We start from the raw sequence: 106,066 nt of genomic DNA, 5'->3' as shown, positions 1-106,066 counted from the left end.
CCGATGACTTGGAGGCCACCCGTGACGACACCGACGACCGACGATCTTGCCGCCGGATGCCACAGCCTCGTACTGCGGCTGCCCGGCACGGCGGAGGCGGTGGGATCTGCGGACCTGCGGCTGGAGGAGGTACGGGCGCATCGGGCACCTGTGGTACGGGGCGGCCTTCATCGGACGGCGCCGGTGTCTCGTTCCCCTGAGGGGGTTCGGTTGGCCGCGGGTCGCGTTGCTGCTCCGGTTCGTCCGGGGCCGGAGCAGTCTGTACTGCGGGCTGGTCGGTGGGCTCCGCTGCTGGGGCACCGGTGTCCGGAGGTGTGGTCGAAGCCGGGGCGGCATGGCGCTGCGTGGGCTCGTCGGCCCGTTCGGCGGATTGGGTCGTGCCTTCTTGCTGCTCGGCCGGGAGCGGCAGTTTCACCGGTGGCGGAGCGCTGGTGGGGCGGGGTACGGGAGGCGGGGCGGGCCGGCGCCGTGGCGGTGTGGGATGCGGGAGAGGGGCGGAGCCGTGCTGCGTGCCCCAGCGCTCCACCTGCCACGGTTCCTTGACCCACAGCTGCAGTTCGATCCAGCCGCGTTCGGCGGCCTTGTGTGCGCCGTCCGCGTCCTTCGGGAAGAGCTCCCAATAGCCGTAGCCGAGGAACATCCCCGAGGACGCTTCCGCGCCGATCCACTCCCCCGCCTTGCAGCGCACCGCGACGTTGACCTTCACCGGCCGGCCCTCGATGAGGACCGGGTGGCGGGCTGCGTACCTCACCACGTGGCTGTCGCCCCGGGCAGATGGCTCCGCCGTGCTCGCCGGCCCCCACACGGCGTGCGGGATCGCTCTGGCCTTCCCGTCGAGCATCGCCTGGGCCAGCTGGTGGGCGGTGGCCGGACCGGCGCAGAACTCGTCCCACGCGATGTTCCGTTGACCGCTCGGTGCGACGGCGGCGAACTGCGCGACCATCTCAGGGTCGTTCTTAAGGTTCTCCAGGAGCTGGACGATGCGCTTGGCAGAGGCGATTGCCGGCCCGCGGAGTGAGCTGATCGTGGGCTTGCCTCCCCCGCCGCTTGCCCGTGGTGGCCGCGGGGAGTTACCTCCCTTGGCGCCACTCCGGGTGCCGGGCCGCCCCAGGGGCGGACACTTCAACCTCCACTGCCCGTCGCGCCGGACAACGGTGCCCTGTGAGGAGTCCACCAGTTCTTTGCCGCGTCGCGGCAGATCGAAGTTGCAGCTGAGCTTGTGCTTGCGCCCCGGCATCGTGAAGAAGTGCGAGGCACGGGAGTCAGGGTCGTCGGCGTTCGCGGTTCTCGCCGAGACGTCAACGCCGCAGCCTCCGCAGCCCGGCCCTCTCCTGAGCAACCTTCAACGCCTGACGGGCAGGACGGCCGTCCCCGAAGGCGACTCCGCGTACGTAGTAACGCCAGGCATTCCACTTCTGAACCTTCGCAACGCTGAGCATCCCGGCAGCGAACACCTGCTCTGAACTGCAACGAAAGCCCGACCTCGTGAGGCGGGAGGGTTCACCGGAACTTCACCGCCGATCCCGCCGGACGGGCATCTGCGGCGACGACATGCCCGCCAGGCGAACACCGCCCGGGGCCCGGCGAATGCTGCGCGACAGCCAGCCCCACCCACCTCACGCGCCTCAAAAGCGCCAAGTAACCGACTCCAGCGGCATCCAGCGCACCTTCACGTACCGCTACCCCGGACGACGGCCAAGGACGTTCCCCCCCTCACTCGTCACCACCGACCCGCACCCGAGCAAGACACCTATCGCCTCCGGCAATGCCGGGGGCTTCGTGCTTCCTGGAGGACCGAACTGCCGGCCTACGAAGCCCTGCCCCGTTTCACCACCGACCTGGACCGCCTCACCCTGGAACAGCGCCGCAAATTCCGCCGGGCCGTCACGGCCTTCGTCCACGACCTGCGCGCCGATGGACGTTTCCGCAGCGGCCTGCGCATCAAGCACGTCAGCGGGTTCCCCGGCATCTACGAGCTCACGTGGTCCATGGGCGCCGGCCCCGCAGGACGCGCGACTTGGCAGTACGGGCCCGCACGCCGCCCCGGCACACCGCACGTGATCTGGCGACGCATCGGCACCCACGACGTCCTCACCGGCCCGTAGCCCGAGCCTCGGACGCCGACACCCTGCTGCGCCGCGCTCCGCAGGGCTACGAGGTCGCCAGCTGACTAGCCCGAGCGGGGCGACTGTCGATTGCGGTGCGCAGACGCGCCGCGATCGGCCGGTACGGCTGCACGAAGCCCGGGTCCTGGAGCTGCTCAGGTTCAGGGAGCTGCTGGTATGGGGCGGGCCAGCGTTCGTGGGTCACCCAGCCGAGAGGGCGCAGCCCGACGCGGTCCATGTCACGGTCGATTGCTGCCAGGTACGCCGCGTCGACGGGGAGTTTCCGTTGACTCTGCCAGATCAGCCCGTCCAGGGGGACTGGCAGGTGGTTGAAGAGGAAGGACAGGCAGCGGTCCCGCAGGACAGCGGCGCTCTGCTCGGGGCTGAGGGGCACACCCCGTTCTTCGCGGCTCTCCGGCAGGAAGACCCGGCAGTCGGTGTGAGGGAAGTCGTCCACTTCTCCGAGAGCGACGAACGTCGTGGCTGCCTCCCTGACGGGGTAGGCCCATCCCCCGTACGGCATCAGGACGATCAGGTCGTAGTCGGGCCGCGCGGCGTTCACGGCCGCTTGCAGCAAGCTGCGGTCCCGCTCCGGGAAGCCACGGGTGGGGCGCGCCTTACCCCTTGTTTCCCACATGCAGGTGTGCCTCGCCAGCGTGCCCCGGTCCGAGGGCGACTCCCACAGCACGATGGTCTCCGGCTCAGGTGAGGCGACCGGCTGCGGCTTCTTGCGCCCACGGCGAATGAAGGCCAACTCCCAGTAATCTGCGACTTCCTGGAGCAGGAGAACGCGCTGTCCGCTGTGCGCAAGGGCAGCGGCGATCCCGCCGACGAGCTGGTGAAGGTTGCCGGACCGTTCGGCAAGGAACTGCAGAACATGGGTGCCGGGCGTTTTGGTCGTCGCCTGGCGGGCGCGCAGCGCGGTGGTGTACTTCCCGCCGCTACGGGTGTCGTTGCGAGCGGCTTGAGCGGCGGTGGGCTGGTGCTTTGGCATGACGTATCCCCTGCCAACCAGGCCACGCCCCCGGTCGGCTCGTACGACTGCCGTTGACACGACGGACTGAAGAGCTGGAGCGCGGGCCTCGGAAGACCTTGACCGACCGCATCCGGGACGGCGTGGTACCGGAGGTGGCGGTGAGCGGCAGTACGCGACTAGCCAGGCAGGAGGGTAGCCCAGACAGCAACGGCATTTGGGGAGGCAGGGCCGCATTTCGCCCGATCGAGAGGGGGCCTGCCCAGCTCGCTAGGCGCGTCTGTCCACTCGGGGATTCCGCGAACGCGACCTATGCCGGATCGGGGCCTGCGAGTGCAGTGGAGCGTCGAACTCGATCGCTCCTTCGCCTGGGGCCTGTATCGAAAGTGGATCTTGCCCCATGAATGATCTTCATTCATGGGGCGGGGTGATCTCACTGATGAACAGTGGGCGGTGTTGGAGCCGTTGTTGCCGATGGGGACGAAGGCGGGGCGGCCGCCTGTCTGGCCCCGGCGGCAGTTGATCGACGGCATACGGTTTCGGGTCCGAACGGGCGTTCCGTGGCGGGACGTGCCCGTCGAGTACGGCCCGTGGGGCAGGATCTACGACTTGTTCCGCCGATGGCAGCGAAACGGCACCTGGCACCGGGTCTTCAGCCGGCTCCAGTCCCTGGCTGATGCGAAGGGTGCGATCGTGTGGGATCTGAGCGTCGATTCCACGGTGTGCCGCGCCCATCAGCACGCGACTGGAGCCCGGAAGCAGGGTGACCTTCAGAAGGAACCGCCGGGTGGTGTCTTCACCGAGCCCCGTGATCATGGACTGGGACGCTCTCGTGGCGGGTTCACCACCAAGGTGCACCTGGCCGTCGAGCAGGGCCAGAAGCCCATGTCGATCGTGGTAACGGCCGGGCAGCGCGGCGACTCGCCGCAGTTCGAGCCTGTGCTGAGGAAGGTCCGCGTGCCCCGCCTCGGGCCGGGCACGCGGACCCGCGTCCGCCCCGATCGAGTGCGTGCTGATAAGGCGTACGCCTCCCGCAAGAACCGCGCTTACCTGCGTCGCCGAGGGATCCGCTGCACCATCCCGGACAAGGTCGACCAGGCGCGCCACCGCAAACAGCGCGGCTCTCGCGGCGGCCGGCCGCCGAAGTTCGACCCGGTCGACTACCGTGAGCGCCACGCGGTCGAGTGTGGGATCAACCGCCTCAAGGTGCGACACGAAGTCGCACACGTTAAGTGGGAAAGCCACGAAGGAAGGAGACATGTGCTGACCCCGGATTAGTGTCCAAAATCCGTTCCCGCGCTCACATGCGTCGCCGGTAACAGCGGGGTGTGAAGCTGAGCGTTCAAGCCCAAGGGTTCCCTGGCCATCGGGGAATGACAGGCGAGGGAAAGGTTGGACGGGTGAACCGCGTGAACCCCTGTTGATGTCTCGTAAGGTTGAAGCCGCCCGATGGTTCGTAATCAGTGGCTACAGGACTCGGCGTTGGAAGACGCCAGGCGACTCTCGGAGATTTGAGACCGGGAGGAGGACACCGCCGGTTCCGGGATATAGGGGGCACCCACCCCAGCCGCAACTTACGTGTGTGGAACGTGGAAACCCCGTTGGAGTCCGGGCTTTGGCCCGGTAAGCCAACCGTAAGGAAAGCCCAACTCTCCAGCGGGAACAGGATGGCCCAAGAAGCGAATGCCGGTCGATCGAAAGGTCAGAGGAAAATCCTGGAGTCCTTCAACGCAGGACATAACTCGCCGGATACAGGTCTCAATGACCTGACCCGAAAGGGTGCCCACGTGGGCCGGGTGAGTCTTTGAACCATCCCGAGTAATGACGCCAGAACCTGCCGGGCAAGTTAGATACGAAGGAGGAACATGCGACAGACAGCCTCCACTGCCGGCCGCGCCTCCGGAGTGAACGGACCGCAGGGCGAACCACTGGACTGGCACAGCATCGACTGGGCCAGCGCTGAGGGAAACGTACGGCGCCTGAGACAACGGATCTTCAAGGCGACACAGGAAGGGGACCTCAAGAAGGTCCGCAATCTGCAAAAGCTCATGCTGCGCAGTCGTAGTAACACGCTCGTGAGCGTGAAACGGGTGACACAGCAGAGCAAGGGCCGTAAGACAGCAGGCATCGACAGGGAACGAGTACTCACCCCCCCCAGGCGCGCGCTCGCATGGCGGTCGAAATCGACCAACAAACCCAACCCTGGAGAGCCAGGCCCGTCAAGAGGGTCTATATCCCGAAGAGCAACGGAAAGCAACGGCCGCTCGGTATCCCGGTCATGCGTGACCGAGTAATCCAGGCACGCGTAAAGAACGCGCTGGAGCCCGAGTGGGAAGCCAGGCTCGAATCACGCTCCTATGGATTCCGACCTGGCCGCGGATGCCACGATGCCATCCAGGCGATCTTCAGCACCGCGAAGGGCAGGGCGGCCAAGCGTCAGTGGGTACTCGACGCCGACCTGGCGGCAGCGTTCGACCGCATCGACCATGACCACCTGCTTGATGGCATCGGCGGCTTCCCCGCCAGGGAACTCGTCCGCCAGTGGCTCAAGGCGGGAGTGGTCGACAACGGATGCTTTACTCGCACCGACGAGGGCACACCTCAAGGTGGAGTGATCAGCCCCTTGCTGCTCAACATTGCACTTCACGGGATGGAGGAAGCCGCGGGCGTCCGGTTCGCAACCCGCAAAGGAACAGTTATGTGGGCCGCGAAATGGACACCGATTCTGGTGCGTTACGCCGACGACTTTGCCGTGTTCTGCACGAGCAAGGAAGAGGCTGAGACGGTCAATTCGCAACTTGGTATCTGGCTTGAACCCCGAGGGCTTCGCTTCAATGAAGAGAAGACACGAATCGTCCATCTGTCGGAAGGATTCGACTTCCTCGGCTTCAATGTCCGACGCCATGGCGACAGCCTGATCATTACGCCCAGCAAGGATGCGGTGAAGAGAATCCGGAATCGACTGCGCTCCGAGATGCAGGCTCTCCTCGGGCAGAGCATTACAGTCGTCCTGCGTAGACTCTCCCCTATCGTCAGGGGGTGGTCTGCGTACTACCGGACGGTGGTATCCAGCAAGACATTCTCAGCGCTGGACAGTTATGTGTGGACGCTCACCTACAAGTGGGCCAAACGCACCCACCCGAAGAAGTCGAAGCACTGGATCGTTAGCAAGTACTTCGGCAGACTCAACCGGTCCAAGAACAACAACTGGGTCTTCGGTGACCGCACTACAGGTGCACACCTTCCCAAGTTCGCTTGGACCAACATCAGAAGACACCAGTTAGTCAAGGGAAAGTCCTCACCTGACGATCCCACGCTCGGCGACTACTGGAGCCAACGCCGCAAGACGCGAACACCCCCACCGATGGACAGAGTCAGCCTTACTCTGGCAGCCCGTCAGAGAGGACTATGTCCAATCTGTGGTCAGGCGCTCATCGTCGGCGCGGAATACGAGCCGGACAGTCCACGCGAGTGGATCGACTGGTTCGACGCGATGAAGAAGCGGTTGCACAAACACCACTTCACCTACCGGCGAGACGGCGGATCTGATGAGGTCAAAAATCTTCGACTCGTTCACTCCGAGTGCCATCGCCAGCATCATGCGGGCGATGGCAGCAACAAACAGCAGATTCTGTGCAGCCCTTGGGCTTGCTTGAGCCGTGGTGCTTGGAAACAGGCATGCCCGGTTCTGAGGGGGCCGGGTCATGGCAACATGACCCGGCTACCCGACAGGTACCGCGCCGTCGCCACGCGATACGACAAGCTAGCGGTCCGCTATGAGGCGACCGTCCTCATAGCGGCCATCGGCGAATGGCTGTGACCAGCACACATCAAGCGCGTCCAAAACCAGCCCGCAGGCATGGAGGTGCTCTCACTCCACGGCAGCATTGAGGAGAATCTGCGCCAGCTCGCGCGGCTGGGAGAACATCGGCCAATGGCCGGTGTCCATCTTGACCAGCCGCCAGCGCTTGCTGTTCAGCAGCTCAGCCACATCTTCGTCGGGCTCGGCGTCGTCAGGCTCGGCCCCCGGCATCACGCACAGGATGTATGTCGCCGGAAGTTCACCGAGCGGCCCCGCCAGCACAGCGGGCTCGGTCAGCGTGGCACCTGGGTGAGGCGTCGAGCCACGCACGAGGCGTGCGATCTGCTCATCGGTGAGACCCTCGCCGTCGTAATGAGCAGCTGGCGCGAGCGGCCAAAACCCTCCGCTCTCGGCGATCGATGCCTCCACTGCCGCCCCGCCGTCCGGCCAGGCGGAGACAAACGACTCGCCGTCAGTTGGAACACTTGAGTCGACGAATACTACGCGGGCCAGTCGGTCACCGATCCGCTCCGCGGCCTGACCTACTGGGATGCCCGAGTAGCTGTGACCCACCAGGACTACGTCACGCAGACCCTGGCGTTCTACCTCGGCAACGATGTCCTGGACGTGAGTCGCTTGCCCCGCCGGTACACCCTGCTTGTCAGCAAGACCGGACAGCGTCAACGGATAGACGCCGTGGCCAGCCGCGCGCAGATACGGCACCACCTCGCCCCACGCCCACGCCCCGAGCCGTGCACCTGCAACCAGCACGAAATTCACCATGCCCGCACCGTAGCCGGGCAGCCTGACGATCTCCTAGAAAATACTTTCGATACACGCCCTAGTCCTGGCCCGCGACCGGGGAGGGCGCCGATGGCGCCTGGCCGACACCTGCGTCGCCTGCGCGGCCGCCACCGAACAGGCCGCCGTGGTCCCCGACACGCAGCTCACCGCTCCCCCGGCGGCATGCTGCACCCCATCCCGCTCGCAGAAGCCTCCTACACCGGGCCTCGAAGACCACCTGCGGGTACGGGAGATGCTCACCTACCTCTCCGCCACCCTCCCCCGCTTCTCCTCCCCCACCGCCCGCCTCCTCGCCCTGCAGTGCGCGCTGCGCGCCGACTCCTACGGCCGGGTCCACCTGCCCGGCGGTCTGCTACGCAGCATGCGCCTGGCCGGGTACGCAGCCCCCTGGCATGAACTCGCCCACGCCGACTGGCTGCACTACTCCTCCCCCACCACACGACGAGCGCACGGCGGCGTGACGGCGCAGTTGCTGGACGCCTGCGTCCTCACCCAAGCCCCCACCCGCAGCGGTCGTGCCCGCGCCGCCCACTGGGCGCTGCACCTGATCCCGCTCGCCACCGCGCGGGAGGCACCGCCCGCCGTGCAACTCACCGCGCTGGCACTGGCCGCGCACACCGCCGGGCGATCGGGCAGCGCGGAGGCGGACCTACTCACCCGCCTGTGCGGGCCTCAGCCAGGTAGAAGATTTGCTCGACCGCCTCACTCGCGCCCGCCTCCTGAACAGCTGGCAACACGCCGCGGATCTTGGCGAGCTGCGCTGGCAACTGGCCGCGAGTCAACCCCCTGCGGCCTCCTGACAAGCGGGCGTCCAGAGCACTTCGCCAAATAGACCATCCGCGTTGGCTCCAGCATCTCGGACGTCGCGCTGTTGGCCGGGCCACAAGAGCACCTGATGGCTCGACATGGCGCCGCGTCAGCCAGTCCAGCAGCACAGCTGATCCGACGCAGCCACCCGCTGTCCCTCGCTCACAGCGGACCAGACACCGGCACCCACTACTGCGTCGACCGGCTCGCCGCGGGTATCAAACCGATCATCGAGACCCTCGTCGCGCACCGCGCCAGCTTCGACGTCGACCGGCTCGCCGCAGGCATCAGACCGGCCGTCGAAGCCTTCGCCGCGGCCTCCTGCCTCCGCGGCCCGGCCCTCCCCCAGCGCTGCCGCCGACCCCCGTCCCAGGACCACCACCCTCAACCACACCCGCCCGCCCGCGCCGCCTGACCACCACCGGCGAGCAGCAGACCAGCCTTGGCCGAGAAGGGGCGGCCGTTGGCCAGCAGGCGGGCAGGCCCCGTGCCGGGGCCCTGCTGGTCAGTCGGGTGCCGGTCCCGGCCCGGCTATGCCCTTCGCAGCACGTGGGCCCCCAACACCGTACTTTCGGTGCGGGGGCCCACGTCTGTTTCCGGTGCCGGCCGTAGTTTCGGCCGACGGGGGTCAGGTGCGCTGGCGTGGCATGCGCGTCCGGTGCACGAGCAGGATGCCGAGGCGGGCGGCCACGGTCCTTTCCAGGGTGGAGACGACGTGGCCGGGAGTGGCGTCAGGCAGCGGGATCACCCAGTACTCGACCCACTCGTCCCGCTTCGACGTGCTGCCGTTGACGTGCTGACTGAGCCTGGTCGCGGCGGCTCCCCGGTTCAGAACCCGGGTGGGGGCGGTCTTCCCGCAGTAGCAGGCGTTGCCGTTGCGGTTGACCGCGATGTAGATGGCCTTGTCCTCGTACTCGGAGTCCTCGCCGATGGGGATCGGCTCGGGCTGCGGTTCGACGAGCCACTGGCCAGCGAGCCGGGTGAGCATGGCGTACCGGGCGTCGATGATGGCGACGACGCCGGCCCAGGTGGTGTTGGTCATCAGCGCGGCTCGTCCTCGGAGATGCGGGCGAGGTCCTTGTCCATGAAGTTGAGCTGCTTGAAGGACGGCTCCACGACGGTCCAGGAGAGTTCGGTGTCGGTGCCGTTCTTCTTGCGCATAGCGATCAGGTCGTCGAGGTTGGCGGCAGCCGTGGTGAGGGACGCCTGGAAGGCCGTGAGGGCCTTGTCCTCGAGTTCGGTGGCGGTGGGGTCGTTCTGGTAGCCCTCGGGGGCGAACCCCTGGTTGGCGGCGAGGCGCAGGTGAGCGTTGAAGTCGCTGCCCTTCCAGTCGTCGCGCTCGACGAGGTGGCCGGCGGCCCACCACCGCGGGCGCAGGCCGGCCCGGATCCGCTTGATCGCGTCGGCGAGCATCTGCCGGCCCTCCTTTTTGTCGAGGACGGTCTTGATGACCGTGCCGACGCCGGCGCGCATGACCTTGATGCCACCGACGATCTGCTCGGCGGAACCGCCGGGGGCCAGGAGGTAGCCGCTGGTGACAAGGGTGACCATGGCGATCACACCGAGGAGCAGCCGGTCGGGGATGTCGTTGTCTGCGCGCTCCAGGAGGTCGTTCACGGCCTGGTCGTTGTCGATGTTCTCGACGGTCCACTCGTGGTCGGTGAGGGCCTGCCACAGGCAGCCGGTGTCCAGCGCGGTGCGCACGGGCGCCATCTTCTCCTTGGGGAGGCTGGAGTGCGAGCGCAAGCCGAGTTCGACGATCGGGCCGCTGCGGTGGGAGACCTGGAGGCGGCGCTTGTCGAGCTTCGCGGCCATGATCGCGTTCAGCCTGGGCTCCTTGCGGGTGAGCTGCTGGACGACGAACGTGAACCGCAAGTCACGGAAGGCGGGGTTGAGTCCGAGGGATTTCATGGCGTCGGTAACGTCGGCGCGGCCGAGGAGGACGTCCCTCACGGCCTGGGCGTTGTCCCCGAGTTCGCCAGCGTCGAACAGGGCGGTGACGATCTCTTCGGCGGTGACGCCGTTCTGCGAGGACGCGTCGAACGGCCTCACCCCGATGTTCATTCGCATCAGCAGCGAGCGGACCGCGACAGGGAAGCGCCGCATGCCCATGTCCGGGTTGTCGTCGGTGTAGCCGACGATGACCTGCACCGGGACGGTCATCGCGTTGAGGAGCTTGGCGGCCTGGTCGCGCTTGGCACGGGCGGCCTTGCTCGTGCCGGTGGCGGCGTTGATGTCGCGGTGGGCGTTCTTGACGATCTCCCGGACGAGATCCCGCCGCTCGGCCAGGGGAAGCCGCATGAGGTGGGACGGAAGCAGCGGGACCGGGTCCTTCGCGGTGGTGGGGCTGATAGAGCTGGCCGGGATCTTGATGCCGGCGGTGCAGGACGCCCAACGGCTATTGCCGTCGACGATGTTCAGGTCGTCGACGGGGTGGCGTCCGGGATCGAGAAAGGTGGCGGGGACGGCCGTCAGGGGCCGCTCCACGATGCGCCGGCCGACCTCCTGCGGGTTGTTCCCCCTCACGCGCATGGACGCCCGGTCGATGGCGGCGAGGAGGTCGTCCATGGCGTCGGCGTAGACGAGGGTGGCGTCGGTCTCGTGCGCGGTGGGCATGGACAGAACCCGCTGGTCATCGCTGGCGTCCGGGTCGGCCGCGTAGTGGGCCTTGTCGAGGAGCCGATCGTTCTCGATCGCGGGAGACAGCAGCAGCGTGTACGCGCGGTAGGTGATGACGCTCAGCCAGCCGGTCTCGACGCGGTGGCACTCCAGGCGGGCGCCTTCGAGGAGTCCGGGCTCGACCGCTCCGAACGCGATCCGGCGGACGGCTGCGGGAGAGATCTGGACGTCGCGGTGGCTCTCGAGGAACCTGATCGCCTTGGTGGTCTTGCTGACCGGCTCGACACGGTGCTCAAACGGCGTCGAGCGGTCGCCGGAGCGGATGTCGATGACCTCGATGCCGTCGATGTCATCGTGCTCGTCGGGAATGTCGATGGTGCTCACAGGGCCTCATTCGCATGGGCCGGCGCGAGGTGGGCTCGCGGCCGGTGATCGGCGTACGCGAGCAGAGCGCCATCGGAGCGCAACGCACCCGTGCCTGCTCGGTGAAGACCGCGGTCCGTCACTGGGCTGACCCGGCGTCGCTTCAGTGACCTGTCGGCGGAATCCGGGTACCCGCCCGTGACATGCAGGCGACGTACTCAGGTCTTGCCGGTGGATACCGCGGTGTCCACCGGCTGCACAACAGGCCGCCCTCAGCGGCGGCGATGGTAAGAGCGTACGCTCCTCCGAGCGAGCGCAGCACGTGAGTTGACGGCCTTTCCGATCTGACAGGCCGTGACCTGCACGCTCGAGCCCGACGGCCCGTCAGGGGCTGGGCGAGGGTTGCCCACCGTGCAGCCGGGCCACCTCAACAGCCGCTCTGCTGGGGCGCACGGCTCTGGAAGCACGGCGCCGTACGGCGGCCGAACCCTCGGGCCGGGCCGCCGAGTATGCCGAACCCGCGGCTTCCACCCGCTCCGGCCAGACACCCATACCCGGATTTCGATCAGAGCAGGAGGTCAACCCCCCAACCCTCGTGCACGGCAGGGCAGTTGTCTCATGACGGATGGAGCGCGCCGCGGGCAGAGCGGGTACGGAACAGCGTGTCGACCTCCCGGGCCGACCGTTGGCCAGCGTGGGGCGTGCCCACCCCTGTCGGGGGCCGCGCCGGGGGGGCGGGACAGTGCGGCGGCGGGGCGTCCCGGCTGGGGGCGGGCGTCGTACGAAACCGTCGGCGGACCGCGCGGGTGCTGTCCCGTGCTTGGAGCGACGCGGGACAGCGGGTTGGCCCGCGTGGGTCAGTCGGCCGGGCAGACGGCGAGGTCGGCGGCGGCACGCGCGAAGCGGACGGCCTCCTGAAGGGTGAACTGTCGGCGTCGCTCACTTCGTCCTCGTCGGGGATGAGCGTGGCCTCCCGCATCGTGCGCAGGGCCGCCGCCGCGACGACCGCGACCGGGGCGGCCGTGGAGATCCGCTTCCACATCCTCGGCTCGGTGAGCCACCCGCCGGCCCGCATCCCGTAGATCGCGGGACTGCCCGGCGCCGAAGAAAGGACGGAGGCGTTTATGCAGACCTGAAGCGACCACCTCCGCGAACTCGGCGACCGCAGCCTGGACGGCGAATGAGTCTCGATCAGCTGGAGGGCGGGGGCGTTTGTGCGGTCCGGCCCGCTATCTGACGCGGATGGGCAGAAGTTGGGTGTTTCCCAGGCCCAACTCGGTGGTGGCCTCGTCGATGCTGGCGCGCAGGGGGTCGCCGTCGATCAGGGGGCTCATCACGGTGGCGGTCTGCAGGAGTGCCAGGGCCAGCTGGATGATGTCGGCGTGGCCGAGGTCGGCGCTTCCTGTCGGATCTGCATGGAGCCGTCGCTCATCTGCTCGACGTATGCGCTCGCGGTGGAGATGGTGGTGTGCGAGAGCGAGGAGAGGTGCGAGTAGACGGGGTAGATGTCGGCGACGTCGTAGCGGTCGACATGTCGTAGAAGTTCGTCAGCTCGTGCTTGAGCTTGTCGTGGAGGGTCTGTTCGGCCGGGGTGCGGACAGGCTGGGCCGGCTGCTGGGCGGCGGCCTGGTCGATCGCGGCACGATACTTGGCCGCGTTGGGCCAGCCGGTCTCCTCCAGCTTCCGGCACAGCTTCTCGCGCTCCTCGTCGCCGCGGGCGACCAGGGCGTCGACGGCGGCATCTCCGTTGTCGACGAGCCAGTTGAGGGCGTACGCGTGGTTGAGGATGTTGCGGACCATCGGGGCCGCTTCGAGGGTGAAGCCGCGCTCGGTGAGCAGCAGGACGGCCTCGGAGGTGCGGCAGACCAGGCGCCACCAGCTGTAGACCGGGCCGAACATCCGCACCTTGTCCGCAGGCACCCGCACGCCGTTGGCGATGGCCTCGTCCGCGGCCTTGAGGAGGTCGGTGGCCGTCGACCGGGCGCGGTCGGCGGACTCCTGGTCGTTCGTAAGGGCCGTCATGCCGAGGACTGTAAGGCTGTGTAGCGCACGGCACGAACGGTTTGAGGTCGCCTCGAGAATGCACAGCCGTCCCCTCCTCGTTGGGGGGCGGATCATCCCAGTATCTCCTCGGGGCCGGTGACGGTGCGGCTGGACGGGGGCGGCTCGCGCTGTGTGCTGTCCACGCTCAGCACCCTCTGCCGTGCCTGCCGCCACAGGATCTGCTCGTCCGACGGCACGCCGAGCGCGCCGAGCACGGGGCCGAAGAAGAGTTCGCCCGGCTGCCGCCCGGCCCCGACCGGCATCGGGAGCGTCGGCTGCCTGCTCCGTTTGTCAGTGGTCCCTGGCAGACTTCAGCGTTCCCTGCAGTACACGTCAACGAGAGGACCTTCTTCGTGGCTCAGACCTTCACCGCGGACCTGAGAATTGGGGGCTGCCCAGTCCGAGGCGTAACGCTGAACTGGGGGCTGTTCCACGGCAGTGAGGTACGCCGGGAGGCGCCCAGTTATGGCACAGACATTGACGTCCCTGCAGTCATCGAGATTTTGGACCTGATTACCTCTGGCGCCGTCACTGCCCAGGAGGCCCGTGACGTTCTCCATAAAGCGGCGGCAAAGATCATCGAGAAGAGGAACCGCGAGTTCGAGGAAAGAGAGGAGCGCATGGAGGCTGCGATGCGCGTGGGTCCTCGCGTTCCCAAGCAGCCTGCGTTCGATAGCCGTTGGGTGTATGTCGTGTCCTCGATGGACAACCCGAAGGCCGTGAAGATCGGCGTGGCCACGCAGATCGAGAGCCGGATGAAGGCGCTCCAGAGGGGATCTGCATCCCCCCTTGTCCTGCGTTGGAGCGCCCGTGGGGGCTTCCCTCTGGAACGCCACCTGCATGACCAGTTCGGCCAGCGGCGGATTGATGGCGAGTGGTTCGACTTTCGCCGTGTCGCGGACCCGGCGCAGGCGATTGCAGGAGCGGCAGAGGAGTTTTTGAGGCAGTTCGGAGAATCCAGCCCTGGCCACGAGTAGTCAGATGTGGCAGCGGTCCGATTGCGCCGCTGCGGCGCAGGAGCACGCGGAGTGCCCAGTCCGCGGCATACAGGAGCGACTGGAGCGTGGCCGAGGAGAGCGTCGGGAGATTCGGCAGCGGCCTCGTGGGACGCGATTACGGGTGGACGGCAGCTGCGGCAGGCGGAACGGAGATGCACTGCACGGGGTGGCAGCATCGGATGATCGAAACGGACACATACCGTCACCCGTTAGTTTCCGACATCTGGTGAGATTAGATCATGGGTTCTCGATCGAAGCGGCGCGACGCGCGCAACAAGAGGCAGCGCAGTGCCGGTTCGGCGACGCCGGCGTTCGACCCGCACGCGCAGGTGATGACGGAGTCCTTTGCCGCCTTGGTGGAGCTGATGGCCACGGTCGCTGGCGACGACCCTGCGGCGAAGGTAGATGCAGCATTCGAGGAGGCGGTCCAGGAGCTCGTCGCGAAGCTGCGGCGGTTCGATCCGATCCGGCTTATCGAGACGGCTCGCCTGGCATTCCTGCCGTTGGCGCCCGAGGGCCAGATGCCCGTCACGGCGGAAGCGGGCGCCGCCTATCTGGAACTGCTGGCGCTGGTTGCTCTCGCCGCCCGGGATGAGACGGCGACGGCCGCTGCCCCAGCAGCCGAGTTTCAGCAGATGAGTCACTTCGTCTCGGAGGCGAAGGACGGCCTCGGCAAGATCCTCCATCTCGCGCAGCTGCGGTCCCTCGCCGCCGTTGACCCGGCCGACAAGCTTGCGCTCATGTCCTTGCTCATTCGGGGTGCTGAGGTGTGGATGCGCAACACCTCCTACTCGGAGATGGTCGAGAAAACCAACCTGGCGCTCCTGGATGGCAATCCGAGCGTCCGCGCGACGCTCAACGACCAGCTCGGCTTCGACGCGACCGACGCCCTGGCCGTCCTCGACGCATGCCACCACCTGCAACACGCCGGCCTGAACGACCGCCTCAATGCCATGGGCGGCGCCATGCGGATCGCGATGGCCGCGACGCACAAGGACCAGGTGGACGACCGGCTGAAGGAGCGCGCCAGGTCCAGTCTTATGTCATTGTTCGAGCCCGGCGCCGAGCAGGCCACGGTCGCCGTCGACGACATCGTCGCGTACACGGGCATTGCTGTAGAGCGTGTCAGAGCCGTTGTCGAACGGTTCCGCCTCGACCTTGGGACGGCCGATGCTGCGGACGTGATCGACGCGTTCACGACCGGCAAGAACCCGATGCGTCCCAGGCCGCTCATCGTCAGCGACACCGGGCGTCTCATGCTGCCGCACCATGCGCTGAACGTGTTCGCCGTCCGGGAGAACCTCGAGGAGCAGTTGAAGACGTCGCAGCCTGTATGGGCCCAGTACGCCAAGCACCGCGGAGACCTTCTCGAGTCCCGCACGCGCGACGCGCTGGGCCGCGTGCTTCCGGGGGCCCGCTTCCGGGCCGCTTTCGAGTACTACCTGCCGGCAAACGACCAGGAAGCCGAGACCGCGGAGCCAGCGAAGTACACCAAGCGCGTCGAGGGCGACCACCTCATCGTCCTCGACGACGTTGCCGTCATCGTGGAGGACAAGGCCGTCGCGTTGAGCGCCCTGTCCCGCGGAGGGAAGACGACGCGGCTCCGGACCGACCTGACCGGCATCATCGCGAAAGCGGCCGAGCAGTCCGGCCGCATGCGGGAGATGATCGAGCGGGACGGTGGTCTGCGCATCAAGGATGAAGGCTGGGTCGACCTCAGCCATGTCCGTGAGATCCACACCGTCGCCGTCAGTCTCGATGACCTCTCAACCGTCCTGACCGCGACCGCGGAGATGGTGAAGGCCGGCCTGCTCGCCACGGACAACATTCCCTGGACAGTGTCCCTGCACGACCTCGAATTGATCACCGAACTCGTCGCGCGCCCGGCCGAGTTCCTCCTCTACCTGCGCCGACGCCGCAACCCCGAGGTCACCGTCATGTTCCGCGCCGCGGACGAGCTGGACCTGTTCCTGTACTTCTTCGAAAAAGGGCTGTGGGTCGAACCCGACCCGGCGCAGGTGCGTGCCGCCTTCCCGTTCCTGCCCGAGCCGACCACGGCCGAGCTGCGCCGCTACCGCGACCAGCAGCCGGTCTACCTGACCAGCCGGACCGACGCGCTCGACAAGTGGTTCCACGCCAAGCAACGTGACAACGCGGATCCTGGGGCCGTGCCCAAGCCGACGATGGTGCCCTCACCGCTCGCCTCCCTCATCGACGAACTGCAGACACGGAACGCCACCGGATGGCTCAGTATCGGCGCAACGTTGCTGTCCCCGGCGACCTCCGCTCAGCACAAGTTCACACGCCATAGTGATGAGCTTCTCAACCACCCGGACCCCCACGGCCGCGGCCGCAGCATGACGGTGCCTGTCATGGCCAGCGCCGACCCAGACGAAGGATGGCTGTTCGTGTGGGCCACCCACCCAGCCGGACAGGGCCCCGACGACGCCGAGAAGAGCCTCCGTGGCTACCTGCGGGCCAAGAAGTATCAGCTCGGCCTGCCGCGAGGCGTCGTCTTCCTCTACGACGAACCGACCCGCGATCTCGTCGGGGCGTTCTACGACGGTCACATCGGGCCCCTCGACGCCGCGCTGACGGCCAGCGTGCAGTCCTTGCAGCCCGCATCAAGCCTCCAGAGCGCGATCCACCCCAACGCCAAGCGGCCACTGCGCGGCACGAAAAGCACTCCGAGACAGAAACGGAAGCGGAAGCGGTAACGCCTCCTCCGCCAGAGACGCTGCCCAAGCCAGACCTTTTACTGACATCACGATGACGATCGCCTGCAGGCCGTCATTCAGACTGCGGCACATCGGATGCGAAGCCGGTGCACACCGCGAGTCCCCGGCCAGGGGTCGCACAGGTATCGAGCGCTCTCGCTGAGGCAGACACCTCCGGCGCCGAGCGAGACGGTCCCCCCTTGAGGATCCGGACAGGCTCAAGCCGCGCCTTTGCCGGGAACTCGGGCTCCCGCAAGCACATGCTGCGTCCCGGTTCACCGCAGGAAGGCCCGGTCGGGCCGGCGTATAGCTGGGGCCAGAATTGGCCACACGATGGCTGATGTTGCGGTTCGGACTCTAGCGACGCATGTGGGACGTAACGTTGGTACTGAGGAGAAGCTCGCGCATTGCAAGGGGGGCGCTTGGTCGGCATGGGCGGGCAGAACGGGCCGGACCTGTTCTCTGGGTCAGATCCTGAGGATGATCTGCTGGCGCAGCTGGCGCCTTTTGTCGCTCCGGTTGCTGCGTCCCGCACTGCGGTGGTGGAGGACTCCACGTCATTGCGTATCGCCGAGGCCATTCATGATGCGTTTGGTGATCTGTCTTCCGAGCGAGGTCTGACGCGTTCCGAGCTTGCAGAGGCCTGCTCCGCAGTGGCCAGTCCGGAGGAGTTCGATCAGCGGTTCGGGGTCTTCGTCGCCCTGCGGCTGCTGGAGCGTGTCCGGGAGAAGGCTCACGAGGGCCGGTATGTCTTCAACCCCACCAGCGGGGCCGCACTGCTCGTGTTCGAGCGTCTGGCCGAGGCCGGCGGGGTGGAGGAGATCATGTCTCTCCTGGACCGGACACAACGAGATGTGGCCAGCGGCACGCTCGGCGAGAAGGAGCTCGTGCGCAGGCTCAGGCGGGTGCGGCGTGATCTGCGCATCAACACGGACTACTTGCTGCGGCGGGTCCGGTCGCGCCCGATCGAGGAGCTGCTCGGGCAGCGGCACCATCATCGTGTGAAGGCGGCGTTGATCCTCAACGCACGGCGCTTGGTGGAGGTGGTGTCCCGGGACTTTCCCGGGTTGCGGACGGACGGAACCCATCTGATCCGGGAGGCTCTGCGGTACTCGGAAGCAGTCGACGAGTTTCACGACCGGCTGCTGGCGCAGGTCAGTGCCCGGCGTGACTTCAGCATGCTTACGGCAGAGCAGTATCGGACAGCTGCCCAGAAGTCGTCGGTGTCCGCGTTGGCCGGTGTGTTCTCGCAGGTTGTCTTCGATCCGCCTGCTCTGCAGGTGAGCCCGGCCCGGATTCTGGAGGCGGCGGAGAAGCATCGTCCGCCCGCCCCGCGCCGACGTGCCGCGCCCCCGCCCGAGCCGGCGCCGGGGCCGGATCCGGTTGAGGCGGCTCGTACTCGTGCAGCTGCACGGCGGCAACAGCGTCTGGCGTCGATGGAGTTGCTGCTGGGCGGACAGGCCGAGGCCGACCTGACGCAGGCACTGCGAGGGCGGCCATGGAGAGCAGCTGTCAAGATGCTCACCAACGCTCTACGCGCCTCGGCAGACCCGTCGGTGCCCTTCATCGTGGAGATGTCTGTCGGACTCGTGATCGACCCGGCGGGGCCGGTCACGTACGCGTCGCCGGTGTCGTTGTTCCGTGTCCCGCAGGACACTTCCGCCGTCGACGATGCGTCACAGAGGCCGTCGGAGGACGCTGGATGAAGGATGACGACGCCTATTTGCTGGCCCGGGCGCGGGCCTTGCGCGTGGTTCCTGTCCCGCACGAGGCGGAAGCCCTGCGGGACCTGGGCCGTGCGGCGGAGGCCGTGGAGCGGAGGCTGGTTCCGGTCGGCTTGGCCGACGGAGGTGCGGGGCTGCTGATGGCCTGGGGGCAGGACGTCGAGCTGGTCGGTGTCGGCCAGGAACGCGGTGGCACGCACCGGGAGGCTTCTCCGTCGGTGCTGCTGATGTTGGGTGCGTGCCTGCGGGCGTGCTGGACGGATGTGGACCAGGCCCCCTATCCCGGCGTGGCGGTGGCTGAGAAGGAGGTGCTGGCCGCGCTCGTGCCGCCTGATGCGGTGACAGTGCGGACGGGCATTGCGCAGCATGCGCCGACAGCCCCGTACCGTACGGCGCTGCGGATTTTGCGTGCGTGCGGGTACCTGGCGCCGGATGCCGGGGACGGCATGGTGCGGCTGGGGCCGGTGGTCGCGTCCTGGGCCGAGCAGGACGTGGCGGAGCTGCGCCGCAGTTATCTGTTTCTGCCTCAAGCCGGGGAGGGATAGCCCGTGGACATGGGGCTGTTGGACGCGTTGTCTCCGCAACGCCGGGCGGACGTGCAGGCGGCGGTGTGCGCGGTGGAGACGTCGATGCTGCCAGTCCCCTCCTCCAGCTATCGGGCGTTGGCCGAGACGCCCCTGCGGATGGTGGTGGAGAGTCTTCTGGCTTCGGCCGGTCGGACTCTGCTGGCGGTGGGAAGGGGTTATATATCCGGCTACGACGAGCAAGTCCGCGGGCGGCTGGCGCGGGAAGGGATCGGTGTACTTCCCGTCGAGGACCGCGCGGTGCTGACTCTGGTCGTGGTGTTCTCCGTGGTCATCCCCCGGGCGTCCGGCGCGGTTCCGCCGGAGACGTTTTGGACACAGGGTGAGCCGGTACTCAAGGAGCAACTGCGCAACGCAGCCGTCTCCGACGGGGCCCTGGATGCGGCGCTGCGACGATTGACCGACGCCGATCTGGTGCGCTATGCGCGGCCGGGCCTGCTGCTCGGCCACCAGTTTCTCCGTCTGACGCCCCAGGTCGAGACGAGGCTCTTCGAAGAGCTGGTGTTGCTGGCGGACCCGCACGGAGCACTGGCGGAGTCCATCCGGCGCCGCCGGGAGGGTGCTGGTCCTGCTGAGGGCCGGGGCGGATGGACGGAGGAGAGCGGTGGGTGAGGCACGTCCCGGTGTGGATGAGGGGCGCGGTGTCGTCGGAGATCGGCATCTGGTCGCCCTGCAGACTTTCGACATCGCGCGGCTGACCACGCATGCGGTGCCCCTGGTGCCGGAGACGTTCATCGCGGTCTCCGGCATGGGGCCGCGGGAGGACTCCAACGGCTCTGGCAAGACATCGTTCCTCATTGCCGTGTCTGTACTGCTTGCTGACCCGCAGTGGCGATTCGAGTCCAGCGGCGGCCGGTATGCCAGCGGGATTCTTTTCAAGCCTGACGCCGCCGGGGTAGACTGGGCCCAGCAGGCGTCGGCCGCGCCGCACGGCTACGTGGTCGGGGTCTTTGCGGAGCCGGACAACGCGGCGGCCAGCGCCATGACGGTGTGGGTCCGGATCGCGACCACAGCGCCTTATGTGCAGGCCAAGTGGGTGCGGGGGCTGCATGTGGCCGACGGAGCCACCCACGCCGAGCGCACACAGCAGGCCGACGCACTGTGGCGTGAGCTGGGCAGTGGCGTGGTATCGGCACGCCGCATGGCGGAGGAACTGTACGGCAACGCACCACGGTGCCTGACGTATCTCGATACGGCGCTGCGTCCGGCCGTCCCATCGCTGCTGAGTCAGCAGCTTTCCGAGATGGGGCCGGAGGCGATCGGCGCGTCGCTGATTGCGTTATCGGGGATGACCGAGCTGCTGGAGCAGGAGGAAGCACGGCGGGGACAGGCGCTGGAACGTCGTGTGCGCATGGAGCAGGTCCGCAAGGAGAACGAGGAAGCGGATGCCTCGGATGAGAACGTCCTGTCCGGCGTACGTGCCCGGGACACAGCCCGGCTGGCGCTGCAGGAGGGCCAGTCTCTGTGGCGGCGATATGTCGCGGCCTGCTATGTGCGTGCCGTTGAGTCAGATCGGGCGCTGGTGAGCAAGAGCGCTGAGCTGCGGAAGACGGCCGCCCAGTGCCGAGTCTCGGCCGAGACGGCCAAGGACACCCTTCGTACGCTGCGTGCCGCGAACGATTTGGCTGAGGCAACAGGGGCGGCGAGGCAAATCTGGGCCGATGCCCAGGAGCTTCTGCGTCAGGCGGAACGACAGCGGACTCAGCTGGAGACGCGCAAGGACGAGTTGAAGGCGCAGCGGCGGAAGCTCCTGCCTCGGGCCGACGGGTGGCAGGGCACGACCGTCGAGGAGGCGCAGCAGCAGCTGGAAGCGGCTCGCGGCGAGAAGTTCACGGCCGACCGGGACGTGCGAGATGCGAAGGGCGCGGTGGAAGCCGCCCGACGGTTGCTGGCCGAGGTCGAACGGGGCCGAGGCGGGCAGGCCGGCGAGGCCATCGCCGTCCTGGAGCTTGCGGGCATCAGCGCCGTGGGCCTGCTGGACCAACTGCGGCTGGCCAAGGGCGCACGGGCGGTGTGGGAGCCCCGGCTGAGCCCTTGGCGCGAAGCCGTGGTCGTGGGTGCGGAGCAGGCGGACGAAGCGCTGCGAGCCCTGCACTCGTTGCCCGGCGCTCTGGTCGTCGAAGCCGATCCGGTTGGCGCCGAAACGGCCGGATTCGACGGTGTGACCAGCGATCTTCCCCTCACCCGGTTCCTCACTGCGCTCGAGCAGCGTCTCGTCGCTCTGTCCTCCCCCTCCGGCGCCCGCGATGATCGCCTGAGCCTGACCGTTGTCGGGGGGTTCACCGACCCGCTCGCTGGGCGAGCTCTGCGGCTGCAGCACGCTCGAAAGGCCCTGGAAGCACGCGAGGGCGATGCCGCAACCGCGCGGGGCATCGTGCGCGCGAAGCAGGCGGCATTGGTCCTGGCCGAGAGCGAGCACAGGGCGGCGGCCGCCATGCAGCAGCTGGCCGAGCTGCAGGAGCGTGAGGAGGAACTCGACGCGCAGCTCGCCACCGCGATCGAGACCATGGGGGCGGCTCACAGCGACGTGGTGGCGAAGTTTGCCGTTTACGAGAAGGCCCGAGATCTGGCGGCCATCCACGAGGAGAAGGTGAAAACGGCCGCACTGCAGGCGCGGGCAGCGGCCGAGGCCGTGCAGGAGGCCGACGCTGCGGTCACAGCGCTCGACCGCGACCGGGGACGTCTGCAGGTGGATGCCTGGCAGTCGTTGTGGCGAGGCAGCTTCGAGGATGCCTCTGCCGCGCTGGCCGTGCAGGAGGGGCGCCCTCCCCGTCCCGCGATGCTGCACCGGACGGCCGAGGGACAGCTCCGGATCGCATATGAGCGCTACGGGCTGCGGGACGGCCAGCTGGCCGACGCGCATGAAGACCTGCTCCAGGGCCTGGAGTTGTGCCGCGACCTGGCCGAGGAGGACCCGACGACACTGCCCACGGTCGGCTTCGAGGAGGCGGCGGCACCCCTGCAAATCCGTCTCGACGGCCAGGCCGACATGGACCGCGTCGCTGCCGCCCGAATCGAAGCCGAGCGTGCCCTGCGTCAGAGCGCCTGGGATGAGCTCGTTGAGGGGGTCGACAAGAGCGCGCACCAGCTCACCACGTTGCAGGACATGATCGAGCAGCATCTCGACGGCCTGTTCAAGCAGATCGACCAGGCCTTCAACCAGCTCGACCTGCAGCGTACGGGAGGACACGGTGCCGAGTTGGACGTGCGCAGCGTGCGCCCTGACGGAGCACGCCCGTGGCGGTGGGAGGTGACGCCGCGCTGGAAGCGCTCGCCTCACAGCAGGTACATCTCCTACCGGGAGAATGCCAACAGTGCCCAGGTGAAGGTGTATGCCGTGCAGTTGGTCCTGGCCGCGCTACTGGCCGATTCCGAGACGCAGGGGCGGGTCCTCATCCTGGACGAGCTCGGCAACAGCCTGGGCGAGAACAACCGGAAGGACATGCTGGCGTCCCTGCGGGATGTCGCCGCGCGGCGACACATCACCATCCTGGGAACCTGCCAGGACAGTGTGCTGACCGATGCCGCCGATGTGTGCGATGAGCTGCTGTGGTTCACCCACGCATCCGCGTCCGACGTCTACAACCAGCCCACGCGCGCCTGGGCCTACGACCCCGACACCGGGCGCGTCGAGCTGACCGCCGACTGGCTCACCGCGGGACGCCCGCATGTCTGACCTCGACGCCGGCGCACCGCGGTTCCCGCTCCTCATCGGAGAAACCCATGGGCGCGAACCGGTTCCCCTGCCCGGGCTTCCGGCCGGCGTCATCGCCGTCACCGTTCCCCGCGTCACCCGCACGGAAGAGGACCTCCCCGACGTCCGGATCCCCCGGGATCGCAAGGGCCGCGTCAACGCGCGAGAAGTGGACCTCGTAGCCGCGGCCCCGGTGAACGGCTACGCCCCTCCCCCGGCTCTGAGCACCCGCGACTTGATCAAGGTACTGACGACCCGTGATCACAAGCGGTGGACCACGATCGAAGCCGAATTCGGCGAGCGTGCCTGGGACGTCGCCGTCACGCTGGTCCAATGCGGAGCCATCACCCTGCGCTGCCGCGTCGAGCGGGCCACCCGGTACGCCCCGCGCCTGTGGCGCCTGACCCAGATCTGGGAGGACGTCCGCGAAGACAAGCTCGACGAGCTGCGCGGCCGCCCCGACCCGCTGGCGCTGCATGCCGAGCTGCTCGAGTCCATGGCTCAGGTCCCCCAGCTGGCCCGCGAGCGGGAGCTGCTGGAGGCGACACCACCCGGCCGGACCCTGAAGGTGCCGGCAGACAGCACCAGCAGAACCGGAGACTGGCGCATCTACGAGATCGCCATCCGTGCTGCATGTTTTTGGTGGCCCGCGCAGGACAGCGTCCAGCCCATCACCGCCAAGGCCGTGGCCGGCCATGCGCTGCGCAACACGAAGAGCACCTGGACCCCCTCCCGCCAGCAGGCCTTCGCCAACCTCATCGGCAGGCCCTTTGACCAGGCCGTCGAAGAGACAGACACCGAACTGCGCATGCGCGGCCCGCTGCAGTGGCGCGTCGGGTCCGTCGTCGCCGATGCGGCTGCCTGCCGCCCCTGGCTCGGCCTGCCCGCCCGTGGCCTTCGCGTGCTGGGAATGATCAACTGCAACGCTGCCGGCATCGTCCTGGTCGAGAACGAGGACGCCTTCCAACAGGTCTGCAAAATCCCCGAGATCGTCGACCACTGGCTGTGTATCTGGGGCGCCGGATATGCCACCGACGGGCTCGTCGAGTTCCTCCGGTCGATGGCCCCACTGCCGGTTGCCGCCTGGCAGGACCTGGACGCCCACGGCATCCGCATCATCCACAACCTCGCCGAACGCATCGAGCGCCCCGTGAGCCCCGTGGGCATGGACGTCGAGCTGTACCGGGCTGGGCCGAAGTACAAGCAGGAGCCCGAGAAGCTCGAGGGCAACCGCCAGCTCGCCTCCGTACTCGCCGAAGAAGGACCCATTGCGCTGCGGCCTCTCGCTGCGGAGATCGCCGCCAACGGAGGCGCGGGCTGCGAGCACGAAACCCTCTACGCGCAAGTCCTGCCCACACTCGCCAAACAGCTGCACGAGGTCACCGTCCAGCGCGAGGCCCCTCCTACGCCGTAGGGTCGGCAAGACCGTTACACCCACGTCCGGGCAGAGCCGCGGGTCGAGTTCACCGCGATCCGCAAGCCCGATGCGCTGCTGGGGTGCCGTCCCTCTCCACGTCGTCCCATCCTCATCTGGGCCCGTCAAGACGTCCTGCAGCTCACCAAGTCGGTCAACGACCCCCTCAAAGGCCAGCTCGACCTGAAGCAGCACGGCGGCCGCAGCATCCGAAGGCACCTGGGCCGACCGGAGATCGCTCGGGCCTCACTCACAGCAAGCCTGCCCGAAAAGCCGAGCGGCCCTCCCCTATCACGTCCCCGCCGCTCCCCCGGAGCGCATGCCATACCGGTCTGCACGAAGTTGACACCGACTTTCGTCACCCGTGTCACAAGTAATCGGCAGAGGATGTCAGCAGCTTCCCCCTGTTCAAGCCAGGTCCTCCACTGACGTCTCAGCGACGATCAGCAACTGACACTCTCACGCAGACCGTCATGGGGTGACCCGGCCGCGGACTGGACGATCCGCATGGCGCTGGCGAAGCAGGACGAGCGCGTGGCGTTCTGGGAGACCTACGGGAAGCGGGACCGATCTCCCGCTGCGGTATGGCGTTCACTGATCTACGAGGCCCGCCATCTCGGCGCCGTCCGCCTGGAGCGCCACCGGCTGGGCAACGCCGAGGTGAAGAACACCTACGACGCCATGGCCGCCATTCTGGCCAGCCTGACCTGACGCTCTCACATCACTTCCGTGCCGGTATAGGGTCCGCGGACTCGTGAGCACCGTCGGACGATCATGAGCACTGTCCGAGCAATGCGGGGTGATCATGAGCAGCTGTGACGTCCCAAGAGGTGATTCCTCAGCGCGATGCGCGCAAGGAAGCGTCCAAGGTGCTCATGAGGTGGGCAACGCGGCCCCTGCCTGTTGGCGCGAGCGGATACCGGCCAAGAACATCGATCAGGACCGGCGTGGCGCGTCGCCGGGCCTGCTCGATGAGCTTGTCTCCGACGTCGGGATCGTCGCCTGCGCTCAACTCGGCCACGCGCGCTGCACATGCAGCTCCGCGCAGGATGTGGCCTACCTGGGTGGCCTTCGCGATGGGGTGCAGGTACGCGGCAGCTGCGGCGTCGCCGGCGGCGCGCGCTGCAAGGCGTGTGGTTTCGGTGGGTGCTTCGTTCGCTGCCCGGTGCGCGTCCAGCGCGGTGACGCGCTGTGACGTGGTCCTCCTCGCGCCGTTCACGAACTCCCAGGCAGCATCAACGGCTGCGCGAGGCCGGGGATCACCGGGAACGGCCTCCTCGAACACCGGAAGGACTTCCTGAGCACTCTCCACCACATAGCGCGCTACAACGCGCAGCTCTTCCATGGTCAGCTCGAAATCACCGGCTCCGGTCGTCATGACCCGATTCTCCCACCGACTCGGTGGTCGACGACGATGCGGAGATGGCGCAGCCGGTGGCCGTCACGGCCGGCGCAGCACGGGCGTCGCTCCGGAGAGGTGGCGGTAGTAGTGCTCAACCGGGCACCGACACCGTCACTGCTCACAAGGCGCGGATTCCTGCGAACTCGCAGGAACTAGTGCTCACGAGGCCGCGGTTCCTACAGCCGGGTCGGTTGGACCCTCAGCCGGATACGGCGGTGGCGGCAACCCTGTGCAGGAGGTGAGCGGTGGGCAGGCACCGTCGGGCTTCGCTTTGCAGCGCGATGAGTGCGGTGTCCGGACCCAGGTCGCCCAGGTGAAGCGCGACCCGGTAGGTGCGCAGGTACGTTTCGGTCCAGGCCGGACGGGCGTGGCATTCCACAGTGGTGAACCCAGCGGCGTGCAGCACCGCGGGCCAGTCGCTGTGGCGGTGCCGCTTGGGCAGTCGTGGGTCGCCGGGGCTGAGCGGGTGCCAGTCGGTAACGACGGGACGTCCGCCCGGACGAAGGATCCGGCGGGCCTCCTCAACTGCCGCGGCCCGGTCGTGGGCGTACTGAAGTGCGTCGATGGAGACGACCGCCGACATGCTCGCGTGGGGAAGCCCGGTGGTGGTCAGGTCGTTCACCACGAAGCGCGCCTTGCCTTTCATCGCGTATGTGGCGGCCCGTTGCCGGGCTTGGGCCATCGCGACGGGTGAGAAGTCGACGCCGACCAGGTCGGCGTGCGCTGCGCGGGCCAGCCACAGGCCGGGGCCGGTCCATATGCCCACTGCGAAGGCCCGCCCACCACGTGGGACGGCGGCATCCGTGGCTGATCGGGGCTCAGGTCCGCCTGCCCATGTTCGGCTTTGGCGCGGCTCGACACAGATCCGGCAGGGGGACTGCCGCAGGCCCGGAGCGGTCCTGGCGTAGCGTGGCGAGGCGGGCGTCCAGCAGGTGCTGCGCGGTGCGCTGCCGGGCCTGTTCAGTGGCATCCTTCGCAGCGTTGCAAGCGGCGGATCGGGTGACATACCGATGCAAGGAGCGCATCTTCGTCTGGTAGGCCAGCGCCGCTTCCATCTCGGCCTCATCGCTCTGGGCGAGCGTCGACAGTGCCGAGCGGCGGTACTCGCCCGCGACAGTCTCTGCAGTCAGGCGGGCCAGGAGCGCCAGGGTGTCCTCTGTCGCGCCTTCCGCACGTGCCTGGGCACAGGCTGCCGCCACCTTGGCCTGGATGCCGGCCTCGGCCTGGGCGATGACAACGTTGGCGTCCGTACGATCGTCCACGCTGGCGTGCGTGGCGGCCACGGTCAGCGCGGCCTCACGTATCTGTTCCTCGGTCACGCTCCGATTCCCGCACGCCGTGCACAGCCCCGCCGATTTCGGCTTACCGCAGCCTTCACAGGAAATCGCCAGCCGGGCCCTCTCGGCCGCTTCGGCCTCGGCACGGGTACGGGCGATGGCGGCCCGGCGGGCGGCGTGTTCGGCAGCGGCCCGCTCGTGGCGGATCCGGGCCCGTTCGGCCTCGGCCAGGATGGCTTCGCGTAGCCGCTGCTCGGTCGCTGTCCTGCGTACGTGTATCGGTGCGCCGGGCAGGTCGGCGTCGGTCTGAGCGGCCACCCGGCGGCGCAGGCCGCGCCGGTAGGCGACCAGCTCGCCGCAAGTAGCGCAGTCGGCGCCGTTGTCCATCCGCACGCCTTCGTCGCAGCGGACATCGGAGCAGCAGTCCTGGCGGATCAGCCCGCGTCCGAGCAGCCAGCCCACCGGTTCGGCGACCGCGGCCGGACCTCCTTGCCGAGCCAGACGGCGTTCCAGCCGATCGGCCAGCACCTCACCCGCGAGCGCCGCTCCGGTCACCCCGGCGACGGCCGCGAGTTCGCGGCGTACCGCGGCGATGACCCGGGCCCGGGCACCCGACCGCTCCAGGCGCGCCCAGACCAGCTCCACCGGAGCGAGCACAACCTCAAGATCACACGGCGGCCGGGGCACACTCCTCCGCCGCTGCTCGCCTCGGCCACCTGCCACAACGGACAACACGCACGGGACAAAGTTCCGCCGACCCTGCTCCTGGCTCTGCTCGCCTGCCGGGGATCCCACGAGTTTGTCCCTGCGCAGCGGGTCGCCCTCTCCACCGGCTGGCATGAGTCGGGGAGCCTTCCGGCCGACGAGAACCTGATCCTCGCGCGTGCCCGCGCGTATCGGCCGACGGCGGAACTCGAACGGCGCTTCGCCGGGTAAGCAGATCCCACCATTTTTGTCTCCGGCTTCTTCAGCCACAACAGCGTGGTCAGTGTGGAGGCGATCAGCAGTGGGGAGGTCTGTAGCGGCGGCCTGTTCCGAGAGGTCATCGGTTATTTGCCAAGGACCGAGCCGTCGGGCTGCGGCCGTCGTCGGCGTGTGATCTCCAGGAGCAGTTGCGGGGAGGTCTGTGTTGCCGAAGGTTCGGTGCTGCTCCTCCGGGGCAGTTGCCGCGGCAGAAGCCGTGCGGTGCCTGGGGGTTCGGTGTGCAGCGCCGTGCAGCTGATGCCCCACTGCAGGTGAGGGAACGGTCGGCCGTGCAAGTGATGCCCCGTCAAAGGAGGCACTGCGGTACGCGTGAACGATCGCGGGCACGCGCACCCGTGAGCGGTTGTGCAAACCCGAGACGCTGTGTCGACGCACGACTTCGATCAGCCCTTGGGAGGTGAGGCGGGCGAGGATCTTCGCACCGCCCGCGGCTGAGCAGCCCATCAGCCGGGCCACGGTGGCGGCCGGCCGGCCACGCTGTGCGTCAATGCGGCCCGGGCACAATCGCAGCCAGCCGTTGGAGGTGATGTCCAGCACGATGAGCAGCAGGGCCAGCCGGTCGGTGGCCGCGCCACGGCCGCGCCGATCCGCTAGCAGTCCTGGGGGAGTCGGCTTGCCGTTTCGGGGGTTCCAGCCAGGGGCAAACAATGCCTCCAGCAGACGCAGCAGTGTGGCAAGTTCCGCGCGCGTCAGCCTCAGCGGATGGGCTGGGGTGGCATGCCGTGCTCGCTGAAGGGGTGTGATGGTGCATTCGAGGCCGCTGACTTGTCCGCAGACGTTGGTGGTGGTCCGGGTGTGAAGGACACCGCAGGTCCGTAGTGCCGGAAGAACCGTGTGACCGATGAGGGATTCCGACATCCCCAGCCACCGGCTCAGATCGCGGGCCCGGATGGTGGCGTAACCGGTGGTGGCACTCGTCTTGGCGGCCAACACGATCGCGGCCAGCCGCACTGCATCGGATGTGTCCCTGAGCGCAGGATCGCCCAGCAGAGCGCGGACGGCGGCATGCAGGCGGCGGCGCATGCCCTGTCCGAGATACAGCGGATGGCCGGCGCCTCGTACGCGTGTCGCCCCCGCCTGAGGTTCTTCCTGACGGCGGCGCGAGAGCGTAGGTCCGGGGTGGTCTGCTGTGTATCCGGCGGCGTTCACCGAGCGACCCCCGTGTCGATCGGTGCGATGGCAAATTCGCAGCAACCAACAGGCAGTAAGGGGGATACAACATTTTGGTCATCGGCACGCTGGTAAACCGCAGCGTGATGCTGCACCATGGATACACCTTCCGGGAAACGGTATGCGGGAAGGACGAAGTCCCCTGGCAGGGCTTCGGCTCGGTGAAAACCGACAGATCTGATCCAGTCGATCGGATCTTCACTCGGCGGTAGAGGCCGAGTGGTGGCGTGGAGGCCGTGACTGATCCGGTGTTGGCGCACCCGATCTACGGCCGGGCGGCAGGAGTCCCTGAGTGAGGACGATGCCGCCCGCACGTCATCTCAACATGAGTACCTCCTGCGGTTGGTGGGGCACTGTGTCGGTCGCTCTTGCGTGGCCGCTGGGCCGTCGGGCACGCAGCAGCGGCAGGTCGGGGCCTTGCCGCACCGTTCTCGTATCGGTCAGGGGAGGGTCCGGCGGCTGGGAATGCCGCCGGACCATCAGCACCGCGAGCGCCATCGATGGTTTGAGCAGGTTGGTGAGTGCGGCAGAGGGTCTCATTCCCCTAGGTAGGGCACGCGCGACGGCTGAGTGGCCGCTGGGACCTATGGCAGGAGACCAGGGGCCATCGACGATGCGTCCGGTGGCGCGTACAGGTCCTTGGCCAGGCCCGTCCCTGTCGTATCGGCAGGCGCTGGTCCGCGCGCCGCCCCGCTGGGTAACGCGCTCCACCGTGGCGGCGTCAACGCCCGTAGTCGGCAGCAAGGCGGCGCCGGACGCGTCGACCGGAACCGTCTGTCCCTGATGTGACTTCGGGTACCAGAGCTCGTGGCCGATGATGACGAGTTGGTGCTCAGGCGCTGGGTTCATCTCGCACAGAACCAGATCCCGGTCTTCGGCGGCTGCCCATAGCCCGCTGCGGGCCTCTGCGGAGAGCTCGATCAACCGGTAGCTGATCGGGCGCTCTTGGTGCCTGGACATCCCAGCGCGTAACGCGCCGAAGACTGCCGCCGGCATTGTCAGGGCCAGAGCAGCGCCCAACCGCCGCAGCTGCTTCCCGTCCACAAGGATCCCCGTCTCTTGCCTCTTGCAACTTGCTGATCGTGTGCCTCCCCGACGCGTGGAGCCTGAGCTCACGGGCGCGTGGGAGGGGCAGCGCTTTTCTCGCTCTGGAACAGCTGGTTCACGATGTCCAGCACCGCGGTACGGGCCTCGGGTGAAAGCTCTCCGGCCCGCATCGCGATCTCTTTGACCCCATGCTCCTCTTGGAGCCGATGCCAGAGATCCACGTCCGTATTCATGTCCTCGGGCGGAGCCGCCTCAGCGTCAGTGTCCGGCTTCCGGTCAGCAAAGCCGTTCTCAAGGCTTTGCAGCCGATTTTCGACCCTGAGGACGGCAGGGTCATCGTCCGGCTTGAGGAAGTAGTCCACGTGCTCGACCTCGAAGAATTCAGCAAGGCTCTGCGCCTTCTCCACCGATGGCACGGACGTTCCCTTGCGCAGCTTGCGGATGTACTGGGCACTCACCCCGACGTGTGCAGCAACTTCCGCGTCGGTGTAGCGCTGCCGGCCCTCGGGGCACACCACGTCCACCAGGCGTTGCAGCCGACGCCCGAACAACTTGGCAATATCAGTGCCTTGAACGTGCGGCGCTGTCGGCTCCTGCCGGCGGTTGGTCATGAAGGTGGATCGTAGGCGGCGGCAACCAGCCCTGGAACCTCGGTGGCAACAATAGTTTCACCAACCGCACCTCAACCATGGGCACTCAGCCACCTTCGCACCGCTGGAGCGCAGCCGGCGCTCCAGCCTCCCGGTACAAGACTGCCTCAGGTCCTGGACCCTCAGGGTCAGTTCCCACTTGCCTGAGCCCCTGGCAGTGGAGGCCCAGATGTCCTGGCCGGACAGCGATTACCTGGGACGATGCAGCTTGCCTCGCGCCATTCGCCAGGAACTGCTCGGTGGCAGAGAGCGTCAGTAAGCCGGCAGGCGCTGCCGGGCACCCCGGCAGGCAGAGGATGGCCAAAAAAGATTTCGACGGTTCGTGGCCGCGGCAATCAGGGATGCGAGCACGACACATTCGCGACTCCCATAGCACTTACGGCGGTTCCCAAGCGGCAGCGCCACGCGCTATATCGCCGAATCCGTTTCGCATTCTCGTGCTCCGGCTGGCTTTTCCTCGGTGCCGAGGGAAGATTCCGGCCAACTGAGCGAAAGTTGTGGACGCTCACCGTGCCGAGGGCACTTGGCCCGAACTCCGTGAAGGTGCTGGAGGGCGCACATTCAGAACCGGCCAGTCTTGCGGAGCTGCACTGACCGCTGATGACGGGGTGACCTACGATCAACGGTCGTTGGTGGTCAAAGCCCCCTGTAGAAAAGGAGACTGCGGTGTTACCGAGCAACTCTTCGCCTGGTTTCCGCCTCTGCCGCAGTACCTCCCCGGTGCTGGCAGCGATACCCCGGCGCTACTCCCCCGGCACGGCTGCGGAGTTGGATCTCCCGGCGGCACCATGAAGGGGCGTCGCTACCGGGTCATGTGCCCTGCCGGTCCGACAATCGATGGAGAGCCGCCCACGATGCGCTGGAGGCAATTGCGCCGTCGATGCCAGGGAGTGATTGACGGGCTTCCGCTGCCCACCCCCTTTTCCGCCCCTGAACTGTGCGACCGGCTCGCCGCGCAGCGAGACCGTCCCCTGCACTTGCGGCCGTTGCCCACGCCGGTGGTTCCCGATATGCCGTCCGGTCTCTGGCTGGCGACCGACCAGGAGGATTACGTCCTCTATGACGCCCAGACCAGCCCTCTGCACCAGGAGCACATCATCCTGCACGAGGTCGGACACCTGGTGTGCGACCACCGGTCCGTGGAGGGGGAACGGCATCTGTACCGGCGGATCGACCTTGCTGATCCGGCCTCCGTCCGGCAGGCCCTGCCTCGCGCACGCTATTCCGACGAGCAGGAACAGGAGGCGGAGATGATCGCCAGCTTGATTCTGGAGGGCGCCGACCGCCTTCCTGCCCCGTCCCTGCTCTCCGGCATGCTGGGCGGGCTGGAATCCGGGATGGGGCTGCGTGGAGCCCGCCACAGGGGATCATCGTGCTCACAGGGTTAGAGGACGCCGGGATCATCGCGCTGTGGGCGGTGGCCCTCGTCCGTGCCCCGCAAGGCATCCGCAGCCGGGAGCAGCGCCCGTTGTGGTTCGCGATCGTGATGATCGCGCTGGCCATGTCGACGCATCTCGATCCTGTGACCGCGGTACTGGCTCGGATGGTTCCCAGCGCCCACTGGATCGATCTGACCACCCATCTGTTCAGCATCGTCGACGGCGCCGCCGTACTGTGGTTCATCCTCCAGGCAGCGAGGCGCCGGCGGCGCACGGCTTTGGTGTCCGGCGCCGCTGTCGCGGTCATGGTCGTGCTGGTGTTCCTGGACGTCGCCGCGGCCCCGCACGCCCGTAACCAGATCGCTCCGTCACCGGACGTCCCCAGCGTCCCGGACGCCTACTGGTGGATCTTCTTCGCCTTCCACTTGACCGCGGACACCACGTGCGGGCTGGTGTGCTGGCGGCACAGCCGCCGGGGCAGCGTCCCCCCTTCTCTGCGGTACGGATTGCGGCTGTTCGGCACAGGCATCCTTCTGGCCAGTTTGCTGTGGGTGCTCAAGCTCGCCTACCTCGGCACCCGCTCGCCGGTCTTCGCCCCGCTGTTCTCGCCCCTCACCGGTGCCGAGGCGTTGTTCATCGCGGCCGGTGTGGCGTTGCCGTTCCTGATACAGATGCGGGCCCTGCTGCGGTACCACACGTCTCACCGGGGGCTGGCTCCACTGTGGCGGGACCTGGTCGCCGCCGCCCCCGACGTGGTCCTCTCACCAGGCAACCGCCTGCGCGCTGCGACGGTCCCGATCCAACTGCGCCTGTACCGGCGGGTGATCGAAATCAGGGACGCCATGATCGTGTTACGCAGCTACGTCACGCAGGCCACCGCCGACCAGGTGCGCCGGCACGTCACCGACCACGCCATCCCCGAGCACTTGGCCGATGCGCACATCACCGCATGCTGGCTCACCGCAGCCCTGCACTCCCGGGACACCGGCCAGATCCCCGAAGCCCAGACGCTGAATCTCGCCGGGGACGGCGCGCACGACCTCACCGAGGAAATCAGCTACCTGCTCCGGATCGCCGCCGCCTACCGATCGCCGGTGGTCCACAACTACCGGGCCTCGCTGTCCGGCCGTCATCACTAGATTGGAATCCCTGCTGTGGTGCTCGTCGCCTTCGCCTTGACTCCCATGGGCGTGGAGGAAGTTGTCGCCGACTACATCGCCGACGCGGTGAAGATTGTCCGCGAATCCGGGCTCCCCAACCGTTCGGATTCCATGTACACCATGATCGAAGGTGAGTGGGACGAGGTCATGAGCGTCATCAAACGCGCCACGGAAGCGGTCGCGCTCAAGGCACCCCGCGTCCAGGTGAGCATCAAGGTCGACGTGTGGCCGAATATGCCCGACCCGCTCAACAACAAGATCGCTCTCCTTGAGCAGCGCATCTCGGACACCGGCGGCGACGAACCGCAGCCCGGAAGTAGCGATTGAGCGCACAGCGGCCGGCTTTGAATAGCTGAGCCGTCCACCGACGGTGTCATCTGCGCCTACGGCGGTGTCGTCCTGTACGAGACGTCGTGGTCGCCGTGGACGAACTTTCGGATCGATCCCTACAGACCTCCCCTGCCCCGCAAGCGACCTCCATCGATCCGATGGCTCAAACTATCGACGAGGTCTACCGCAGCGATCCGGGGCCCTCCGTGGGCCGCCGACCGTTGACGAGCAGACGTGTTCCACGGTCGATGCGCAAGGAGCCATGCATAGCGGTCAGGTCAACGTCCAAGGAGGAGAAGCCGCTGCGGCGTCCACGCGCACGCCTCAGGAAGCGGTCACCACCGCCACTCATGCCCTCGACCAACTGGCAGGTGTGCACTCGGAGCGGTCCGTTCAAGCGCTCCGCGACTTCTGCACCAGGCTCGCCCCGATGAAGAACGAGCCGATGGTCCGCGAATTCGAACGGAAGGCGGAGCCGCTGCTGGGTGCGGCTGCCTGATCCGCTCAATACCCGTAAGGGGTAGGCGCGTTCTGCGCCCGGTCGACCGGCACGTTGGCTCCCGATATTCCCCTCGCATGATCGGAGAGCAGGAAGGCGACCACCTCGGCCACCTCAACCGGTGACACCAAGGTGCGGGCAGGAAGCTCATCAAGAAAACGCTCATAGGCAGCGGGATCTTCGATTCGCATCCGGTCCCATCTCTTGCCGGCGATCAGCATCGACCCCGGGGAAACCGCATTCACGCGGATGCCGTCCGGCCCCAACTCACGGGCCAGTGAACCGACCATGTGGATTTGCGCAGCCTTTGCAGCGCCGTACTGGGCTTGAGGTCCGGGCTTCCACCCAGAGATCGAGGCGATCACCACCACCGATCCGCCTCCCGCCGCGCGGAAGTGGGGCACGGCAGCAGCCGTGAGACGTGCCGCATGTCCCGCGTTCATCTCCCATGTGGACGTCCAGTCCTGCGCTGACGCCTCCAGCAGACCCCGTCCGGCGCCGCCGCCGGCGCAGGCAACCACGCCGTGGAGTGCCCCCCGAGCGGCCACCGCGGCATCGACAAAGCCGCCCAGGGCCTCCCCGTCCACCACATCCAAGGACCGGGTGAACAGAGCTGGGTGCCCGCCCTCCCGGACCGAAGCATTCAGCCTGTCCAGGTCGGCCTCCCAACGGCCGCACGTCGAGACCAGCGCGCCCTGCGACAGGAGTGACCGCACAATTTGCTCACCCAGGCCGCGGGAACCTCCCGTCACCAAGACGTGCCGGCCCTCCAGCGCTGGGAGACGGACGGCCGTTCTTCAACGGCGTCTGTATTCGGCACAGCATTCTCCAGCTCATACAACGTGTGCGCACCTGCGCGGGCGAATGCATCCCCAATGCAGTCTTCACTGACGCAGGTCTTTTCGCCAATCTCGTCCCCACCCCATTCGGAGAGCACCGGCCCGAATATCGCCGACGGCACGGAGACTCCATGACTGCACGAACACTGCGTCCAGGTATCCGGCGCGGCCCGTTGCCCGGGATCACCACCGCCCGAGAGCTGTTTCCGGCGTCGAGCGCTCTCGCAGCCGAGGGGGTCGTGCGGGCGGGGACACGGTCGCGATCACGGGCGCTAGCGTCACGTCAGGCTGCGATCTCCGCGCGCAGGCTTTCGAGGGCGTGGGCGGCTGTCACGCGGCATTGCGGCAAGTCGTGGTCGGTGATCCGGATGATGCGTTGCAGTTGGTGGGGAAGGCGCTGTGCTCGGGCCTGTTGTGTGGCCTGGGTGAGGAGTTCCGTGGCGCCGGTTCGGTCGTCGGCGAGCAGGCGGACGCGTCCGAGGGTGATCAGTTCGATGGCCCGCCATTGCGGTGCGACCGTGATGGTCGGGGTCGGGTCGGGCTGCTCGGCCCGGTCTATGGCGGCGCGGATGCGGCCGGTGGCGACGAGCCCGCGCAGATGGATTTCGCGCAGTGCGACGGGGTTGAACAGGCTGGTGTGGTCGGTGGTCTCCAGCAGCCGGTGTGCTTCGGCGACGGCCCGGTCGAACAGCCTGGCACTGCCGAGGGTGCCTGCCGCGCGTGCGAGGAGGGGCAGTACGGCGGCGCGGCCTGCCTGGTCGGGTGCGAGTGCGGCGGCGCGGACGAGTCGGGTGACCGCGGCGCCGTGCAGGCCAGCTTTGCGCAGTTCGTTGCCGTGCATGCGCAGGGCGGTGGAGGTGAAGGCCGGGTCGTCGAAGTGGGTGGCGAGGGCGAGGCTTTTGGCGGTCCAGTGTGCGGCGGTGCTCAGGCGTTCCTCGGGCAGGACGTTGCCCAGGGCGGTGCCCAGACCGAGGCGGGCCTGGGCCAGCAGGCTCAGGACGTCGCGTTCGGTATGGCCGTCCTTGACACGGGCCTCCAGGCGCGCGGCCAGGGGCCAGAGCTCGGCGACGGCCTCGCCGGCGTGTCCGGACTGCCGGGCGATTTCCGCCAGCCGGACGGTGGACCGGCCGAACTGGATCATCGCCCGGTGGTCGGTGTCCGCCACGTCGGTGATGCCCAGGACGTGTGGGGGCAGGGCGAGTTGTTCGGCGACGTGGCGCAGGGAGCCGATGTCGGTCAGGGTGCGTTTGTTGAGTTCGAGGGCGGAGACGTAGGTCTTGTCGTAGCCGAGCAGGTCGCCGATATCGACCTGGGTCTGTCCGTGGACGCGGCGGTGGAAGCGGAGGATCGCGCCCAGGTCGCGGGTGGCGAGGACGGCCTGGGCCTGGGGCGTGGCCCAGTGCCAGGAGACGTGGTGGGACGATGGCCGCACAGTTCGTGGCGCGGGCGTCGCGGCTGGTGGCGGGGCCATGGCCGGCTACCTGCGGGTGTGGGCGTACCAGGTGGCGATGGAGCGCTTGTAGCCGTCGGGCATGGGCAGCGCGCTGACCTCCTTCTCGGTGAAGAGGCCGACTTCCTTGTGCTCGTGACTGACCACGGGCGTCACGTCCGGGGTCTGCACGAGGCATCCGTAGGTGACGATGAGAACCCGGCGGCCGGGCAGAGGCTCGTAGATCCAGGTGCCGCCGTCGATCTGCGGGCCGGCGGTGACCGTCCAGCCCGTCTCTTCGGCGACCTCCCGCTCCAGTGCGGCCTCGACGCTGCTGTCGGCGGGCATCGAGCCGTCGGGCTGCCCGATCTCCAGGCGGCCACCGGGCAGTTCCCATTCGGCGCGCTCGTTGTGCAGGAGCAGGACGCGTCCGGCGCCATCGAGGGCAACGCCCTTGACGGAGACCGGCCACAGGGGCGGCGTGTAGGCCATGGGGCACCTCGGGGTGACGGGAGCGGACCGAGCTTTCGCAACGTAACACCCCACGGCCAACGCCCCTTCTCCTCGGGTGGTTTGTCCGGGTCGACAATCTGTCGCTTTACCCCGCGGGCTGCTCGTTCCGATTCTGGTGGCGCCGTACCGGATTCCTTGAGGAGCACGTCGATGCTGCCCAGCGCCGCCACGTTCGCCGCCCACTATGTCGATCACCGTTCCTGCTCGGCCGCCGAGGCGATCGGCGCCCGGATCCGGGAAGGCGGACTGGTAACGCTCGACGGTCTCTCCTCCCGCGAGTCGGTACTCGCCCTCGCTCGTCGCCTCATGACTCTCGTGCCCCACCGCGACAGTGACCCCGACGGCCTGACAACCGTCCGCCCCCGGCTGCATCACGCCCATCGTGTCGGGTTCGCCGGCCTGGGCAACGGCGAGCTGCGCGCCCACACCGAGCGCTCCGGCGTTCTGCGCCCTCCGCGGTTGATGCTGCTGGTCTGCCAGCGGCCCGCCGCGAGTGGCGGTGACACGCTCCTGGCCGACGGGAAGGCGATACACGCCCTGCTGGCCTGGCGGTGGCCCAAAGCTGCCGCAGAGCTGTCCCGCCCGAACACCGCCTTCTTCGGCGGCGGCGCCGGCGTCCCGACCCAGGTCTTCACCCACCAGGCCGACGGGCGGGTCTCCATCCGGCTGCGGCAGGACAGCCTGGCCCAGTTCAGCCCCCTGATCCAGCGCTACCTTCCCCGCCTTGTCGGGGCTGTTGAGACCCACCAGCGCCTTGTCCGTCTGGAGGCCGGGCAGGGTTTTCTCCTCGACAACGAGCGCTGGCTCCACGCCCGTACCGCCTTCACCGGTGACCGCCTCTTCCTCCGCGCCCTGGGTGATTCCCCCGCCCTCTTCCCGGCGGGCTTCGCCCCCTCCAAGCTGCCGATCCGCCCCTCGGGCAGGAGCAGCAGCCGATGAAAACAGAACCCCGCATGGTCGGCAACGAGGCACAGGACACGCGCCGTTACGACACGAGGTCGGGCCGCGACGTGATGGTGAAGGGGCGGCCCGACACCTACCGGCGCGGGCATGTGTGGGTGCAGCCGGTCGAGGGCGGTGAGGGCTGGCTCGCCGCCTGCGACGACCTGGTCCTGCCGGAGGAGGGCCGGTCGTGAAGTTACTTGTCGCGTTCGCCGACCGGATGCAGTAGCGCTCCAGCGTCCATGGGCCCCGGCTTCGTGGCGGCGGCAGGCCACGCCCGTCTGGGCTGTGGCCGGCCGCGGACCATCATGCAGGGCGCCACGGAAGCGGGTGGCGCCGCGGTGTCAGCTCTCCTGGGGGTCGAGGCCCTGGTGCCATTCGTGGTCGAGGATGGCGTGGACGATCGAGTCGCGCCACGCTCCGCTTTTGAAGACGTGTTCGCGGATGCGGCCCTCTTCGGACATGCCCGCCTTGGTCATGGTCCGGGCTGAGGCGGCATTCAGCGGGGAGCGGGCACCCCAGACGCGGTGCAGTTCCAGCTGCTCGAAACCGAGACCGAGCAGGAGCCCGACGGTCTCGGTTCCGATCCCGCAGCCCCAGACATCGGGGTGCAGCGCGAAGCCGAAGGTGGCCGCGCGCGGCTGGTGGGGGTCCATGGCCAGCCGGCCGAAGCCGACCAGGCCGCCGCGGTCCCGCTCGACAACCGCGAGGGCGTACTCGCTGCGCGGCTCGGCCGCCGCAGAGGCGATCGAGCGGGAGACGATGTCGTGGACCTGGTCGCGCGTGCGGGGTTCGAACGACAGGTGCCGGGTGGCCTCACTGCTGCCGTAGATGGCGTGAACGGCTTCCACGTCGTCGACGGCGAGTTCGCGCAGCTGCAGGCGCGGGCTTCGGCGGGTGACCGGGTACATGCCTGGGGACTCTACTCGCGGGGGTCAGCGGGGCAGGACGAGCCGGTTGGATTCGTACGCCTCGATCTCGCCGCGCAGATCGCGGGCCGCTGTCGCGTCCTGCGCCGTGCTCTTCATCAGGGCGGCACCCACGCGGGTGGCGGACAGGACGATGCCGCGGTTGCGCCGCGTGGGCGGCAGGTCGAGGACGGGGCGTACGGCTTCGGCTGCGCCTTCGAGTTCGCCGCTGTGGAGCCGGGACAGGGCGAGGTTGCACTGGGCGCCGGCCTGGTCGCCGAAGGCCCAGTCCGGGGATTCGGTGTCGCTGAAGGTGTCGACGCCTGCCGGGCCACCTGCCCGTACGTCGCCTTCTGCGGCGGCGCCCACCCCGCCAACCGCTACTTCGAGCACGACGGGCGGATGGACGGTACCCGCACCCGCTACTGCACCGCCTCGAAGATCGCCCTGTTCGAAGGAGTCACCCGCCATGCCGATACCTTCGCCCACAGCCACTGACCGCATACACGCCTCGGCCAACGCCCTCCAGGCGCTGATCGACCTGACCCCAGACCACCCCATCTCGGGCTCGACTCCGAGTTCAACAACCGGTCCACCTGGGACAACACCACGTCGACCTTCGACAACCGTCCCACCTGGGACAACTGGAACAAGAAACGCTAAGCACCGTCGCCGGGCGGGCCGCACCTACGCGGCCCGCCCGCCCACCGCCATGGGAGACCTACGCGTGCAGACCCGTACCTTCGGCCGCCTTCAGCTCACCCTGCCCGCACTGGACGAGCCCGGCTTGTACCTGTCCAACGTGACGAGCCTGGAATCGAGCCGCGGCCACGTCCAGGACTTCCAGTACACCGACGCCAGCCTGCGCGACCTCGACCTCGCCGACACCCAGCTGATCACCGGCCGCATCACCAACCTGCGCGCCTCCCGCATCCAGCTCCAGTCCGTGAACCTCCACGCCGTGGAGCTCAACAGCTGCAACCTCGGCGCCCTCCGGTGGAGCGAGAGCAAGCTGAGCCGTGCCGTGTTCCTGCTCCCCGCACGCGCGGGGATGGTCCCAACGGCCAATGACAACCACTCCCCCGCTGGTCCTGCTGTTGCGATCCTCAGTCGTCCCGAAGGACGACTGCCAGACTGCCCGCCGCAGCCCAGAAGTTGCGATTCTCGGCCGTCCCGGAGGGCGGTCGCCAGCGCGACCCGGATGCTGATCGACTTCGGGAGCAGTTGCTGTATTTGCTGTACTTCGCTGCTGTACAGCAGGATCGCCGTGGGGGTTGCTATGGAACTAGAGCCACTGGCGCAGCTGCTCGCCGGTGACGATGAGGCGTCCGTCGCTGCGCTGGATTCCCTCCGCGGGGGCGCTTCATACGTTGTCTGGGACGGCGCTTCCTCCGCCAAGTCGCTTGCCCAGGTCTACAAGCGCCGGCTCCTGCACACACGCCGTAAGGGCATCGAGACTCTGGGCCTGGAACGAGCGGTGCAGCTTCTCGACCGGTATGACCAACCAGTGCGCCTTGGGCAGGTCAAGGCCGCCGACAGGGCATGGACCTTCATGCTCTTCCTCACCGAGAACGGCGGCGCACTGGTGGCATGCACAGGCGTACGCCAGCGGAGCGAGTGATCACCACATAGGACACTGTCTTAGAGCATCGAGGAGATCGCGCACGCCGCGGCTACGCAGGCGCCGAGAGCGCACAGCACATTGCGCGTGAGACGTGCGCGCGGGCCGGGTGTGCGAAGCACGGCCCCGGGTGGCGGGGTGTTCCTCCACGGGAAGGTGCCAGTGGTGAGGCAGGGCACCCAGAAGCCGGCCACCAGTAGCCCCATGCCGGCGACCAGCCCTGGCATACCGATGTGCTTTCGCCCCTCGATCACCGACATCGCGGCGACACGACGAACCGCTACACGGTCACCGACCCGGTACTCCTCGTCGACGGAGCTCTCCTCGTCCAGAAGCGTTCCGTCCGTGGCGTACACCGGCCCGAGACACTTCTTCTGATCGTGGTCCCGCCCCACATCTCGGCACTCCTTCACTGTCAACGTGCCCGGTGTCCCCGCGTATCCGAGCGACGCGGCAACGCTCATCAGTCCGAAGGCCGTTACGCCGAAGCTGATGAAGATCACCGCACACGCGAACACCCGGCTGAGGGAGGTGAGGCCCCGGCGGGAACCGCTGGGTGAGACCGGTGTGTGTGATGCTGGTGGGGGGACCTGCACGGCGAGTCCTTGGAGTAGGAAGAGGGCGACGGAGCTGTGGTCAGCCGAAGGCAGGGGCGACAGCGGGGGAGTCAGGCGGGGGAACCACGGCAGCAGGGCGGGCGGGCCGCTGTGAAGGCTCCCGGACGTCCCATGTGGTCCGGCTGATCACTGTGTTGTCCTGCCCGGAGAGCTCCTTGACCGGAACGCTCTCGGTCCGCGGCAGCAGCCGCTCCGAACCAGGCGTGTCCATCCCGGAAGCGCTGGCAAGGGACATCGGCTGCACCGGTTCCGGCGCGCCCGGAGCCACGGTCTGCTTTTTGTCCTCATCGACCGTCCACAGATCCGAGACGACGTCGATGATCTTTTCCTTGGTGGCGTTGCCGAGCCCGTAGATGTTGTTCGCGATCTGCCCGAGCCGACCGGCACCGTCGACGGCGCGTACAAGGTCCGCACCCCCCTCGGCGATCCCCACCCCGCCCTTGGCCAGTCCTCCGAATGGCACCAGCGCGAATCCGTCGAGGGCGAGATCACTCCACGCGAAATTCTTCGAGCCCGCCAACCCGCCAAGGGCGTGGAATCCCAGTGCTCCGATTCCGAAAGCCCGCGCACCGGCCTCGAAGATGGCGGCGCCGACAACCGTCTCCGAGAAGACCACCGCGAGCAGGTCACACGCGGCGCTGGCATAGCCCATCATGGTACCGATGTCGTAGATGACATCCGCGTGTTCCTTGATCCACTCCCAGACGTCGTTCGCCAGTTCCCCCAGCTTCGAGCCCAGTTCCTTGATGCCCTTCAGAAGCATCTCGAAGCGCCCGGGTTTGTCCGGGGCGGATTCGGCAGCGGTGTTGAGTGCCTGCGCAGTGGCAATCGCCGTGTCGTTGTGGTTCCCCAGGAGTTCCTGTGCCCGGCGACGGAGGCCATTCAGCTCCTCCTGGGCATTGTTCACACGGTTCTGCGCCGAATTCAGTCTCTGCTGTGCTGACGCGAGGGATTCCTCGGTGTCGAAGGTCTGGCCGGCAAGTTTCAGGTCCGGGTGTGACTGTGCGCTCTTCAGGTTCTGCTGGGCGGCCTCGGCCTGCGTTTCGAGAGAGCGGGCCAGGGACCGGTACTCCCCGAGCCGGGTCTCCCAGCGCTGTATCACACCGGCAGCCTGGAGGAGGGAGTCCCGTGCCGTACCCAGTTGAGAGGGAAGCTTGCCGACGGTTCCAGCGAATTGTGTAGCTGCTTCCCCTTCCCAAACCCCGCCGCTCTTTCCGAGCCTGGAGAGCGCGGAGTGGGTCTCTCCCAACTGCTGGCCCGCCCGGTTGAGTTTGGACGCCAGTTGCTGCACGGACTCGGGAATGCCCGGAGCAGGATCAAATCCGAGCGCCTCGAACTGTTCGGTGGCCATATGTCTGCTCCCCCTGTGATTTCAGCCGAACGGATTGACCTGAGCGCGCGGGTCGGCGGGCTCGTCGGGCGGGAATTCGCCTTCGATGGCGAACTCGACCGTGCCCGCGACCTCCGCCAGCAGTGCCTGATGGGTGTCGAGGTCTTCGGTGTCGGGCGTCGTGAGGGTGAGCAGCAGGATCCGGTCGCCGGAGGGGAAGGGGATCCACAGCTCCAGGCGTGCCGTCGTACGTACGGTGTCGGCTAGCTGCTCAGGTGCGTCCGGGCCATCCCACAGCAGCCGGGATGCGGCAGCGTGGAGGACGGCGGGGCCGGCGGGCAGGTCGACCCGCACGACTTCGTCATCGGGATGCTGTCGAAAGAGGGTTTCCGCGATGCCGGCAGCCGCGAGGTCCGGATCACGTGATTCCAGGTCGTGGACCGCCGCGAGGAGTGAGTTGCGGGCGTAGGGCAGGGGCTTGTCCTGTTCATCAGACGGCTCCTCATGCTCCCCGTCCCGCTGCGTATCCGCAGCTCGCGGGAAGATGCCCACGGCCTGATACCGGACGCCTTGGGCTGCCAACGCGTGTCGAGCCGCTCCGTACAAGGCGCCGGTCATGGCACGCAGCGGTGCCAGCCCCTCGTCGTCTCCCCAGTAGTCCTGAGCGAACTCCTGGAGCAACTGCGCGTGGGCCTCCGGTGTGACACCCAAGGGCACTTCGTGGAAGCCGTGCGGCACCCGGAACCGGAACATGGGTACGTCCGGTGCATCAGATGAAGTCGTCGCGTCCGCGGCGGTCGTCATTTCGCTGCCTTCCCGCCGGTGAAGAGCTGCGCGACCGACTCCTCCAGATCCTGATAAATACGCCTGGTGGTGCGCAGACCTTCGGTAATGCCGTCGGTTGCCTCGGCTATCTGATCGATGCCGTAGTCCCAAGCCGACTGGAAGCGCTCGCATGCCTCTTGGAGATCCTGGTGACCGATGGATTCACCGGCCGACTCCTTCAACGGCCTCATGGCCCCACGCATGTTGCCTGCATTCGACGCCAAATCCGTGGCAAGTCTTCCCATACCGTCCAGTTCGGCACGGTAGTACCCCGACATGTCCCCCCAAGGATGACTGTTTCGCGCTGGCATATGCGGGCGATTGGACTCTATCAAGGCCGGTTCTCCTGCCGACGGCGCAGTGAACGGGCGGTACTTGGGCCAACGAGTCCCCGCCCACGACAACGCGACGCCGCCCGTGGACCGGCCCGAGAAAGACCGAGCAGTGTGACTGAGGCCAGTGGGGCTGAACTCCACACCTGGCGGGTGCTCGCCACAGTGTCCGAGCGCCGTGGCGGGCTTTCGGCGGCTGAGCTCCAGACACATTGCCGCTATGACGCCACGTTCAGGCGGGATGGGCCCGGACGCAGGAGCGGCCCGCACCGGGGTGGGTACGGGCCGCAGGCACAGGGTCGATCCACGCTTACGCCAAGCCTTGCAACGCCGGGATTTCGGGACGGTGTTCGCCCTCGCTCACGAGACGGCGGACATCAGCTACAACAAGCTCGCCGAAGCATGCGGGCTCAAGGCGGAACGGGTCGGAAAGCTCGCCCGGGGCGACGGCGCCGTCACCACACTCGCCGCAATCGAACCGATCGCAGACGGACTTCGCATCCCGGGGCGACATCTGGGCCTGGCCGCGCGACCCTGGGAGAACCGCACCAGCGCCTCCCCTGCCCGCATGGAGCACCACGATGGAGACGATCGGATGAAGCGCCGCAACCTTCTGCGCGGCGCCCTCGCCACCGGCCTCACCGGCGCCGGTACCGCCGCGCTCACCGCCGCCCGTCAGGACCTCGACTCAGCTCTGGCCGACCATCCCACCGCAGACCTGTCGTACTGGGAATCCACGGCGGAACGCTACGGCTACGGGTACAACGGCAAGGCCCCAGCAGACGTGCTGTCCGGGCTCGTTCTCGACTTCGACGACATGAAACCGCTGTTCACGGCGTCTCAAACCATCACGTCACGCACACGCTTGTGCCATGTGGCGGCGCAGATGGCAGGCATGACGGCGATCGTCCTGCACGACCTCGGCGACCACCGCGAGGCACATGCCTGGTTCCACACCGCCCGGCGGGCCGCCGACGAGTCCGGCGACACGGGTCTCCACGCCTGGGCTCTGGCCCGTGAGGCCATGGTCCCGCTCAACTTCGGTGCCCCCGCAGCGGCAGCGGACCTTGCCGAGCAGTCCCGCCACCTCGCGGGCGGTCGGCCATCGGCCGCAGCGGCGCTCGCGTGCGCTGTCGCCGCCCGCGCCTACGCCGCCCACGGCAACCGTGACGCCGCACTGGCGGCCGTGACCGAAGCCGAGCACCTCGTGGACCGCCTCACCCCGCAGCAGGCCACCGACACATGGTTCGGCTACCCCGAGCAGAAACACCACGTCCACCTCAGCCAGGCACTCACCCTCCTCGGAGAGACGGAACGCGCCTACGCCACGCAGTCCCGCGCACTGGAGCTGTCTCGCAGCCCGAGCCTGATGACGCGCGCCCTGATCTCCATCGACCGGGCCACGTGCCTGGCCCACGACGGAGAGTCCGAAGAAGCCGCCCGCGTCGCCGCACAGGCATACGGCGAGCTTCCACCTGCCTACCGAACGGGCCTGACCCGCACTCGCGCACTCACCCTGTACAGGTCCATCCAGACGTCACCGGACACAGGACAGTTGCGGGACGTCCTGGCTGAGTCCGCAGCCTGAAGGGCCAGATTCCGCCCACGATCAGGAAGTGGGCCGTCAGGATGTCCGACACCCTCGCGCTGGGCGACCTGCACGCGCATCGGAACATCGACAGGGCGCATTGTCGAGAGCTGCGCGGCCCGGGGCACCCGTCGTCCGGCCGTCCCGGAGCTGGTCGTCGACAGGGGCGCACGCGACCGCCGTCGTACCCTGCCCGAACCGCACCTCTTCAGCCGTCGACTGGGAGTCCCCGCGTGAGCGATCAGCCGGACCAGCAGACCAAGAAGCCTTTCCTGTACGTCGTCGTGTGCGCGTCCGGCATCGCCGGTGACGTCGGCAAACTGATCACGGCCGCCCAAGAGACGAGCTGGGACGTCAGCGTCATCGCCACTCCGCAGGGTCTCGGCTTCATAGACGCGACCGCCGTCGAGGCCCAGACCGGCTACCCCATCCGCTCGGCCTGGCGCGCGCCTGGCGCCCCTCGTCCGCTGCCGCCTGCCGATGCCATCGCGGTCGCACCAGCCACCTTCAACACGATCAACAAGTGGGCGGCGGGGATCTCCGACACCCTGGCGGTGGGCATCCTGTGCGAGGCATACGGCTTCGGCACCCCCACCGCCGCCCTCCCATACCTGAACTCCGCCCAGGCCGCCCACCCCGCATACCGTCAGAGCCTGGAGCGGCTACGCGAGATGGGCGTCCTGATCGGGACGTACGAGCCGCACCGGCCGAGGGCCGGCGGCGCGGCGGACCGCTTCCGCTGGGAGGAGGCGTTGGAGCTGCTCACCCCCAGGCTCTCCGCTGGAGAGTGATCAGCGCCGCCGTGCCGGCGGCGCCTGCGGTGCCGGAGCGGCTGCCGCTGGGCAGATGGGAGTGGCAGGGCATTGCGTGACGCTGTGAGCCTTGGCTGCCACGGCCGGAGGGCCAGGAGCATGTCGCTCGCCGAAGCGGTGGATACCCCAGGTCAGTGTGCGGGCGGGGCTGTGGGCGTCGTCCAGGGCGCGCTGGCCGAGCGCCTGGTCGAGAACGGCGGTCGCCTCGTACCCGACGGCCTCCGCGTCGGCGAGCACCGTGGCGAGTCCATCTCAGGCGGGGCCGTCGAGGATGCGCTCGGCGTGCCCCGGTACTACCTCCTGGAGGTAGTGAGCGAGCCGGTGCACACCGGATCGGTAGTGGACAGGCTTGTTTAGGCAGACCATCTGGGTGTTCATCCCCGATTGGGGAAGTCCCTTGACGGGCACGGGGAGCAGCCGGATCCGGTGCCTGGTGCCTTACCGGACCGGGGGCCATCCCCGCGGGCGCGGGGCGCAGCCGGCCGGTGTTATCCGGGCCGCCCTCCCGAGGGGACCATCCCCGCGGGCGCGGGGAGCAGCCGTGGGCAGTGGGACTGGACTTGAACACCGCGGGACCATCCCCGCGGGCGCGGGGCGCAGGGACCGGATGGAGGAGGCCGGGCCGGGGTGGTGGGACCATCCCCGCGGGCGCGGGGCGCAGACTTCGCGACCTGCGGTTTCGTCAGAGAGAGCAGTGGTTTCCGAGTAGTTTCACCGATTTCGGCAAAAGGTGCATATTTGCTACTTCCTGCCGAATCGGCGGCGCTTTGAGATGTTGCTCCAGCCGGGCTTCGGCGAGGCGGGAGGGGTTTTGGCGTGCCGGCGGCGGATCAGGGTCAAGCCTTCGTAGTCGGTCGGGTGCCAGGTGTGGTCGTGGGTGAGGAAGGTGAAGCCTTGTTCGTTGTTGGTGGTGTGGGCGAGCAGGGCGCGGCCTTGGCCCGCGTACTGCTTGACTTCGCCCCACAGTGCGTCGCGGATGCGGGCCGAAGGGTTGCCGATGAAGACGCCTGCGGAGATTTCGAGGAGCCAGCGGGTGAGGAAGCCGCGAAGGCCGGGCGGGCAGTTGGTGAGGACGATGACGATCACCAGGCCACCACTTCTCCCGTCCCGTAGTTGACCCCGGATGCCACGTCGTGGCCTTGGTCGCTCTGGAGCGTGACGCGATCGTGTTCGCCGGCGGAGTCGAGGGCCGTACTGGGGGTGTCGGGCAGCAGCAGGTGCTTGATGTCGTTGACACACCGGTTCAGGAGTCCGGTCTGGTTGATGCGGTCGCGCAGGCCGCGGCGGGTTCGTGGGCCTACGTCCTCCTCCCCCTCGGCCGCGATGTCGAAGGCGAGGGGGATGCCGATCTCCGTTTTGTAGAGGTCTGCGATGTCGAGTACGAAGGACATTTCGTGGCCTGAGTGGACGAAGCCGAGGCCGGGGCTGCACCCGAGAGAGGCGATGACGGCATGGGCGATGCCGTACATGCACTGGGCGGCTGCGGTGATGCCCTGGTTGACGGCGTCGCCGCTGCCGAAGTCGCCGGGGGTGTATTGCCTGCCCCTCCAGGGGACACCGGTGCGTGCTGCCTGGGCGCGATAGCAGTCTTTGACGCGGTCACCTTCGCGGCCGAGTAGCTGGTGGCGGGTCAGGCCGGCGGGGTCCTCGTCGGGGAAGCGCAGACGGTACATGGCGCGCGCGACGGCGAGTCGGCTGCGCATGTTGGCCCACCGCGTGGCCTGCGCCTCGACGAGTGCGGAGGAGCGGGTCAGCGCCCTGCCGCCGGCGTAGTAGCGAACGCCGTGCTCCCCTACCCAGGCCACTGCCGCGCCGGACTCGCCGAGGACACTCATCGCCTGGTGGGTGATGCGGGTGCCGGGGCCGAGGAGGAGGGTGCCGATGGTGGCGGAGGGGATGCGGGTGGTGCCGTCGGCGTCCTCGGCGGTGATGGCGTTGGAGTCGCGGTGGACAAGGCAGCGTTCCAGGTAGATGAAGGAGGTGCGCTCGCTGGTGCGGGTGAGGTGGCGAGGGGTGAGGGTGGCGCGCCTGCTGACGGTTGTCACCGGCTCACTTCCCGGGTAAGGCGGGCGACGGGGCGAGGGTCATGAGTCCACAGCCGTATGCCTTGGCGCGGCCGAGGCCTTGCACGAGGGTGCGGCGCATTCTGTCGGGATCGGTGACTTCGAGTCGTCCGTCGAAGGTGACCGTCACGATGTTCACTCGGTCGCGGGTGCGTGCCTTTTCCTCGCGGGATTTGGCGAAGGAAAGGGCGCGTTGGTCGCGGACGGTCAGCTCATACCGGTCCCCGTGATGTGGGTGCCCCTTGTAGGTGGTGCCGCCGGGAAGCAGCCGATTGTCCTGCGGCTTCTCGACGATGCGGAAGCCTGCGCGCTCCTGACGTCGGGCGTCGAGGAGCCAGCCCTTTTGGTGGACGGGGGTGAGGTGGGCGGTGCGTTTGGTCGGTTCGTCGTCTTTGCGGCGGATGTGGTGGACGGGGTTGGCGGTAAGCCGGAACTCCCAGATAGTGCCTGGGGCCAGCCGACTGAGGAAGGGGGCGTAGGGGCGGCTCTGCCAGCCGGGACTGTCCGGACCGGCTACGGCGGGCCAGCCGGCCTGTTCGACGAGGTGGGTCAGGTCGGGGCGGTCGGGGCTCACCACGTAGAGGAAGACCTCGGCACGGGCGTTGTGGTCGAGACGCCACAGCACGCGGGAGCCTTCGCCGTCACCTGCGGAAGTGGGCAGCAGGCCGGGGAAGGACGCCATGACGGCCGCATGCAGTGACTGTGGTGAGGAGAGCAGCCTGCGGGCGCCGGGGCGCGCGGTGTTCACGCGGAAGCGGGTCAGGTACATCAGAGGGTTTCTTCCTCCACGGCGTCGAACGGTTCGTGCCGCGGTACGTGGCGGGCCGCCGGCCCAGGCACAGGTACGGCGCACGGGTTGGGTACGTCCACGGTCGTCGTGGCCACCGGGCGCAGGGCGTGACGGCGATGGTCCGCGGCGAAGCTGAGGGGCTGGTCACGCTGGAAGTCCCCGTGTGCTTCGCCCGCGGCGGTTTCGCGCAGGACGGTCAGGGAAACCGTGCGCTCCTTGCGGTGGAGCCGTTGGTACCAGGTGCCGGCCTGCCAGGGCTCGTCGGCCAGGGCCTGCGACAGTCCGGCGTCGCGGATGGGGAGCTCCACCGGCTGGGACGGCGGGCAGGAGCGTCGGCCGAGGAAGAGCGGGTGGGCCGGAGTGCGCAGGGCGGCGTGCAGTTCGTTCAGGAGGTGGCCATCTCCTTCGAGGGCGGCGACGAAGACGGCGTCGGCGAGATAGAAGCGTTCGGAGAGCGGCATGGATTTTCCGGTGACGGCGTGGTGGGCGGTCTGGAAGTCCCTTACCCGGGTGCCCGGCTGGTCGAGACGCACGCCGAAGCGCAGCGTTGCCAGCCGGGCCAGCCCGGAGTCGTCGCTGCGGTCGATTCCTTGGGCAGCGGCGAGCATGCCGATGACGCCGCTCTTGGTGGGGGCGGACTCGGTGGTACGGCGGACGAAGCGAGCCGAGGCACCCCAGGCTTGCAGGGGGCCGGCCAGCCGGAGCAGCAGCACGCTCATGCGGGCTTGTCCAGGTGCTCGGCGACGCTCTGGCCGACCGACTGGACCAGGTCGGCCAGGCGCTCGGTCTCGGTGCCGAGTGCGGTGAGCTTCTCGGTGTTCGGTCCGACCCGCAGCACCCAGGTGAGGGTGGATTCCTCGTCCCCGTATGTGCGTTCCACGTCGGGGGCGTACTCGGCGAGCCGGGCGACGGCTTCGCGCAGGTGGCCGCTCTCGCCGGTGATGGGGTCCTCGAAGGCGGCGACGTAGCTGATGGGCCGTGTGGTGCGCAGTTTGACCAGCACGGCGTCGGGGAGGGTGTGGTGCCCGAATGTGTTGATCTTTCCGGTGGGCAGGGATTCGAGGAAGCTGCGCACGAATGCTTCGACCGCGCGCTGTACGGGGGCGGTTCGCGGTTCGTCCTCGCGCATTCCCTCCCCGAGGTTCTCGGCGAGCTGATGGACGCTGAGCGCCGCGTAGCGGTAGAGGGTGGCGGAGTTGAAGTCGACGGTGCCGATCATTCCGGCTCCGGTCTCCGCATCGGTGTTCTCGTCGTCGACGGCCGTGTAGTAGTCGGACTCGTTGTCGACGCGGTGAACACTGATGGCGTGGGCGACCTGGACGGCGGCGTCGACATTGAAGTCGGCCGAGTCGGCGACCATGCGGCCGAACAGTGCGATGTCGACGGAGTGGCGGGTGTCGGCGATCTCCTTGGCGCGTGCCTTGTTGTCCTTGTCCTTGAGGAAGGCCTTGATGTCGGGGGCGCCTTCGACGGCCAGTGCGGCGAGGCCGTCGAGCTGGCGGGCGCTGAGGAACATCAGGTACTTGGACTCCGGTGCCGGCTCCGGCGCGCCGTCCTTGGCTGATTCGGCCTTCCTCTTGGGTACCTCGATCTTGGATCCGGTGGCTGTTTGGATCACCTCGGCTGCCAGGTTCAGGGCTCCCGCTCCGTGGAGGGCGGGGTCGAGGGCGGTGATCCGGGTGGCGAGGACTTCGGCGACCTTCTTTGTCCGTACGCCGAGTTCGCCGGGGTCGAGCAGCTGGTTGTCGCCGAAGTAGGTCCGGGTGGCGCGCTTCCATGCCTGGCTGGAGACGCGGGCGCGGGGCACTCCTCCGTAGACGGCCGACTTCGGTGCGCCCGTGTCGTCCCGGTTGAGGTTGCTGGGCGGCACCGTCTGGAGGGCGTGCACGTCGAGGAAGATGCGGTTCACGAGGAGTCCTTGTCCGTGAGGTTGGTGGTGTCGTAGGAAGCGGCCGGGGCGTCGGTGCCGGTCTTTTGCGGAGCCCGGTAGGAGTGGAACGACCGTCCCCATGTGCGGCGTACCTCGTCGCGGCCGCCGGGCTCCGGCCATCGGTAGAGCTGTTCGGCCAGGAGGCAGTAGTCCAGGGGGATGTCCTCACGACGGAGCAGCAGGACGATGTCCTGCAGGCGTCGGGCCAGGGCGGGTACGTCAGGTGCGGTGCCGGCGCGGACGAACCGTTTGCGGATGGGCTCGGCGATGTCGCCGGGGGGCATCATTTGGCGCACGGCGGCTCCGAGCCCCCGGGGCGTGGCACGGGAGTTGGGCCGATGCATGCCGGTAGAGCGTGACTGCTGGTGCAGTGCCCACAGGGTCAGTGCGACGTGCACGGCGTCCTCGGCGCGGGTCAGTTCCCTCTCGCTGAGCGGCCACCCGCCGTCCACGGGTGGTTCGTGGAGGGCCCCGGTGTCGACGAGCCCCCACAGATCCGGCACCTGGGAGAACTCCTTGCCCGCGCCACGGCGCAGCCGGGCCAGCGACGCCACCGCGTGGGACCGTTCCCTGAGGTAGTCCCGTTGCAGGGGAGCGATGATCTCGCCGGTGAGGGTGCCCACGCGCTGGTGGGGGGCTGGTTCGGTGACGGTGGTCATGCAGGTACCTCCGGTGAGGAGTCGGGCACCAGGTCAGGGGATGTGTCCGGCGACCGGTCGTCAGGAGCGGCCTGTGGGAAGCCGTGGGGGAAGGCATTGCTGAGAGCGTTGGCGAGGCGGGAGCGGAACCATTTGTCCGCTAGCGCCGAGTTCAGCCACACGGGCCCCTTCTTCGTCTCGAACACCCGGCCCTCCCAGGCGCCTTCGCCTGCTTCGTGTGTGAGCGCGTCGCCCAAGCGCCGCAGGCAGCGGTAGGTGTCCTGCTGCCAGAGAGTGCGGTGCGCGCCGGGGTCCTCGGCGTCGGCCAGGGTCCGCAGCCAGGCGCGGTAGGGGGCGTCGAGGGCTGCGAAGCCGCGGGCGCGCGCGGCCGCGCGGGGTCCTTCGCTCTCGCTGCCGGTCGCCCGGGCGAGGTCTGTGGCGAGGTCCCCGAGAGCGGTGACGGCGTTCTCCGCGTCGGAGACCGCGTCGATGGCCTGCCGGGCGCAGGCGCGGTCTTGCTGGTGGAGCAGGACGACGGCCATGGCCAGGCGGTCGTCGGTGATCTCGTCGATGACGGACTGCTGGGTGCCGTAGAGCGCGCCCAGGACACGGGCGCGGATGAGGAAGCCGCGCGGGAGTTCGCCCTCCGTCACCAGGCGGGCGATCCATTCGAGGATGCCGGGGCGCAGCGTCTTTGCGGGCTCTGCGCCCTGTCCGGCCGCGGTACGTGCGGCGACGAGGGCTTCGATTCCCCGCCAGGCCGAGCGGGCCGGGTCGTGTTCGCGTGGCAGGTAGACGGGCGTCTCGCCACGCTTTTTCTCCTGGGCCGGGCTCCTGCGCCAGGCGGTCATCGGTTCGTCGAGGTGCATGTTGTGGGGTGTGAGCGGGTCGCCGTAGCCGAGTACGACGCCGTGCACACCGTCCGCGTCGAAGTGCAGGCGCAGGCGACGGGTCTGCCAGGTGTAGAGGTCGCGCACGCCCGAAGCGCGCCGGCGGCCTGTTGCCCCGGGGCCGCACTGCTCACGCCGCCAGGCAGGCCGGTCCTCGTCGTGAAACCGCACGCCTGTGGTGTCCGCGGCGATCAGGTTGAGCAGCAGCGTCTCGTGCAACGACTCTCCCTCGGCGAAGACCCCGCCGAGCGTTCCTGCCCATCCGACTCCGAGCGGGTAGACCTTGCCGCCCTTGACCCGGTCATCGCCGTTGAGTCCCGTCTTGATGCCGGAGGTGTCATAGGCGTGCGCGTGCACCACCCATCGGGCCGCCTCGGCGAAGCCGAGCCGGTCCACGGCAGGCATCCGGGAGCTGAAGAACGGCTCGCCGTTGGGGACATCGGCGACGATCCGGTTGAGGGAGAAGACCTCGTCACGCGCTGTGCGCAGCCCCGCCACCTGAAAGAACGGGGCGCTCGGGTGCAGCAGGTCGAAGCGGTCACGGTGGCGGTCGAGGTAGCCCGCCACGGGAGTGAAGCAGTCCTGGTCCGCCCACAGTTGAGCCCAGTGCTCGATGTCGCGTGGTCCGTCCAGCGCGTCGTGGGCGAGCGCGAGGAGCAGACGGATGAGGGCGAACTCCTGGGTGGGCAGGTCACCCACGAGGCAGCGGATCCGGCGCGCTTGGGCGAAGGCGTCCCGTAAGGAGAGTTCGTCCTGGGTGCCGTCCGGCCGCAGTACCGGCACCCACGGCCGGGTGGTCAGGTCGAACGTCAACGCGCCGTGTGGCGCCTGTTGTTCGTCGGGGTCAGTCACCGGTCACCTCAAGGCCGTCGGTCGGGCTGTAGCGGAGTGAGAAGCCTGCCAGGTGGGTCTGACAATCGGCGTCGAGCGCCAAAATCAGCTGCCCGGCCAGCCAGTGGCTGTCCTTGCCCTGCCAGGCTTCGATGTAGAGCTCTTCGAGTTCCGCGATCGCGCGGTCCATGACCTCGGGATCCGAGAACTGCAGGGGCAGCCGCAGCCCGCAGCCCGCCGCCGCCCGCGCCGCAGCCGGTGCGGGCGGCCGCTCCCGGGGAAGTTCCAGACCGCCCCGCCCGTCGCTGAGCCAGGGCAGCGTGGCAAGGGATCCATCCGCACGACGCTGGACAACGATCACCTCCAGGCTCTCCTTGCTGTCGCGGACCTGGGCCCGCCCGGCCCGGGTGTCGTCCGCGTCGCCGGCGCCCGCCGCGACCCAGCCGATGAGCGGACGGCCCGCACGCCCCACCGCACCGAGGCGGAACACCTCAGCCCGCGCGGCCTGGTCCGCGCGGTGCTTGTCCTGCCGCTCCAGCGCCTCGGCCAGCGCCCCGGCCCACGCCCCGGGGCCGGTCGGGCCGTCCGCGTACGCGCCCTGCACCAGCGCGCTGATGTCCTGCGGCAGCCGCACGGGCCGCGCGGCGGGACCATCCAGGTGCGCCAGCAGCACCGCAGCGGAGCGCAGCAGCGTATACGCGCCGTAGACAGCCACCGACCCCCGCACCGGCGCCGGTACCTCCCCACTCCAGTCGACACCGGTGACCAGACACCGCGCCGTCCGAAGCCGCTCCGGGCGCTGCGCCTGTCCGGGGCCGCGTCGGTGGCGGTGCAGGCGGCCCATCCGCTGGAGCATCAGGTCAACGGGGCACAGGTCCGTGACGAGCAGGTCGAAGTCGACGTCGAGGGACTGCTCGGCGACCTGGCTGGCGACCACGATGTGCAGGCCGGCCGGACGACGCCCTGCGGCCTTGTGCGGCGGGCCGAAACGGTCGAGGAGGTCGGCGTCCTTCGCCGCACGGTCCACGTCGACGAAACACGAGTGGGCGACGGTCACCGCCTCGTCCCCGAAACGCTCACGCAGCACCCGCGCGGTCTCCAGAACCCGCCGGACGGTGTTGCGGACAACCAGAACGCATCCGCCGCCCTCCTGTTCGCCTGCCAGCCGGTCGGCCAGCGCCACCGGATCGTCAGCGAGCCGCTCCAGGTGAACATCGACACCCCGCGACGACGCCTCAGGGTTGCCGATGACCGGGGCCCGGCCCGGCGCCACCGCGGTCAGCAGCGGATACGCGGTGGCCTCGGCGACCTCCTCGAACCCTTCGGCCACACGGCCGGCTCCGGCATACGCCTGCGCAAGCTGTCGGCGCCGGGCCGCCGGCAGCGTCGCCGACAACACGACGACAGGCACCCGGTAGGCCCCCAGCCACGACAGCACCCGGTCCAAATACACGCTCATGTACGTGTCGTAGGCATGCGCCTCGTCGATCACCACGACCTTCCCCGCGACCGCGAGGTGACGCAGCGCCAGGTGGCGGCTCTTGAGCCCCGCGAACAACAACTGGTCCACCGTCCCGGCAACGAACGACGACAGCATCGCCTTCTTCCGCCCCCGCAGCCACGCATGAGCGATCAACTCCGCCGGAGCCGACCGTCCCCCGTGCGAAGGCCGCCACCGCGCCCCCTCACCATCCGCGTCCACCGCGGCGATCGTCTGCCGGCCCGCACGCAACAGATCGGCGAAATCGCTGCTGAGAGCCGCCTTGGAATGCGCCAGCAAAACGGAACGCCTGGTGCCCTCCCGCGCCGGAAGCCTGTCCAGCCAGTCGAGCAGACGCGGGAACATCGCGTTTCCGGTAGCCATGGTCGGCAGCGCGAAAAGCACCCCGCCCGCACCCGAACGCGCCGCAAAGATCTCCGCCACGGCCAGCGCGGCCTCTGTCTTCCCCTCCCCCATCGGCGCCTCCACGATCAGCAGCCCGGGTACCGGTATCTCGCGGGCCATCCGGACCGCGGCCTCCTGCACCGGCCTGACCTCCGCCCCCCGCGGCAGCTCGAAACGCGCAGCGAACAACCCCCGCACATCCCCGACAGGCTCCTGCGCCCGCCACGGCGGCGTCAGCCGCAGCCCGCGCCAGGCCGCCGCCACCCGCTCCTGCCCGCTGCGGGTCTCCTGCGGGAAGTAGGGGAACAGATCCGGATTGCTGGCGATCCAGTCCGCGACGATCACCACGGCGGTCAACAGCACCTGCACTGGCTGCGGCAGCACCACAGTCCGCCACGCCCCGAGCCGTTCCCGCACCCCGTACTCGTCCGCGCACGCGTCCAGCAACTCCTCCTGCACCCGGCGCCACAGCTTCTCGCTCGGCCCCGGAGTCCGCAGCAGATGTGGCCGGTCGTAGAGGTCATTGAGCTGCCCGTACTCCGGCGGCACCCCGTGATGACCGCCCGGAACGACAGCGAACTGCCCCGACTGCTTCACCGTCCAGCCGTGCCGCTCCTCCAGCCACTCCCCCAACAGCACCTGCCCGGCAAGACCGTGCGGGGCCAGGTTGCGATCCGCCCCGAACTGCCGCCGACTCCTCATCTCCAGCCCGTGCACCCGCATACGGTCGGCGAGCTGATCCACCTGACACGCGAACGCAGGCGTTGCCTTACCGATGTCGTGCACAGCGGCCAGCCACACCGCCAGCAGCCGCCCGTCCTCACCACCGCCGGGCAACGCCTCGGACACCAGCACCCGCACGTTCACGGGCAGCCAGTTGTCCCACAACAGCCCGGCCACCGCCGCACTGTCCGCCATGTGCCGCCACAGCGGCAGCCATCCCTCAGAGTCCCGGTCGTGCTTCGCCCACACAGAACGCACCGGCCCTGCAAGCCGGCCGCTCAGCCCCGAGCAGGGCTCCCCCTCATCCGTCATGGGACGAGGGATACCAAAGAACTCAGAAGTCAAGAGGCCAATACGAAGAAATCACGCCCATCTGAGGCTTGGCCACGAAAAATTGAAATACCACCGCACGACACCCTCTACCCTGTGCAGCCACACACGCCCCAAAGACCATCCGGAAGCAACGCGGAGCCCCAACGCGCGACACCTGTGCCCCTTTCCCGGAATCGGTGAGACTGCACAGGGCTGGCACGTCACCGGCGTAAGTTGCAGTTCGTGGAGGCTACCCCCGTGCCTGCGCGGCCAGCGACCGCACCTCTAGTTCTCGCGCTCACCGGAGACCACACATTGCCCCTTATAACCTCTATGTCGGAGTCAGTGAAACTGTCCAGGAACGGCACATCACCGGGATAGAGCCGCAGGTCAGAGAGTCTGCTCCCCGCACGCGCGGGGATGGTCCCACGCGCCGCGCTCTCTTCGTCTTCGGCGGCCCCTGCTCCCCGCACGCGCGGGGATGGTCCCTCCACTGACTACCGCGCCGCCCAGATCGCCACCTGCTCCCCGCACGCGCGGGGATGGTCCCGTGCCGCAGTACGTAGGCGGCGGCCTCCTTGGCTGCTCCCCGCACGCGCGGGGATGGTCCCGCCCCGCCACAGGGCGCCGAACAGCGTGCTGACTGCTCCCCGCACGCGCGGGGATGGTCCCTCGGCGGCCGCTGGGTGCCCGGCGAGGTCCTCCTGCTCCCCGCACGCGCGGGGATGGTCCCGTTGCCCTCAAGCCGACGGGCATCCGAGACGGCTGCTCCCCGCACGCGCGGGGATGGTCCCGCCGCCGCCCTCCAGGCCCTCACCATCACCGGCTGCTCCCCGCACGCGCGGGGATGGTCCCTCGCCTGCGGCCTTGCATTCCTGAACGACGATCTGCTCCCCGCACGCGCGGGGATGGTCCCCCGGTCGTACATGCCACCGCGACCGGTGTCCCCTGCTCCCCGCACGCGCGGGGATGGTCCCGGAGGCGGGCAATTCCGCGATCTCGTCCGCGACTGCTCCCCGCACGCGCGGGGATGGTCCCACCGGCCTCTTGGCCTACGCGTTGAAGCGGGCCTGCTCCCCGCACGCGCGGGGATGGTCCCAGTTCGCCGCAGGCCACGGGTTCGGCCCCACCCTGCTCCCCGCACGCGCGGGGATGGTCCCTGTCAGGCCGGGTGTCAGAGACGGGTTTTTGACTGCTCCCCGCACGCGCGGGGATGGTCCCCAGCAGCCGCACTGCTGGCAGGACTTCGGAGTCTGCTCCCCGCACGCGCGGGGATGGTCCCGACCTCGACGACGAGCGCTCCCTCCTGGCCACCCGCACGCGCGGGGATGGTCCCGACCTCGACGACGAGCGCTCCCTCCTGGCCGTCTGCTCCCCGCACGCGCGGGGATGGTCCCCCGATCTCGAAATGGGTGTGGTCGCCGGAGATCTGCTCCCCGCACGCGCGGGGATGGTCCCAGAGTTACCTGACCGCTCCGACGTGCTCGCCTCTGCTCCCCGCATCCGCAGGGATAGTCCCATCGACAGAACCGAGGTCAGGCGCCGATGCTCCTGTCTCCCCGCACCCGCGAGGACGATCCCCTGGCCGAGGAGCGGATAACGGTGACCACCCGAGATGGCCAGCCGATCAGAGTGGCGGCCGTGTAGGCGCTCGCGAGGGCTGTGGTGATCCTTGTGCATCCGCATACCGGGCTCGCGTATCCTCGCCCGGGGTGACTGACGCCACCGTGACGGGCAGGACGCACATCCCCGCTGCTCATCTTGCCGAGTTGATCAGGGCCTTCGACCTCGTTGATGTGCTGGATCGGCGTCACTTGGCCGACGGCCTGATGAATGTGAACTGGCGGGTGGAGACCCCGGCCGGGTCCTTCGCTCTCAAGCGGGTCACGGACGTGCCGCTCGACCGGCTGCGCCGCAACCTCGCCGTCCTCTCCTCCCTCGCCGCTGATGGCGTTCCCGTGGGCGCACCGGTGACCACCGCTTCGGGTGACACCGTCGCCGAGATCGACGGTGACGTGTACTGCTTGTTCCCGTGGTCGGCCGGGGAGCACATCCGTGGCATCGACCTCTCCCTGTCACAGGTGACCGCACTCGGCGAGCACCTTGCCCGTCTGCACGTGGCGCTCGGGCGCGCTGCCGGGCAGGTGCTGCCCGCCGTCCCCACCGTGGTCACCGCCGAAGTGACCACCCCGGGGCGGGCCGTGCAGAAGGCGGACCGGCTCGCGGCGGCCGTCCGGGCCAGGGGCGCGGGCGACGCCTTCGACGCGGTCGCCGGGGATGCCCTTGCACAGCGTCGGATCCTGCTCGACAAGTACGCCGGCCTGCGCCCGGAGGGCGACGTCCCCGCGGGGCCGCACGGCTGGACGCACGGTGACTTCCAGTTCAGGAACGTGCTGTGGTCGGGCGGCGGGCTCGCCGCCGTCCTGGACTGGGACCGGCTGGGCATCCGCCCCTACGCCGAGGAAGTCGTACGCACGGCACAGGTGCAGTTCGGTGTGGGCGGCGTGTTCGACCTTGTCCGGGTGCCGGCGTTCGTGGGTGGCTACCGGTCGGTGATTCCGCTGGAGGCGGACGCGCTGAGCGACGGTGCGCGGCGTTTGTGGTGGAAGCACATGACGGACTTCTGGCAGCTCGAATTCCACTACGACCGGAACGATCACTCCTGCGACGACCTGTTCACCGCCGACGAAGCCCTCCTTCACTGGTGGACGGACCAGCTCAGCCCGGTCGAGGACGCGTTCGCCGGAACCGTTTAGATCCCGAAGGTCCTGCCCAGGGGCGTCACGCACGACGTCAGCACACCAGCCCGGTCGCTGCACCTGGCGTTCGCGGTCATGGACAGCTACAGGGCATCCGGCAAGTTGGTGCGGGACCGGATCCCGCAGATCATCCGCGAGGACGGGGCCGAGCCGGTCACCTACACCGCGGGGCCGGCGGAGTACCGCAGCAGGCTGCGGGACAAGCTGGGCGAAGAGGTGGCGGAGTTCCTCACCGCGGACGAGGACGCGGCGCCGGAGGAACTCGCGGATGTGCTGGAGGTCGTACGCGCGCTCGCCGCAGATCTGGGGATCGATGCGGAGCAGTTGGAGAAGATCCGCGAGACCAAGGCAAGCGAACGGGGCGGCTTCGCCGAACGGATCGTCTGGATGGGCAACCGCTGATCGATGACCGCTTCGGCGGTCGCTCCGTCGTCGGCACGTGAAGTCGGCCGGAAGTGGAGACGGACGGTGGGGAGAGGGCTGAAGCCCTCTCCCCACCCGATCCACGCGGTCGTCCAAGCCGTCATCGTCCTCGACGGCTCGACACCTGGTTCGTCAACCCTCTCGTCTGACGCGGCTGCTCCTGATGGGCCTGAGCCCAACCGGTTAGCATCGCGAACTCAGCTGCAAGATATGGAGAGTTCATCTGTGCGTGATCCTCGTGTGGGCGTTGCCATCCTGACCATGGGGAACCGGCCCGAGGCGTTGCGGGCGCTGCTCGCCTCCGTGGCCAAGCAGAACCTCGCTGCCTCGCGGGTGGTGGTGGTCGGCAACGGTTCTCCGTTGCCGGAACTCCCCGGCTGGGTGACGTCGGTGGAGCTGGAGGAGAATCTCGGGGTTTCCGGTGGCCGCAACGTGGCGATGGAGCGCCTGCGGGCGTTCGGTGACGTGGACGTCCTGGTAGATCTCGATGATGACGGTCTCCTGGTGGATGCGGATGTCTTCCGCACCATCGCCGACCTCTACGCCGCGGACCCGGAGTTGGGCATCGTGGGTTTCCGGATCGCGGACGAGACGGGGCAGACGCAGCGGCGGCATGTGCCGCGGCTGCGGGCGAAGGACCCGATGCAGGCCGGGCCTGTGACGACGTTCCTGGGCGGCGGGCACGCGCTGTCGATGCCGATGCTGGCGGAGACCGGCGGGTGGCCGGAGGAGTTCTTCTTCACGCACGAGGAGACGGACCTGGCCTGGCGGGCGCTGGACGCGGGCTGGACGGTGACGTACGAGCCGAGGCTGCTGTTGCAGCACCCGAAGACCAACCCGGCGCGGCACGCGGTCTACTACCGGATGACCGCCCGCAACCGGGTGTGGCTGGCCAAACGTCACCTGCCCGCCGTGCTGGTGCCGGTCTACCTCGGCGTGTGGACCGCCCTCACCCTGGCGCGCACGCGCCAGGCGGCGGGGCTTCGGGCGTGGGCGGGTGGTTTCGCGGAGGGGGTCAGGCAGCCGTGCGGGCGGCGCCGGCCGATGCGATGGGCCACGGTGTGGCGCATGGCCCGGCTGGGCCGCCCGCCGGTCATCTGACCGCGTTTACGCAGCGCCGACCGTGTGGGGAGAGGCCAGGTGTCGCATCCATGCCGGGGTGGCCTCGGGCCGCTCGCTGATCCACTTCACGTACCGGTCCACCCCTTCTTCCGCCGTGATCTGCGGTGCCCAGCCGAGTGCGTCGTGCATGCGGCGGGTGTCGGCGTAGCCGCCCATCGGATCCCCCGCCGGCAGCGGACGCTCAACGAGTCCGACCTGCGGGTAGTGTGTCGCGATCCGCTCGGCGATCGTCCGGATCGTTGTCGGCCGCCCCGTTCCGATGTTGACCACCTGTCCCTCCGCCCCGGGTGCGACCAGGGCCTGGATGGTGCCCGCGGCGATGTCGTCGACGTGCGTGAAGTCGCGGACCTGGAGGCCGCCGCCGTTCAGTTCCAGAGGCAGGCCAAGGCTCGCCCGCAGCGCCATCCAGGCCACCACCCACGAGTGGCTGCCCTCCTTGACGGTCTGGGGTTCACCGTAGACGGAGAAGTAGCGCACCACGCAGTACGGGATCCGGTCCGCCAGTCCGGCGATCTTCACCTGGTGCTCGCCCCACAGCTTGGTGTTGCCGTAGACGGACAACGGGTCGGGGGCATCGTCCTCGTGAAAGCGCACCAGTTCGTTGCGGGCGGGGCGGCCGTTGCCGTAGACGCTGGCCGACGAGGTGAACACCAGCCGCTGGACGCGGGCCGCGCGGGCCACTTCGTCCAGCAGGATCTGTGTCCCGATCACGTTGGTCTCCAGCGCGGCCAGTGGGTTGCGGGTGCAGGCGGCCACGTCGGCCATGGCGGCGGCGTGGATGACGTAGTCGCTCTGGCCGATGACGTGCCGCATCAACGCCCGGTCGGTGACGTCGCCGACGACGGTGTCCCCGTGGCCGGTATCGATCCCGAACAGGTGCGAGTAGACGGTGCTGGGGTACGCGTCGAGGCGGCCCACCACGATGACGCGGGCCCCCGCAGCGCGGAGCTGAATCGCAATCCGGCTGCCGATCAGCCCTCCTCCGCCGGTGACCGCGACGGTTGCCCCGAGGAACGGGGACCGGGGAACATTCTGACTGCCGCGCACTTTTGTCTCCCTCTCGACATCGGTCTTCTCCACTCGCCCCGGACGCTCAACAGCCGCGTCGGAACAGGCGCCGGGATCCGTCGCGCCCGGCCCCGACCGGTCCTTCGGGCCGGTTCCCTCACGGCTCGCTCGTGCGCCGGCACGTACTTCGAGAACGTTGATTTCGCTCACCCCTCGCAGGAAGCGCGGCAGCCCTGCCGGGCGCCTGCGCTCTGCCAGAACACCGCACCGCAGCCCCCGCCGACAGGGATGTCACCGCATCACGCAATCCCCTTGCGCACTACGCAAAAGTTTTGCAACTAGCCCTCAAATCACGCGAGTTGGAGATTCAATCGACTCGCTGGAGGTGACCTGTGGACCCACGTGACTCCATCTGGCGATCGGCGCACATGCACCAGGCCATCGGGCAAGGAGATCTGCGCGCCATCATCCGGCTGGCTCGCCGTGCCGCCGATATGACGCTTGCCGACCTGGGCCGGGCAGTCGGATACACCGCCTCGTCGCTCTCCCGCATGGAGAACGGAAAGCAGCCCCTGGGCGACGCCGGCTTCCTCCGGCGGGTCGCCGGCGTGCTGGATATCGCCCCCCACTTGCTGGGGCTGGAGCCGCAGCCGCAGCAGGTGATGGCGGGCGCGAAGCCTGCGCTCCCCGGGCCCGGCCGGGCTAGGGTGACAGCGCAGTCCCTTGGTGAGGAGACGGAAGAGATGCGACGGCGAAATCTCCTGGTCGGCCTGGCGGCGACAACCGTCACAGCATTAGCCTCCCCACCCGCCTCCGCCGCCGTCCAGCCGCGCCGAAACCTGACCGGTCTCGAAGATCTTCTCCTCTACCGCTGGCCCCCGGCCGCACCCGCAGGCATGGATCCGACGGTCGCGACGGTGACGGCCGCGGTGGAATCCTCCCGCGACGAGTTCGGCGCGGCGCGCTACGACCGGCTTGCCCGCGCACTGCCCGCGCGCATCACGCTCGCGCACGAACTCGGCGCCGCGGGCCACCCGGAGCGGGCTGCGACCGCGGTCGCCGAGATGTACAACACCGCGACACGGCTGTGCATCAAACTTGAAGAAGACGAACTTTCCGCTGTCACCGCCGACCGCGCGCTGACAGCGGCACTCAACGGCGCAGACCCGCTGACGATCGCCGAGTCCTACCGCATGGTCTCCAGCGCCTGGCGACGCGCAGGCCACCTCGACCGCGCCACCGAAGTCCTCCTCCACGCGGCCCAGCAACTCTCCACCGCGCCCGTCCCGGTCGAAGCGGAACGCCTGTCCGTACAGGGAAACCTGTACGCCACCGCCGCCTACACCGCCGCCAAGGCCGGTGACCGCGACACCGCGCTCCAATTGATCGCCGAAGCAGATGCCACAGCCGGCCGACTGGGATGCGATACCACTCTGCATGGCGCTGTCTTCGGGCCCAGCCAGGTCCTGCTCCACCAGATCTCCATCTGCCAGCTGCTCGGAGACGCGGGACAGGCCATCACCCATGCCCGGTCCGTGAACGCCGGCCGGCTTCCCAACGCCGAGCGCAGGGCCAGGTATTGGACTGATGTCGCCCGCGCGTTCGACCAGTGGAGGAAGCCCGAACAGTGCTACCGGGCACTGCTGGCCGCCGAAGAAGCCGCACCCCAGGAAGTACGCCGCCCCTCGGTGAAGGCCCTCACCGAAACCCTGCTGCACCATGACCGGACCCTGCCAGGAGTGCGGGCGTTCGCCCACCGCGTCGGCATTCCCAGGTAAGCAACACCTGCTGTCCGACACGGTCAATAGCGTGAATCCCATGGAACCCCATAGCGAAACACCCAGGCCCGTACGGATCACCGCCCGTGGCCCGCAGGCCAAGATCGAGGTTGACGGCAAGCACATCGACCCCGGCGCCCTGAACGGCTACTTCGTCAGTCACCTATCCGGCGAGTCCGCACACGTCATCCTCTACCCGGAAGACAGCGGGGACACCAGCTTCGAGGGCCTGGCCAGGGTCTCGGTGGCCGAGGCTCTGGCCACCGGGCCCACAGCGGCCACCTTCTTGACAGCCATAGACCCTGAAGAGCTGGAGCGTGCCGCACTGGGCCGCCCCGACCTGGGCACCGGACCGCACTCACTGACCCGGGCCATGCTCACCCAGCTCGAAGAGTGGGCCCGTGGCATTTGACCTGGACGGGGTGCGGCGGGTCGTCGGCCGCCTCCTCGAGGACAAGCTGGAGGCGTGGCGCGACAGCGCGGGACGCTCCGACGACGCGCTGGACGAGAGCACGGGCAAGCTCGTGCCGCCGCGGCCCGACGAAGTCCTGGTCTGGGACGGGCTCGGCGCGGTGATGCCGCTGGGACGCCCGGCGATCACCACACCGCTCGGCGGCGCCGTCGCGCCAGTACCGCCGACCACGGACTACCAGGCGGTGGTGCCCGTCGAGGCTCCCGAACTGCGGCCCGACGACGTGATCCGCGTCGCCGGGTCCGTACGTCCGAAAGGCCCGCGCGACCCCCAGCTAGTCGGGCGTCGCTTCCGCGTCTCGGACGCTGCCGTCGGCACGTACAGCGTCGTACGGATCGTCAGGGTGCAGGTGATCGACTGATGGCACCCGCGAACCCGCACCCGAACGCCCACCCCGACGCGCCCGCGTTCCGCGCCCCGGTCGCCCTGGCCGGCGCGCTGGCCCGGACGGGCCCCGCCGTCCGCGCCCGGACCCGGGCGATCACCCGGCACCACGCGATGCTGCTGCGCGTCCGCATCCAGCGCAACGCCAGCGGACGTCCCGGGCCGAACGTGATCACCGGCCGCTACAGGGCCTCTTGGGAGGTGCGGATGCGCACCGGCGGCGGCCAGGTCACCGCCGAGGTCGTCTCCGACGCCCCACAGGCACGGCGGCTGGAGTACGGCTTCGTCGGTGTCGATGCCCTCGGCCGGCACTACCGACAGCCGCCGTACCCGCACGTCGAGCCCGCCGTCCGGCAGACGCAGCCCGCCTACCTCCAGGCCCTGGCGGACGGGGTGCTGGGGTGACCGCCCCCGCCCGCCTCCCGGTGACCCGCGCGCTCGCCGCGCTCCTGGAGCAGGCCACCGGCCGGCCGTGCGGTCTCGGCGAACTGCCCCGGGTGCAAGAGCAGCCAGGGCAGTGGGTAGCCGCTGCCGCGCCGTACACGATCCTGGACGCCCTTCCGGCCGACTTCAGCGGACCGGGGCTGTGGAACTGGCACGCCGACGCGTCCTGGAGCTATCAGGTGACCTCGGTGGGGGAGCGAGCCGACCAGGTGCAGTGGCTGGCCGACCGCGTACGCGTCGGCGTCATCGGCCGTACCGACGACCGCTGGGCCCGCGACCTGCGTGTGCCCGAAGCCCGCGTCATCGACCGGGAGGTGACCTACGACGCCGCAGGAGAGCTAGCCGTGTCGGCGGCAGGGACTATCGTGTCCTACGTACAGCGGTTCACGATCACTGTGACCCCTGCCTGATTGACCTCACCGCGGAGGCCCGCGCGGGCGCTCGGCCCACGGCCAGCGAACCACCTTGACCTCAAGGGGCAGGGCCTCGGCACGGGACGCTGCCCCAGAAGTGGGAGCGGCTCTGTGCCCCCGAAGCAGCAGCACGCCCAGACGCGATTCCTGCGATGCGGCATCTCCAAGATCCTCTGGGGCAAGTCCGGCGGTCGGACGATGTGCCATGAGCGCAGGGCAGATGCATCCCGGCACGTACGGCATTCACGACAGCCTTGTACGGCAGCTGATCGCCGGGCGATTCCCGCAGTGGGCGGGGCTGGCGGTGCAGCGGTTTCCGTCCGGCGGGACGGTCAACGCCATGTACCGGCTTGGGCGACGACATGGTCGTACGGCTGCCGCTGACGCAGAGCGGGGCCAACGACGTGTCGACGGAGCGGACATGGCTGCCCCGACTCGCACCCCACCTGCCCACACCCATCCCCGAGGCCCTCGGGGGCGGGGAGCCTCAGCGGGGTAGCGGCATAGGCTACTCGAATCATCGTTCTGGCAGGCCAGGGCACCGATTGCCTGTCGAACAGCCCGTGGTTCGCAAGGTGATGTATCAGGTACGCGCCGACGCAGACAGGGCCCGTAGGGTTTCGCCCATGGTGACTGCGACTGTCCGCGAGTGGCGCGACGAGGAAGGGTGGGGGGTGCTCGACTCCCCCGAGACACCCGGCGGCTGCTTCGGCCACTTCTCCGACATCCAGATGATGGGCTTCCGTACGTTGTCGCCCGGACAGCAAGTCGACCTCACGTGGGAGGCCCCCGGCTTCAAGCAGGATGGGTACGACTACCACGCAGTGACCATCGTGCCTCGGTCTGCCTGACATTTACACCTGACATCAACGACAGTGCACACCCACGGTTCCCGCAGCCCGCAGTGCCCTCGGGCCCTCTATCGTCGCATGCGGCGGCACCCGGTTGATCGAACTCCTGAAGTCGGTGGTCAGCACCGGGGCCATACGGTAGCGGAGTACAACAACCACGGTGACTGCAGCCGACTCACATCGCACGCGAGCTGCCGGGTGGTCAACTTGCCAGACCTCAGAGCCCCCGGCCGGTAATTCGCAATGAGGAAGTCACCGAGCTGTGGCCCGTGAACCGCTGTCGAAACCTGTCTTCACTTACCGCCGCGCGCGGCCGGGCACCTGTCGGCCTGCGCTCCTGTCTGCGCCCCGCTCCGTCCCGGCCGGCGTCCGTGTCGCGCTCACAGCAATCAGCCACCTGGCGCCAGGGAAGAGGTGCGTCGTGGCTGGGTCGGTCGGCTCCACATCCTTAAGAAATGACCCGCATCAAACGCAGGGGTACGCAGACCGGTACTGTCTCACCCAAGCCCTTTCTCAAGCTTCATCCGCCCTACCCGATACGCGGGTTCGGCCTCCCGGCGGAGTCGCCGGGAGGCACTCCCCGCACCGGCTGGGGCGGGCCATTGCTGAGAGAGGAAACCTCTTGGACACGGAGAAGTGCACCAAGCGGCGGACCGTTTTGCGGCCCGTCGGACAGGCCCTGATTAAGGTGAGCGTCTATGTACTTGGACAGCTCATCTGCTCCTGGTTCGGCCTGTAAAACGAGGAAGGGCCCAGCGCTGGCCGACGAGTACGCGTCGGCCGGCGTGTCCTCACCGCCCCGGATCCGAAGCTTGAAAGCCGTGCGAAGACGGGGCGCGTCTTGGTTCGCTCTCTTCTGCTCGTGGCCATGGCAGGTGCTGGGACCGCACCCCTAGAGGCACACCGCCTCAATTGGTTTGCCAACAGGACTTCTTGACGGCCTGTACAGGTCACGAGCGATCGGGCGCGGCAGTTTGCTGTGCTGCGGCCCTGGGCAGCTCTGCCAGTCGCTCTGTGATGCCGACGGCGCGGAAGCGAGTCGGTGAGCTTGCGCTCGGCCGCATATCCGGCGCCGCCGTAATGCCGACCGTAGCAGGCCGCTGTTCGGCCGGTTGTCGCTGTCGCCACTTTGGGCGACTGGGATACTGATCCACTTCTTGGCCCCTAGCATCGCTGCTGTAAAGAGCGTGCGTGTTCGAGGCAGACGGTCGACATCGGAAGCAGGTAGGCGTAGTGGCTGGCGGGGGTACATGGTCGGAACTGGAGGCGTTCTGGCCGGCTGAGGAGCTGGTGCGAGACCCGGAGCGCTACATCCCCAAGATTGCGGCCTGCTACAAGGCCGCGCACCCCAAGGGGAAGGAGCCCTCTGATCGTGACATGGGTTCGTGGCGGGAGAGCGTCTACGCGGTGGCCACGACACTAACCGATCTCAAGCTCGGGCAGGTGTACGTCTTCGTGGAGTACCGCGTCCATCCGAGCATGAACCCTATCGACGTGGTGCTCGCAGGCGGTCATCCGGACGGTGAGCTCAGCTTCGCTGCGATTGAATTGAAGCAGTGGAGCGAGGCCGAACGTCCCGACCCGTCCAAGGCAAGGGACGGGTTGTGCGCCCAATGCAGGAAAGCCATCACGGGATCGCTGTGTAATGACTGTGCCGTGGAGCGTGTCTTTGCGCCGTGCTACGGACGCCACAAGAAGCACCCTGCCATGCAAGTCAAGGACAACCTAGACGCACTCAGGCGCCATCACAGCATGTTCGACGACCGGTATGTGCATCTTGTCGGGGCCGCATACCTGCACAACCTCACTGACGAAGAGTCCCAGTGGATCAGTAGAGTCCGGCCGGCTGCAGATATTCCGACGTTCACCGCCCGTCAGCCCGCCGACCTTCGTAAGTTCCTGAAGAGCCACTTCAGTCCTACAGCGGACGCGGAAGCGGCGCAGAAGCTCCTGGCCAGGCACCGCTCGACTTCGCTGCTGACATCCGAAGTCGGGGCGATCGTCAACGGCTACACGACGTTCAGTTTGCTGGAGAAGCAGCACGAAGCTGTGGACGGCATCATGGCCGAGGTGCGGACCCCTTCGCCCGGCGCGAAGAAGGTGTACGTCGTCAGCGGCCGGGCGGGCACCGGGAAGTCGCTTGTGGCGCTGACTGTGCTGGGCCAGGCTCTCAACGAGGGCGCCGACGCCCGCTTTGTGTCGGGGGGCGTGGCCTCCCGGGAGAACTTCAAACGCGGCGTCCGAGGCAAGGGCAAGGCCTTTACGACCTTGAACCAGATCGCGGACAAGCTGGGCCCCAACGAGCTCGACCTGTTGCTGTGCGATGAAGCGCACCGGCTCACCGAACGCCCGATGACGGGCTCGTTCTCCATGCGGCGTGATGCCGAGTCCTCGGTGTCCGTGATCGTGAGTCGGGCCAAGGTTCCCGTCTTCTTCATCGACGGCGACCAGCGACTGTTCGCGGAGGAAATCTGGTCCGAGAGCGCACTCATCGACGCGATCCATGAGTTGAGGGCGGAGGTCGTGCCGATCCGTCTCGATCGCGCGCTGCGCGCGGTCGGAAGTTCCACCTACGACACATGGGTTCAGCGTCTTCTCCTCGGCGACCCTCTGCCGTGGAACCCCGATGTGGGAGAGGACCGGGAACCGTTCGAGCTGTACTACGCAGACAGCGCCGCACAGATGGAGAAGTTTCTGCAGTCGAAGCTGGACGCGGGATTGAGTACCCGGATGTCTGCCGGGATGTGCTGGAAGTGGACCGATGACATGGGCACCGCACCGGATGTCGCGCCGGAGGAAGGCTGGGCAAGGCCATGGAATGCCAGCGACAACCACCCGACGCCCGGTATTCCCAAGCGCCGGTTCTGGGCCACGGATCCGGGGGGCTTCGGACAGATCGGCTGTGTCCACACGGCACAGGGCCTCGAGTACGAGTGGGGCGGCGTCATCATGGGCCCCGACCTCACATGGGCCGCAGACTCCTGGGCTTTGGACCGCCAGCATGTGCACAGTAAGGCTATCCGGGTCCGCTCCGACGACGAGTTGGCGGAGCGGATCCGCAACGCGTACGGGGTTCTCATGACCCGCTCCATTCGCGGCACCGTGCTGTACTCAGTAGATGCGGCCACCCGCCAGCTCTTCGCTGATCTGGGTGTTCCCAGGATCTGAGGCCTCCGCATCCCGGCCGGTGGCTGCACCGCTCGTTCTCGGCAGGACGCCGTCGCGAGGAGCAGAACCTTGGATGCGGTTGCCGTGCCGGTGGCTCTCGCATGCTGCCAGTATGGTGGCAAAACGCTGTGACCAACGTGCGGTGACGGCCTGTACGCCGCCGCGGACGGTCAGCAGCCCGGGCAGCCTGCGGAGTCACCAGTTGGGGGATCAGCCGGTTTCGCCATGCAGCTCTGCGGCGAGCTCTTCGAACTCTTCAAGAGCGAGACGTAGATCATGCGCCACTTCCCGGGCAATCTCCTCAGGGAGCGCCAGCTGGCCGACGCCGGTCGGCTCCGTGGTCCATGTGAGGTCCAAGCGTGCCTGGTCCTGGTCCAGCACGTCCTGGACGTCGAAGCATCGAAAGAGGTCCGTCTCCACCCGGTCTGTGCGCGGTCGGCCCGGCAGATACACAGAAACGAAGTCGTCCAGGTCGCTCCGGAGAAGTGGGTCATTGCCGGGCGCGAACTGCCGGCCCGAGCGCAGGTCGTAGACCCAGACCTTGGCTGTCCGGGGGCGGTCGTCCGTGCGGTGTGACGGCCGGTCGAAGAAGACAACATTCGCCCTGATCCCGCCGCTGTGGAAGATCCCGGCAGGCAGCCTGAGCACGGTATGGACGTCGAACTGCTCGAGCAGATGCCGTCGCACGGTCTCGGCTGCGCCCGTGGCGAAAAGGATGTTGTCCGGTATGACGACCGCTGCACGCCCCGGCGTCGCCGTCAGCGACATGACGTGTTGCAGGAAGTTGACCTGCTTGTCAATCGACCCGGTCACGAAGTCTGCTCGCGTGTACGCGTCATGTCGGGCGGTGCTGAAGGGTCCGACCGGTACTGCTGCATGCCTGCCGAAGGGCGGGTGGGCGAGCACCAGTGAGGCCTGCCGGTCGGGCGGTTGAGCGAGAGCGTCGCCCACAGCGATCAGTGCCGGCTCCTCGGCAAAAGCCATGCCGTGCAGCAACAGGTTCGCCGTCACCAACTGGGCCGTGCGAGGCACCAGTTCGTATCCCCGGAATCGCTGTGCACGGTAGTAGCGAGCCCGTTCGTCGGAGGTTGCGCGGTCCAGCTGATGTTGTATGAGGTACTCGTGCACGCCGATCAGGAAGCCGCCCGTCCCACAGGCCGGGTCGGCGACGGTATCGGTCAGCTCCGGTTGGATCACCTCGACGATGGCGTCGATGAGCGGGCGTGGCGTGAAGTACTGGCCCGCACCGCTCCTGACATCGTTCATCGCCCTCTCCAGGAGGACGTCGTAGGCACCGCCCAGGACAACAGTGCCGTGCGCGCTCCATGTCGCCGCATCGAAGAGATCGCAAACAAGGCGGCGCAGCAGCCCTGCGTCGTGGATATGGTTCTGCGCACCGGCGAAGACGCCATCCAGCATGGTTCCGGCCCCGTGACGCGACCGGTGCGCGAGAACCTCGCTGAAATGGGCGACCAAATCGTCCCCCTGCCGCCAGGTCAGTGAACCCCACCCGTACGGTTCAGAGGGAGTCGGCCAGCATTCCCCGGCCATGGTGCGCCGCAGAATCAGCCATTCGTCCTCAAGCTTGAGCATCAGCAAATAGGTGAGCTGCTCAACAGCCTCCACGGTGGACAGCCCGCGGTCACACACACGGTGCAGTAGTCCACGAGCAGGTCGGTCACCCTCGCCACCTTGTCGTTCCATGCCGCCACCGGCCGGGAGACGGGAAGTGCAGCATCAGCGGCTCCTCCGACTCCGCGCTGCCCAGGACTGCCGTCTGGATCCGCCGCCTGTCGCCCCGCACGCCCCCACCTTTCATCCCAACTCATCCTGCCATCACAGGCGTTGGCCTCAGAAGCGATCACTGAATTCAAGCCGTGGCGTTGGATTTCGTGCGCTCCACGCCAGCCTGGCGAGCCCGGCCCCTGGTCGGTGATCTCTTCCGCGTTGGCCGGCGCTCCCCGAATTGGGCATGCGAGAGCCCTACCGTCTCCCCCGCCGGTAGGGCTCTCGGACAGCGTGCACGAGCGCGCTCGCGTGCGCCTCAGCCTCGCTGTGGCTGGGCGAGCCCGGCCGGGTCGATCTCGAAGGGGAACGGGTTCTTCATGTGGGTCACCACGCCCGGCAGTGCGGTCACCGTCTCCACGTAGCGGCCGCGGTTCAGCTCGCTGACGATCAGGCGCGGGGCCGGGTCGAATTCCAGGCGCCAGTAGTGCGGGACCGCGGCCTCGGCGTAGAGCAGCGGCTTGAGTTTGCGGTCCATGGTCTTGTTGCCGGGCGAGACCAGCTCGATGACCAGCTGCACCGCGTCGGCGTCGATGCTGACACCGTCATCGGCGGTGGCGCCCGCATCAGCGACGACGACGCCGGAACCCGTGTCTCCGCACGCCACCGTTCCCGCCAGCGGCGGTGAGACCGGCGAATCACTACCGTCACTGCCGCGTGGCCCGAGGTGCGGCCCGATCAGGCCGGGCGGACGCTGGGGCCATGGCCGCGCCCATCACCGTGCACCGTCTCGCACCAGCCGGCGGACGCCGCGTCACCGCGCACACCACCGGCCGAGTCCAGGTCCTCGGCGTCGCACACTCGGATCGTGACGTCCTCGAATTCGTTCGCCGCGCGAGCCTGGAAGACGACGACCAGGCACTGCTCGACGATCCGGCCTGGGTGCGGTGGACCGGCGATGAACCCCACGCCTGGGGATCCAACGACTGGTAGACGCCCCTACCCCTGCCGGGGCACACGGTCACTGGCCGTGCGGTTCGCTGCCTTGGCCCATCGCGGTGTGCAGCAGCCGGATCGTGGTGGCGGCTGCCGTCCTGGCTGTCTCGTCGTCGCTGGTGCGTGCGGATTCTTCCAGGAGTGCGGCGGCGGCCTGGAGGACGCCGACGTGGACCGGGACGGTCTCGATCGCCGCGAGCGCGGCGGCGGCCCGGTCCGCCGGCGACAGCGGTGAGGACTGTGGGATGAGGGTGGACACGCCGCGCCCCAGGGCGCGGTCGCGGGGCGGCGGAGCAGGGAGGGTCGTCACCGTGGAAGTCTCCCGTACCCGGGGCGGCTTGGATGCCGCAAGCCCGCATCACTGTGATGCCGAGCGCTCCTCACCCGGCGCTGAGGCTGACTCAATTCGCTTTGCGTTTGTGAGGATACCGTGAGTGACAGGAGAGAGGGCTTCCGGCTTCCGGGGCCCCTCTCTACGCTCCGGTACTCATGACGACGGAACACGCGCAGCAGTCGGAAGGGCGCAACGGGCACAGCCGCAGACGCTTCCTGGCGGCGACCGGGGCAGCGGTCGCAGGAGTCGCCGGCGAGGTAGCGGTCGGCACCTTAGGGGCTACCGACAGCGCCGCCGCGGCCTCCGCCGGCAAGCGCGTCGCCGTCCTCGGCGGCGGAGTCTCCGGCCTCAGCGCCGCCCACGAACTTGCCGAACGCGGCTACGCGGTCACGGTCTACGAGTACTACGACACCCTCGGCGGCAAGGCTCGCTCGATGGACGTCCCCGGGACCGCGACGGGCAGCCGCAAGCCGCTTCCCGGCGAGCACGGCTTCCGCTTCTTCCCCGGCTTCTACCGGAATCTGCCGGACACCATGCGCCGTATCCCCTTCACCGGCAATGCGAACGGCGTCCACGGCAACCTCCGCAGTGGTACGGAGGCGCTGTTCGCGCGCGGCTCGGGCCGCCCGGACCTGCACTTCCCGCTCCGCCGGGTCACCACTGCGCCCGCCCTCGACGACCTCACCCCGTCCTGGATCCGCGACCAGATCCTTTCGGTGCTGGACCTTGCCACTCACCTGCCCGCCCATGAGGCCGCCTACTTCGCCAACCGCCTCCTGGTCCACCTCACCAGCTGCGACGCCCGCCGCGATGGCCAGTGGGAGAAGGTCACCTGGTGGGACTTCATCCGGGCCGGCGAGATGAGCCGCGAGTACCAGGTACTCCTCGGCATCGGCCAGACCCGCAACCTCGTCGCCACCCGCGCCGAGATCGCTTCCACCCGCACCGTCGGCCGCGTCATCATCGAGGCCCTCCTCCTGTGGGGCCTGCTCGGCCGCGGCATGGACGGCGACGCGGACATCGACCGGGTGCTGAACGCCCCGACCAGTGAGGCGTGGATCGACCCCTGGGAGGCACATCTGCGCTCCCTGGGCGTCGAGTTCGCGCTCGGCACCGAGGTCCGGGAGGTGGTGTACGGCGGCGGCCGGGTGACCGGCGTACGAGTGGCGGCGCGCGACGGCAGCCGGCAACGTACCATCACCGCCGACCACTACGTCTGCGCTCTCCCCGTCGAGCACGCGCGCGCGACCTGGGGCCCGGCCCTGCGCGCCGCCGACCCGCAGCTCGGACGGTGCGACGCGCTGAAGGCGGACTGGATGACCGGCGTGATGTTCTACCTGCGCACACCCACCCCCGTCGTGCACGGCCACATCAACTGCCTCGACTCACCATGGGCGGTCACCGCAATCGGCCAGACGCAGTTCTGGGACGTCCGGGACTTTTCCCGCGACTACGGGGACGGTCAGGCCCACGAATGCCTTTCCACGATCATCTCCGAGTGGGACAAGCCCGGCATCCTGTACGGCAAGACGGCCCGTGAATGCACCAAGGAAGAGATCGTCGCCGAACTGTGGGCCCAGCTGAAGGACGGGCTGAACGACTCCGGCAAGACGACGCTCAGGGACGAGGACCGGCTCGGCTGGTTCATGGACCCGGCGGTGACGGGCCTCGGCGGCCCCGACCCGCAAAACCGCGAACAACTCCTCATCCACCCCACCGGAACCCTCTTCCACCGCCCGTCGGCGAGGACAGCGGTGCCGAACTTCTTCCTCGCGGGCGACTACGTCCGTACGGATGTGGACCTGGCGACCATGGAGGGCGCCAACGAATCCGCACGACGCGCCGTCAACGCACTTCTGGACGCAGACAATTCGGGCTCCGAACGGTGTCACATCTGGGAGTTGTACCGACCGCCGGAGATGGAGCCCCTGAAGCGGGTCGACGCGGTGCGCTATCGACTGGGGCTGCCCAACACCTTCGACCTCGGGTAGCACCCGGCACCAGGATCCGGCGGAGTGGGCGTCGGGCTCAGCCCGGCAGATCGCGGACCAGCATGCTGTAGACGGGAGCATCTGCGAACGGCTGCTGGTCACCGATGCAGCGATACCCCCACTCCTCATAGCGGCGCTGTACTGCCCCATGCGTGGCGTCGACGAGCAGAGTCGCCCGGTCCTCCGGGCGGCCGTCCGGCAGAGCTTCGTGGATCCGTGCTGCCTCACCAGTCCCCGCCATCCATGGCGGACCATCAGCTCGAAGACCGCGAACGTACGGTGGCGGTGCGCAGTCCGTCGTAGGTCAGCTCGCGCAGGAGGTCGCGTCGGAGTTCGCCGGCGGCGGCGAGGGTCTGCACCATGACCTTCACGGTGGACAGCAGCTCTCCGGTGCGCGGGTGGCGGGCGGTGAGGTCCATCGCGGAGAACGCGCCGTCGTGGATGCGCAGCGCCACCTGGCCGTGGAGGACGTCGAGCACGTCGAGGAAGCCGGTCCAGGCGTTCACCTCGAACGAGAGGACCGGCAGGTCGATCTTCGGGAGCATCTTCTCGACCCGCCCCCGCAGCCAGGTCAGTGACTTCGGCGCGCCGAGCGTGCCGAGCCCCGCGACGTTCAGTTTCAGCCGCCCGTCGTCCTGCACCTCGATGGAGACCTTCGCCGCCGGTCCCGCCTCCTGAAGGCGCCATGATCGTTCTCAGCGCCAACGGCTGTACCAATAGCCCCTGCCCGCCGTCGTAGACGTGGAGCGCGCACGTCTCCGGGCGGGCCTGTCTGCCTCGTCGTACGCGGACAGCACGCGCTCGATCCGCTCCCGCAGCCACACGGGGCTGTCCTCGCGTACGTCCCACCGATCCTCGACGGGGGTGAGGGTGGCGGCGGAGCCGGCGACGGCGTCGACCAGGTGCACGACCTCGCCGGCGGTCGTCGTCCGCGCGTCCGGCACAGCGCACTGGGCCGAGGAAGCGTAGGTGGAACGCATGGCGGTGGACATGAGGCGCGGGCCTTCGCGATCCGGGAGGCTAAGGCACGCGTTCGCGCAGCGCGAGCACGGTGGCGGCTCCGGCCAGGGTGAGGCAGGCGGAGACGGCGAAGGCCAGGTCTGCGCCATGGGCCGGCCGTCCCGGGAAGGCGGTGGCGACGGTGATGGTCAAGGCGACCCCTACCGCGGATCCGATGTACCGGGCCGTGTTGTTGGCGCCGGAGCCCATCGCGGCCCGCTCGGGCGGCACGCTGTCCACGGCAAGGCGTGGCAAAGCGGCGTTGAGCAGACCTGTGCCGATCCCGGATACCACGATGCCGGGCACCAGCCGCGGCCAGGCGCCCGCGGGTACGGCGCCGAGCATGGCGAGCGCGCCCGCCGCGTTCAGGACGAATCCGAGGGCGAGTTGGTGGCGGGCGGAGACGCGGTGCGCCAGCCGCCGAACCTGCAACGCCACTACGGAGGAGATGCCCGCCCACAGCAAGAGCAGCCATGCCACGCCGAGCGCCGGGATGCCGATGGTCTCCTGCAGCACGGCGGGCAGGAAGCTGTACAAGCCGATCACGCCGAGACCGGTGAACAGCGCGCCGGCGATCGACGCGAGGAACAGGGGCCGACGCAGGAGCGACAGGTCGATCATCGGGGTCGTGCTGCGCCGCTCGATCCGCGCGAACACCGCGGCCGGCACCACCGTCGCTACGACCAACGAGACCACCGGTGCGCGCAACCAGCCATCCCGCCCCAGCGTCAGCGCGCTGAGCAAGGTGGCGAGCGCCGCTCCCAGCGCCAGGGCACCGGGCAGATCGGGCCGGCCGCCGCGCGGACTTTGGGATTCGCCGAGGACGCGGGCGGCAGCGGCGACCACGAGCAGGCCGACGGCGGCGAAGACCACGTACCCCAGGCGCCAGTCGACTTCGGCGAACCCGCCGGCGATCAGCGGACCGGTGGCGGTGCCTGCGCTGAACGACGCGCCCCATATCCCCAGTGCACGTACGCGTACGTGGCCGGCCGGGTAGGCGTGTGCGATCAGGCCGAGGCTGCTGGAGATGATCAACGCGCACGCCGCGCCCAGGGCGACACGGCCCAGGGTGAAAGTGAGTGTGGAGGTGGCGAGCGCGCCGAGACCGGTGGCCAGGCTCATCGCCGCGGTGCCGATGAGGAAGGCGCGCCGCCGGCCGTAGTCGTCCGCGAGGCTGCCCGCGACGAGCAGGAGAGCCACCAGGCCCAGAGGTGTCCCGTTGAGCAGCCATGCCTGCTCGGAAACGGGGGTGTGGAAGTCCGTCGCCATGGCGTGCAGCGTGAGCATCGGCGCGTTGTAGTCCATCAGCGCGATCACGGTGACGAGCGCCGTGAGGACGAGGACGCCTCTGGGGCGGTGGGCTGTCTGCTGCTGTGCTTGCGCACGCTCCACCGGCCGGGGCCGGGCGGGGCCGGGCGGGTGTCATGTGGATTCCTGGGTTCGGTGGCTGAGCTTACGGTTCCGGCCTGCGGTGGTCGGCAGGCCGGCGGGTTCGTGCCCGACAGCACCGGTCAGCGAGGGGGCCGGGATCTCCCGCTGGGGGATCCTGCCGCGTGCCCTCTTCGGGGACGTCGACGTGGATGATCCGCCGCGGGCACCTCTGCAGCGCCACGCGGTCTTCAACGGATAGGCGAGGGGTCTGGGTCTTGCTCGGCGCCCCGTCGGAGCATCACGCCGGCGGCCACCTCGTCGCCGAGCGTTCGTGCGGGATACCGAGGACCTCCACGTCTTGCAGGTCGGGGTGTTGGCAGAGAACATCATCGGACTCGCGTGGAGGCGCCGAGCGCCTGCGGCATCCGGTGTCGAACCTCAGAGCGCCCGCTCCGCCTCGGGGTTCGCATCGCAGGCGCGTACAGCGGACAGGGAGTGCTTCTGCCGGCCGTCCGCGTCGAAGTTGTCCGGCGAAAGCCACTCCCGCAGCGCCTTGCCGACCTGGGGCCACTCGGAGTCGATGACGGAGTACCAGGCGGTGTCCCGGCTGCGGCCCTTGTAGACCACGGCTTGGCGGAAGATCCCCTCGAAGGTGAAACCGAGCCGCTGTGCCGCCCTGCGCGAGGGCTCGTTGAGGCTGTCGCACTTCCACTCGTAGCGCCGGTAGCCAAGCTCGTCGAAGACGTAGGACATCAGCAGGAACTGTGCTTCCGTCGAGATCGGGGTCTGCTTGAGCAGGGGCGAGAACGCCACGTTTCCCACCTCGACGACGCCGTTGGACGGGTCTTGGCGCATCAGGGAGAGGGTGCCCACCGCCTTGCCGCTGCGCAGGTCGATGACCGCGTAGTGCAGAGGGTCGTCCGCCTGCGTCACCGTCACCACGTAGCCGCGGTAGTCGTCCCGGCTCCCGAACGGACCGGCCATCATGTATGTCCAGTCCCTGCCGTCCGCCGCGCGTGCGTAGGCGGAGTACAGGTCGTCGGTGTGCCGGTCGGCGTCCAGCGGTTCCACCCGGCAGAAGCGGCCGTCGAGGGTGACCCGGGCGGACGCCGGACGGACCGTCCAGTCGGGCAGCGGGTGGCCGATGGGCTGGCCGTATTCATTCAGACGTGCGGACATTCTCTTCTCTCGCTTCGTGTCGGTTGCTGCCAGGCTAGGCAACTAGTGGACCCCCGGTAAGGTCCACAGTTGGGCCATTCCATGGATCCACAAAGTCCGGCCCTGGGGAGGCGGGCGTCGTACGAGGGGAGACGGAGCAGTGTCGACCTCCAGCAGCGAGGCCCTGGGGCCGCAACTCGACTTCCTCCAGCAGGAACCGCTGTCCCGAGCCCGCGACGGGGAGTCCCTGCAAAAGCAGCTCCTGCACCGCATCCGCACCGCCGTCCTCGACGGCCGGCTGCCCGCCGGCAGCCGCCTGCCGGGCTCGCGCACCCTCGCCAGAGGGCTCGGGATCTCCCGCAACACCGTGACGCTCGTCTACGACGTGCTGGGCACCGAGGGCTACATCGAGCTCAGCAGACAAGGAACGCGGGTCGCCGCGCTGGCCCGACCGGAGCCCGACAGCCACGCCCACCACGCCCCCGCCCCACCCACGGTGTCGCAGCGCAGCGCCCGGATCCGCAAGCCCCTCCTGGGAGGCGCCGACTCCCTCGCCTTCACGCCGGGGGTGCCCGCCCTGGCCCAGTTCCCGCTGGCGGCCTGGCGACGCTCCCTCGGCCGGACGCTCCAGCAGAGCGGAACGGGTCTGCTGGGCTACGGCCCGCCCCAGGGGGAGCCGGCGCTGAGAACCGCCGTCCTGCGCCACCTCGCGCTGGCCCGCGGCGTGCGCTGCGCCCCGGAGCAGGTCGTCATCACGGAGGGAGCGCAGGAGGCGCTCTCGCTGTGCGTCCGGCTGGTCACCGACCCGGGAGACACCGCCTGGATCGAGGACCCCGGCTACCGCGGCGCACAGACCGCACTGGCCTCCGGCGACCTGGACGTCCTCCCCCTGCCGGTCGACGCGGGGGGCCTGCGCATCTCCGCGGCCGACTGGAGGGACCGCCCACCGCGCCTCGTCTACACCACCCCCGCGCACCAGTACCCGACGGGTTCGGTCCTCACGGCCTCCCGGCGCCTCGACCTGATCGAGAAGTGCCGCGACCACGGTGCCTGGATCATGGAGGACGACTACGACAGCGAATTCCGCCACAGCGGAGAACTCCTGGCCTGCATGCAGGGCATGACGCCGAACGCACCCGTGTTCTACGTGGGCACCTTCAGCAAGACGCTGTTCCCCTCGCTGCGCCTGGGATTCCTCGTGCTGCCCGAGGCTCTGGTCGACCAGGCGGCACCGGTCGTGGACGAGATGCTGCGCGGCGGGCACCGCTGCGAGCAGCTGGCCTTGGCGCACTTCATGGAGAGCGGCCAGTACAGCAGGCACCTCGCACGCATGCGCCGCCTGTACCGCAGCCGCCGGGACGCGCTCAGGGCGGCGCTGGCCGAACACCTCGACGTGCCGCACACCGTGACCGGCGGCGACAGCGGCATGCACCTGACGGTCCGGCTGCCGGCGGACTTCCCGGATCAGCGCGTGGTCCGGGCCGCCCGGCAGCACCGGATGGCCCCCTGGCCCCTGTCCCGCTCCTCGCTGCTCGCGGACTCCGCCCACAACGGGCTCGTCCTGGGATACGGCAACACCCCCGAGTCATCGTTCGTACCCGGCGTGCGACAACTCGCGCACCTGATCAGGAAGTCCGGCTTCGAGGGACGTGGCTGAAACTTGGCGCCCAGCAGCTCCCGGAAGGCTTCGGCCCCCTGCGGTGTCACCTTCACAGCGCGCCCGGAGCCGACTCGCCGCACCCACTGCTGGTCCAGCGCCGTGGCGCACGGGGCCGCCCCCAGCGCTCCGGCGAGATGGGGGCGACGCTCGGTCCAGTCCAGGCAGGCCCGCACGAGGGGCCGCCGAGAGCCCGGAGGCCGCCTGTAGCCCACGGCGTCGGCCGGCCATGCCCGGCCCTCCAGGGTGACCGCGAGCCCGGAGTCAGTGACGACCAAGCCTCGGGCGATCACCGCGTCTGCCAGGGGCACACCCAGCCGCCCCGCCAGTTGGTCGTAGTAGGTACGGTCCCGTGCTTCCGCACTGAGCCGCGCCGGCTCGCGCAGACTCTGCGGAGCGGGATGTCCGGCGCGTACGAGGAGAGGGCTTCGATCAGGGCGGCTGCCTCCGGGCCTGCCAGCCGGACGTAGCGGTGCCGACCTTGCGTTCCTCGATCAGCAGTCCGCCCGCGATGAGCCGGGAGAGCTGCTCGCCGGCAGTGGACGGCCGCATCCCCGCGTGCCGAGCGAGCTCGCCCGCTGTCCGGGCGCGGCCGTCGAGCAGCGCCTGGCAGAAGGCGGCCCGGGTGCGGTCGGCGAACAGGCCAGCGGTCTCGGCGAGCGGGGGCATGAAGTCATAATGCCGCAGGCACAGTTCGGAGGATGCCGAACCGTTCCGGCCCTAGCCTTAGCGCCATGACGCACAGCATGTCGCCGACCGCCTTCGCCCGCCTGCACCACCAGGCCACGCCGCTGCTGCTGCCCAATGCCTGGGACTACGCCTCAGCGGCCCTTCTGGCGGCACAGGGCTTCCAGGCGATCGGCACCACAAGCCTCGGCGTGGCTGCGACCGCCGGCCTGCCGGACGGGGCGGCGGCGACCGTCGAGGAGACCTTGGCTCTGGCCCGCCGACTCGGACAGGGCTCCTTCCTGTTCACCGTCGACACCGAAGGGGGCTTCAGCGATGACCCCGAGGAAGTGGCCGAGCTGGCCAGAAGGCTTTACGACGCAGGCGCCGCGGGAATCAACATCGAAGACGGCCGCCCGGACAGCACCCTCGCCCCCGTGGAACTACACGCCGCGAAGATCGCCGCCGTCAAGGCCGCCGTGCCCGCACTGTTCGTGAACGTTCGCACCGACACCTACTGGCTCGGACGCCAGGAGGAAGAGACCGCAAGGCGCCTCGCGGTGTACGAACAGGCCGGCGCGGACGGGGCATTCGTGCCAGGGCTGTCAGATCCGGACAGGATCGCCGCCCTCACGGCAACCCTCACCGTGCCACTGAACATCCTGTACACACCGACCGGACCCGCCCTCGCCGACCTGGCCACACTCGGCGTGCGCAGGATCAGTCTCGGCTCTTTGCTCTACCGCAACGCCCTGGCGGCGGCCGTGACCACCGCGACCGCCACCCGCGACGGCCTGCCCGTGGAACGCGCACCCCTCTCCTACGCGGAGGTGCAGGCGCTGGCGGCCCTTTGTGGGACGCCGCGGAGATCCATGTGAGGCCCCAGCCACCTGGAATGCGCGCCCGGCTGCGATCACTCGCCGTCGGGACTCGAAGGCGTCGACGAGGAGAAGCTGACGGCGGACGCGCTGTGGGAGGCGGTGACCGGCAAGCCGGGCACCCGGGCCTGGTTCGAGGGCGTGCACATCACCTGCCGCAGCCCGGAGTCGGAGGCGGCCCGCAAGGAGCACTACCAGCAGATCTACGCCCCTGCGCAGGAGCGGCGGAAGCAGGCGAAGACCGAGCCAGCCACCGAGGCACAGGTGAAGTACCTGACCACGCTCGCGGAGAAGGTCGGCAAGGAGCGGTTCGACGCCGAGTTCGCCAAGGTGATCAAGGGCAGCGACATCGCTCCGCGGGCTCCCCGGCAGCGGTGCGCGACGGCCGCGAAGCGGCTCACGAGGCGGCTCCTGCGGGCGCGGTCTCGGCCGGCGGTTGTCCGGCGGGGCGGGTGAGAATCGCGGCGAGTCGGTCGGTCATCTGCGGAAGCAAGCGGTAGTACACCCACGTTCCGCGCCGCTCGGAGTCGATGAGTCCGGCCTGCTTCAGCAGCTTCAGGTGATGGGAGATCGTCGGCTGCGACAGCTCGAAGGCCGGGGTGAGGTCGCAGACGCAGACTTCCCCGCCCGCCCGGGAAGCGATCATCGACAGCAGCCGCACCCGCACCGGGTCGCCCAGCGCCTTGAACACCTTCGCCAGGTCGGCGGACTGGCCCTCGTCCAGCGGGGCGGTCAGCAGCGCGGGACAGCTCCCCCCGGCACTGCCCTGGCCGAGCGCCACAAGCTCTTGTTTCGACATGTTTCTATGTTGATGTTCTTCAATCCAAGACGCAAGCTTGCATCGACAGGTGTCAATGCAACGTGATCGAGGAGAACCGTCATGCCCCGTGTTCAGCTCGCCCTCAATGTCGCCGACCTCGAAGCCTCGGTGACCTTCTACGCCAAGCTGTTCGGCGTCGAGCCCGCCAAGCGCCGGCCCGGCTACGCCAACTTCGCGGTCACCGAGCCGCCGCTCAAGCTCGTCCTCATCGAGGGCGAGCCCGGTCAGGACACCCGTCTGGATCACCTCGGCGTCGAAGTCGACTCCACGGAGACGGTCACCGCCGTCACCGACCGGCTCAAGGAGGCAGGGCTCGCCACATTCGAGGAGAACGACACCTCCTGCTGCTACGCCCTCCAGGACAAGGTCTGGGTCCATGGCCCCGGCCGCGAACCCTGGGAGGTCTACGTCGTCAAGGCCGACGCCGACCAGATGGGCAAGAGCCCTGCGCTCGACGGCAGTGACGCCTGCTGCACCAGCGCTCCGGCGGAGACGGGCGAGCCTGCCCCGGCGGCAACGGCCTGCGGTTGCGGAAGCTGACCGGTTTCGTCCACACCCCTCACCCGCCGTCGCCGCCTGCTCCGTCTTCTCCTGAGGGAGCGGTTCGGACAAGAGCCGGTGGGCGAGGAACGCGTACTTCGTGGCGGTGGCCTCGGAGAGGTCGAAGACCGAGGTCAGGTGGAGTGGGTCGGCCCCGGTGGCGAGGGCCTCGCCCAGGACGCGGTCAACGCGGATGCGGTCCAGGCTCACGCCATTCATGGTGAGCTGCCGCTTGAGGAAGTAGACCTCACCTGGCCGGTGCCGTTCGCGGTCCGACGGGAAACCACGACGTGCCGGTTGAGGGTGTGCGGCCAGCGCATTCGCCGTTCGGCGAGCCAGGCCCGCAGGGCGGCCCGGGTGAGTGCTCCCATCGGCTGGACGTTGCTGACGATGGTGATGCGGCCCTGGCAGAGGTCCAGGTCGTCGAGCTGGAGCGCCCGGATTGTCTCGCTCCGGGCGGCGTGGACGGCGGCCAGGGCGACAGCGAGGCGCGCGGCAGGGTTCGCGGCGGTGATCTGAGCGTGGGTGACCTCGGCGTCGGTCATCGGGGTGACGGACCGGGGCTGCGATGGCCGACGCGGATCCCGCGCATGGGGTCGGTGAAGACGCATCGGTGCTGCTTGGCGTAGCGGAAGAGAGAGCGCAGGGAGGTGACCGCGGAGGTGTACTGGCTGCCGCGAAGGTCGGCGACCGTGTCCATCACGTCCTCGCGGGTGATTGCCCGGAGCTGGCCTCGGTGGGCGGCCCACTCTTCCACGATCGGCCGGACAGCTCCGAAGTAGCGGTGCAGGGTGCCCGGGGCCGGGTGCGGGCGTCGCCGTCCAGCAGCCAGAGAAGCCAGTCCTCGATGTCCCCGGCGAAACCGGCGGGCAGGCCAGCCGTCTGGCGCTCGATCCAATCCCGTGCGGTCGGTCGGTATTGCCGTCCGGCGCCATCACCGGGCACACCCTGATCCCGCCGATACTGGTCGACCTGCGCCCCTGACGGACCGTGCGCCGGCGTCATGCCCGCGTGCGCTCTTGCGCTGGACGACGAGATGGCCGCCGCCCTCGCTGCCGCCCCCGCCGACAGCTCCGCCCCTCCTACCGCATCCCACCCGAGCGCGACACCGCCCCGGGCGAACGCCGCGCACAGGCTCGAAGCGTCCTCGCGGGCGCCACCAAAGCCGTCCACGGCACCGAAGCGCTCTCCGAACTCCTGCGTATCCGGCCCTGCCCGACCTGCGTCAGCAGCGCTCTACCGCCGCCGGAACGGTAGCGACGGCCTTCAGCACCCGCGACGAAGCCGCCCGCCGTCTGGGCATGGCCACCCAGCCCCTGCGCAACATCCTCTAGAAGCCGTTGACGTCGAGAGCCTTCGGCGGGCGCCGTATCATCCGCCGCGAAACCAACGAATATATGTGCCTGGCGACCGGCGACCACGCGCGGTTACTTTCTGCGGCTGCTCCAGATGATGGCGGTGGCCAGGATCAGTGCCGCGCGGGTGTAGTGCGGGTTGGTGGAGGGCTGACGGGGGCCTGGTTTCCCCCCGCCTGTCGCGATTCGCAGGGTGAGGTCGTTATCGGCGAGGTTGCGCAGGATTCCGCGTCCCTGCTGGAGGCTTCCGGGGGCGGCGATCATGAGTTCGAGTGCGGTGCGGGCGGCTTGCTGTTCGGAGAGAGTCTCCTGGGCGAGGCCGAACATGATGGTGCGCAGGTTCTCGGCGAAGACGTCGGTGATCGACAGTTCGGGGCACAGGTGGCGGATGGATCCTTCGAGGTTGGCGAAGGATTTTCCGAGGAGGGCGATGACGGGGCTGGACTGGATGCCGCGTCGGGTGGCGCAGGTGAGAACGGCGGTGAGGGTGACGCCGAAGTTGAGGTCCTCCAGCGAGGCGGAGGTGACTTTCGGCACGAGGGCGGCCATGTCGGTGCGAAAGCCCGCCAGGTCCGCCCAGGGGGTGGGCTGTCCCATCTCGGTCCAGGTCTTCGCCAGCCCGGTGCCGTCGTTGGCGGCCACGTTGAGCAGGGCCAGGACGAGGCTCCGGCTGACGTTGGCCTCGATGCGGCCGACCATGCCCCAGTCGATCAGGTGGGCCGGCTGCCCGGGGGCGACGAAGACGTTCCCCGGGTGGGGATCGGCGTGGAAGTAGCGGTCGAGGAAGAACCCCCGGAACATGAACGCCATCAGGTCCCGCCCGATACCGGAGCGCTCGTCGGCCGTGAACGCCTCGGGCTCGGCGTCGCGGACCGAGGTGCCGGGGGCGAGGGACTGCACCAGGACCCGCCGGGTGGGGTCGAGCAGGACGAGGGGGACGGTCAGGTGTTTGACGTCCTCGGTCAGGCGGAGGGCGATGCGCATGTGGGCGGCCTCCTTACGGAAGTCGCTCTCGCCCTCCATGGCGTCGAAGAGCACCCCGAGCATGGCCGGCAGGTCGATCACCGTGGTGAACCGGGGTGCGGCCCGAGCGGTCACGCGGGCCATCCGCCGCAGGACAGCCATGTCCTGGGCCATGACCGTCTCCACGCCAGGGCGCTGGATCTTCACCGCGGCCGGAGTGCCGTCGGCGAGAACGGCGCGGTAGACCTGGGCCAGTGACGCCGCCCCGAGCGGTGTGTCGGTGTCGATCTCGCGGAACAGGCGTGGCCAGCGGGCCCCGAAGTCCTGGGCCAGTACGGGCTCGAAGACGTGGAACGGCTCCGGGGTGACCTGGTCGTGGAGCTGCCCCAACTCCGCAATCATCGCCGGGGGCACGAAGTCGGGGCGAGTGGAGAGCATCTGCCCGACCTTGATGTAGAACGGCCCGAGCGACTGCAGCGCCTCCCGCACCGCCCGCGCGCGCTCTTGCCGCTCCTCCCCGGTACCGGCACCGCCTCCGTGCCCGGACCGGCGCACCTCTTCCACGAGCAGACGGCCCAGCACACCGGCCACATACCGGGCGCGAGCGGACACACAGCCTCCAAGAACAAGCCACGTACGCCGTTACCAGGGAACTCGCGCTCGTCGCGGACAGGCCGCCGCCAACGGCTCCGGCCGCGACCGGGGCGTCTGTCCGCGGTCTCTCGCCTACCCGTTCCAGCCGGAAGAGGAGCCGTCACCGACCGCATCGGACAGCAGCCCCACCGTGCCCGGCGACCGGCCGACCGGCCGAGCAACCCCGGGCGCGGCCGGGGCAAGAGCGGTGAGGAGCACCTGGGCAAGGACCTGGTAGGTGCACTCACTGCCGCTCTCGCCGTCCCTGACCCGGAAACGGCTTCCGCGCCGCACCTCGCCGGCCAGCCCCTCCACAGTGACCGGTCGACGCGTGAGCGTGTCGAACAGCCGCCCGCCTTCCGTTCGGACGAGGAGGCGCTCCACGTCGGTGCCCGCTACGGCCCATGCGGTCACGCACGTGCCACCGGGGACCGGTCTCCCACCGACTCCTGCGCGGGCGGCGTGGCCTCGGCCAGGCGGCCGATCCTCTCCTGCAGCACGGCCAACTCCGCCCGCGCCTGGCGCAGCTCCTCTGCCCGGGCCTCTTCGCCCCGGGGGGCCTCGCGGGTGTAAGCGATGTCCTTGTCCTCCTCGTCCTCTTCCAAGAGGAGGACGACCGTCTCGCGGAACTTGCCGTCCACCCGCGCCGCGCAGTCGAGGAGATCGTAGGCACCGTCCCTGAAGCCGTCCATGACAGTGCCGGCGAACTTGATGATGGCGTGACGCGGCCAGGGCTCGCTCATGAGAAATTGCTCCTTCTGCTCGGGTCCGCCGTAGACGACGGCTCCGGTGAAAGTTGTTCGTCAGCTTTCTGAGTGCACGCCAATCCGAGCCCTGTGACAACCCCGGCTACGGGGCGTGCGGAAGCACGCAAACGCCGCGCCTCGGTGGCCGAGTGCGGGAGTGCGCGCCGCTCGTGGGCGTACGAACTGAACCCGCATACCCGGGGCATACATCGTTGACGAATGTTCACGTCAGGCATGGTCCTGCGCTCCCTTCCACGGGGTCGTGGCCGAGGAGATCCTGGGTGCACGGATCAACTGGGCCGGCCCGGGTGACTCCAGGATCGATGCCATGAGTGCGGCTGGTTGCCGCGCGTCCTTGGCGGCAGACCCAACCGGCCCGACCGCTTCTTTGACGGGAGTACGGCATGACCGCCGTCGACCTGCCCCAGCCCACCGCCGCCCCGCCCGCACCCGCCCCGGCGCCCCGCCGCCCCACCCGTCAGGTGCGGGTCGGTGACGTCCTCGTCGGTGGTGGCACACCGGTCACCGTCCAGTCCATGACCACCACCCCCACCGCGGACGTCGACGCCACCTTGCGGCAGATCGCCGAACTCACCGCCGCCGGCTGCGACATCGTCCGGGTCGCCGTGCCCTCCCAGGACGACGCCGACGCCCTCGCGCAGATCGCCGCGAAGTCGAAAATCCCGGTGATCGCCGACATCCACTTCCAGCCCAAGTACGTCTTCCAGGCGATCGACGCCGGCTGCGCGGCGGTCCGCGTGAACCCGGGCAACATCAAGAAGTTCGACGACAAGGTCCGCGAGATCGCCGCCGCCGCGTCAGCCGCCGGGATTCCGATCCGAATCGGCGTCAACGCCGGCTCCCTCGACCAACGGCTGCTGGCCAGGCACGGCGCAGCCACCCCGGAAGCCCTGACGCAGTCGGCACTGTGGGAGTGTGCGCTGTTCGAGGAGCACGGCTTCACCGACCTCAAGATCAGCGTGAAGCACCACGCCCCCCTGACGATGATTGCCGCCTACCGGCAGCTCGCCGCCCGGTGCGACTACCCCCTCCATCTGGGAGTGACGGAGGCCGGGCCGCCGCCGCAGGGCACGATCAAGTCCGCCACCGCCTTCGCGATCCTGCTGAACGAGGGCATCGGCGACACCATCCGTGTCTCCCTGACCGCGCCGCCCGTCGAGGAGGTCAAGGCCGGCACCCAGATCCTGCAGGCCCTCGGCCTGCGCCCCCGCCGGCTGGAGATCGTCTCCTGCCCGTCCTGCGGGCGGGCCCAGGTCGACGTCTACCGGCTCACCGCCAAGGTCCAGGCCGCCTTCGACGGCTTCCCCCACCCCCTGCGCATCGCGGTCATGGGCTGCGTCGTCAACGGCCCCGGCGAGGCCCGCGAAGCCGACCTCGGCGTCTCCTGCGGCAACGGCAAAGGCCAGATCTTCGTCCACGGCGAAGTCGTCAGAACCGTGCCCGAAGCACGGATCGTCGAGGCACTCCTCGAAGAGGCCCTCAACGTCGCCGGCCCCGCGGCCCAGGGCGGCACCCCGTGACCGCCCTGACCGCGCCCCCCTCCGCCCCGCTGGACCCGGACGGCATTCGTGCGGCCGTCGACGCCGTGCTGTACGCCTTCCTCGACGAACAGGAACAGACGGCCTCCGAGCTCCCGGAGATCACCCTGTTCACCGGCCTGCTCCGGAACATGCTCGCCGCCGGCGGCAAGCGCATCCGCCCCCTGCTGTGCGTCACCGGCTGGGCGGCGATCACCGACCAGGTACCGCCGCCCGCGCTCTGGCGGGTGGCCGCCTCCCTGGAACTGTTCCACGCCTTCGCCCTCATCCACGACGACATCATGGATAACTCCGACACCCGCCGCGGCCTGCCCACCGCCCACCGCGCCATGGCCGCCCACCACCGGCACCGCCCGGACGCGGACACGCTGGGGGTGAACACCGCGATCCTGCTGGGCGACCTCGCCCTCGGCTGGTCCTACGAGCTCCTGCACGCCGACGACACCCCGCCCGCCTGGCGCCGCCGGGCATGGAAGCTGCTGAACGCGCTGCGCACCGAGACCTTGGTCGGCCAGTACCTGGACCTGACGGCGGCGGGGGATCCGTCGGCCGACACGGACACGGCGTGGCGCATCATCCGCTACAAGACGGCCAAGTACACCATCGAGCGCCCCCTGCACCTGGGCGCCGCCCCGGCCGACGCCGACCCCGCCCACCTGCGCTCCCTGTCGGCCTACGCGATCCCGCTCGGTGAAGCGTTCCAACTGCGCGACGACCTCCTCGGCGTCTGGGGTGACCCCGAGCAGACCGGCAAGTCCACCCTGGACGACCTGCGCGAGGGCAAGCACACCGTGCTGGTCGCCACCGCCCTCGACCGGGCAACCCCAGCCCAACGACGCACCCTGAACGACTTCCTGGGCGATCCGACCCTCGACCGGACCGCGGCGGACGCGCTGCGCACGGTGCTGATCACCACCGGGGCGGCAGCCGCCGTCGAACAGATGATCACCGACCGGCTCCACGCCGCCCGACGAGCACTGGACGACAGCGCCCTGCGGCCCGCCGCCACCACGGCACTGCGCCGGCTCGCCGCCTCGGCGGCCACCCGCGCGTCCTGACGAAGAAACCGCCCGCACACTGCACAGCCCGTCCACTGCCCAGGCCACCACCGCGCCGGCGCCCACCCCGCGGAGCGTCACCCGAGCCGCCAGAACGCCCCCTCCTCACTCCACACCACGACGGAGCACGCCATGGATACGATCACGGACACGACCGGCCCGCGGATGCTTGATCTGCCGCCGCTGTACTGCCCCATCGACGCGGCCGTCCACCCCGAGCACGAGAGCATCGACCGCGACTCCCTGCTCTGGCTCGACCGCTACCGCCTCTACACCAGCGACATCGACCGGGCCTGGGTCATCGCGCGAAACTACACGGAGGCGATGACCCGCATCTATCCCGAAGGCCTCACCGACCGCGTCGCACTCACCGCCCGATGGCTGCACTGGATCTTCTACGTCGACGACGTCCGCATGGAAACCGCCACCACCCCCGACAAGCTCGCTTCGGCGATCGGCCTCACCAGCCACCTGCTCCGCGTCATGGAATCCCCGGCCACCGAGCCGGCTGCGGATCAGACCGGCCCGGTCGCCGCGCTGCAGTCACTCATGTCCTCGGTGCAGGCCGTCGCCACCCCGACCCAGCTGTACCGGTTCGTCGAGGCCCACCGCAAATGGTTCCACTCCATCCTGTGGGGAATGGCCAACCCCACCCCCGCCGGCCTGGACGAGTTCCTGCACCTGCGGATGCTGAATGCCGGCGGCGCCGCCAGCATGTCCTGGTCGGAGATCACCGCCGGCGAGGAGATCCCCGGCACCGAGTTCCACTCCCCCGCCCTGCGCGCACTGCAGGAATCGTCCTTCCTGCTGATGGCCCTCGACAACGACCTGCTCTCCTACAACCGCGAACTGCTCATCGACAAAACCAAGCTCAACATCGTGATGCTGCTCGCCCGGCTGAACGACTGCCCGCCCGAACAGGCCGTCCACCAGGCTGTCGCCCTGCGAGACCGCCTGACGACACTGTTCCTGCGCCTGCGCGAGCAGGAACAGCCCAAGCTGAGCGCCGCCGGAAGGGCCTACGTCGCGGACCTCGCCTACGCGATCCGCTCCAACCTCGACTGGGGCTCGCATTCCCCCCGCTATACAGCTGTGACACCCCGCACCCAGCTCCCCCCGCCGAACCCCGCCCCCATCCCGCTCACACTCACCGACCACTCCAGCGACCCCAGCACCGAACCGCTGCCCTGCCCCTCGCTCGCCTGGTGGTGGCAGCAACTGCGCTGACCGGCCCCGGAGCCCTGTCCCTGACCCCCGGTACAAAGGGAGTCACCGACGCGGTGGCCCCCAGCTTTCCCCTGCACCGGCGAGGGTGGCGTGGCCACCACCGCCGCTGAGGCCGTCATCGCACTGCCGCTCGGCGCGAGCGCAGCGGCCGGAAGGACGCGGCCGGTGCCCGCCGCCGCGCGCCTTCCCGAAAGGGGGCGGTGCGCGTGCGGAAGCCGACGAGCGTGAGGCGCGGGGCGCTCGCGGGGCGGGCTGAAAGGAACGAGACGGTGATCGACGCCGGCAGCGCCGGCCCGGTGGGACCGCCTGAACGCCGGGCGGTCAAGGGGACGTCGCCCGGTCGAGTCGGAGTCTTCATGACACACCTCACTGAACCGCTGCGGGTTCCGGGGCCGAGGACCCCGGAACCCGCGCAACGGTCTACCGGGCCGCGTTGTCGGGGTAGGCGGCGGTCGCCTGTATCTCGACGAGGAGTTCCGGGCTGGCGAGGCCACTGACGCCGATGATCGACCAGGCGGGGTAGGGCGCCTTGACGAGGCGTTGCTTGGCCTCAAGGAAGCCGGGCATGTTCTGGCGGATGCCGACGTGGTAACTGGTCACGTCCACCAGGGCGCTGAGGTCGAGGTTCTCCAGTCGCAGGATCTCCTCGATGCGCCGGATGGCGATCTCGGTCTGCTCCTCGACGGTCTCCCCCGCGACGCCGTCGGGGCGGCGGCCGATCTGGCCGGAGATGAACAGGTGCCCGTGCGAACGGATCGCGGCGGCGTGGCCGAAGCGTGCGAAGGCGGTGGTGGTCCCTCCGAAGACCGGCGAGTCGTCGGGGACCTCTACGGGGTAGCTGGGCATTGCGGTGTGTCCTTTTCTCTGTCGTCTCTGTCGATCAGGGATGGGTCGGGTCCGTCAATCGCCCCATCGGGAGGAGCTGCAGGCGTGCTCCATCCTGGTCCGGCCGAAAGCCTGGCGTTCGCGCAGGAATTCACCGGGTATCGAGTAACGGGGGCCGTTCGCCGGGTTCTTGGCGGCTTGCGCGACGATCGCGTCGGTGAGTGAGCGGATCATCTCCAGCCGTGGATAGGCGGCGTGGACGGCATCGGCCTGCTCGTCGCTGAGGGCGTCTGCGTGGGTGGTTCCCATCGGGCCGCCGAAGTCGAGCGCGACGCCTTCGCGGACGAGTACGCACAGCGTGCCGCGGCGCTCCGCAATGCCCGTGGAGGTGTGCAGGGCGATGGCCTGCCAGACCTCGTCGGCGTCCGCCGCGGACCGTCCGTGTTCGATGAGGAACGCGGCGGCCCGGTCGGCGCCCTCGACCTCGAAACGCTGGGTGTGCGGGCCGTCCGACGCTACGCCGAGGTCGTGCATCGTGCACGCCGCGAACAGCAGGTCGTCGTCGTAGTCCTGTCCGGCGGCCAGCGCGAGGCGTGCGGCCACGAGCCGGGCGAACAGGTAGGTGCGGATGCTGTGGTTGAACACGGACGGCGTTTCCACCGGCTTGATGAGTTGCACGACAGCGCCGGTGAGCGGTGTGTCGGGCAGCGTGATCAGGTCGGCGGCCGTCTCGTGGGCCACCTGGCTGCGGGTCGTTCCGGTCATGTCCTCCAGACTGGCATTCACCGCCCTGACCAGGTGAGTGGCAATAATGACCTGGATCATTAGAATATTGCCATGTTGATGCACCGAGTCGCGGTCCTGGCGTTGGACGGCGTCACTCCGCTCGATCTGGCGATCCCGGCACAGATCTTCAACGCCCGCCCGGAGACCCCCTATGAGGTGACCGTGTGCGGGCTCGACTCCACGGTTGCGACCACCGCGGGCTTCTCCCTGGTCGCCGATGGGGGCCTGGACCAGGTGCGCGCCGCCGACACCGTGATCGTGCCGGGACACGAACCGCTGACACGGCCGCCGCAGGACGTGCTCGACGTGCTGGCCGAAACACGCGACCGGGGCCGGCGGGTGGTGTCGATCTGCACGGGCGCCTTCACACTGGCCGCGGCGGGCGTACTGGACGGGCTGCACGCCACGACCCACTGGCAGCACATCGACGAGCTCGAACACAACTTCCCGGCCGTCAGGGTCGACCGCGACGTGCTCTACGTCGACGAGGGGGACGTGCTCACGTCGGCCGGGGTGTGCTGCGGCATCGACCTGTGCCTGCACCTCGTGCGCCGCGACCTGGGGGCGATCGTGGCCAACCGGATCGCCCGCAGCCTGGTGGCCGCACCGCACCGCGACGGCGGGCAGGCCCAGTACGTACCGGCTCCGGTCACCATGGCCGGAGAGGCATCGCTCTCCGAGACCCGGGGATGGGCCCTGCACCACCTCGACGAACCGCTCACACTCCGCGTGCTCGCCCGGCACGCGGGCGTCTCACCACGCACCTTCATGCGCCGGTTCGCCGCGGAGACGGGCACCACCCCCTTGCAGTGGCTTCTGAGCGCCCGCCTCGGCAAGGCACGTGAACTGCTGGAGACCACGAGCCACTCGGTGGACCAGGTGGCACGGGACTGCGGCCTGGGCACAGCAGACAACCTGCGTCTGCACTTCCGGCGAGTACTCGACACCACTCCCACCGCCTACCGGCGCACCTTCACCCGTTGACACCGTCCGCGCCTCGGACACCACGGTGGGCCGGCTCGTAGGGACCGCCACTGACGACGTGGTCACCGGTTTGACGACCGACCGCGCCCCCGACTTGCCGCACCGACCCGTGAAGAGTGGCCCCGGCACGGGGCGCTCACGACCCGCGCCGGGGAGCACCGGCGCCACGGCCGACCGCCGATCCGGCCGGCTACCGCCTCCCCAGGCGGCACGGCGCGGAAGGGCGGCCCCGAAGTGGGGACCAGCTGGCCGCGGCGGCGCCCTCAGGAGAAGTCGAGCAGCTCGGCAAGTGTCCGCCGTCGGCGACGGCGGACACGGTCCCGGTGGTGCGGAGCGACGCCCCCGTACTCTCCGGCTGTGATAGTCCGATGCGACCGGACCATCAGCCCTCACAGCGGGGAGACCGTGCCGGATCATCCCGGCATACGAATCGGGGAGGAGTATCCGGTTCTGGAGATCACCACCGCAGCAGGCCGGCCCCTCCTGCGTCTTCCCGAATACGGTGACAACGGGGGTTTCAGAGAGAGTCCCGGGCTTTGGGACGCGGTCAGCCGCGTAAGTGCACGCGATAAACCTGGCGACGTCGGCGATCGTCCCCGGGATACTGGCCGCCCATGGATGAGGTCAAAGTCGTTGTCGCCCATCCCGAGCGCGCGACTCTGCGCGTCGGTGACGTGTTCTTGAAGGTGGACGCCGATCAGGCGCGCATCGACGTCGAGGTCGAGGCGATGTCCCTCGCGCCGGTCCCGACCCCGGAGGTCCTGTGGCGCAAGCCGCCCGTGCTCGCGATCGCCGCACTCCCGGGGACGACGCTTGGGCGCCTCGGCGGGCCGTCGACCGGGTCGTCGGCGGCGTGGGCCGCGGCGGGCGCCGCCATCCGGAAGCTGCACGACGCGCCGCTGCCGCCCCTGCCCGGCCGGGCCGGCCGGAGCATCGTCGCGCTGGCGGCGGAACTCGACGACGAGTGCGAGTCGCTCGTGACGGACGGCCTCCTGCCCGCTGACCTGGTCACCCACAACCGCCAGGTCGCCGAGGCCGCACTCCGGCCGTGGACTCCGGCGTTCACGCACGGCGACCTGCAGATCGCGCACGTCTTCGTCGTCGGCGACGAGGTCACGGGCATCATCGACTGGTCCGAGGCGGGCCAGGGTGATGCCCTGTACGACCTCGCCACCTTCACGCTCGGACACAAGGAGCACCTCGACGACGTCCTCGCCGGCTATGGCACCGACATCGACATCGAAGTGATCCACGCGTGGTGGTCGTTGCGAAGCCTGCTGGCAGTTCGCTGGCTGACCGAGCACGGCTTCGACCCGTTCGCGCCGGGCTGTGAGGTCGACGTGCTGAGATCCCGGATGTGAGGATGCGCAGGCGGCGGAACCAGTGCAGCAGCGTGATCGCTCCTTCCACGACCAGCGGTACACGCCCGGACCGGAGCCGTGCCCGGTACCGCGCCGGGCGAGGTGCGGGGTGCTCTGCAACCGGCGGGCCTGGTCCCGGTCCACCGGGGACGGACCGGTGGCCGGCCCGCCTTCATCGCGCGGATGTGGTGACGTCGGGTGTTGGAACGTGTAGGTGCCAGGAAGGGAATTAGACCTGTTCGAAGTGGAACGCCTTGATGAAGCAGTCGCGCGGTTGGGCGAGGGCGAAGAGCACGCATTCCAAGAGCGACTGTGCGGTGAGGGTGTCCTTGGCATCGCGCGGTGTGGTCTCCCACTCCTCGGAGAGCGGGTCAGGGTTGGCGAAGTCGGGCGGATAGAGGGAGATCACCCGGACCCCCTGGGGCCGCAGGCGCTTGGAGAGGATCTCGGTGAAGCCTGATTGGGCGCTCTTGGCCGCGTAGAAGGCTTCGTGTGCGTCCGAGCGGTGATGGCCGGCCGTTCCGCAGGCGGAGACCATGGTCACCACATCTGGCTTGTCGGAATTGAGCAGGAGAGGGAGGAAGTTCTTCACGGTCAGGACGGTGCCGGTGGCGCCGGATGCGATGGTGTCGACGACGTCGGCGTCGGAGGCGGATGGGAGGTCTGGGCCTTCGAGGTAGCGGGAGCCGTTGTTGATCAGCACGTCGACGCGGTCGGTGTGCCGGGCGACGTCGGCAGCGAAGTCGCGGATCGAGGCGGGTTCTGTCAGGTCGCAGGCGAAGGCGTGGACCTGTTGGTGTCCTCGGTCGCGGATCTCGTCGCGAACGTGCTCAGCGGCGGCGAGAGTGCGCGCGGAGAGGAAGACTTCGGCGCCGAGGTCCGCGAGACGGATGGCCAAAGTGCGTCCGAAATCGCGGCCGGCGGCGGTGATGACCACGCGGTGGTCGTCGAATCTCATGTCGTTGCTCCTGCTTAGGGGATCGGATGGTGCGGTGAAGTGCGGCGGCTGACCTCGGTGGTTGGGGCGGATACCGAGGGTTGAGCGCTGCGTCAGCTGGGTGGTGCTGATCGGTCGTCCGGGCTGGCTGCCAGGAAGAGCCATGGTGACGGGGCCAGGGCGCCGACAATCGCGTGGCCCTTGCGGTTCACGGCGACCGCTCGGGCCAGATCGGCGACGGGCTCGGGCAAATGGACGGGTGCATTGCCGAGGTGGAGACGTACTTCGTGAGCGCCGGCCTCGACGTCCTCGGTGGTCAACCGGTCTGTCGCCGAAGGCTCTTGTGCGGAGAGGACGAGAAGCAGCCCGGCGAGGCGTCTCCGGCTTCGAGGTTGTCGTCGTAGAGCAACGGCTTGAGTTTGCGGTCCCTGGTCTTGGTGCCGGGCGAGACCAGCTCGATGACGAGCTGCACCGCGTCGGCGCCGATGCTGACGCCCTGCTGAGAAGGGTTTCTTCACGCGTCTACGGCGATCCGGGATCCTGCTCCAGCACCGCGTTCAAGGTGCGGCGGCCGATCGCGGACATCAGTGGGTTGTCGGCCGAATGGGTCAGGAAAACCAGGGACAGGGCCAGCGCCCACCCCCGTGCACGTGTCCATGTGCTGTCGTCGGCGCGACCGTACGCGTACCGGAACTCCTCGCGCTGCGGGGAGGGCAGGATCATCCAGGCCACCGCCAGGTCGGTGGCGGGGTCTCCGGCGGTGATATCGCCGAAGTCAATCACGGCGCTGACCCGGCCGCGGTCGACCAGGATGTTCGCGGGGTGCAGATCGCCGTGCAGCCACACCGGCGGGCCATCCCACTCAGGCGCGGCAACGGCGCTCTCCCACACCCGCAGCACGGCGGCCCGTTCGACAGGATCGTCCAGGTGCGGCAGTTGGGCCATCACCTTGGCGGCTCGCCCGGCGAGCGGTATTCCCCGCACAGAGTTGACGGGCGCATCGGCCGATGCCGGTAGGTGCAGAGCCGCCAGGAACCCGCCGAGGGCCAACGCGGCTTGTCCCGGATCGGCCGGCGGCGTACGGGCCGCGGTCTCCCCCGGCAGGAACGGCAACACACTCCAGGCCCAGGGGTACCCGCGTCCCGGCTGACCGGTGCGAACCGGCGCCGGAATAGGCAGCGGAAGGTGGCCGGCAAGGCCGGGCAGCCAGCGTTGTTCGTGCGCCACGAGTCCGGCGGACGCGGCCCGCCGGGGAAGACGCATCAGGTAGTCGCGGCCAAGTCGGCAGATCGTGTTGTCCCAGCCGTTGGCCAGCACCTCGATGCTGAGTCCGGCCAGACCGGGGTGCTGGTCGGCCGGCAACTGGCGCACCAGCTCCGGGGAAACCGACACCTCGGCAGCCGGCATGTTGTTGACGTTCACCTCGCAATGCTAGATCCGTAAGAAATGGAACTAGGGCGTCCTGCCGGTGCCTAGCGATGCGCGGATCTTGCACGCTGGGATGGCGTCCGGCGGGAGGTACAGGGATGAGTTTTCGGCCGGCGGCGTACGCCGTGTGCGCCGAGGACGGCCGGGTGCTGCTCGCCCATCACGTCTCAAAGAACTGGACATTCCCGGGTGGCAGGGTCGAGCACGCGGAGGATCCGTTCGATGCGGTGATCCGGGAGGTTGCCGAGGAGACCGGTTGCGACGACCGCCCGGAGGACGGTCGCCAGGCTGCGATGTGGAAAGCCCCGAACCCGCCCTCGCTGCCTCGGATCTGCACGTGGTGATGTGCTGTGCAATGTGCACCGTTACCTGTGCGCGGTGCTGAGCTGCACTGTTAATGGGGAGTCGAACCCCAGCGTTGCTCTTCACGCGCCAGGAGTGGGCTGGAAGACCGCCAGCCCTCGGTGTGTGCACGCCTCCGAAGCTGCTACCTGCTCCACATCGTCCCAGCCTGCTGGACTGCTCAGTCCAGCAGATCGGCCTCCCAGTTCGTGCGCTGGATCCGCACATCGACCTCGCGGATCTCCCGGGCGAGTACATCCGCCTGACCGCGCAGTTCCGCGACCGAAAGCGCGGAAAGCATCATCAGCTCAGACCGAAGCTGCCGGCCGTATCCCCGCTCACCCTTACCCGCCGCCGCGTCCGCCGCCGCGGTGACCACAGAGTGACGCAACCGCAGGACATCCCGGCGTGCGAGGGCATCGGTGAGCGTGCCGTCCGAACCCATATCCACGCTGGCATTGGTCCGGTTGATCCGCCGAATCAACGTTTCCAGAGCATCCAGCACCGCACCGGCCTCAGCCAACAGCTGAGCTGCATCCTCAGCGGGTGTCTCCCCCTCCTGGTACCGCGCACTGCTGACGACACGCGCTCGGAGCTCTTCTACACGACGCGTCGCCTCCGCACGTTCTGCCAGTGCCTCAGCAAGCTTCACTGTCTCCACCTCCCCCTCCACGAGCTCGCACGAGTATACGAGTGCGAACCAGCTCATACGCACCTGGATTTCGCTCCACCGGAGCCCTGACCAGCCACTGGAGCAGGAACGGATAGCCGCTCCGAGCGCCGCAGCCCCCGCGTGCAGGACACCCCGTGCGATGCACGATGAGGTCGCGCACCGGGTCATCCGGATCTCCGACACCCGCATCGACGCCCACCGCCGCGCGCCGCGGATCCTGGACACGAAGCGCGACCAACTCCCCTACCGCTCCCGTGCGCCCAACCGCCGCACCCCGCACACCAATGGTCGAGGTGAACAGGTGCTGTGCCCGGTCCACCAAGCGCCCCGTGAACAGCCTCGTGGCCGACGTCTCGCCGAACCGGACCATGTGGTCGAACACCACCTGCGGGTCCTTCAACGCGCGGCCCCGCCGGTCGCGGACCTGCTCGCGGGTCAGGTCCTCAAGGACGAACTCCTGCTCCTAGCCGACGTCGTCGACAGCCGGCTCGGGCGCGGCGGGCGCGGCGTCCGACCCGCGGCGCGGGCACGAAGACCGGTGCCACGGGCGGCGGGGACCTCGTCGTCGGGCTGAGCGGCCACGGCTTCGGGACAGGCTGAGCCCACCGAACTCAGCAGCTGGGCCCAGCAGTGGGCAAGCGACCTCCACGAATGGCTGGCACAGGAAGCCTGCGAATACGCCGGCTGACCTGCCCCATCGGCGCAGTCGAGGAAGTTCTCGATCGCCCCGAAGGGTGATCGCCAGCAGCTTCCTCGGCCTCAACCCGCGCCTCGGCCTCCGCGTTGCGATTCTCGACCGTCCCGGGGGCGGGGTCAGTGAGGTTGTCCCGGGCGGCGTTACTGCGGGCCGCCCTGTCCGCCCGCTCCTGGGTGCGGTCGACGAGTTGGGGCTGCCGCATCAGCAGACGCGGCCAGGGCGGCGAGGACCGGCTGCAGCTCCGGATCCAGCATGATCACCTCCGTGAATAACGACACGCTCCGCACGGATTGTTTTCTTCGTGTACAACGCGACAGACCTCCACTCCTTGACCTACATGTACTGGATTCCAGAACCCCCGATAGGCGCCCTGGGGACAATCCACGAAGTCTTCCATTGGGAGGAGCCGGTGAGATACTGATGAGAAGTTCACACATCCCCATCCTGCTGGCGCAAAAGCCTAAAAGAGAGAAACTGGAGGGGCAGTGATACGTTTTTCGCTGCGACTGATTACCGTTTCAACGATCACGGCCATGGCGCTCACGACCTGCTCCGTACTGCCACCCAAGGTGAAGACGACCAGGGAGCACATATGGGGTGAATGGTAGACCAGCGAAGGGACATCTATCCGCTTCTCTCGAGATCATTCATTGAGAATGAGTGGCGCAGAGAATACGCGTGACGGACAAACATTCCAGAAGCCCTGTCAAAAATTGTCGCACGCGGGAACATGGGCCTTCTATAAGCAAGAGGGAACGTCTTCCACCTATAGCGCAGCGGAATCTGCACGATCGGGAGATGAACTCTCGGTAGAGTTGGGGGATGGTCAGAATTCTAATCTCTCCTGCTCGTACGACTTCGCCGTCGTCAAGATGGGGAACACGGTAAACCTCTGCGTGATGAGCCCTGGGGCCGACGAGTGCGACACCGGTGTCTATTTCCGCAGGAAGAGGTGAGGAAAGTTACTGCGGCGAACAATGCAGCAGTTCATGAGACCCGGAGGCTGAGAGGCAGGGCGGACGCCGTCGGAGCGGACAAATGCCGGCCGGTCACTCCGCCCCACCCATGACACTGCGTGGCCTCCGCCCGTATCCGCTTGCGACCTCTCGACAGGGTTACCGACGGTTAAGGATCAACCAGCGGCGCACGAGTCGGCGGCCACCGCGTTACGAACCCTCTAGGGCTGATGAGGACGAGGCTGGCCGCTTTGCCGTCCAAACACCCGGAACCCGCCCGACACCCCAGAATTCACGCGGTGGATCGAGGTTCAGACCCCGAAGAACGAGTACGTCGAACACGCCACCAACTCCAGATTGCGTGACCCACCAGAGCGAACGCAACAGCAACTGCGATGAACCGAACAGCATTCCAGGTATTTATGACAACCAAACCTTGCCCACGCGACTCACCAGTCAAACGCTTAGAGGCCTCATAAAAGGCCACGAGCGGAATAAGCAGCCGAAAGAAGAGGCCGCCCACACCTGGCACCCGCGCGACGTTACCCAGAAACCCAAGAGGTGCCCCGAATGCAAACGCCAGCACTCCCCATGCCTCAATTTTAGAGCCCGCACCTGAGGCGCCGGCTTGCAATCCACCCGGAGCGACAAGAATCAAATCCTTAAATAGGTAGTAAGTAACCACTCCGACAGCCAGGCCAAAAGGAGCAAGAAGAACTGATTCAATTTTAGATTGACGAGAATAACCCACCAGGAATGCGTAACAGACCCATGGCCACCCGCCGGAGAAAACGACATCCACGACTATACCGGCGGGATTGTCCCAATTGCCAGTGATAGGGCCTAATAGGCCAAGCAGCAAACCAACTCCGAGTGGCGCTGCCAGCGACACGGCACGAGCGCCCGGAAATTTCAGCATTTCTCATTCCCGCCCTCTCTAAGGGTTGTCCCGTAACTGCTGGTCACGGGTGAGATGATCACGTCGTGGCTGGTGTGATCACGGCGTCGGAGTCGTCCTGGATAGGTCCGTTCGGACTGAGTCTGCGTCAGTTCGGCAGGCTCGTGGCCGCGTTGCGGCGGGAGGGTGTGGATCCTGTCCGCAAAGGTCGGCCGTGGGGACTTGTCCTGGAAGACCGGGTGCTGCTGGTAGCCGCGTACTGGCGGACGAACCTGACACTGCGGCAGCTGGCGCCGCTGTTCGGGGTGTCGAAGTCGGCGGCCGACCGCATCGTCGACGACCTTGGCCCACGCTTGGCCCTCCAGCCCCGTAAGCGGTTCCGCAAGGACACCGTGCTGATCGTCGACGGCACCCTGGTGCCCACCCGCGACCACAGTGTCGCCGAACAGTCGAAGAACTACCGCTACTCGACCAACCATCAGGTCGTCATCGACGCCGACACCCGGCTCGTCGTCGCGGTCGGCCGGCCTTTGCCGGGAAACCGCAACGACTGCAAGGCGTGGGAGCTGTCCGGCGCCAAGGGTGCCGTCGGACGGACCACGGTGATCGCCGACGGCGGCTACCGGGGCACCGGCCTGGTCATCCCGCACCGCCGGGAACCCGGCCAGGTCGAACTCCCGGCCTGGAAAGAGGAGCACAACACCTCCCATCGCACAGTCCGTGCACGCGTCGAGCACACCTTCGCCCGCATGAAGAGCTGGAAAATCCTCCGCGACTGCCGCCTGAAAGGCGACGGCGTCCACCAAGCCATGCTCGGCATCGCCCGCCTCCACAACCTCACCCTCGCCGGGTAAAGGAGAAACGAGCTGCTCAACCAGCACGCCGTAGATCATTTACGGGACAACCCTTAGGGCTGATGAGCCCCTCGCAGGGAATCCAGCCAGCCCTCCAGCCCCGGTCCGCATCCGCCGAACGCCGACTGGAACGCGTAGGTGTTGACCTCATGCCACCACACGGACACAGCCGCGCCGGCCCCAGCACTCCCGGCGCCAAACCACCAGACCGCGAATCACCCTTGATCGCATTGAGGTGCCTTTGGATCGCCGGCTTCGTCAGCACCGGCACACGCACCTTCTTGCGCTCCTCCACCTCCGGCACCCCCTGCCCGACGAGCACCTCGACCTCGCTACGCCATTGCCAGAGCGCACCGGCCGGGAGGTCACATTGCGATAGATTCGGCCACGAAAAATGAGACCCTACAGCCACTCCTGTAGGTTCTCAGCTTCGCTGTCAGGTGGCAGCTCTGTGACCTGCGATTCTTCTCGTTGTCTCAGACCGCGTCGCTTGGCTGTTGTCTCAGGAGCATGTCATTTCCTCAGCTCGGAGATCGAGGCGTATGAGGACTTCATCGCGGTCGTCGCTGGCGCGAGTCGGAGGGCCCGTGCCGACGCCTGGTGTTTGGGGCCGGCTCACAGGCGCTTGCGGTACCAGCGCTCCGCGTACGTCTCGTGATTGTGCGGCGCGGTCCGTTCGTAGCCGCTGCGTTCGTACAGCGACCACGCCTCCGCCAGGTCGCTGCGAGTGTCGAGCAGCATAATGCGGGCACCAAGCGCCCGAGCCGCGTCCTCAGCGGCCGCGAGGAGGGCCGGGCCGCCGCCGGTGCCGCGTGCTTCCTTGAGTACGAAGAGCCGCTTGAGCTCAGCGGCCAGTTCCCCTGGCTCCCCCTGTGCCGTGCTGCAGCCGTTGAGGAGGCGCACTCCGGCCGTGCCCGAGGGCTCTCCCTCGTACCGACCGAGTAGGAGCATCCCGGAGGGGGCGTGAGCGTGGCGTGGTCGTTTGATGCGACGACCTCGCGCTCCAACTCGTCGATGGGGGGTGTCCCGTTCTTCGTGCACCTGGAACCAGCGGTCACTCACCTCTGTGTAATACGCGCGCCACAGGGCGAGCGCGACGGAGCAAACGGAGGGTTCGGGAGAGATGGTCCAAGCGCTGGTCATGGCGGCCATTCTTCGGGTTACCGCAGCTGTGCGCTGCAAGCGGATTTCGATCGGATCGCCGTAGCACCTGTACATGCCTCATGTGCCGTCACGCGCCAGAAATCGCTGGCCAGCTGAGCTGCGGTGCTCTCATTCTGAAACGATCAGCTAGGGGATTCCCGCTCCTCACCGAGCGTGTCCGGCACCGAGGTGGCCGTATCCGTCTCCATCTCGCCGTCGTCCGCGCCGGGGGCCTCCCTGTATGCCTGCTCGATCTCGTCCACCCGCTCATTCTCCAGGACGGCCGCCGACCGGGGAGAGCCCCCGGAGGAAAGCGTCGACCTGGATTCTTTGACGAGCAGAACTCAGCTGCCGCTGGCAATAAGATTACCAATGAATCCCTCCGTGTCGTTCGGGTTCAGAGCCTTGCCCGTAAGCCGTTCCATGAATCCCGTGTACGCCCGCTCCTGCATCCCTGGTACCGCGTTCGGGGAATCATTGGCTGCGGCTGGATCAGAATTTTCGACGATTCGGGAGAGGAGCTCCGCGGTTTCGTGAGGAGTTTCAGCGTAAGCAGCCAATCGATCCATTACACATTGATAGTTTTGGACCTCATCCGCCTTGTCGAGGTAGATGGCACCGGAAAGTTGTTCCAGGTGGACGATATCGGACAGTTCGGGTTCCGCGAATCGCATGATGGTGACCGGAGCGCCGATCGCGGCGTGCCCGCCCGCCTGGAACGGCAGGATCTGGAGCCAGACATTCGGGAGCCCGGACATCTGGACGAGATGCTCCAATTGCTCCCGCATCACGTCCGGGCCACCTACTTCACGGCGCAGCACCCCCTCATCCGCAATGGCCCAGAATTTTGGAGCCTCCGGGACCGAAAGGAGTTTCTGTCGCCTCATGCGCAATTTCACTCTTCGGTTGATCTCCGTCTCGGGTGCGATCGGATTACCGAGCCTGGTGACGGCCTCGGCATATTTCGCCGTCTGGAGCAGACCGGGGATGAATTGCACCTCGAAGGTGCGGATGAGGGTGGCGCTTTGCTCAAGCGCTAACTGCGTCCGCAGCCATGGTGGCGTGATGTCGCCGTACTCGCTCCACAAATCCCTCTCATTTGCCGCCCGCGCAAATTCCAGGAGGGTTTGACGCACGTCCGGATCGTCTACCCCGTACAGGGTGAGCAGTTCGCGGACTTCCCGATCCTTGAAGGCGATCCGGCCGCACTCCATTCGGCTGATCCTGGCTACGGAGCAACGCATCGCTGCCGCGGCCTGCTGAAGACCGACCTGCCTGGACTGACGGAGGTCCCGCAGCCTGACCCCCAAGACGATGCGCTGAGCAACCGGCGAGAGCCGGGGACGCGGGGCGGCGCCGGCACTGGCAGCGGGCTCCGCGGCGGCGGGAGGGGCGTCGCCACTGTCTGCTGTCACGCGCTCCGACGTAGGAGCCGGCGGAAGAGTGTCCGCCAACGCTGGCAGCGGCCTCAAATCATCGGACGCGGCCGTGGGAACCGCCCGGGGGAGCAGTGCCCGCTGTGCTCCTGCCACATGATGGCGGGCGGCTGCGCGCAGCCAGCGCAGCGCGCGCTCCCGATGCCCCTGCTCGAGAAGCTCAAGAGCCAACGCGTAGGCTTCGTGGCCGAATTCGGCCTGATCGGCCTGCAAGGCGAGCGTCGCACGCTCTTCGGCTGTCAGACGGTCAATACTGTCCATGACGGCGTCAAAGCCGCTGTCGCTCCGATCACTGACGTGGCGCTGGTGCTGGGCGTCGCTGGTCACTTGGGCACCTCCTGGGAAGTGGCTGTCGGCCGGTAGGCCGTAAGGGCGGGTGTCGCACGGAGTGTGGACAGGGCCTTCTTGAGCAGTTTCTTCACGCCGTTCTCTCCGATGCCCATGAGAACCGCGGTCTCCAAGACCGTCAGGTTGTCGATGTGGTGCAGATGCAGAGCCTCGCGTTGCCTCTCCGGTAAGCAGGCCAGAGCGCGTTCTACATCGACACGACGTTCGATGCCGACGGGCAGGTCGGAGGCCATCGCATGGGTCAGCAGTGCCAAGTCCTCGCCTTCGAACGGGTCCTCCCGCATCCGCCCGCGCCGATTCCAGAACTCCGCGATGCGGCACCGGGCGATCGGATAGAGAGCCTTAACCGGTTCGTCGTACGCCTTAAGGTAAGCGTCATACCTGATGAAGAAGAGGCGCCAGACCTCCTGGCACACGTCCTCGGCTCCCGACTGTCCCTCTACGCGCCGGGCCACGAACGCCGCCAGTTTGGGGTGATGGATCGTGTAGAAAATTCGCATGGCGTCTCTGCGTTCACGTTCTCCCGCCCACTGGGCCGACGTTTCGTCCTCCGCTTGACTCACCGGCCTTCTCCACTGCCTGCCGGCCTCACGGTCTCAGACTCGTATGCGCCGGGCCCGCCCTCTGCGAGGGCCCCGCTCTCCGCTCGGAAGTCGATGGACCACTCCACGCCGCCGTGTGCCCGCTGCCGGGCCCTGGCCGGCCGGCTGTTCCCGGCGACCGCGGTGATCACGGCAGCCATGGCCCGCCGGTGCTCGCGGGCGAGGGCTACCCGTCCCCGTATACGGATTCCAACGGCGGTCAGGCCGCACAGGCACGAGATTGCCGTCGTCACCTCACCGGGACTCACCGATCGCAGCACTGCGGGACCACCGACTTTCACTCAACTGGAAACAGCGTCATCTCTACATCGCCTTGAGTGAGGAGACCGGGTACCCCCGGCCCGCGACGGGCACCGGCAACGCCGCCGCGCCGTTCACCGAGCGAACCGGGATCGGCGGCCATTGGGGGATGTACAACCTGGTGGCCCGGTCGTCGGGGGGACGTCGCACCGGCCTGTGACCGCGGGGCTCGGTACCGGTTTGTCCGCAGAGCCGGTACCGGGACGGCGGGAGGTGCCGACCACGAGCGGGGCGGTGGTACGGCCGAACCGGCGGGGCGAGTTCGGACCGACGGGCGGGGGCGAGCCGCCGCCGAAAAGCCTTATCCCCGACCGGGCTCGCGGTGATCCTGCAATCGTCAGCCGAACGGGGGAGAACGATGGAGCACAACAGACAGCGGACGGCGCGCAGCCACAACGCACCCTGACACGGGTCGAATCGCCCCGTTCGATCTCCCTGGCCTGCTGGTCAGGAAGTAGCCGGTTGACCATAGTCTCCGGCTCCTCCCGCATGTCCAGAGCCTTCATGACTGCCGCCGAGTTCAGACGATCCTTGGAGGTTGGGTCTTGAAAACGGTCGATGAGGACACGACATCAAGGACCGTCTGGCCGGACTCGTCACCGTGTTGTGACCCCTCGAAGGGGCGATGAGGACGCGGCGGGGGCCGACCAATTCCATGATCAGTCACCTGCAAGCCGCCTCCGGCCCCGTCGAATCCATCGCCACCCTGCTGGCCCTCCGCCACTGCATCGCCCCGCTCACCCTCAGCACCGACACCACCGACGAAGAGATCGATCTGGACATAGCGGCCGGAGCACCACGCGCGCTGCCCCAATGTCCGCTGGCCGGGTAGAGCAACTCCTTTGGGTTCGACGGGCACAACGCAACCCTGGCCATCGCAGCCTGAAGGGCCGGTGACCCGCTACCTGATCCGTATCTCTGTGGACCGCTACCCCGGCGACCCCGAGCAGTCCAACGCCCACTACCGGGCCCACCCGTTGACCTGGGATGAACTCGCTCTCACGGCCACCTGCCGAGGGGGCAATGCGGTGGCAGGCCAAGCACGACCGCGATGCCTTCAAGGAAGTGTGGCTACTGTTCGACAACGAACACGGCCGCTTCCCGCTCTACCCCGGCGAGTCCGTGTGGATCGAGTACGCGTACTCGGTGAGCGACGACAAGTGGGGCAACTGGTTCCAGCGAGCCGTACGCCTGCCGACCGAGCAACTCGAAGTGCAGCTCGCCTTCCCCACCGCCCTGGACCCCGTTGTGTGGGGCACCGAGACCTCAATGACTGCCGAAGCCTCCCCACTGCGGACCCCTCTCCTCCGCAGCGACGATGGCGAGATACGGCAATTTTTTCACGTGGATCACGACCACACCCGCCCTGCACGCTCGGTACCGTTTGGAGTGGCGTTTCCGGGCACGGCCCGAACGCGACATGGATCAAGGGGAGCTCAGGTGATTGACATGCGGCCCAGCCAGCGAATGCGAGACCTCGGTGTCGTCCAGCACGGGGCCGCCATTCTCGCCGAAGCGGCCCGTGCCTTCAGCCTGCCCACCTAGATGAATGAGTCCGATGTTCTCAGTGGTCGTAGGCGGTCAGGGATCGTTTGGCTGGGGCTCCGGTGGTCCAGTTGTGCCAGATGGCGGTTG

The 106,066-nt window shown here is 68.4% G+C and carries 99 protein-coding genes, 6 pseudogenes and 2 CRISPR repeat arrays; of the genes and pseudogenes, 50 read left to right on the top strand and 55 right to left on the bottom strand.

Annotated features, from left to right (window positions below):
* The coding region (locus tag ACGFNI_RS32240; RefSeq protein ID WP_393688727.1) for a hypothetical protein at nt 1–943 on the bottom strand (943 nt) is incomplete at its 3' end.
* Nucleotides 944–2,151: 1,208 nt separating this feature from the next.
* A complete protein-coding gene (locus ACGFNI_RS32235) occupies nt 2,152–3,099 on the bottom strand; it encodes a hypothetical protein (RefSeq protein WP_393688725.1) in 948 nt (315 codons plus the stop codon).
* 396 nt (nt 3,100–3,495) lie between these two features.
* Between ACGFNI_RS32235 and ACGFNI_RS32230 the strand changes: the two genes are divergently transcribed.
* The 3 genes and pseudogenes from ACGFNI_RS32230 to ltrA all read left to right on the top strand — a co-directional run bounded on the left by ACGFNI_RS32230 (nt 3,496) and on the right by ltrA (nt 6,898).
* Nucleotides 3,496–4,356: an IS5 family transposase gene (locus ACGFNI_RS32230; protein WP_393688724.1), complete on the top strand. Its 861-nt coding sequence runs from the start codon at nt 3,496–3,498 to the stop codon at nt 4,354–4,356.
* Nucleotides 4,357–4,943: 587 nt separating this feature from the next.
* Nucleotides 4,944–5,189 (top strand): annotated as a pseudogene (locus ACGFNI_RS32225) (reverse transcriptase N-terminal domain-containing protein); the annotation flags it as partial.
* 59 nt (nt 5,190–5,248) lie between these two features.
* Nucleotides 5,249–6,898 carry a group II intron reverse transcriptase/maturase gene (ltrA, locus tag ACGFNI_RS32220; RefSeq protein WP_393688723.1) on the top strand — a complete coding sequence of 550 codons (1,650 nt, stop codon included), beginning with the start codon at nt 5,249–5,251 and terminating at the stop codon, nt 6,896–6,898.
* Nucleotides 6,899–6,949: 51 nt separating this feature from the next.
* Here ltrA and ACGFNI_RS32215 read toward each other — a convergent pair whose 3' ends face one another.
* Complete coding sequence (locus tag ACGFNI_RS32215; protein WP_392667564.1) at nt 6,950–7,663, bottom strand: alpha/beta fold hydrolase; 714 nt, start codon at nt 7,661–7,663, stop codon at nt 6,950–6,952.
* A 145-nt stretch (nt 7,664–7,808) separates the two neighbouring features.
* Here ACGFNI_RS32215 and ACGFNI_RS32210 point away from each other — a divergent pair, with 145 nt between their 5' ends.
* On the top strand, nt 7,809–8,516 hold the full coding sequence (locus ACGFNI_RS32210) for a hypothetical protein (protein WP_393688721.1): 708 nt from the start codon (nt 7,809–7,811) through the stop codon (nt 8,514–8,516).
* A gap of 63 nt (nt 8,517–8,579) precedes the next feature.
* The gene (locus ACGFNI_RS32205) at nt 8,580–8,906 is read left to right on the top strand and encodes a hypothetical protein (protein WP_393688719.1); all 327 of its coding nucleotides are present in this window, start codon (nt 8,580–8,582) and stop codon (nt 8,904–8,906) included.
* A 213-nt stretch (nt 8,907–9,119) separates the two neighbouring features.
* On the opposite strand, the gene ACGFNI_RS32200 is transcribed toward ACGFNI_RS32205, so the two are convergent.
* The 4 genes from ACGFNI_RS32200 to ACGFNI_RS32185 form a co-directional block, all read right to left on the bottom strand.
* Entirely contained in the window at nt 9,120–9,533 is a 414-nt protein-coding gene (locus tag ACGFNI_RS32200; protein WP_393688717.1) for a hypothetical protein, read from the bottom strand.
* Entirely contained in the window at nt 9,533–11,494 is a 1,962-nt protein-coding gene (locus ACGFNI_RS32195) for a hypothetical protein (protein WP_393688716.1), read from the bottom strand. The genes ACGFNI_RS32200 and ACGFNI_RS32195 overlap by 1 nt, the downstream gene beginning before the upstream one ends.
* Nucleotides 11,495–12,901: 1,407 nt before the next feature.
* On the bottom strand, nt 12,902–13,495 hold the full coding sequence (locus ACGFNI_RS32190; protein ID WP_393688714.1) for a DUF5677 domain-containing protein: 594 nt from the start codon (nt 13,493–13,495) through the stop codon (nt 12,902–12,904).
* A 92-nt stretch (nt 13,496–13,587) separates the two neighbouring features.
* Nucleotides 13,588–13,779 (bottom strand): hypothetical protein, encoded by a 192-nt coding sequence (locus ACGFNI_RS32185; RefSeq protein WP_393688712.1) that lies wholly within the window; start codon nt 13,777–13,779, stop codon nt 13,588–13,590.
* A 90-nt stretch (nt 13,780–13,869) separates the two neighbouring features.
* On the opposite strand from ACGFNI_RS32185, the gene ACGFNI_RS32180 reads away from it, so the two are divergent.
* The 8 genes from ACGFNI_RS32180 to ACGFNI_RS32145 all read left to right on the top strand — a co-directional run bounded on the left by ACGFNI_RS32180 (nt 13,870) and on the right by ACGFNI_RS32145 (nt 25,358).
* Nucleotides 13,870–14,493, top strand: a complete 624-nt coding sequence (locus ACGFNI_RS32180) for a GIY-YIG nuclease family protein (RefSeq protein WP_393688710.1) — start codon at nt 13,870–13,872, stop codon at nt 14,491–14,493.
* A gap of 260 nt (nt 14,494–14,753) precedes the next feature.
* On the top strand, nt 14,754–17,231 hold the full coding sequence (locus ACGFNI_RS32175) for a preprotein translocase subunit SecA (protein ID WP_393688709.1): 2,478 nt from the start codon (nt 14,754–14,756) through the stop codon (nt 17,229–17,231).
* Nucleotides 17,232–17,662: 431 nt separating this feature from the next.
* Nucleotides 17,663–18,937 (top strand): hypothetical protein, encoded by a 1,275-nt coding sequence (locus tag ACGFNI_RS32170; RefSeq protein WP_393688735.1) that lies wholly within the window; start codon nt 17,663–17,665, stop codon nt 18,935–18,937.
* On the top strand, nt 18,934–19,500 hold the full coding sequence (locus ACGFNI_RS32165; protein ID WP_393688707.1) for a hypothetical protein: 567 nt from the start codon (nt 18,934–18,936) through the stop codon (nt 19,498–19,500). Before ACGFNI_RS32170 ends, ACGFNI_RS32165 begins: the two co-directional genes overlap by 4 nt.
* Nucleotides 19,501–19,509: 9 nt before the next feature.
* On the top strand, nt 19,510–20,151 hold the full coding sequence (locus ACGFNI_RS32160) for a hypothetical protein (RefSeq protein WP_393688734.1): 642 nt from the start codon (nt 19,510–19,512) through the stop codon (nt 20,149–20,151).
* Nucleotides 20,144–23,215: a hypothetical protein gene (locus ACGFNI_RS32155; protein WP_393688705.1), complete on the top strand. Its 3,072-nt coding sequence runs from the start codon at nt 20,144–20,146 to the stop codon at nt 23,213–23,215. Before ACGFNI_RS32160 ends, ACGFNI_RS32155 begins: the two co-directional genes overlap by 8 nt.
* Nucleotides 23,208–24,647 carry a Wadjet anti-phage system protein JetD domain-containing protein gene (locus ACGFNI_RS32150; protein WP_393688703.1) on the top strand — a complete coding sequence of 480 codons (1,440 nt, stop codon included), beginning with the start codon at nt 23,208–23,210 and terminating at the stop codon, nt 24,645–24,647. Before ACGFNI_RS32155 ends, ACGFNI_RS32150 begins: the two co-directional genes overlap by 8 nt.
* A 507-nt stretch (nt 24,648–25,154) precedes the next feature.
* Nucleotides 25,155–25,358: a hypothetical protein gene (locus ACGFNI_RS32145; protein WP_393688701.1), complete on the top strand. Its 204-nt coding sequence runs from the start codon at nt 25,155–25,157 to the stop codon at nt 25,356–25,358.
* A 127-nt stretch (nt 25,359–25,485) separates the two neighbouring features.
* On the opposite strand, the gene ACGFNI_RS32140 is transcribed toward ACGFNI_RS32145, so the two are convergent.
* The 4 genes from ACGFNI_RS32140 to ACGFNI_RS32125 form a co-directional block, all read right to left on the bottom strand.
* Nucleotides 25,486–26,025, bottom strand: coding sequence for a putative immunity protein (locus tag ACGFNI_RS32140; protein WP_393688699.1), 540 nt, complete (start codon nt 26,023–26,025; stop codon nt 25,486–25,488).
* Nucleotides 26,026–26,248: 223 nt separating this feature from the next.
* Complete coding sequence (locus ACGFNI_RS32135; RefSeq protein ID WP_393688697.1) at nt 26,249–26,815, bottom strand: class I SAM-dependent methyltransferase; 567 nt, start codon at nt 26,813–26,815, stop codon at nt 26,249–26,251.
* A 52-nt stretch (nt 26,816–26,867) separates the two neighbouring features.
* Nucleotides 26,868–29,333: a hypothetical protein gene (locus ACGFNI_RS32130; RefSeq protein WP_393688696.1), complete on the bottom strand. Its 2,466-nt coding sequence runs from the start codon at nt 29,331–29,333 to the stop codon at nt 26,868–26,870.
* 1,259 nt (nt 29,334–30,592) lie between these two features.
* Nucleotides 30,593–31,138 carry a helix-turn-helix domain-containing protein gene (locus ACGFNI_RS32125; protein ID WP_393688694.1) on the bottom strand — a complete coding sequence of 182 codons (546 nt, stop codon included), beginning with the start codon at nt 31,136–31,138 and terminating at the stop codon, nt 30,593–30,595.
* A gap of 893 nt (nt 31,139–32,031) precedes the next feature.
* Between ACGFNI_RS32125 and ACGFNI_RS32120 the strand changes: the two genes are divergently transcribed.
* From ACGFNI_RS32120 to ACGFNI_RS32105, 4 genes are all read left to right on the top strand, one after another.
* Nucleotides 32,032–32,565 carry a hypothetical protein gene (locus ACGFNI_RS32120; RefSeq protein ID WP_393688693.1) on the top strand — a complete coding sequence of 178 codons (534 nt, stop codon included), beginning with the start codon at nt 32,032–32,034 and terminating at the stop codon, nt 32,563–32,565.
* Nucleotides 32,550–33,695, top strand: coding sequence for an MAB_1171c family putative transporter (locus ACGFNI_RS32115; protein WP_393688692.1), 1,146 nt, complete (start codon nt 32,550–32,552; stop codon nt 33,693–33,695). The genes ACGFNI_RS32120 and ACGFNI_RS32115 overlap by 16 nt, the downstream gene beginning before the upstream one ends.
* A gap of 18 nt (nt 33,696–33,713) precedes the next feature.
* A complete protein-coding gene (locus ACGFNI_RS32110; RefSeq protein ID WP_393688732.1) occupies nt 33,714–34,043 on the top strand; it encodes an MTH1187 family thiamine-binding protein in 330 nt (109 codons plus the stop codon).
* Between the two features lie 265 nt (nt 34,044–34,308).
* A complete protein-coding gene (locus tag ACGFNI_RS32105; protein WP_393688691.1) occupies nt 34,309–34,545 on the top strand; it encodes a hypothetical protein in 237 nt (78 codons plus the stop codon).
* 5 nt (nt 34,546–34,550) lie between these two features.
* Here the strand turns inward: ACGFNI_RS32105 and ACGFNI_RS32100 are convergent, their stop codons facing one another.
* The 3 genes from ACGFNI_RS32100 to ACGFNI_RS32090 form a co-directional block, all read right to left on the bottom strand.
* Nucleotides 34,551–35,297 carry an SDR family NAD(P)-dependent oxidoreductase gene (locus tag ACGFNI_RS32100; RefSeq protein ID WP_393688731.1) on the bottom strand — a complete coding sequence of 249 codons (747 nt, stop codon included), beginning with the start codon at nt 35,295–35,297 and terminating at the stop codon, nt 34,551–34,553.
* Nucleotides 35,298–35,667: 370 nt separating this feature from the next.
* Nucleotides 35,668–36,816: a helix-turn-helix transcriptional regulator gene (locus ACGFNI_RS32095; RefSeq protein ID WP_393688690.1), complete on the bottom strand. Its 1,149-nt coding sequence runs from the start codon at nt 36,814–36,816 to the stop codon at nt 35,668–35,670.
* A gap of 45 nt (nt 36,817–36,861) precedes the next feature.
* On the bottom strand, nt 36,862–37,305 hold the full coding sequence (locus tag ACGFNI_RS32090; protein WP_393688689.1) for an NUDIX domain-containing protein: 444 nt from the start codon (nt 37,303–37,305) through the stop codon (nt 36,862–36,864).
* 171 nt (nt 37,306–37,476) lie between these two features.
* On the opposite strand from ACGFNI_RS32090, the gene ACGFNI_RS32085 reads away from it, so the two are divergent.
* Both ACGFNI_RS32085 and ACGFNI_RS32080 read left to right on the top strand, forming a co-directional pair.
* The gene (locus tag ACGFNI_RS32085) at nt 37,477–38,265 is read left to right on the top strand and encodes a TauD/TfdA family dioxygenase (protein WP_393688688.1); all 789 of its coding nucleotides are present in this window, start codon (nt 37,477–37,479) and stop codon (nt 38,263–38,265) included.
* Nucleotides 38,262–38,462 (top strand): hypothetical protein, encoded by a 201-nt coding sequence (locus ACGFNI_RS32080; protein ID WP_393688687.1) that lies wholly within the window; start codon nt 38,262–38,264, stop codon nt 38,460–38,462. The genes ACGFNI_RS32085 and ACGFNI_RS32080 overlap by 4 nt, the downstream gene beginning before the upstream one ends.
* 150 nt (nt 38,463–38,612) lie before the next feature.
* On the opposite strand, the gene ACGFNI_RS32075 is transcribed toward ACGFNI_RS32080, so the two are convergent.
* Both ACGFNI_RS32075 and ACGFNI_RS32070 read right to left on the bottom strand, forming a co-directional pair.
* Nucleotides 38,613–39,179 carry a GNAT family N-acetyltransferase gene (locus tag ACGFNI_RS32075; protein WP_393688686.1) on the bottom strand — a complete coding sequence of 189 codons (567 nt, stop codon included), beginning with the start codon at nt 39,177–39,179 and terminating at the stop codon, nt 38,613–38,615.
* A gap of 24 nt (nt 39,180–39,203) precedes the next feature.
* Nucleotides 39,204–39,569, bottom strand: a complete 366-nt coding sequence (locus ACGFNI_RS32070) for a hypothetical protein (protein WP_393688685.1) — start codon at nt 39,567–39,569, stop codon at nt 39,204–39,206.
* Nucleotides 39,570–39,752: 183 nt separating this feature from the next.
* On the opposite strand from ACGFNI_RS32070, the pseudogene amcA reads away from it, so the two are divergent.
* Both amcA and ACGFNI_RS32060 read left to right on the top strand, forming a co-directional pair.
* Nucleotides 39,753–39,839, top strand: a pseudogene (amcA, locus tag ACGFNI_RS32065) (multiple cyclophane-containing RiPP AmcA); the annotation flags it as partial.
* Nucleotides 39,840–39,903: 64 nt separating this feature from the next.
* Nucleotides 39,904–40,797 (top strand): hypothetical protein, encoded by an 894-nt coding sequence (locus ACGFNI_RS32060; RefSeq protein WP_393688684.1) that lies wholly within the window; start codon nt 39,904–39,906, stop codon nt 40,795–40,797.
* 20 nt (nt 40,798–40,817) lie between these two features.
* Here the strand turns inward: ACGFNI_RS32060 and ACGFNI_RS32055 are convergent, their stop codons facing one another.
* From ACGFNI_RS32055 to ACGFNI_RS32040, 4 genes are all read right to left on the bottom strand, one after another.
* Complete coding sequence (locus tag ACGFNI_RS32055) at nt 40,818–41,300, bottom strand: hypothetical protein (RefSeq protein WP_393688683.1); 483 nt, start codon at nt 41,298–41,300, stop codon at nt 40,818–40,820.
* A gap of 133 nt (nt 41,301–41,433) precedes the next feature.
* Nucleotides 41,434–42,765, bottom strand: coding sequence for a putative T7SS-secreted protein (locus ACGFNI_RS32050; protein ID WP_393688682.1), 1,332 nt, complete (start codon nt 42,763–42,765; stop codon nt 41,434–41,436).
* A gap of 21 nt (nt 42,766–42,786) precedes the next feature.
* Entirely contained in the window at nt 42,787–43,548 is a 762-nt protein-coding gene (locus tag ACGFNI_RS32045) for a hypothetical protein (protein WP_393688681.1), read from the bottom strand.
* Nucleotides 43,545–43,847: a hypothetical protein gene (locus ACGFNI_RS32040; protein WP_393688680.1), complete on the bottom strand. Its 303-nt coding sequence runs from the start codon at nt 43,845–43,847 to the stop codon at nt 43,545–43,547. Before ACGFNI_RS32040 ends, ACGFNI_RS32045 begins: the two co-directional genes overlap by 4 nt.
* Before the next feature lie 400 nt (nt 43,848–44,247).
* Between ACGFNI_RS32040 and ACGFNI_RS32035 the strand changes: the two genes are divergently transcribed.
* The 3 genes from ACGFNI_RS32035 (at nt 44,248) to ACGFNI_RS32025 (ending at nt 46,658) form a co-directional block, all read left to right on the top strand.
* Nucleotides 44,248–45,489 carry a hypothetical protein gene (locus tag ACGFNI_RS32035; RefSeq protein ID WP_393688678.1) on the top strand — a complete coding sequence of 414 codons (1,242 nt, stop codon included), beginning with the start codon at nt 44,248–44,250 and terminating at the stop codon, nt 45,487–45,489.
* A 233-nt stretch (nt 45,490–45,722) separates the two neighbouring features.
* The gene (locus ACGFNI_RS32030) at nt 45,723–46,280 is read left to right on the top strand and encodes a flavoprotein (protein WP_393688676.1); all 558 of its coding nucleotides are present in this window, start codon (nt 45,723–45,725) and stop codon (nt 46,278–46,280) included.
* Between the two features lie 120 nt (nt 46,281–46,400).
* Entirely contained in the window at nt 46,401–46,658 is a 258-nt protein-coding gene (locus tag ACGFNI_RS32025) for a hypothetical protein (protein WP_393688674.1), read from the top strand.
* A gap of 92 nt (nt 46,659–46,750) precedes the next feature.
* Nucleotides 46,751–46,962: direct repeats of the CRISPR family, unit length 29 nt; unit sequence GGGACCATCCCCGCGGGCGCGGGGCGCAG.
* An 80-nt stretch (nt 46,963–47,042) separates the two neighbouring features.
* On the opposite strand, the gene cas2e is transcribed toward ACGFNI_RS32025, so the two are convergent.
* The 8 genes from cas2e to cas3 are packed head-to-tail and all read right to left on the bottom strand — an operon-like array spanning nt 47,043 to nt 56,363.
* Nucleotides 47,043–47,387: a type I-E CRISPR-associated endoribonuclease Cas2e gene (cas2e, locus tag ACGFNI_RS32020; RefSeq protein WP_393688672.1), complete on the bottom strand. Its 345-nt coding sequence runs from the start codon at nt 47,385–47,387 to the stop codon at nt 47,043–47,045.
* Nucleotides 47,384–48,346 (bottom strand): type I-E CRISPR-associated endonuclease Cas1e, encoded by a 963-nt coding sequence (cas1e, locus tag ACGFNI_RS32015; RefSeq protein WP_393688670.1) that lies wholly within the window; start codon nt 48,344–48,346, stop codon nt 47,384–47,386. The genes cas2e and cas1e overlap by 4 nt, the downstream gene beginning before the upstream one ends.
* Before the next feature lie 4 nt (nt 48,347–48,350).
* On the bottom strand, nt 48,351–49,133 hold the full coding sequence (gene cas6e / locus ACGFNI_RS32010; RefSeq protein ID WP_393688668.1) for a type I-E CRISPR-associated protein Cas6/Cse3/CasE: 783 nt from the start codon (nt 49,131–49,133) through the stop codon (nt 48,351–48,353).
* Complete coding sequence (cas5e, locus tag ACGFNI_RS32005) at nt 49,133–49,873, bottom strand: type I-E CRISPR-associated protein Cas5/CasD (RefSeq protein ID WP_393688667.1); 741 nt, start codon at nt 49,871–49,873, stop codon at nt 49,133–49,135. The genes cas6e and cas5e overlap by 1 nt, the downstream gene beginning before the upstream one ends.
* The gene (gene cas7e, locus ACGFNI_RS32000) at nt 49,870–51,063 is read right to left on the bottom strand and encodes a type I-E CRISPR-associated protein Cas7/Cse4/CasC (RefSeq protein WP_393688665.1); all 1,194 of its coding nucleotides are present in this window, start codon (nt 51,061–51,063) and stop codon (nt 49,870–49,872) included. The genes cas5e and cas7e overlap by 4 nt, the downstream gene beginning before the upstream one ends.
* Entirely contained in the window at nt 51,060–51,743 is a 684-nt protein-coding gene (gene casB, locus ACGFNI_RS31995; protein ID WP_393688663.1) for a type I-E CRISPR-associated protein Cse2/CasB, read from the bottom strand. The genes cas7e and casB overlap by 4 nt, the downstream gene beginning before the upstream one ends.
* Complete coding sequence (gene casA, locus ACGFNI_RS31990; RefSeq protein WP_393688661.1) at nt 51,740–53,464, bottom strand: type I-E CRISPR-associated protein Cse1/CasA; 1,725 nt, start codon at nt 53,462–53,464, stop codon at nt 51,740–51,742. The genes casB and casA overlap by 4 nt, the downstream gene beginning before the upstream one ends.
* Nucleotides 53,457–56,363 carry a CRISPR-associated helicase Cas3' gene (gene cas3 / locus ACGFNI_RS31985; protein WP_393688660.1) on the bottom strand — a complete coding sequence of 969 codons (2,907 nt, stop codon included), beginning with the start codon at nt 56,361–56,363 and terminating at the stop codon, nt 53,457–53,459. The genes casA and cas3 overlap by 8 nt, the downstream gene beginning before the upstream one ends.
* Before the next feature lie 399 nt (nt 56,364–56,762).
* A CRISPR array of direct repeats spans nt 56,763–57,944; the repeat unit is 29 nt; unit sequence CTGCTCCCCGCACGCGCGGGGATGGTCCC.
* 131 nt (nt 57,945–58,075) lie between these two features.
* On the opposite strand from cas3, the gene ACGFNI_RS31980 reads away from it, so the two are divergent.
* The 3 genes from ACGFNI_RS31980 to ACGFNI_RS31970 all read left to right on the top strand — a co-directional run bounded on the left by ACGFNI_RS31980 (nt 58,076) and on the right by ACGFNI_RS31970 (nt 60,646).
* Complete coding sequence (locus ACGFNI_RS31980) at nt 58,076–59,119, top strand: phosphotransferase (RefSeq protein ID WP_393688658.1); 1,044 nt, start codon at nt 58,076–58,078, stop codon at nt 59,117–59,119.
* A gap of 78 nt (nt 59,120–59,197) precedes the next feature.
* Complete coding sequence (locus ACGFNI_RS31975; protein WP_393688656.1) at nt 59,198–59,524, top strand: nucleoside triphosphate pyrophosphohydrolase; 327 nt, start codon at nt 59,198–59,200, stop codon at nt 59,522–59,524.
* A gap of 246 nt (nt 59,525–59,770) precedes the next feature.
* Nucleotides 59,771–60,646 (top strand): glycosyltransferase family 2 protein, encoded by an 876-nt coding sequence (locus ACGFNI_RS31970; protein ID WP_393688654.1) that lies wholly within the window; start codon nt 59,771–59,773, stop codon nt 60,644–60,646.
* Between the two features lie 6 nt (nt 60,647–60,652).
* Here ACGFNI_RS31970 and ACGFNI_RS31965 read toward each other — a convergent pair whose 3' ends face one another.
* Complete coding sequence (locus ACGFNI_RS31965) at nt 60,653–61,714, bottom strand: NAD-dependent epimerase/dehydratase family protein (protein WP_393688652.1); 1,062 nt, start codon at nt 61,712–61,714, stop codon at nt 60,653–60,655.
* 353 nt (nt 61,715–62,067) lie between these two features.
* Here ACGFNI_RS31965 and ACGFNI_RS31960 point away from each other — a divergent pair, with 353 nt between their 5' ends.
* The 7 genes from ACGFNI_RS31960 (at nt 62,068) to ACGFNI_RS31930 (ending at nt 69,185) form a co-directional block, all read left to right on the top strand.
* Nucleotides 62,068–63,453 (top strand): helix-turn-helix domain-containing protein, encoded by a 1,386-nt coding sequence (locus tag ACGFNI_RS31960; RefSeq protein ID WP_393688651.1) that lies wholly within the window; start codon nt 62,068–62,070, stop codon nt 63,451–63,453.
* Between the two features lie 40 nt (nt 63,454–63,493).
* On the top strand, nt 63,494–63,865 hold the full coding sequence (locus tag ACGFNI_RS31955) for a hypothetical protein (RefSeq protein ID WP_393688649.1): 372 nt from the start codon (nt 63,494–63,496) through the stop codon (nt 63,863–63,865).
* Nucleotides 63,855–64,286 (top strand): DUF6093 family protein, encoded by a 432-nt coding sequence (locus ACGFNI_RS31950; protein ID WP_393688647.1) that lies wholly within the window; start codon nt 63,855–63,857, stop codon nt 64,284–64,286. The genes ACGFNI_RS31955 and ACGFNI_RS31950 overlap by 11 nt, the downstream gene beginning before the upstream one ends.
* Nucleotides 64,286–64,714: an HK97 gp10 family phage protein gene (locus tag ACGFNI_RS31945; RefSeq protein ID WP_393688645.1), complete on the top strand. Its 429-nt coding sequence runs from the start codon at nt 64,286–64,288 to the stop codon at nt 64,712–64,714. The genes ACGFNI_RS31950 and ACGFNI_RS31945 overlap by 1 nt, the downstream gene beginning before the upstream one ends.
* Nucleotides 64,711–65,163: a hypothetical protein gene (locus tag ACGFNI_RS31940; protein ID WP_393688643.1), complete on the top strand. Its 453-nt coding sequence runs from the start codon at nt 64,711–64,713 to the stop codon at nt 65,161–65,163. Before ACGFNI_RS31945 ends, ACGFNI_RS31940 begins: the two co-directional genes overlap by 4 nt.
* A gap of 629 nt (nt 65,164–65,792) precedes the next feature.
* On the top strand, nt 65,793–66,017 hold the full coding sequence (locus ACGFNI_RS31935) for a cold-shock protein (RefSeq protein ID WP_393688641.1): 225 nt from the start codon (nt 65,793–65,795) through the stop codon (nt 66,015–66,017).
* Nucleotides 66,018–67,208: 1,191 nt separating this feature from the next.
* The gene (locus ACGFNI_RS31930) at nt 67,209–69,185 is read left to right on the top strand and encodes a DNA/RNA helicase domain-containing protein (RefSeq protein WP_393688639.1); all 1,977 of its coding nucleotides are present in this window, start codon (nt 67,209–67,211) and stop codon (nt 69,183–69,185) included.
* A gap of 210 nt (nt 69,186–69,395) precedes the next feature.
* Here the strand turns inward: ACGFNI_RS31930 and ACGFNI_RS31925 are convergent, their stop codons facing one another.
* Together ACGFNI_RS31925 and ACGFNI_RS31920 are read right to left on the bottom strand one after the other, a co-directional pair.
* Nucleotides 69,396–70,811, bottom strand: a complete 1,416-nt coding sequence (locus ACGFNI_RS31925; protein WP_393688638.1) for a class I SAM-dependent DNA methyltransferase — start codon at nt 70,809–70,811, stop codon at nt 69,396–69,398.
* Nucleotides 70,812–71,229: 418 nt separating this feature from the next.
* Nucleotides 71,230–71,577 carry a Uma2 family endonuclease gene (locus ACGFNI_RS31920; protein WP_393688636.1) on the bottom strand — a complete coding sequence of 116 codons (348 nt, stop codon included), beginning with the start codon at nt 71,575–71,577 and terminating at the stop codon, nt 71,230–71,232.
* A 95-nt stretch (nt 71,578–71,672) separates the two neighbouring features.
* Here ACGFNI_RS31920 and ACGFNI_RS31915 point away from each other — a divergent pair, with 95 nt between their 5' ends.
* Entirely contained in the window at nt 71,673–71,903 is a 231-nt protein-coding gene (locus ACGFNI_RS31915) for a hypothetical protein (RefSeq protein ID WP_393688634.1), read from the top strand.
* A 28-nt stretch (nt 71,904–71,931) separates the two neighbouring features.
* On the opposite strand, the gene ACGFNI_RS31910 is transcribed toward ACGFNI_RS31915, so the two are convergent.
* Nucleotides 71,932–72,216: a hypothetical protein gene (locus ACGFNI_RS31910; protein WP_393688632.1), complete on the bottom strand. Its 285-nt coding sequence runs from the start codon at nt 72,214–72,216 to the stop codon at nt 71,932–71,934.
* A gap of 179 nt (nt 72,217–72,395) precedes the next feature.
* Between ACGFNI_RS31910 and ACGFNI_RS31905 the strand changes: the two genes are divergently transcribed.
* A complete protein-coding gene (locus tag ACGFNI_RS31905) occupies nt 72,396–74,231 on the top strand; it encodes an FAD-dependent oxidoreductase (protein WP_393688630.1) in 1,836 nt (611 codons plus the stop codon).
* A gap of 37 nt (nt 74,232–74,268) precedes the next feature.
* Here ACGFNI_RS31905 and ACGFNI_RS31900 read toward each other — a convergent pair whose 3' ends face one another.
* From ACGFNI_RS31900 to ACGFNI_RS31875, 6 genes and pseudogenes are all read right to left on the bottom strand, one after another.
* Nucleotides 74,269–74,472, bottom strand: coding sequence for an acetyltransferase (locus ACGFNI_RS31900; protein ID WP_393688628.1), 204 nt, complete (start codon nt 74,470–74,472; stop codon nt 74,269–74,271).
* A gap of 31 nt (nt 74,473–74,503) precedes the next feature.
* A pseudogene (locus ACGFNI_RS31895) lies at nt 74,504–74,710 on the bottom strand (hypothetical protein); the annotation flags it as partial.
* Nucleotides 74,711–74,914, bottom strand: a pseudogene (locus ACGFNI_RS31890) (hypothetical protein); the annotation flags it as partial.
* Between the two features lie 12 nt (nt 74,915–74,926).
* Nucleotides 74,927–75,223 carry a hypothetical protein gene (locus ACGFNI_RS31885; protein WP_393688626.1) on the bottom strand — a complete coding sequence of 99 codons (297 nt, stop codon included), beginning with the start codon at nt 75,221–75,223 and terminating at the stop codon, nt 74,927–74,929.
* A 28-nt stretch (nt 75,224–75,251) separates the two neighbouring features.
* A complete protein-coding gene (locus ACGFNI_RS31880; RefSeq protein ID WP_393688624.1) occupies nt 75,252–76,622 on the bottom strand; it encodes an MFS transporter in 1,371 nt (456 codons plus the stop codon).
* Between the two features lie 417 nt (nt 76,623–77,039).
* Entirely contained in the window at nt 77,040–77,780 is a 741-nt protein-coding gene (locus tag ACGFNI_RS31875) for a GNAT family N-acetyltransferase (protein ID WP_393688622.1), read from the bottom strand.
* 139 nt (nt 77,781–77,919) lie between these two features.
* Between ACGFNI_RS31875 and ACGFNI_RS31870 the strand changes: the two genes are divergently transcribed.
* Nucleotides 77,920–79,416 (top strand): PLP-dependent aminotransferase family protein, encoded by a 1,497-nt coding sequence (locus ACGFNI_RS31870; protein WP_393688620.1) that lies wholly within the window; start codon nt 77,920–77,922, stop codon nt 79,414–79,416.
* Between the two features lie 2 nt (nt 79,417–79,418).
* On the opposite strand, the pseudogene ACGFNI_RS31865 reads toward ACGFNI_RS31870, so the two are convergent.
* Nucleotides 79,419–80,085: pseudogene (locus ACGFNI_RS31865) on the bottom strand (ArsR/SmtB family transcription factor); the annotation flags it as partial.
* A 65-nt stretch (nt 80,086–80,150) separates the two neighbouring features.
* Between ACGFNI_RS31865 and ACGFNI_RS31860 the strand changes: the two are divergent.
* Together ACGFNI_RS31860 and ACGFNI_RS31855 are read left to right on the top strand one after the other, a co-directional pair.
* Complete coding sequence (locus ACGFNI_RS31860) at nt 80,151–80,960, top strand: isocitrate lyase/phosphoenolpyruvate mutase family protein (RefSeq protein WP_393688618.1); 810 nt, start codon at nt 80,151–80,153, stop codon at nt 80,958–80,960.
* Between the two features lie 102 nt (nt 80,961–81,062).
* Nucleotides 81,063–81,416 (top strand): hypothetical protein, encoded by a 354-nt coding sequence (locus ACGFNI_RS31855; RefSeq protein WP_393688616.1) that lies wholly within the window; start codon nt 81,063–81,065, stop codon nt 81,414–81,416.
* Here the strand turns inward: ACGFNI_RS31855 and ACGFNI_RS31850 are convergent.
* Entirely contained in the window at nt 81,358–81,759 is a 402-nt protein-coding gene (locus tag ACGFNI_RS31850; RefSeq protein WP_393688614.1) for an ArsR/SmtB family transcription factor, read from the bottom strand. The two genes, ACGFNI_RS31855 and ACGFNI_RS31850, sit on opposite strands and share 59 nt — an antisense overlap.
* 81 nt (nt 81,760–81,840) lie before the next feature.
* Here ACGFNI_RS31850 and ACGFNI_RS31845 point away from each other — a divergent pair, with 81 nt between their 5' ends.
* Nucleotides 81,841–82,320, top strand: coding sequence for an ArsI/CadI family heavy metal resistance metalloenzyme (locus ACGFNI_RS31845; protein ID WP_393688612.1), 480 nt, complete (start codon nt 81,841–81,843; stop codon nt 82,318–82,320).
* Between the two features lie 215 nt (nt 82,321–82,535).
* Here the strand turns inward: ACGFNI_RS31845 and ACGFNI_RS31840 are convergent, their stop codons facing one another.
* The 5 genes from ACGFNI_RS31840 to ACGFNI_RS31820 form a co-directional block, all read right to left on the bottom strand.
* A complete protein-coding gene (locus tag ACGFNI_RS31840) occupies nt 82,536–82,865 on the bottom strand; it encodes a hypothetical protein (RefSeq protein ID WP_393688610.1) in 330 nt (109 codons plus the stop codon).
* Nucleotides 82,862–83,077: a hypothetical protein gene (locus ACGFNI_RS31835; protein ID WP_393688608.1), complete on the bottom strand. Its 216-nt coding sequence runs from the start codon at nt 83,075–83,077 to the stop codon at nt 82,862–82,864. Before ACGFNI_RS31835 ends, ACGFNI_RS31840 begins: the two co-directional genes overlap by 4 nt.
* A gap of 670 nt (nt 83,078–83,747) precedes the next feature.
* Nucleotides 83,748–85,250: an ABC1 kinase family protein gene (locus ACGFNI_RS31830; protein WP_393688606.1), complete on the bottom strand. Its 1,503-nt coding sequence runs from the start codon at nt 85,248–85,250 to the stop codon at nt 83,748–83,750.
* A 114-nt stretch (nt 85,251–85,364) separates the two neighbouring features.
* Nucleotides 85,365–85,685: a polyhydroxyalkanoate synthesis regulator DNA-binding domain-containing protein gene (locus tag ACGFNI_RS31825; RefSeq protein WP_393688604.1), complete on the bottom strand. Its 321-nt coding sequence runs from the start codon at nt 85,683–85,685 to the stop codon at nt 85,365–85,367.
* Nucleotides 85,682–86,014 (bottom strand): hypothetical protein, encoded by a 333-nt coding sequence (locus ACGFNI_RS31820; RefSeq protein WP_393688602.1) that lies wholly within the window; start codon nt 86,012–86,014, stop codon nt 85,682–85,684. Before ACGFNI_RS31820 ends, ACGFNI_RS31825 begins: the two co-directional genes overlap by 4 nt.
* Nucleotides 86,015–86,421: 407 nt before the next feature.
* Between ACGFNI_RS31820 and ispG the strand changes: the two genes are divergently transcribed.
* From ispG to ACGFNI_RS31805, 3 genes are all read left to right on the top strand, one after another.
* Nucleotides 86,422–87,558, top strand: coding sequence for a flavodoxin-dependent (E)-4-hydroxy-3-methylbut-2-enyl-diphosphate synthase (ispG, locus tag ACGFNI_RS31815; protein WP_393688601.1), 1,137 nt, complete (start codon nt 86,422–86,424; stop codon nt 87,556–87,558).
* Nucleotides 87,555–88,634 (top strand): polyprenyl synthetase family protein, encoded by a 1,080-nt coding sequence (locus ACGFNI_RS31810; RefSeq protein WP_393688599.1) that lies wholly within the window; start codon nt 87,555–87,557, stop codon nt 88,632–88,634. The genes ispG and ACGFNI_RS31810 overlap by 4 nt, the downstream gene beginning before the upstream one ends.
* Nucleotides 88,635–88,766: 132 nt before the next feature.
* Nucleotides 88,767–89,861 (top strand): hypothetical protein, encoded by a 1,095-nt coding sequence (locus ACGFNI_RS31805; RefSeq protein ID WP_393688597.1) that lies wholly within the window; start codon nt 88,767–88,769, stop codon nt 89,859–89,861.
* Between the two features lie 420 nt (nt 89,862–90,281).
* Here the strand turns inward: ACGFNI_RS31805 and ACGFNI_RS31800 are convergent, their stop codons facing one another.
* Nucleotides 90,282–90,707, bottom strand: coding sequence for a Rid family hydrolase (locus tag ACGFNI_RS31800; RefSeq protein ID WP_393688596.1), 426 nt, complete (start codon nt 90,705–90,707; stop codon nt 90,282–90,284).
* A gap of 54 nt (nt 90,708–90,761) precedes the next feature.
* Nucleotides 90,762–91,451: an HD domain-containing protein gene (locus tag ACGFNI_RS31795; protein WP_393688594.1), complete on the bottom strand. Its 690-nt coding sequence runs from the start codon at nt 91,449–91,451 to the stop codon at nt 90,762–90,764.
* Between the two features lie 72 nt (nt 91,452–91,523).
* Here ACGFNI_RS31795 and ACGFNI_RS31790 point away from each other — a divergent pair, with 72 nt between their 5' ends.
* Complete coding sequence (locus ACGFNI_RS31790) at nt 91,524–92,456, top strand: GlxA family transcriptional regulator (protein WP_393688592.1); 933 nt, start codon at nt 91,524–91,526, stop codon at nt 92,454–92,456.
* A gap of 614 nt (nt 92,457–93,070) precedes the next feature.
* Nucleotides 93,071–93,817 (top strand): phosphotransferase family protein, encoded by a 747-nt coding sequence (locus tag ACGFNI_RS31785; RefSeq protein WP_393688590.1) that lies wholly within the window; start codon nt 93,071–93,073, stop codon nt 93,815–93,817.
* 229 nt (nt 93,818–94,046) lie between these two features.
* Here the strand turns inward: ACGFNI_RS31785 and ACGFNI_RS31780 are convergent, their stop codons facing one another.
* The 3 genes from ACGFNI_RS31780 to ACGFNI_RS31770 all read right to left on the bottom strand — a co-directional run bounded on the left by ACGFNI_RS31780 (nt 94,047) and on the right by ACGFNI_RS31770 (nt 96,176).
* The gene (locus ACGFNI_RS31780) at nt 94,047–94,775 is read right to left on the bottom strand and encodes an SDR family oxidoreductase (RefSeq protein ID WP_393688588.1); all 729 of its coding nucleotides are present in this window, start codon (nt 94,773–94,775) and stop codon (nt 94,047–94,049) included.
* Nucleotides 94,776–95,070: 295 nt separating this feature from the next.
* Complete coding sequence (locus tag ACGFNI_RS31775) at nt 95,071–95,226, bottom strand: hypothetical protein (RefSeq protein WP_393688586.1); 156 nt, start codon at nt 95,224–95,226, stop codon at nt 95,071–95,073.
* Between the two features lie 50 nt (nt 95,227–95,276).
* Nucleotides 95,277–96,176 carry an aminoglycoside phosphotransferase family protein gene (locus ACGFNI_RS31770; protein ID WP_393688584.1) on the bottom strand — a complete coding sequence of 300 codons (900 nt, stop codon included), beginning with the start codon at nt 96,174–96,176 and terminating at the stop codon, nt 95,277–95,279.
* 104 nt (nt 96,177–96,280) lie between these two features.
* On the opposite strand from ACGFNI_RS31770, the pseudogene ACGFNI_RS31765 reads away from it, so the two are divergent.
* Nucleotides 96,281–96,445 (top strand): annotated as a pseudogene (locus tag ACGFNI_RS31765) (NUDIX hydrolase); the annotation flags it as partial.
* A gap of 260 nt (nt 96,446–96,705) precedes the next feature.
* Here the strand turns inward: ACGFNI_RS31765 and ACGFNI_RS31760 are convergent.
* Nucleotides 96,706–97,176, bottom strand: a complete 471-nt coding sequence (locus tag ACGFNI_RS31760; protein ID WP_393688729.1) for a DIP1984 family protein — start codon at nt 97,174–97,176, stop codon at nt 96,706–96,708.
* A 160-nt stretch (nt 97,177–97,336) separates the two neighbouring features.
* Here ACGFNI_RS31760 and ACGFNI_RS31755 point away from each other — a divergent pair, with 160 nt between their 5' ends.
* Nucleotides 97,337–97,771, top strand: a complete 435-nt coding sequence (locus ACGFNI_RS31755; RefSeq protein ID WP_393688582.1) for a hypothetical protein — start codon at nt 97,337–97,339, stop codon at nt 97,769–97,771.
* A 1,371-nt stretch (nt 97,772–99,142) separates the two neighbouring features.
* Here ACGFNI_RS31755 and ACGFNI_RS31750 read toward each other — a convergent pair.
* Nucleotides 99,143–99,601 (bottom strand): hypothetical protein, encoded by a 459-nt coding sequence (locus ACGFNI_RS31750; protein ID WP_393688581.1) that lies wholly within the window; start codon nt 99,599–99,601, stop codon nt 99,143–99,145.
* Nucleotides 99,602–99,834: 233 nt separating this feature from the next.
* On the opposite strand from ACGFNI_RS31750, the gene ACGFNI_RS31745 reads away from it, so the two are divergent.
* The gene (locus ACGFNI_RS31745) at nt 99,835–100,602 is read left to right on the top strand and encodes a transposase (RefSeq protein ID WP_393688579.1); all 768 of its coding nucleotides are present in this window, start codon (nt 99,835–99,837) and stop codon (nt 100,600–100,602) included.
* A 615-nt stretch (nt 100,603–101,217) separates the two neighbouring features.
* Here the strand turns inward: ACGFNI_RS31745 and ACGFNI_RS31740 are convergent.
* From ACGFNI_RS31740 to ACGFNI_RS31730, 3 genes are all read right to left on the bottom strand, one after another.
* On the bottom strand, nt 101,218–101,745 hold the full coding sequence (locus ACGFNI_RS31740; protein ID WP_393688577.1) for a GNAT family N-acetyltransferase: 528 nt from the start codon (nt 101,743–101,745) through the stop codon (nt 101,218–101,220).
* A 344-nt stretch (nt 101,746–102,089) separates the two neighbouring features.
* Nucleotides 102,090–103,508, bottom strand: a complete 1,419-nt coding sequence (locus ACGFNI_RS31735; protein WP_393688575.1) for a helix-turn-helix domain-containing protein — start codon at nt 103,506–103,508, stop codon at nt 102,090–102,092.
* A complete protein-coding gene (locus ACGFNI_RS31730) occupies nt 103,505–104,092 on the bottom strand; it encodes an RNA polymerase sigma factor (RefSeq protein ID WP_393688573.1) in 588 nt (195 codons plus the stop codon). Before ACGFNI_RS31730 ends, ACGFNI_RS31735 begins: the two co-directional genes overlap by 4 nt.
* A gap of 994 nt (nt 104,093–105,086) precedes the next feature.
* Between ACGFNI_RS31730 and ACGFNI_RS31725 the strand changes: the two genes are divergently transcribed.
* Both ACGFNI_RS31725 and ACGFNI_RS31720 read left to right on the top strand, forming a co-directional pair.
* The gene (locus ACGFNI_RS31725; protein ID WP_393688571.1) at nt 105,087–105,263 is read left to right on the top strand and encodes a hypothetical protein; all 177 of its coding nucleotides are present in this window, start codon (nt 105,087–105,089) and stop codon (nt 105,261–105,263) included.
* A 191-nt stretch (nt 105,264–105,454) separates the two neighbouring features.
* Nucleotides 105,455–105,976, top strand: coding sequence for a hypothetical protein (locus ACGFNI_RS31720; RefSeq protein WP_393688569.1), 522 nt, complete (start codon nt 105,455–105,457; stop codon nt 105,974–105,976).
* The last annotated feature ends 90 nt before the right edge of the window (nt 105,977–106,066 follow it).

The sequence above is a fragment of the Streptomyces sp. NPDC048644 genome (assembly GCF_043199105.1).
Taxonomy (GTDB): domain Bacteria; phylum Actinomycetota; class Actinomycetes; order Streptomycetales; family Streptomycetaceae; genus Streptomyces.
Note: the sequence above shows the minus strand (reverse complement) of the source record. Positions and strands in the feature narration are given on the sequence as shown.

Coding starts and splice junctions, on each gene's coding strand:
- ACGFNI_RS31860 (WP_393688618.1), top strand. CDS start 80,151: ATGACGCACAGCATGTCGCCGACCGCCTTCGCCCGCCTGCACCACCAG.
- ACGFNI_RS31755 (WP_393688582.1), top strand. CDS start 97,337: ATGCACGATGAGGTCGCGCACCGGGTCATCCGGATCTCCGACACCCGC.
- ACGFNI_RS32170 (WP_393688735.1), top strand. CDS start 17,663: ATGGGCGGGCAGAACGGGCCGGACCTGTTCTCTGGGTCAGATCCTGAG.
- ACGFNI_RS31885 (WP_393688626.1), bottom strand. CDS start 75,223: ATGTCCACCGCCATGCGTTCCACCTACGCTTCCTCGGCCCAGTGCGCT.
- ACGFNI_RS31955 (WP_393688649.1), top strand. CDS start 63,494: ATGGAACCCCATAGCGAAACACCCAGGCCCGTACGGATCACCGCCCGT.
- ACGFNI_RS32120 (WP_393688693.1), top strand. CDS start 32,032: ATGCGCTGGAGGCAATTGCGCCGTCGATGCCAGGGAGTGATTGACGGG.
- ispG (WP_393688601.1), top strand. CDS start 86,422: ATGACCGCCGTCGACCTGCCCCAGCCCACCGCCGCCCCGCCCGCACCC.
- ACGFNI_RS31725 (WP_393688571.1), top strand. CDS start 105,087: ATGATCAGTCACCTGCAAGCCGCCTCCGGCCCCGTCGAATCCATCGCC.
- ACGFNI_RS31805 (WP_393688597.1), top strand. CDS start 88,767: ATGGATACGATCACGGACACGACCGGCCCGCGGATGCTTGATCTGCCG.
- ACGFNI_RS32140 (WP_393688699.1), bottom strand. CDS start 26,025: ATGACGACCGGAGCCGGTGATTTCGAGCTGACCATGGAAGAGCTGCGC.
- casB (WP_393688663.1), bottom strand. CDS start 51,743: ATGACCACCGTCACCGAACCAGCCCCCCACCAGCGCGTGGGCACCCTC.
- ACGFNI_RS31740 (WP_393688577.1), bottom strand. CDS start 101,745: ATGACCAGCGCTTGGACCATCTCTCCCGAACCCTCCGTTTGCTCCGTC.
- ACGFNI_RS32160 (WP_393688734.1), top strand. CDS start 19,510: ATGGGGCTGTTGGACGCGTTGTCTCCGCAACGCCGGGCGGACGTGCAG.
- ACGFNI_RS32125 (WP_393688694.1), bottom strand. CDS start 31,138: ATGACCAACCGCCGGCAGGAGCCGACAGCGCCGCACGTTCAAGGCACT.
- ACGFNI_RS31875 (WP_393688622.1), bottom strand. CDS start 77,780: ATGTCCGCACGTCTGAATGAATACGGCCAGCCCATCGGCCACCCGCTG.
- ACGFNI_RS32230 (WP_393688724.1), top strand. CDS start 3,496: ATGGGGCGGGGTGATCTCACTGATGAACAGTGGGCGGTGTTGGAGCCG.
- cas6e (WP_393688668.1), bottom strand. CDS start 49,133: ATGTACCTGACCCGCTTCCGCGTGAACACCGCGCGCCCCGGCGCCCGC.
- ACGFNI_RS32190 (WP_393688714.1), bottom strand. CDS start 13,495: ATGACGGCCCTTACGAACGACCAGGAGTCCGCCGACCGCGCCCGGTCG.
- ACGFNI_RS32105 (WP_393688691.1), top strand. CDS start 34,309: ATGCATAGCGGTCAGGTCAACGTCCAAGGAGGAGAAGCCGCTGCGGCG.
- ACGFNI_RS31785 (WP_393688590.1), top strand. CDS start 93,071: ATGGATGAGGTCAAAGTCGTTGTCGCCCATCCCGAGCGCGCGACTCTG.
- cas5e (WP_393688667.1), bottom strand. CDS start 49,873: ATGAGCGTGCTGCTGCTCCGGCTGGCCGGCCCCCTGCAAGCCTGGGGT.
- ltrA (WP_393688723.1), top strand. CDS start 5,249: ATGGCGGTCGAAATCGACCAACAAACCCAACCCTGGAGAGCCAGGCCC.
- ACGFNI_RS32150 (WP_393688703.1), top strand. CDS start 23,208: ATGTCTGACCTCGACGCCGGCGCACCGCGGTTCCCGCTCCTCATCGGA.
- ACGFNI_RS31945 (WP_393688645.1), top strand. CDS start 64,286: ATGGCACCCGCGAACCCGCACCCGAACGCCCACCCCGACGCGCCCGCG.
- ACGFNI_RS32200 (WP_393688717.1), bottom strand. CDS start 9,533: ATGACCAACACCACCTGGGCCGGCGTCGTCGCCATCATCGACGCCCGG.
- ACGFNI_RS32085 (WP_393688688.1), top strand. CDS start 37,477: ATGCTGCCCAGCGCCGCCACGTTCGCCGCCCACTATGTCGATCACCGT.
- ACGFNI_RS32185 (WP_393688712.1), bottom strand. CDS start 13,779: ATGCCGGTCGGGGCCGGGCGGCAGCCGGGCGAACTCTTCTTCGGCCCC.
- ACGFNI_RS32050 (WP_393688682.1), bottom strand. CDS start 42,765: ATGGCCACCGAACAGTTCGAGGCGCTCGGATTTGATCCTGCTCCGGGC.
- ACGFNI_RS31795 (WP_393688594.1), bottom strand. CDS start 91,451: ATGACCGGAACGACCCGCAGCCAGGTGGCCCACGAGACGGCCGCCGAC.
- ACGFNI_RS32040 (WP_393688680.1), bottom strand. CDS start 43,847: ATGTCGGGGTACTACCGTGCCGAACTGGACGGTATGGGAAGACTTGCC.
- ACGFNI_RS32175 (WP_393688709.1), top strand. CDS start 14,754: ATGGGTTCTCGATCGAAGCGGCGCGACGCGCGCAACAAGAGGCAGCGC.
- ACGFNI_RS32235 (WP_393688725.1), bottom strand. CDS start 3,099: ATGCCAAAGCACCAGCCCACCGCCGCTCAAGCCGCTCGCAACGACACC.
- ACGFNI_RS32205 (WP_393688719.1), top strand. CDS start 8,580: ATGGCTCGACATGGCGCCGCGTCAGCCAGTCCAGCAGCACAGCTGATC.
- ACGFNI_RS32165 (WP_393688707.1), top strand. CDS start 18,934: ATGAAGGATGACGACGCCTATTTGCTGGCCCGGGCGCGGGCCTTGCGC.
- ACGFNI_RS32025 (WP_393688674.1), top strand. CDS start 46,401: ATGTCGCTCGCCGAAGCGGTGGATACCCCAGGTCAGTGTGCGGGCGGG.
- ACGFNI_RS31900 (WP_393688628.1), bottom strand. CDS start 74,472: ATGGCGGGGACTGGTGAGGCAGCACGGATCCACGAAGCTCTGCCGGAC.
- ACGFNI_RS32130 (WP_393688696.1), bottom strand. CDS start 29,333: ATGCGCCGCCGCCTGCATGCCGCCGTCCGCGCTCTGCTGGGCGATCCT.
- ACGFNI_RS31905 (WP_393688630.1), top strand. CDS start 72,396: ATGACGACGGAACACGCGCAGCAGTCGGAAGGGCGCAACGGGCACAGC.
- ACGFNI_RS31845 (WP_393688612.1), top strand. CDS start 81,841: ATGCCCCGTGTTCAGCTCGCCCTCAATGTCGCCGACCTCGAAGCCTCG.
- ACGFNI_RS31935 (WP_393688641.1), top strand. CDS start 65,793: ATGGTGACTGCGACTGTCCGCGAGTGGCGCGACGAGGAAGGGTGGGGG.
- ACGFNI_RS32045 (WP_393688681.1), bottom strand. CDS start 43,548: ATGACGACCGCCGCGGACGCGACGACTTCATCTGATGCACCGGACGTA.
- ACGFNI_RS32080 (WP_393688687.1), top strand. CDS start 38,262: ATGAAAACAGAACCCCGCATGGTCGGCAACGAGGCACAGGACACGCGC.
- ACGFNI_RS32215 (WP_392667564.1), bottom strand. CDS start 7,663: ATGGTGAATTTCGTGCTGGTTGCAGGTGCACGGCTCGGGGCGTGGGCG.
- ACGFNI_RS31840 (WP_393688610.1), bottom strand. CDS start 82,865: ATGACCGACGCCGAGGTCACCCACGCTCAGATCACCGCCGCGAACCCT.
- ACGFNI_RS32075 (WP_393688686.1), bottom strand. CDS start 39,179: ATGTACCCGGTCACCCGCCGAAGCCCGCGCCTGCAGCTGCGCGAACTC.
- ACGFNI_RS31820 (WP_393688602.1), bottom strand. CDS start 86,014: ATGAGCGAGCCCTGGCCGCGTCACGCCATCATCAAGTTCGCCGGCACT.
- ACGFNI_RS31780 (WP_393688588.1), bottom strand. CDS start 94,775: ATGAGATTCGACGACCACCGCGTGGTCATCACCGCCGCCGGCCGCGAT.
- ACGFNI_RS31975 (WP_393688656.1), top strand. CDS start 59,198: ATGGACAGCTACAGGGCATCCGGCAAGTTGGTGCGGGACCGGATCCCG.
- ACGFNI_RS31850 (WP_393688614.1), bottom strand. CDS start 81,759: ATGTCGAAACAAGAGCTTGTGGCGCTCGGCCAGGGCAGTGCCGGGGGG.
- ACGFNI_RS31915 (WP_393688634.1), top strand. CDS start 71,673: ATGGCCGCGCCCATCACCGTGCACCGTCTCGCACCAGCCGGCGGACGC.
- ACGFNI_RS32145 (WP_393688701.1), top strand. CDS start 25,155: ATGGCGCTGGCGAAGCAGGACGAGCGCGTGGCGTTCTGGGAGACCTAC.
- ACGFNI_RS31720 (WP_393688569.1), top strand. CDS start 105,455: ATGCGGTGGCAGGCCAAGCACGACCGCGATGCCTTCAAGGAAGTGTGG.
- ACGFNI_RS31790 (WP_393688592.1), top strand. CDS start 91,524: ATGTTGATGCACCGAGTCGCGGTCCTGGCGTTGGACGGCGTCACTCCG.
- ACGFNI_RS31800 (WP_393688596.1), bottom strand. CDS start 90,707: ATGCCCAGCTACCCCGTAGAGGTCCCCGACGACTCGCCGGTCTTCGGA.
- ACGFNI_RS32090 (WP_393688689.1), bottom strand. CDS start 37,305: ATGGCCTACACGCCGCCCCTGTGGCCGGTCTCCGTCAAGGGCGTTGCC.
- cas3 (WP_393688660.1), bottom strand. CDS start 56,363: ATGACGGATGAGGGGGAGCCCTGCTCGGGGCTGAGCGGCCGGCTTGCA.